The 115,343-nt window shown below is 50.5% G+C and carries 99 protein-coding genes and 4 tRNA genes (1 of these 103 cut by a window edge); 31 read left to right on the top strand and 72 right to left on the bottom strand.

What is annotated here, in order from left to right:
- From ftsZ to HU175_RS05230, 18 genes are all read right to left on the bottom strand, one after another.
- A protein-coding gene (gene ftsZ / locus HU175_RS05315; protein ID WP_410528582.1) for a cell division protein FtsZ crosses the window boundary here: on the bottom strand, window positions 1–381 show its beginning. Its footprint begins 1,098 nt before the window's first position; only the first 381 of its 1,479 coding nucleotides appear in the window; it begins with the start codon at window positions 379–381; the stop codon falls past the left edge of the window.
- Window positions 382–461: 80 nt separating this feature from the next.
- Window positions 462–1,844, bottom strand: a complete 1,383-nt coding sequence (gene ftsA, locus HU175_RS05310; RefSeq protein WP_228724328.1) for a cell division protein FtsA — start codon at window positions 1,842–1,844, stop codon at window positions 462–464.
- Window positions 1,845–1,855: 11 nt separating this feature from the next.
- Window positions 1,856–2,629 (bottom strand): cell division protein FtsQ/DivIB, encoded by a 774-nt coding sequence (locus HU175_RS05305; protein ID WP_176565598.1) that lies wholly within the window; start codon window positions 2,627–2,629, stop codon window positions 1,856–1,858.
- A gap of 33 nt (window positions 2,630–2,662) precedes the next feature.
- On the bottom strand, window positions 2,663–4,051 hold the full coding sequence (murC, locus tag HU175_RS05300) for a UDP-N-acetylmuramate--L-alanine ligase (RefSeq protein WP_176565597.1): 1,389 nt from the start codon (window positions 4,049–4,051) through the stop codon (window positions 2,663–2,665).
- 60 nt (window positions 4,052–4,111) lie between these two features.
- Window positions 4,112–5,203, bottom strand: a complete 1,092-nt coding sequence (murG, locus tag HU175_RS05295; RefSeq protein WP_176565596.1) for an undecaprenyldiphospho-muramoylpentapeptide beta-N-acetylglucosaminyltransferase — start codon at window positions 5,201–5,203, stop codon at window positions 4,112–4,114.
- A 40-nt stretch (window positions 5,204–5,243) separates the two neighbouring features.
- Window positions 5,244–6,377, bottom strand: a complete 1,134-nt coding sequence (locus HU175_RS05290; protein ID WP_176565595.1) for an FtsW/RodA/SpoVE family cell cycle protein — start codon at window positions 6,375–6,377, stop codon at window positions 5,244–5,246.
- 51 nt (window positions 6,378–6,428) lie between these two features.
- The gene (murD, locus tag HU175_RS05285) at window positions 6,429–7,781 is read right to left on the bottom strand and encodes a UDP-N-acetylmuramoyl-L-alanine--D-glutamate ligase (protein WP_176565594.1); all 1,353 of its coding nucleotides are present in this window, start codon (window positions 7,779–7,781) and stop codon (window positions 6,429–6,431) included.
- Window positions 7,782–7,870: 89 nt separating this feature from the next.
- Window positions 7,871–8,200, bottom strand: coding sequence for a large-conductance mechanosensitive channel protein MscL (gene mscL / locus HU175_RS05280; protein WP_176565593.1), 330 nt, complete (start codon window positions 8,198–8,200; stop codon window positions 7,871–7,873).
- A gap of 81 nt (window positions 8,201–8,281) precedes the next feature.
- Window positions 8,282–9,259 (bottom strand): DUF3078 domain-containing protein, encoded by a 978-nt coding sequence (locus tag HU175_RS05275; RefSeq protein WP_176565592.1) that lies wholly within the window; start codon window positions 9,257–9,259, stop codon window positions 8,282–8,284.
- Between the two features lie 136 nt (window positions 9,260–9,395).
- The gene (locus tag HU175_RS05270; RefSeq protein WP_176565591.1) at window positions 9,396–10,220 is read right to left on the bottom strand and encodes a mechanosensitive ion channel family protein; all 825 of its coding nucleotides are present in this window, start codon (window positions 10,218–10,220) and stop codon (window positions 9,396–9,398) included.
- Between the two features lie 5 nt (window positions 10,221–10,225).
- On the bottom strand, window positions 10,226–10,417 hold the full coding sequence (locus tag HU175_RS05265; protein WP_176565590.1) for a hypothetical protein: 192 nt from the start codon (window positions 10,415–10,417) through the stop codon (window positions 10,226–10,228).
- A 6-nt stretch (window positions 10,418–10,423) separates the two neighbouring features.
- Complete coding sequence (locus tag HU175_RS05260; protein ID WP_176565589.1) at window positions 10,424–11,026, bottom strand: RNA polymerase sigma factor; 603 nt, start codon at window positions 11,024–11,026, stop codon at window positions 10,424–10,426.
- A 142-nt stretch (window positions 11,027–11,168) separates the two neighbouring features.
- On the bottom strand, window positions 11,169–12,002 hold the full coding sequence (tsf, locus tag HU175_RS05255; RefSeq protein ID WP_176565588.1) for a translation elongation factor Ts: 834 nt from the start codon (window positions 12,000–12,002) through the stop codon (window positions 11,169–11,171).
- A gap of 179 nt (window positions 12,003–12,181) precedes the next feature.
- Window positions 12,182–13,027 carry a 30S ribosomal protein S2 gene (gene rpsB, locus HU175_RS05250; protein ID WP_176565587.1) on the bottom strand — a complete coding sequence of 282 codons (846 nt, stop codon included), beginning with the start codon at window positions 13,025–13,027 and terminating at the stop codon, window positions 12,182–12,184.
- 149 nt (window positions 13,028–13,176) lie between these two features.
- The gene (rpsI, locus tag HU175_RS05245; RefSeq protein ID WP_176565586.1) at window positions 13,177–13,563 is read right to left on the bottom strand and encodes a 30S ribosomal protein S9; all 387 of its coding nucleotides are present in this window, start codon (window positions 13,561–13,563) and stop codon (window positions 13,177–13,179) included.
- Window positions 13,564–13,574: 11 nt separating this feature from the next.
- A complete protein-coding gene (gene rplM / locus HU175_RS05240; RefSeq protein WP_176565585.1) occupies window positions 13,575–14,018 on the bottom strand; it encodes a 50S ribosomal protein L13 in 444 nt (147 codons plus the stop codon).
- Between the two features lie 127 nt (window positions 14,019–14,145).
- Window positions 14,146–15,354 (bottom strand): phospho-N-acetylmuramoyl-pentapeptide-transferase, encoded by a 1,209-nt coding sequence (mraY, locus tag HU175_RS05235; protein WP_176565584.1) that lies wholly within the window; start codon window positions 15,352–15,354, stop codon window positions 14,146–14,148.
- Between the two features lie 77 nt (window positions 15,355–15,431).
- Entirely contained in the window at window positions 15,432–16,916 is a 1,485-nt protein-coding gene (locus tag HU175_RS05230) for a UDP-N-acetylmuramoyl-L-alanyl-D-glutamate--2,6-diaminopimelate ligase (RefSeq protein WP_176565583.1), read from the bottom strand.
- 214 nt (window positions 16,917–17,130) lie between these two features.
- Between HU175_RS05230 and HU175_RS05225 the strand changes: the two genes are divergently transcribed.
- The gene (locus HU175_RS05225) at window positions 17,131–18,231 is read left to right on the top strand and encodes an SMP-30/gluconolactonase/LRE family protein (RefSeq protein ID WP_176565582.1); all 1,101 of its coding nucleotides are present in this window, start codon (window positions 17,131–17,133) and stop codon (window positions 18,229–18,231) included.
- 57 nt (window positions 18,232–18,288) lie between these two features.
- Here the strand turns inward: HU175_RS05225 and HU175_RS05220 are convergent, their stop codons facing one another.
- The 3 genes from HU175_RS05220 to lpdA form a co-directional block, all read right to left on the bottom strand.
- Entirely contained in the window at window positions 18,289–18,891 is a 603-nt protein-coding gene (locus tag HU175_RS05220) for a DUF1080 domain-containing protein (protein ID WP_176565581.1), read from the bottom strand.
- A 21-nt stretch (window positions 18,892–18,912) separates the two neighbouring features.
- Window positions 18,913–20,046, bottom strand: coding sequence for a lactonase family protein (locus tag HU175_RS05215; RefSeq protein WP_176565580.1), 1,134 nt, complete (start codon window positions 20,044–20,046; stop codon window positions 18,913–18,915).
- Between the two features lie 93 nt (window positions 20,047–20,139).
- Entirely contained in the window at window positions 20,140–21,555 is a 1,416-nt protein-coding gene (gene lpdA, locus HU175_RS05210) for a dihydrolipoyl dehydrogenase (RefSeq protein ID WP_176565579.1), read from the bottom strand.
- Window positions 21,556–21,694: 139 nt separating this feature from the next.
- Here lpdA and HU175_RS05205 point away from each other — a divergent pair, with 139 nt between their 5' ends.
- From HU175_RS05205 to nth, 4 genes are all read left to right on the top strand, one after another.
- Window positions 21,695–22,261, top strand: coding sequence for a hypothetical protein (locus tag HU175_RS05205; protein ID WP_176565578.1), 567 nt, complete (start codon window positions 21,695–21,697; stop codon window positions 22,259–22,261).
- A 472-nt stretch (window positions 22,262–22,733) separates the two neighbouring features.
- A complete protein-coding gene (locus HU175_RS05200; protein ID WP_176565577.1) occupies window positions 22,734–23,333 on the top strand; it encodes an RNA polymerase sigma factor in 600 nt (199 codons plus the stop codon).
- Complete coding sequence (locus tag HU175_RS05195) at window positions 23,308–23,559, top strand: hypothetical protein (protein WP_176565576.1); 252 nt, start codon at window positions 23,308–23,310, stop codon at window positions 23,557–23,559. The genes HU175_RS05200 and HU175_RS05195 overlap by 26 nt, the downstream gene beginning before the upstream one ends.
- A 60-nt stretch (window positions 23,560–23,619) precedes the next feature.
- A complete protein-coding gene (nth, locus tag HU175_RS05190) occupies window positions 23,620–24,273 on the top strand; it encodes an endonuclease III (RefSeq protein WP_176565575.1) in 654 nt (217 codons plus the stop codon).
- Between the two features lie 45 nt (window positions 24,274–24,318).
- Here nth and HU175_RS05185 read toward each other — a convergent pair whose 3' ends face one another.
- Window positions 24,319–24,738, bottom strand: a complete 420-nt coding sequence (locus HU175_RS05185) for a nucleoside-diphosphate kinase (RefSeq protein WP_176565574.1) — start codon at window positions 24,736–24,738, stop codon at window positions 24,319–24,321.
- A gap of 226 nt (window positions 24,739–24,964) precedes the next feature.
- Between HU175_RS05185 and HU175_RS05180 the strand changes: the two genes are divergently transcribed.
- The 3 genes from HU175_RS05180 (at window position 24,965) to rdgB (ending at window position 27,658) form a co-directional block, all read left to right on the top strand.
- Window positions 24,965–25,996 carry a DHH family phosphoesterase gene (locus HU175_RS05180; RefSeq protein ID WP_176565573.1) on the top strand — a complete coding sequence of 344 codons (1,032 nt, stop codon included), beginning with the start codon at window positions 24,965–24,967 and terminating at the stop codon, window positions 25,994–25,996.
- A gap of 86 nt (window positions 25,997–26,082) precedes the next feature.
- Window positions 26,083–27,000, top strand: a complete 918-nt coding sequence (locus HU175_RS05175; protein WP_176565572.1) for an FKBP-type peptidyl-prolyl cis-trans isomerase — start codon at window positions 26,083–26,085, stop codon at window positions 26,998–27,000.
- Window positions 27,001–27,079: 79 nt separating this feature from the next.
- On the top strand, window positions 27,080–27,658 hold the full coding sequence (gene rdgB / locus HU175_RS05170; RefSeq protein ID WP_176565571.1) for an RdgB/HAM1 family non-canonical purine NTP pyrophosphatase: 579 nt from the start codon (window positions 27,080–27,082) through the stop codon (window positions 27,656–27,658).
- A 62-nt stretch (window positions 27,659–27,720) separates the two neighbouring features.
- On the opposite strand, the gene HU175_RS05165 is transcribed toward rdgB, so the two are convergent.
- From HU175_RS05165 to HU175_RS05135, 7 genes are all read right to left on the bottom strand, one after another.
- On the bottom strand, window positions 27,721–29,838 hold the full coding sequence (locus tag HU175_RS05165; protein WP_176565570.1) for a peptidylprolyl isomerase: 2,118 nt from the start codon (window positions 29,836–29,838) through the stop codon (window positions 27,721–27,723).
- Window positions 29,839–29,940: 102 nt separating this feature from the next.
- Window positions 29,941–30,654 (bottom strand): DUF3291 domain-containing protein, encoded by a 714-nt coding sequence (locus HU175_RS05160; protein WP_176565569.1) that lies wholly within the window; start codon window positions 30,652–30,654, stop codon window positions 29,941–29,943.
- A 196-nt stretch (window positions 30,655–30,850) separates the two neighbouring features.
- Complete coding sequence (locus tag HU175_RS05155) at window positions 30,851–31,396, bottom strand: hypothetical protein (RefSeq protein ID WP_176565568.1); 546 nt, start codon at window positions 31,394–31,396, stop codon at window positions 30,851–30,853.
- Window positions 31,397–31,458: 62 nt separating this feature from the next.
- A complete protein-coding gene (locus HU175_RS05150; RefSeq protein WP_176565567.1) occupies window positions 31,459–32,076 on the bottom strand; it encodes a thioredoxin family protein in 618 nt (205 codons plus the stop codon).
- A 78-nt stretch (window positions 32,077–32,154) separates the two neighbouring features.
- The gene (locus HU175_RS05145) at window positions 32,155–33,441 is read right to left on the bottom strand and encodes a hypothetical protein (RefSeq protein ID WP_176565566.1); all 1,287 of its coding nucleotides are present in this window, start codon (window positions 33,439–33,441) and stop codon (window positions 32,155–32,157) included.
- A 68-nt stretch (window positions 33,442–33,509) separates the two neighbouring features.
- Window positions 33,510–34,673 carry an AIR synthase related protein gene (locus tag HU175_RS05140; protein ID WP_176565565.1) on the bottom strand — a complete coding sequence of 388 codons (1,164 nt, stop codon included), beginning with the start codon at window positions 34,671–34,673 and terminating at the stop codon, window positions 33,510–33,512.
- Window positions 34,674–34,791: 118 nt separating this feature from the next.
- Window positions 34,792–35,757, bottom strand: a complete 966-nt coding sequence (locus HU175_RS05135; RefSeq protein ID WP_176565564.1) for a Gfo/Idh/MocA family protein — start codon at window positions 35,755–35,757, stop codon at window positions 34,792–34,794.
- A gap of 285 nt (window positions 35,758–36,042) precedes the next feature.
- On the opposite strand from HU175_RS05135, the gene HU175_RS05130 reads away from it, so the two are divergent.
- A complete protein-coding gene (locus HU175_RS05130; protein ID WP_176565563.1) occupies window positions 36,043–36,909 on the top strand; it encodes a DUF481 domain-containing protein in 867 nt (288 codons plus the stop codon).
- Window positions 36,910–36,998: 89 nt separating this feature from the next.
- Here the strand turns inward: HU175_RS05130 and HU175_RS05125 are convergent, their stop codons facing one another.
- Both HU175_RS05125 and purE read right to left on the bottom strand, forming a co-directional pair.
- On the bottom strand, window positions 36,999–37,829 hold the full coding sequence (locus HU175_RS05125; protein WP_176565562.1) for a LysM peptidoglycan-binding domain-containing protein: 831 nt from the start codon (window positions 37,827–37,829) through the stop codon (window positions 36,999–37,001).
- Window positions 37,830–37,846: 17 nt separating this feature from the next.
- Entirely contained in the window at window positions 37,847–38,329 is a 483-nt protein-coding gene (gene purE / locus HU175_RS05120; protein WP_176565561.1) for a 5-(carboxyamino)imidazole ribonucleotide mutase, read from the bottom strand.
- Between the two features lie 312 nt (window positions 38,330–38,641).
- On the opposite strand from purE, the gene HU175_RS05115 reads away from it, so the two are divergent.
- Complete coding sequence (locus HU175_RS05115; RefSeq protein WP_176565560.1) at window positions 38,642–42,682, top strand: GEVED domain-containing protein; 4,041 nt, start codon at window positions 38,642–38,644, stop codon at window positions 42,680–42,682.
- Between the two features lie 77 nt (window positions 42,683–42,759).
- Here HU175_RS05115 and HU175_RS05110 read toward each other — a convergent pair whose 3' ends face one another.
- Entirely contained in the window at window positions 42,760–44,361 is a 1,602-nt protein-coding gene (locus HU175_RS05110) for a S8 family peptidase (RefSeq protein WP_176565559.1), read from the bottom strand.
- A 219-nt stretch (window positions 44,362–44,580) separates the two neighbouring features.
- On the opposite strand from HU175_RS05110, the gene HU175_RS05105 reads away from it, so the two are divergent.
- The gene (locus HU175_RS05105; protein WP_176565558.1) at window positions 44,581–45,690 is read left to right on the top strand and encodes an LBF_2804 family protein; all 1,110 of its coding nucleotides are present in this window, start codon (window positions 44,581–44,583) and stop codon (window positions 45,688–45,690) included.
- Window positions 45,691–45,716: 26 nt separating this feature from the next.
- Here the strand turns inward: HU175_RS05105 and gldE are convergent, their stop codons facing one another.
- The 3 genes from gldE to mutY form a co-directional block, all read right to left on the bottom strand.
- Complete coding sequence (gene gldE / locus HU175_RS05100) at window positions 45,717–47,060, bottom strand: gliding motility-associated protein GldE (protein WP_176565557.1); 1,344 nt, start codon at window positions 47,058–47,060, stop codon at window positions 45,717–45,719.
- A 39-nt stretch (window positions 47,061–47,099) separates the two neighbouring features.
- On the bottom strand, window positions 47,100–47,633 hold the full coding sequence (locus HU175_RS05095) for a single-stranded DNA-binding protein (protein ID WP_176565556.1): 534 nt from the start codon (window positions 47,631–47,633) through the stop codon (window positions 47,100–47,102).
- Window positions 47,634–47,708: 75 nt separating this feature from the next.
- Window positions 47,709–48,797 carry an A/G-specific adenine glycosylase gene (gene mutY / locus HU175_RS05090; protein ID WP_176565555.1) on the bottom strand — a complete coding sequence of 363 codons (1,089 nt, stop codon included), beginning with the start codon at window positions 48,795–48,797 and terminating at the stop codon, window positions 47,709–47,711.
- Window positions 48,798–48,937: 140 nt separating this feature from the next.
- Between mutY and HU175_RS05085 the strand changes: the two genes are divergently transcribed.
- From HU175_RS05085 to HU175_RS05075, 3 genes are all read left to right on the top strand, one after another.
- Window positions 48,938–49,240: an HU family DNA-binding protein gene (locus tag HU175_RS05085; RefSeq protein ID WP_176565554.1), complete on the top strand. Its 303-nt coding sequence runs from the start codon at window positions 48,938–48,940 to the stop codon at window positions 49,238–49,240.
- 42 nt (window positions 49,241–49,282) lie between these two features.
- Entirely contained in the window at window positions 49,283–50,134 is an 852-nt protein-coding gene (locus HU175_RS05080; RefSeq protein WP_176565553.1) for a tetratricopeptide repeat protein, read from the top strand.
- Window positions 50,135–50,520: 386 nt separating this feature from the next.
- Window positions 50,521–52,083 carry a ribonuclease E/G gene (locus tag HU175_RS05075; RefSeq protein WP_176565552.1) on the top strand — a complete coding sequence of 521 codons (1,563 nt, stop codon included), beginning with the start codon at window positions 50,521–50,523 and terminating at the stop codon, window positions 52,081–52,083.
- Between the two features lie 125 nt (window positions 52,084–52,208).
- Here the strand turns inward: HU175_RS05075 and HU175_RS05070 are convergent, their stop codons facing one another.
- A complete protein-coding gene (locus tag HU175_RS05070) occupies window positions 52,209–52,946 on the bottom strand; it encodes a hypothetical protein (protein ID WP_228724327.1) in 738 nt (245 codons plus the stop codon).
- Window positions 52,947–53,339: 393 nt separating this feature from the next.
- Window positions 53,340–53,504 (bottom strand): hypothetical protein, encoded by a 165-nt coding sequence (locus tag HU175_RS05065; RefSeq protein WP_176565550.1) that lies wholly within the window; start codon window positions 53,502–53,504, stop codon window positions 53,340–53,342.
- A 183-nt stretch (window positions 53,505–53,687) separates the two neighbouring features.
- Between HU175_RS05065 and HU175_RS05060 the strand changes: the two genes are divergently transcribed.
- The gene (locus tag HU175_RS05060; RefSeq protein WP_176565549.1) at window positions 53,688–54,698 is read left to right on the top strand and encodes a LytTR family DNA-binding domain-containing protein; all 1,011 of its coding nucleotides are present in this window, start codon (window positions 53,688–53,690) and stop codon (window positions 54,696–54,698) included.
- Here HU175_RS05060 and HU175_RS05055 read toward each other — a convergent pair.
- Window positions 54,693–55,388 carry a LuxR family transcriptional regulator gene (locus HU175_RS05055; RefSeq protein ID WP_176565548.1) on the bottom strand — a complete coding sequence of 232 codons (696 nt, stop codon included), beginning with the start codon at window positions 55,386–55,388 and terminating at the stop codon, window positions 54,693–54,695. The genes HU175_RS05060 and HU175_RS05055 overlap by 6 nt on opposite strands.
- A 197-nt stretch (window positions 55,389–55,585) precedes the next feature.
- On the opposite strand from HU175_RS05055, the gene HU175_RS05050 reads away from it, so the two are divergent.
- The gene (locus tag HU175_RS05050) at window positions 55,586–56,011 is read left to right on the top strand and encodes a hypothetical protein (protein WP_228724326.1); all 426 of its coding nucleotides are present in this window, start codon (window positions 55,586–55,588) and stop codon (window positions 56,009–56,011) included.
- Between the two features lie 65 nt (window positions 56,012–56,076).
- Here HU175_RS05050 and dnaG read toward each other — a convergent pair whose 3' ends face one another.
- A complete protein-coding gene (gene dnaG, locus HU175_RS05045; RefSeq protein WP_176565547.1) occupies window positions 56,077–58,155 on the bottom strand; it encodes a DNA primase in 2,079 nt (692 codons plus the stop codon).
- Window positions 58,156–58,520: 365 nt separating this feature from the next.
- Between dnaG and HU175_RS05040 the strand changes: the two genes are divergently transcribed.
- On the top strand, window positions 58,521–59,750 hold the full coding sequence (locus HU175_RS05040; protein WP_317167792.1) for a phosphatase PAP2 family protein: 1,230 nt from the start codon (window positions 58,521–58,523) through the stop codon (window positions 59,748–59,750).
- An 80-nt stretch (window positions 59,751–59,830) separates the two neighbouring features.
- Here HU175_RS05040 and HU175_RS05035 read toward each other — a convergent pair whose 3' ends face one another.
- The 8 genes from HU175_RS05035 to treS all read right to left on the bottom strand — a co-directional run bounded on the left by HU175_RS05035 (window position 59,831) and on the right by treS (window position 71,790).
- Window positions 59,831–61,723, bottom strand: coding sequence for an amidophosphoribosyltransferase (locus HU175_RS05035; RefSeq protein ID WP_176565545.1), 1,893 nt, complete (start codon window positions 61,721–61,723; stop codon window positions 59,831–59,833).
- A gap of 155 nt (window positions 61,724–61,878) precedes the next feature.
- Window positions 61,879–62,220: a MauE/DoxX family redox-associated membrane protein gene (locus HU175_RS05030; RefSeq protein WP_410528595.1), complete on the bottom strand. Its 342-nt coding sequence runs from the start codon at window positions 62,218–62,220 to the stop codon at window positions 61,879–61,881.
- Between the two features lie 149 nt (window positions 62,221–62,369).
- On the bottom strand, window positions 62,370–63,542 hold the full coding sequence (locus tag HU175_RS05025; RefSeq protein ID WP_176565544.1) for a glutathionylspermidine synthase family protein: 1,173 nt from the start codon (window positions 63,540–63,542) through the stop codon (window positions 62,370–62,372).
- Window positions 63,543–63,586: 44 nt separating this feature from the next.
- Window positions 63,587–65,233 (bottom strand): glycerol-3-phosphate dehydrogenase/oxidase, encoded by a 1,647-nt coding sequence (locus tag HU175_RS05020; RefSeq protein WP_176565543.1) that lies wholly within the window; start codon window positions 65,231–65,233, stop codon window positions 63,587–63,589.
- Window positions 65,234–65,282: 49 nt separating this feature from the next.
- On the bottom strand, window positions 65,283–65,891 hold the full coding sequence (locus HU175_RS05015; protein ID WP_176565542.1) for a hypothetical protein: 609 nt from the start codon (window positions 65,889–65,891) through the stop codon (window positions 65,283–65,285).
- 96 nt (window positions 65,892–65,987) lie between these two features.
- Window positions 65,988–66,749, bottom strand: a complete 762-nt coding sequence (locus tag HU175_RS05010; protein ID WP_176565541.1) for an outer membrane beta-barrel protein — start codon at window positions 66,747–66,749, stop codon at window positions 65,988–65,990.
- A 127-nt stretch (window positions 66,750–66,876) separates the two neighbouring features.
- Entirely contained in the window at window positions 66,877–68,415 is a 1,539-nt protein-coding gene (treF, locus tag HU175_RS05005) for an alpha,alpha-trehalase TreF (RefSeq protein ID WP_176565540.1), read from the bottom strand.
- Between the two features lie 39 nt (window positions 68,416–68,454).
- Window positions 68,455–71,790: a maltose alpha-D-glucosyltransferase gene (gene treS, locus HU175_RS05000; RefSeq protein ID WP_176565539.1), complete on the bottom strand. Its 3,336-nt coding sequence runs from the start codon at window positions 71,788–71,790 to the stop codon at window positions 68,455–68,457.
- 323 nt (window positions 71,791–72,113) lie between these two features.
- On the opposite strand from treS, the gene HU175_RS04995 reads away from it, so the two are divergent.
- The 9 genes from HU175_RS04995 (at window position 72,114) to HU175_RS04955 (ending at window position 84,324) form a co-directional block, all read left to right on the top strand.
- On the top strand, window positions 72,114–74,330 hold the full coding sequence (locus tag HU175_RS04995; RefSeq protein ID WP_176565538.1) for a bifunctional alpha,alpha-trehalose-phosphate synthase (UDP-forming)/trehalose-phosphatase: 2,217 nt from the start codon (window positions 72,114–72,116) through the stop codon (window positions 74,328–74,330).
- Between the two features lie 146 nt (window positions 74,331–74,476).
- Complete coding sequence (locus tag HU175_RS04990; protein WP_176565537.1) at window positions 74,477–76,414, top strand: M1 family metallopeptidase; 1,938 nt, start codon at window positions 74,477–74,479, stop codon at window positions 76,412–76,414.
- 41 nt (window positions 76,415–76,455) lie between these two features.
- Entirely contained in the window at window positions 76,456–76,947 is a 492-nt protein-coding gene (locus HU175_RS04985; protein ID WP_176565536.1) for an NADH-quinone oxidoreductase subunit C, read from the top strand.
- 74 nt (window positions 76,948–77,021) lie between these two features.
- Window positions 77,022–78,680, top strand: coding sequence for a hypothetical protein (locus HU175_RS04980; protein ID WP_176565535.1), 1,659 nt, complete (start codon window positions 77,022–77,024; stop codon window positions 78,678–78,680).
- A 113-nt stretch (window positions 78,681–78,793) separates the two neighbouring features.
- Window positions 78,794–79,837: a class I SAM-dependent methyltransferase gene (locus tag HU175_RS04975; protein ID WP_176565534.1), complete on the top strand. Its 1,044-nt coding sequence runs from the start codon at window positions 78,794–78,796 to the stop codon at window positions 79,835–79,837.
- Between the two features lie 341 nt (window positions 79,838–80,178).
- The gene (locus tag HU175_RS04970; RefSeq protein WP_176565533.1) at window positions 80,179–81,198 is read left to right on the top strand and encodes an OstA-like protein; all 1,020 of its coding nucleotides are present in this window, start codon (window positions 80,179–80,181) and stop codon (window positions 81,196–81,198) included.
- Between the two features lie 27 nt (window positions 81,199–81,225).
- Window positions 81,226–82,638: a tetratricopeptide repeat protein gene (locus HU175_RS04965; RefSeq protein WP_176565532.1), complete on the top strand. Its 1,413-nt coding sequence runs from the start codon at window positions 81,226–81,228 to the stop codon at window positions 82,636–82,638.
- Window positions 82,639–82,829: 191 nt separating this feature from the next.
- Window positions 82,830–83,522 (top strand): YjjG family noncanonical pyrimidine nucleotidase, encoded by a 693-nt coding sequence (locus HU175_RS04960; RefSeq protein ID WP_176565531.1) that lies wholly within the window; start codon window positions 82,830–82,832, stop codon window positions 83,520–83,522.
- A gap of 7 nt (window positions 83,523–83,529) precedes the next feature.
- Window positions 83,530–84,324 (top strand): 3-hydroxyacyl-CoA dehydrogenase, encoded by a 795-nt coding sequence (locus HU175_RS04955; RefSeq protein ID WP_176565530.1) that lies wholly within the window; start codon window positions 83,530–83,532, stop codon window positions 84,322–84,324.
- A gap of 77 nt (window positions 84,325–84,401) precedes the next feature.
- On the opposite strand, the gene HU175_RS04950 is transcribed toward HU175_RS04955, so the two are convergent.
- From HU175_RS04950 to HU175_RS04940, 3 genes are all read right to left on the bottom strand, one after another.
- On the bottom strand, window positions 84,402–87,332 hold the full coding sequence (locus HU175_RS04950; RefSeq protein ID WP_176565529.1) for a TonB-dependent receptor: 2,931 nt from the start codon (window positions 87,330–87,332) through the stop codon (window positions 84,402–84,404).
- A gap of 244 nt (window positions 87,333–87,576) precedes the next feature.
- A complete protein-coding gene (locus tag HU175_RS04945; protein ID WP_176565528.1) occupies window positions 87,577–88,458 on the bottom strand; it encodes an FKBP-type peptidyl-prolyl cis-trans isomerase in 882 nt (293 codons plus the stop codon).
- Window positions 88,459–88,549: 91 nt separating this feature from the next.
- Window positions 88,550–89,581 carry a fasciclin domain-containing protein gene (locus HU175_RS04940; RefSeq protein ID WP_228724325.1) on the bottom strand — a complete coding sequence of 344 codons (1,032 nt, stop codon included), beginning with the start codon at window positions 89,579–89,581 and terminating at the stop codon, window positions 88,550–88,552.
- A gap of 186 nt (window positions 89,582–89,767) precedes the next feature.
- Between HU175_RS04940 and HU175_RS04935 the strand changes: the two genes are divergently transcribed.
- The 5 genes from HU175_RS04935 (at window position 89,768) to HU175_RS04915 (ending at window position 96,410) form a co-directional block, all read left to right on the top strand.
- Window positions 89,768–90,505 (top strand): isoprenyl transferase, encoded by a 738-nt coding sequence (locus HU175_RS04935; RefSeq protein WP_176565527.1) that lies wholly within the window; start codon window positions 89,768–89,770, stop codon window positions 90,503–90,505.
- A 108-nt stretch (window positions 90,506–90,613) separates the two neighbouring features.
- Complete coding sequence (bamA, locus tag HU175_RS04930) at window positions 90,614–93,208, top strand: outer membrane protein assembly factor BamA (protein ID WP_176565526.1); 2,595 nt, start codon at window positions 90,614–90,616, stop codon at window positions 93,206–93,208.
- Window positions 93,209–93,375: 167 nt separating this feature from the next.
- Window positions 93,376–93,957: an OmpH family outer membrane protein gene (locus HU175_RS04925; protein WP_176565525.1), complete on the top strand. Its 582-nt coding sequence runs from the start codon at window positions 93,376–93,378 to the stop codon at window positions 93,955–93,957.
- A 21-nt stretch (window positions 93,958–93,978) separates the two neighbouring features.
- The gene (locus tag HU175_RS04920; protein ID WP_176565524.1) at window positions 93,979–94,638 is read left to right on the top strand and encodes an OmpH family outer membrane protein; all 660 of its coding nucleotides are present in this window, start codon (window positions 93,979–93,981) and stop codon (window positions 94,636–94,638) included.
- Window positions 94,639–94,847: 209 nt separating this feature from the next.
- A complete protein-coding gene (locus HU175_RS04915; protein WP_176565523.1) occupies window positions 94,848–96,410 on the top strand; it encodes a hypothetical protein in 1,563 nt (520 codons plus the stop codon).
- Between the two features lie 73 nt (window positions 96,411–96,483).
- On the opposite strand, the gene HU175_RS04910 is transcribed toward HU175_RS04915, so the two are convergent.
- The 22 genes from HU175_RS04910 to HU175_RS04800 form a co-directional block, all read right to left on the bottom strand.
- On the bottom strand, window positions 96,484–97,353 hold the full coding sequence (locus HU175_RS04910; RefSeq protein ID WP_176565522.1) for an aldose 1-epimerase family protein: 870 nt from the start codon (window positions 97,351–97,353) through the stop codon (window positions 96,484–96,486).
- A gap of 86 nt (window positions 97,354–97,439) precedes the next feature.
- Entirely contained in the window at window positions 97,440–97,907 is a 468-nt protein-coding gene (gene rpsG / locus HU175_RS04905; protein ID WP_176565521.1) for a 30S ribosomal protein S7, read from the bottom strand.
- Window positions 97,908–97,965: 58 nt separating this feature from the next.
- Window positions 97,966–98,391: a 30S ribosomal protein S12 gene (rpsL, locus tag HU175_RS04900; RefSeq protein WP_176565520.1), complete on the bottom strand. Its 426-nt coding sequence runs from the start codon at window positions 98,389–98,391 to the stop codon at window positions 97,966–97,968.
- Window positions 98,392–98,489: 98 nt separating this feature from the next.
- Window positions 98,490–98,813 carry a DUF3467 domain-containing protein gene (locus tag HU175_RS04895; protein ID WP_176565519.1) on the bottom strand — a complete coding sequence of 108 codons (324 nt, stop codon included), beginning with the start codon at window positions 98,811–98,813 and terminating at the stop codon, window positions 98,490–98,492.
- A gap of 76 nt (window positions 98,814–98,889) precedes the next feature.
- Window positions 98,890–98,988, bottom strand: coding sequence for a hypothetical protein (locus HU175_RS25085; protein ID WP_410528580.1), 99 nt, complete (start codon window positions 98,986–98,988; stop codon window positions 98,890–98,892).
- A gap of 114 nt (window positions 98,989–99,102) precedes the next feature.
- Window positions 99,103–100,235 (bottom strand): IS3 family transposase gene (locus HU175_RS04885; protein WP_410528567.1). Its coding sequence is split into 2 segments (ribosomal slippage): window positions 99,103–99,980 and window positions 99,980–100,235, totalling 1,134 coding nucleotides; the frame shifts between segments, so codons are not numbered across the junction.
- 58 nt (window positions 100,236–100,293) lie between these two features.
- Entirely contained in the window at window positions 100,294–100,503 is a 210-nt protein-coding gene (locus tag HU175_RS04875; RefSeq protein WP_176565516.1) for a DUF86 domain-containing protein, read from the bottom strand.
- Entirely contained in the window at window positions 100,493–100,810 is a 318-nt protein-coding gene (locus HU175_RS04870; protein ID WP_176565515.1) for a nucleotidyltransferase family protein, read from the bottom strand. The genes HU175_RS04875 and HU175_RS04870 overlap by 11 nt, the downstream gene beginning before the upstream one ends.
- Before the next feature lie 87 nt (window positions 100,811–100,897).
- The gene (gene rpoC / locus HU175_RS04865; protein ID WP_176565514.1) at window positions 100,898–105,268 is read right to left on the bottom strand and encodes a DNA-directed RNA polymerase subunit beta'; all 4,371 of its coding nucleotides are present in this window, start codon (window positions 105,266–105,268) and stop codon (window positions 100,898–100,900) included.
- 107 nt (window positions 105,269–105,375) lie between these two features.
- Window positions 105,376–109,245: a DNA-directed RNA polymerase subunit beta gene (rpoB, locus tag HU175_RS04860; RefSeq protein WP_176565513.1), complete on the bottom strand. Its 3,870-nt coding sequence runs from the start codon at window positions 109,243–109,245 to the stop codon at window positions 105,376–105,378.
- Between the two features lie 249 nt (window positions 109,246–109,494).
- The gene (rplL, locus tag HU175_RS04855; RefSeq protein WP_176565512.1) at window positions 109,495–109,878 is read right to left on the bottom strand and encodes a 50S ribosomal protein L7/L12; all 384 of its coding nucleotides are present in this window, start codon (window positions 109,876–109,878) and stop codon (window positions 109,495–109,497) included.
- Between the two features lie 54 nt (window positions 109,879–109,932).
- Window positions 109,933–110,466, bottom strand: coding sequence for a 50S ribosomal protein L10 (rplJ, locus tag HU175_RS04850; RefSeq protein ID WP_176565511.1), 534 nt, complete (start codon window positions 110,464–110,466; stop codon window positions 109,933–109,935).
- A 3-nt stretch (window positions 110,467–110,469) separates the two neighbouring features.
- Window positions 110,470–111,168 carry a 50S ribosomal protein L1 gene (gene rplA / locus HU175_RS04845; protein ID WP_176565510.1) on the bottom strand — a complete coding sequence of 233 codons (699 nt, stop codon included), beginning with the start codon at window positions 111,166–111,168 and terminating at the stop codon, window positions 110,470–110,472.
- Window positions 111,169–111,193: 25 nt separating this feature from the next.
- Window positions 111,194–111,637 carry a 50S ribosomal protein L11 gene (rplK, locus tag HU175_RS04840; RefSeq protein ID WP_176565509.1) on the bottom strand — a complete coding sequence of 148 codons (444 nt, stop codon included), beginning with the start codon at window positions 111,635–111,637 and terminating at the stop codon, window positions 111,194–111,196.
- A 170-nt stretch (window positions 111,638–111,807) separates the two neighbouring features.
- Window positions 111,808–112,368, bottom strand: a complete 561-nt coding sequence (gene nusG, locus HU175_RS04835; protein ID WP_176565508.1) for a transcription termination/antitermination protein NusG — start codon at window positions 112,366–112,368, stop codon at window positions 111,808–111,810.
- A 65-nt stretch (window positions 112,369–112,433) separates the two neighbouring features.
- The gene (secE, locus tag HU175_RS04830) at window positions 112,434–112,625 is read right to left on the bottom strand and encodes a preprotein translocase subunit SecE (RefSeq protein ID WP_176565507.1); all 192 of its coding nucleotides are present in this window, start codon (window positions 112,623–112,625) and stop codon (window positions 112,434–112,436) included.
- Between the two features lie 14 nt (window positions 112,626–112,639).
- Window positions 112,640–112,713: transfer RNA gene (locus HU175_RS04825), tRNA-Trp, on the bottom strand.
- Between the two features lie 131 nt (window positions 112,714–112,844).
- Window positions 112,845–114,032: an elongation factor Tu gene (gene tuf, locus HU175_RS04820; RefSeq protein WP_176565506.1), complete on the bottom strand. Its 1,188-nt coding sequence runs from the start codon at window positions 114,030–114,032 to the stop codon at window positions 112,845–112,847.
- A 148-nt stretch (window positions 114,033–114,180) separates the two neighbouring features.
- A tRNA-Thr gene (locus HU175_RS04815) sits at window positions 114,181–114,252 on the bottom strand.
- A gap of 108 nt (window positions 114,253–114,360) precedes the next feature.
- Window positions 114,361–114,436, bottom strand: a tRNA-Gly gene (locus tag HU175_RS04810).
- 104 nt (window positions 114,437–114,540) lie between these two features.
- Window positions 114,541–114,626 (bottom strand) — tRNA-Tyr (locus tag HU175_RS04805).
- Between the two features lie 148 nt (window positions 114,627–114,774).
- Window positions 114,775–115,296: a hypothetical protein gene (locus tag HU175_RS04800; RefSeq protein ID WP_176565505.1), complete on the bottom strand. Its 522-nt coding sequence runs from the start codon at window positions 115,294–115,296 to the stop codon at window positions 114,775–114,777.
- Window positions 115,297–115,343: the final 47 nt, after the last annotated feature.

The raw sequence follows: 115,343 nt of genomic DNA, 5'->3' as shown, positions 1-115,343 counted from the left end.
ACCCATTTCGCGGGCAACTTCGGCCACTACGGGGGCAGCCCCCGTACCGGTACCACCGCCCATACCCGCCGTAATGAAGACCATTTTGGTGGGTGGAGCCAGCAGATTCCTTATTTCTTCGATGCTGGCGCGGGCCGCATCCTCGCCCGCTTTAGCTTCCGTTCCTGCGCCCAGACCATCGCCCAACTGGAGTTTTATCGGGACAGGGTTACTCATCAACGCCTGCCGATCGGTATTACAGATGGCAAAATTGACATCCTTCATGCCCATGTCATGCATGTGCTTGACGGCGTTGCCACCCATACCGCCAACCCCAACAACTTTAATAATTGCTTTGTTGTCTTCGGTCTGCTCGAATCTAAAGCCTTGACTAAGTATCATTTCGACCTCTGGTGTCTTTATGTTTTACAAATACTGTGTGGTCACTACAAACTCCGAACCGGAGTCTCCACGCTCGGGTCTCAATACGTGTCGGTCTCGCTGCCGCGTGTTGGCTGCAAAGCTTCTTTCAGCCAGCCCAGCCAGCCACCGGATTTCTTTTCCTTTTCGGGCTCACGCTCCGGCACAACGGGTTTCTCACGTCCACTTGGTGCCGATGTGCCATATGTCGGCCGTGGCGCAGGATTTTCGGTGTGAGTCGTCCGGTTGGGGTCACTTATGAACGAGATCCGGTTGTCAATGGTTTTGTAGCCTGCCCAGACTAAGCCGACAGCTGTAGCGTAAGCAGGATCACCAACCAGGTCAGCCCGTCCGTTTGGCTCCAGGTGCTCAGGATAACCAACGTGAACTTCTTCCATTCCCGTTACGCGGACAAACACCTGTTCAATTCCCGGAATCAGGGCCGAACCACCGGTCAGGACAACCCCCGCCAACAGTTTACCTTCGTAGCCAGAACGGATAATTTCAGCCTGTACCAGTGCTGCAATCTCCCGTAACCGATCTTCGATGATGAGCGCTACGTTTTTCAGCAGTACGTCCTTAGGTTTCCGATTGCTCAGTCCCGGGACAGCCACCACCTCGTTGAGGTTGTACTCGGCTGGGTCGGCGTTACCAAAGCGTTTTTTCAGCTGCTCGGCCTGCTCGGGCATGATTTTGCAACCCGCCTGAATGTCCGAGGTCAGACTGTTACCCGCCCAGGGGAACACGGCTACGTGCCGCAGCACCCCCCGGTAATAAATAGCCAGTTCAGTCGTACCGCCACCGATATCGACCAGCGCTACACCCGCATTCTTTTCTTCGTCCGTCAGCACCGCCAGCCCCGACGCCAGTGCCGACAGCATCATGGTGTCCTGCATCAGATTATTGCGGGCAATGCATTTACGAACGTTGCGGGCTGCGTTGGCCTGTGCGGTAATCAATTGAAAATCAGCGCCCAGTTTTACCCCGTTCCGACCAACCGGCTGTTTGACATTCGTTTCCCCATCGACCGTAAAGTCCATGGGCAATACGTGAATAATCTCTTTGTCGGCCGGGATCGACGTCCGGTACATGTCAAACAGCAGATGGTTGATATCTTCCATCTGAATCTCGTCGCCCGATGAGGAGCGAGTGATATTACCGTTTGATTTAACGGACGTTACGTGCGCTCCGCTAAAGCTTACGTTTACCAGCTGAATGTTCAGATCCGACTGGTTCGAGGCTTCAGCAACGGCGCGCTTAATGGCATCGACCGTATTGTTGACGTTCACTACCGATCCTTTGGTTACCCCATCGGTTAGCGTAGTTTCGCCAACGCCCAGCACTTCGAGCGTTTCCTGTTCTTTGTTGTTGCGTATTACCCGACCGGCTACAGCACATACTTTTGTGCTGCCAATATCCAGTCCTACTACGATCTTATCGTCCATACCTATATCTGTCATTCACACACGATCTGATTACGGTACTGAACGCTTACCCGCTTATACCGGTCCCAGCCTTTGGCAGGCAATACATCCGTGTAAACTAATTTCAGTTTCTTAAATTTTGCGTCCAGATCGACTGGCAATCCGAACTCGATCTGGTGGCTGCCGATCTGGGGCCACATGGTAACGCTCCCCTCTTCGTCCACCGCCAACTCATTAATCTGCGCCCGCCAGAACGGATCCTGCTGAATATACGTCAGCAGGGTCAGCAATGGCTGGTTCTTTTCGTTCACTAACGAACGATTCTGGCGGAAGTACTCTCCCGTCAGAATGGGTACGCGGGCTGCATAGTTCATCGACAACGGAAAAAACCGTCCTTCTTCACTGACGTATTGGCCCGACATGGCTCTAACTTCTTCACCGGAAGCCATTAATCGGGCTACCGGGCGAGGCTGTTCAATCGTGACGAGCAAATTTCCCATCAGGTCACGCGAAACCTGACATTTTTTCACCAGTCCGTGCTGTAACAACCGTTGTTCCAGTTGGCGGAAATCAACCTCATCATACGGTTTTCCGATGATGGGATCAGCCCCTTCGTTAGTCAGATATCCCCGGACATCCCGGCTCGTTAGAAACCGGTGTCCATCGATCTCATCCAGATGAATAACAACCGCCTGAACGTGCTTCTGCCCCTGTTGAATTTCGGTGAAAGCGATAAGCCCGAACACGCAGCAAATGCCGCCGATGGTCAGAGCCCACTTTCTGGTCGAATTAAAGGTAGAGAACATCCGTAAATATGCTAAGTTGTCAAACAAATATTTTTATCTATTGGTCTCTAATTCTGATTTTAATACCGGCAACAACTGATCAATGTCTCCAGCGCCGATTGTGACCAGCAATGACGGCCTGAGCGATCGAATCAATGAAGGTAGTTCAGTTTTTGTACTTTTTTCCTTTTTCTTCGCCTGAATTTTCTCAAAAATCAAATCTGACGTCACGCCTTCAATCGGTTGTTCACGCGCCGGGTAGATATCCAGCAGAATTACGTGGTCGGCCAGCGACAGACTCTCGGCAAAACCGTCAGCAAAATCGCGCGTTCGGGTAAACAAATGCGGTTGAAAAATAGCTACTACGTCACGATCCGGATACAACGCCTTTACCGATGATAAAAATGCGTTTACTTCGGCCGGATGGTGCGCATAATCGTCAATCAGAACGGCCTCCTCGGTTTTGAGAATGTAATCAAACCGGCGCTTTACCCCCCGGTAACTGGCCAGCGCTACCTTGATGGCTTCGGGCGTTACGCCCAGTTCGAGTGCGACAGCTCCGGCGGCAATGGCATTTTCGACGTTATGGAAGCCGGGCACCATTAGACAGATGTCGCTGATTACCCCGCCGGGGTAAACCAGATCGAATCGGAACGTTGCCTCATCAACGTGCAGATTCTGGCTGTAGTAATTCCCACTTTCGAGCGAATAAGGCCGAACCTGCGCCTTTGTTTTATCGGCTAGAGCCAGGCCCTGTTTCATGAACAGTACTCCATCTGACTCGATCTGGCTGACGTATTTACCAAACGATTCCAGCACGGCGTCATGCGCTCCGTAAATGTCCAGGTGGTCGGCATCGGTCGACGTAACGACAGCCAAATGCGGAAACAGCGTCAGGAAAGACCGGTCAAACTCATCGGCTTCCACGACGCAAACCACCGAGCGCAGGTCTTCGGCGGGCTCGTTCAGCAGGAAGTTCGTACCGTAGTTAGCCGTAATACCGCCCAGAAAAGCCGCGCAGTTTACGCCCGAATCCCGCAGGATGTGGGCGACCATCGACGAGGTTGTAGTTTTGCCATGCGTACCGGCAATCCCGACTGTTTTCATCTGTCCGGCAATCAGACCTAATACCTGCGACCGCTTTTGCAGCGTAAAACCGTTTTCGGTCAGGTAAATGTATTCGGCGTGCGTTTTGGGAACGGCGGGCGTATAGATCACCAGCGTTTCGGCCGGGTTTTCCCGGAACGAAGCCGGAATCTGTTCAACGTCTTCGGTAAAGTGGATGGTCATGCCTTCGGCTTCCAGTGCCTCTGTCAGTTGCGTCGGTGTTTTGTCGTAGCCAGCCACGGCATACCCGTTAATGCGAAACCAGCGCGCCAGGGCACTCATGCCAATGCCGCCAATTCCCAGAAAGTAAGCGTTCTTGATTGTATCTAATGTCATAGCTCAGTTGACGATCCGTATGAACACGTTCATTCTGTTCATCGCGATCCTGTTGGCTCTTTACTTCACCAGTTTTCGTACTTCTTCCGCAATTTCCCGCGCGGCATTGGGTCGGGCCAGCGTTTTGATCTGTCGGCTTAACTGCTGCCGCTCCAATTCGTTGTTCAGCAATGCCAGAGCCGCCGGAACCAGTTCCTGCCGGGCTGTTCGGTCGTTAACCAATAGTGCTGCCTGCCGGTCGACCAGACTCATAGCGTTCTTGGTTTGATGATCTTCAGCCGCCGTGGGCAGTGGGACCAGAATGGCCGGGCGACCGACCAGACATAACTCCGATACCGACAGCGCCCCCGCCCGCGACACCACAGCATCGGCCACAGCATAGGCTTTGTCCATGTCGTAGATAAAGTCATACGCTTTGATCAGCGGAGAGCCCAGTGTGGCAACAGCCGCGCGTGCCCGCTCGATAAACGCCGTTCCCGTCTGCCAGACCACCTGCACACCCGCATCGACGAATTGCGTCAGACCCGCTTCCAGGCTTTCGTTCAGGGTTCGGGCTCCCTGACTACCGCCAATAACGAGCAGCGTTGGGCGACCCGCTTCCAGACCGAACAACTGCCGTCCGGCCTCAACCTGCTGGTCGGCAAACTGAATATCACTACGTACCGGGTTACCGGTCATTTTCACTTTTTCGGCCGGGAAGAATGCTTCCATCCCTGGATAGGCTACGCAAATACGCCGGGCCCAGCGGGCCAGCGCTTTATTAGTGATGCCGGCATAGGAGTTCTGCTCCTGAATCAGCGTCGGTACGCCTTTCAGCGAAGCTGCCAGCAGCAGCGGCCCACTTGCGTATCCGCCAACGCCCACCGCTACGTCTGGTTTGAAATCGCGCACGATCTGCTGCGCCCGCAGAAAACTACGACCCAGTTTAATCGGGAAAGCCAGATTCGCCAGCGTCAGTTCGCGCTTGATGCCTACCACCGGCAGTCCCAGAATCTGGTAGCCAGCCCGGGGCACTTTTTCCATTTCCATCTTTCCTTCCGCACCGACAAACAGAATCTCGGTCGTTGGGTCCAATGTTTTAAGTTCGTTCGCGATGGCAATAGCCGGGTAAATATGTCCGCCGGTTCCGCCCCCGCTGATGATTACGTTCATAGGTGTTCCTGAATAACTGCTGCCCTCTTATGTAACGGGCCTATCGACTGTCGGCAATGGCCCGTTCATCGGCCTCACCCCGGCTAACGCTCAGGACAATCCCGATCGAAAGTCCGGTAAAAATGAGTGAGGTTCCCCCCATGCTAAGCATCGGCATCGGCTGACCGGTTACAGGAGCCAGCCCAATGGCCACGCACATGCTGGCAAACGCCTGGAAAACAATGCTGAATGTTAATCCTACTGATAGCAACCCGCCAAAGGGTCGACTGGTTACGCGAATGGCTCGAATCCCTCGCCAGAGAAACCACAAATAGGCCAGCAGCACCGGAATACCACCCAGCAATAAACCATATTCTTCAACAATAATGGCGTAGATAAAATCGGAGAAGGGGTTCGGCAGGGTATTACGCTGGTGACTATTACCCGGCCCCTGCCCCATCAGCCCACCATTAGCCAGCGCGATATACGACTGCTCGACCTGGTACACGATGGTATCAGAATCCATAAAGCTTTTTACCCGGTTGGTCGCCGTGCCAAACCGTTGCCCCAGAATTAATCCCAGCCCTCCCAGAACCACACAAACGACCACCATGATGGTCAGGTATCTGGTTGGTACCCGCCCTATATACATCAGCAGAAAGCAGGTGGCTGCCAGCAACAGAGCAGTTGACGTATTGGACAGAATAATGAGCGAACAGATAATGCCGATCCACACGATGAGACTTAGCAGCACCTCCGGGTTGTTCATGATCTTCTGCCGTTTGGCCAGCATGGCCGCCAGATTGGAAATCAAAGCCAGTTTGGCCAGATCGGAAGGCTGGAAAGTCTGTCCAATGATCGGAATGGTTACCCAGCGCGATGCGTCGTTCAGGTTTGTGCCTTTGAAGAAGGCCCACAGCAGCAGCGGAATAGACAGCCAAAGGCCAAATTTCGATAGTTTGGCGTATACGACATAGTTAAACCGGTGGGCAAAATAGGTGCAGGCTACCCCAACCAGTAACAGGAGACCATGTTTGAACAGAAATGCCTCGGTATTGCCGTCCAGTTCGCGGAACGCCTTGGTGCCGGTTGCGCTGTACACAACCAGAATACTCATGATAGACAGGTAGAGAACGATCCACCAGATTTGGCGATCACCTTTCAGGTGCGTACGGAGCCACTCGCGGAGAGCCATAGTAGGTAGAAGTTGTTAGGGCGTTCGGAATAGATGATGAGTTTGTATTGACTAGCCTGCGGTCACCATCGACTGAACAATGGCTTTGAATTGATTGCCCCGGTCTTCGTAGTTTTTGAACAGATCAAAGCTCGCACAGGCGGGCGACAGCAGCACTACGTCACCGGGTGCGCTCAGCGACCGGGCCTGGACAATGGCGTCCTCCATCGACCGGCTTTCGCGAATCTCTGGAATCTTACCGGCGAAATACGTCAGCAGTTTCTGGTTGTCAATTCCCAGGCACACCAGCGCTTTGACGTGCTGCTGCACCATTTCGTCCAACTGCTGATAATCGTTGCCTTTGTCCTGACCACCCGCAATCCAGACCGTAGGTGCTTCCATGCTGGAGAGCGCGTAGAAAACTGAATCGACGTTCGTCGCTTTGGAGTCGTTGATGTACTGCACCCCGTCGACCGTTCCCGCCGGTTCGAGCCGATGAGCCGCATTGGTGAAGGTTTTCAATCCCGCTACAATAGCCTCGTTCGAAATACCCAGCGACTGCGCGACGAGAATAGCCGCCAGTGAGTTGATCGCATTATGCGGACCACGTAACGTCGTTTCGGTTTGTGGTAACGTCAGTTGCTGACCATTGGCCGTTGCTACCAATTGGCCATCGGCCAGGTAGCCTCCTTTTGCAACGTTTGTTTCCAGCGAAATAGGCAGCTGCCGCACAACAGGCTGGCGTTTGGCCAGTTCGGTTAGGACCGGGGCGCTTTCCTGAAAGTAGATAAACGTATCGTCGGGCCGGGCGTTTTGTATGATCCGGAATTTGGACTCGACGTAATTCTGAAAATTATAGCCGTACCGGTCCAGGTGATCGGGCGTAATATTCAACAGCACCATCATATCCAGGTGAGTATCGTACATATCGTCCAGCTGAAAACTGCTTAGTTCCAGAACGTAATAGTCAGCTTTTGTGGTAAGCACCTGCCCCGCAAAGCTGTCCCCCACGTTACCTCCCAGCCCAACAGTCAAGCCCGCCGATTTGAGCAGATGATACGTCAGCAGGGTTGTGGTTGTCTTCCCATTGCTGCCCGTAATCGCAATGAGTTTGGCGTCGGTGTAGCGAGCCGCAAATTCAATTTCGGAGATGACGGGCGTTCCCTGCGCACGCAGTTGCTGAACCAGCGGAGCAGTGGAGGGAATACCAGGACTTTTGACAACTTCGACCGCATCCAGAATCCGGGATTCGGTATGCTGGCCTTCTTCAAACGGGATACCCGCTTCGATCAGTCGTGCCCGATATTTCTCGTTCAGCGGACTCCGATCCGACAAAAAAACGTCAAATCCGTTAGCTTGCGCCAGTAATGCCGCGCCAACGCCACTTTCGCCCCCCCCTAAAATTGCTAATTTCACTCCTGCCATAATCAACCAATACGAACAACAAAATAACGCATAAATAAAGAAGCCCCGGTTACGAGCCGGGGCTTTTCCTTGAACTTTCTCGGTTTCGTTTACTCCTTGGCTATTGAGTTAGAAACGCGAAGACGGTTTGCCAGCTTGACAATCAGAAACACCACCCAGGCAATGATCAGGAACTGGAGCACCGTATTAACGAAATTACCGTAACGAATGGCGACTTCCGGCGTTGTGCCGACGGCTTCTTTCAATACCCACTTCAACTGACTAAAGTCGATACCGCCAATAATCAGCCCCAGAATTGGGTTGATGATGTCCTCTACCAGTGAAGTCGTGATCTTACCAAAGGCCGCGCCAATGATGACGCCAACGGCCAGATCCAGTACGTTTCCTTTCGCAATAAATTCCCGGAATTCATTCAGCATAGACAGAATAGGTTAAGTGAATCTTTGATTTGTTTATCAGGTGGTTAAGCTATTATATAGGAAGCAAAAACCAAAATAGCGTCACTTAGCCGTCGCCTTCTTTTTCTTTTCGCGGAACGTGCTGACATTGTACAGCAACCCGACAGCCAGGGTTTGCTGAAGTTGTAATGACGGGCTGTAGTCCTTGTCGAGCAAAGCGATAATACCGAACGTAGTACTGATATAGCGGGTTACTTTTGCGGTTACGGTCAGGTCAATGCGGTGATCAATAGCGTTCAGCGTTTGATAGTTGGCATACATCAGGTACTTGGCATTGACACTGATATTATCCGTTACGTTCTTGTTCAGTGTCGCCTGCAGCTGAAGAGCCAGCCACTCCGTTCGGACGCGTCTGCCGGGTCGCACACCATATACCGTAGCTGTCGGGTCCCGAATGTACAGCGTATCGCCCTGATTTCGATACCGGACGTCGTTGTCCAGCAGAAACGTAAACCGGGGCGAAAAGGGACTAAGCCGCACCGACAGCCAGGTTTGTGGCTTATAGGCTAGCCCCCACGCCAGACTGAGCTGACCGGGGCTCAGAAAGTTGGATATTTTGAGCTGGGTTTGCTCCGGGGCGAGTTTGGTGTATTGATAACCGGGCGCAAAATAGGAGGAGAACGTGCTGGAAAAGAAATAGTCCAGCACGGGCGACGCTTTCAGGCCCACCGCTGATGTTATTAAAATCTGATCGGATGATTTACGGCGGACGCCTTCCTGCGTGATATAACCCAGTTGAAAATCGCCGGTATTATCCCAGGACCACTGCCCTTTCATGTAAAGCGCCCGGGCTGAGACCGTGCTCCCCAGCGCAATCGAATTAATTCCGCCCCCCGACCAGTTCGTGAACGAAGCCTGGTTCAGGTTAATGCCGCCACTAAATGATCGCTGCCAGTAGGTTGTATCGAATTTGATTTTGACAACCAGGGTATCCTTGAAGTTTTTTACTACAGTCGTATCCTGAGCAAGAGCCCCGTAACTGATGAGCCAGGCCAGCAGAAAATGTAACGTTCCTTTCATAAGTACTATCAATAAAAAAGCCCGGCTAAATTACCGGGCGATTAGTTCACGCTACGCAATACGTTGTCGTTTTTAATGCTACTCCGTCGTTTCCTACTGAGAATTTCGCGATCAGACAGCGTCGACAGAGGTCTTTTTAGAAGACCTCTACTTTTTTTGTCTGCAGCGTTTGCAATGGAAATACCGTTATGGTATCTCCCGTCTGCAGCGTTACAGACGTAGCGTCGATCTTGATAATTTCGCCTTTTACATCATCGATCTGGATAACCTGCCCCTCCCGGTATTTATTCTTGGAATAGAACGAAGAGATAATATTGGCCATCACGTCGCGTGAGGCAATCCCGTAGCCAATGGCAAAAGCAAAGATGACCCCACCAATGATCAGGTTAAAACTTGACTCCAACAGCTCGGTATTGATTCCCGCCTGACCCAACGCGTTGATCAACGTGATAACCAGAAAAAATGAGAAGACAATCGTGCCAAGCATTCGGCCCGCGCTGATGTTAAACGAGTCGCACAGGTTGATGATAAATTTTTTCAGGCCTTCGGAGATAAACAGCCCAACCACCAGCATCAGGCCGGCAACGATCAGTTTGGGAATCAGGTTCGTAACCCCCAGTACCAGATCGGTCAGAGCCGCTACGCCCAGCATTTCGGCCGCGGCTGTAGCAAAGATCAGCACGATAAAAAAGTAAAGCACCTGGGCTAGTATAGTACTGACCTTAATATCCGTGTTGAGCTTTTTTACCAGATCAATCTCGTTCAGTTGTTCACCTATTTTATCAATACCTACCTTACTCAGTATGGTCTTGACAACCGTTCGCACTAGCTTGGCAACGAGCAGCCCCAGTGCCAGAATAACAATCGCACTGATTAGCCGGGGGATGAAATTGACCAGTTGGTTGATCAGGCCAACCACAATGTTGATCAGAATTTCCTGAAGATTAGGTACGTTATTCATGTGAGTTACGGTTGGTTGTCCCGCTCAGGTACTAACCCGCTCAGGAAAGTAGTAAAGGCTGGAAAAATGTCGTACGTATAGATTTCCACAACCTGTAATGCGTTGCGAATCAAGTCAATTTCGGCAACAAGCTCGTTTTTCAGATTTGGCGGACAGCTTGCCTCCGGTTCAATCTCTTTGAATGGGTTATTTTCCATAATGATTTATCGGAAAGGCCAGCGAATCGTAAACGATGCTTTAATGGCAAGCAGCAACCAGAAGATTGCCCCTTCCAGGTAGTAGCGCCGGAGTTTTTCACGCAGTCGTTTCAGTCGCATCTTGACGGCACTTTCGGTTAGTCCGTTCAACGTAGCGATTTCCCGAATGCTGATATCGTCCTGATATTTCATCAGCAGCAGCGCCTGCTCCTCGGGCGATAATTGGTTCAGGGCGACCTGAAGTCGTTTTGCCTCCATCTCGGCAATTTCGGCCATATCGTCCGATTCGTCCTCAAACCGATCCCAGCCTTCCTCCATGTATACCTCCCGACGGGACTGCGGAGATCGTACCTGATCGGTGCAGTAATTATAAGTAATGGAATACAGCCAGGTCGAAAACTTGGCCTGCTCGCGAAAGCCCCCCAGCTTGACAATCAGTTTCAGGAAAATGTCGTGCGTAAAATCTTCGGCCCGAACCGGATCTTTGGTAAACGACAAACATTTGCGGTACACTTTGTCGCAGTAGCGCTCGTATAAACGCTCAAAATAAGCGTTCCGCTGGGTGTCAATGTATAAACGGACTAGCTCCTCGTCCGATAGATTTTTCATTTTATACGGTGGTGGTCGTTGTGACGGACCTCATTAGTAAAAGTAACGCAGAAGCGCGGCTTTACCGCTGGAGCTTCACGTTTGGCCGTAAAAAAGCCCGGCCGCATTGCTGGGGCCGGGCTTTTCATCAATACGTTTGTTATTAACCGATAGCAACCCGTTTGAAGTCCGATACGGTCAGTCCTTTACTGGTTTTGTCCAGCAGTTGCGCAATCGTCAGCGAGCTGTCTTTTACGAACTCCTGGTTGAGCAGCGTGTTCTCTTTGTAGAACTTGTTCAGCTTACCCATCGCGATTTTTTCCAGCATCGCTTCTGGTTTACCTTCCTGACGAGCCTGCTCTTTACCGATTTCGATTTCACGCTCAACGATCGTAGCGTCAACACCATCTTTATCCAGAGCAACTGGTTTCATAGCCGCAATCTGCATCGCTACATCTTTACCAACTTCCGTTACGTCGGTTCCGTTGGTGTTTGCCAGCGCAACCAGTACGCCAAGCTTACCATTCGAGTGGATGTACGACACAACTTTGTCGGCCGTTACGGTTTCGAACGAAGCAACGTCGATTTTTTCACCGATTTTGCCCATCAGGTCCGTAATGTGATCCTGCAGTGTCCGACCGTCTGCCTGTGGCGTAGCCAGCAACGTAGCTTTATCAGTTGCATCCGTGCTAACAGCCGCATCCATAACCGCTTTCGCCAGGTTCTGGAAATCGGCAACTTTCGATACTGGTTCGGTTTCGCAGGCCAGTGCAATCACTTTGCCTGATTTACCGTCTTCGCTTACGTTCGCCAACACAATCCCTTCGGCAGTTGCATTGTCAGCCCGTTTGTCAGCTATTTTCTGGCCCTGCTTACGCAGAACTTCTTTTGCTTTTTCAAAATCGCCGTTGGCTTCGGTCAGGGCTTTTTTACAGTCCATCATACCGGCTCCGGTCTCTTGCCGAAGTTTGTTTACGTCAGCAGCAGTAATTGCCATAATAATCGTTGGTTGTTGATTAATTTTTCAGAATATTTCTGGTAATCAGTCAATTGCAATGTAAAAATGCAATAGCCCATAGCGGCTGGCTACGGGCTATTGCGTTGACGTTACGTACCTGCAATTGATTCGAGTTCTTCACAGTTCCGTAACCGCAACGGCGAACCGTTATGTATGAATTAAGCTTCCTGCTCATCTTCAGCCACGGCCGCTGGCGAACCAGTTGCTTCGGGCTTAGGATCCAGTTTGCTTTCGTCTTCAGCACGAGCCTGAACGAGGTCTTCGTTCCGCTTCGCTTCTTCTTCTTCCTGAACGCGCTGATCGTCTTTATCCTGCTTGCGCTCCATCAGACCTTCTTCGATTGCCTTACCGATAGCAAGGGTAATCAGCGAGATTGATTTGTAAGCGTCATCGTTAGCTGGGATAGCGAAGTCAACTTCTTCTGGGTTCGAGTTCGTATCGCACATGGCGAATACGGGGATACCCAGACGGTGAGCTTCAGCCACGGCGATGTGCTCGCGTTTTACGTCAACGATAAACAGCGCTGCTGGCAGACGGGTCAGGTCGGCAATACCGCCCAGTACACGCTCCAGTTTCTCTTTATCACGGGTCCGGGTCAAACGCTCCCGCTTGGCGATACTTTTGACGGTCTCCTCGTCTTTCAGCATCTTATCAAGCGTTTGCATTTTCTTCAGCGACTTGCGAATGGTAGCGAAGTTCGTCAACATACCGCCCTGCCAGCGATCGGTTACGTACGGCATTTTCAGGCGTTTTGCTTCTTCCGAAACAATTTCCTGAGCCTGTTTCTTCGTTGCCACGAACAGCACTTTCCGGCCGGACCGAACGATGCCTTTCAGCGCGTTCGACGCTTCATCAAGAGAAGCCAGTGTTTTGTTCAGGTCAATAATATGGATACCGTTCTTCTCCATGAAAATGTATGGAGCCATCCGCGGATCCCATTTGCGCGTAAGGTGGCCAAAATGCACCCCGGCGTCTAATAGGTCTTTATATTCGATTTGTGCCATTTTCGTAATGAAAAATGAATGTGTTTATTGATACGCAGCACCACCCGTCGGCATCATCTAAGGGCAGTCTGGACAAATAAGGCAACGGGGTTGGGGCATAGGGCGAAGGGTAAATAACCCCCAGTCCAACGCGCACAGCCCTGTACCAATTAGCGTTTCGAGAACTGGAACCGGCGACGGGCTTTTTTCCGACCTGGTTTTTTCCGTTCAACCATACGCGAATCCCGGGTCAGGAAGCCTTCTTTCTTGAGGGCCGACCGGTTTTCTGCGTTCATTTCAACAAGAGCCCGGGCGATGGCCATCCGGGTAGCTTCAGCCTGACCGGCTACACCACCACCACGAACGTTGACTTTTACGTCGTATCCACCCACACCGTTAACGGTTGCGAACGGTTGATTCAAGATAATTTGCAGAACCTCGGTTGGGAAATACTCTTTGTAGTCTTTTCCGTTTACCGAGATGGCCCCGCTGCCCGCCGACATATAGATGCGGGAGATAGCAGTTTTACGGCGGCCAATGGTGTTAATACGATCCATTCGTCTGTGCCTTAAAATTTAACGACTTTAGGTTGCTGCGCGTCGTGCGGATGGCTGTCGCCGGTGTACACGTGCAGGTTGGTAAACAATTTGCGACCCAGCCGATTTTTAGGCAGCATGCCTTTCACGGCGTGTTCGATTACGCGCTCGGGATGCTTTTCCAGCAACAACCGGGGCGTAGCGAACCGTTGACCGCCGGGATAACCCGTGTGGCGGACGTAAATCTTGTCAGTCATCTTCGAGCCCGTCAGGCGAACCTTGTCGGCATTGATGACAATTACGTTGTCCCCGCAATCAACGTGGGGCGTGAAGTTGGTTTTGTGTTTGCCGCGGATCAGGCTTGCGATCTGGCTGGCCAGCCGACCAAGCACTTCGCCCTGAGCGTCAACCACAACCCATTCCTTCTGCGCCGTTTCTTTGTTGGCAGAGATGGTTTTGTAACTGAGCGTATTCACTGTTATGGAGACTAATTAATTGATTTCTACTGCTTTACTTACGCCAAGGCGTACCCGTCTTTCAAACGGGAGTGCAAATATAGACGTTATGTGGCTGAAAAACAAAGGAATGCCTGATATTTCGTCCCTACCGCAGTTTCAACGTAACGAGGGTTAGAACCGCCAGCATGATTCCTACGATCCAGAAGCGGGTAACGATCTTCGCTTCGTGGTAGCCTTTTTTCTGGAAATGGTGGTGCAGGGGCGACATCAGGAAAATTCGACGGCCCTCGCCGTACTTCTGTTTTGTGTACTTAAAGTAGCTGACCTGGAGAATGACGGATAAATTCTCGACCAGGAAAATACCACACATCGACGGAATCAGGAGTTCTTTCCGAATGGCCAGTGCCAGTACGGCAATAACGCCCCCCAACATTAAGCTACCCGTATCGCCCATAAACACCTGAGCAGGATAGGAATTGTACCAAAGGAATCCTACACAGGCTCCGACAAAGGCAGCACAAAAAATCACCAACTCCCCTGCATTGGGAATGTACATGATGTTGAGATACTGCGAAAACACTTTGTTCCCTGACAGATAAGCCAGTACCCCCACCGTCAGCGCAATGATTGTCGATGTTCCTGCAGCAAGGCCATCAATTCCATCGGTAATGTTGGCTCCGTTCGATACGGCCGTAATGATGAAAATGCAGACGATAACGTAGATAATCCACGTGTAACTATCGGGGAGCAAGCCAAAAAGCAGATCGCTGTAATCAAACTCATTATTCTTTACAAAGGGCACCGTCGTGAGCGTCGACTTGATGTCGGTGTAGACATCTGGTACGTTCGAAGTATTCAACAGCCGGGGAGCATAGACCCGGATTTTAACGTAATCATTGAAGTAGAGCGTAAGACCCACAATCAGCCCCAGCCCAATCTGGCCTACAACTTTGAAGCGGCCTTCTAATCCCTCTTTATTCTTTTTAAATACTTTGATATAGTCATCCAGGAAACCAATCAGCCCCGTCCAAACGGTCGACACCAAGGCTAGAATCACATAAACGTTAGACAGCTTGGCAAATAACAGAGCTGGTATCAGCAGCGACGCCAGGATGATGAAGCCACCCATGGTTGGTGTACCCCGTTTCTGCAACTGACCTTCTAGGCCCAGATCACGGATAGACTCGCCGATCTGCAGGTTGCGTAGCGTATCGATGATCCGCCGGCCAAAAATAGCCGCAATCAGCAACGAGCAGATAACGGCTCCAAGCGCACGGAACGAGATGTATTGGAAAACCCCGGCCCCCGGAAAGTCGTAGCGTTCGTCCAGAAATTGAAAAAGGTAATAGAGCATTTTTTAAAGAGCGAAAGAGTGAGCGAGCGAAAGAGCGATTACGGACTGGTGGTACTTTTGCAAAAGTATTCGCTCTTTTAGTCTTTCGCTCTTTCGTTCTTTAAAAATGCGTCCCGCAGGACGGCGCGATCGTCGAAATCGTATTTAACGCCGTTGATTTCCTGATACGTCTCGTGCCCTTTGCCCGCTACCAGGATAATGTCGTGCGGCCGGGCCAGCGAAACGGCTTTCTGAATGGCTTCGTGCCGGTCTTCGATGGTCATGGTCTTCTTAAAATCAACCGGCGGCACACCGGCCAGCATCTGCTCCAGAATAGCCATCGGATCTTCGCGCCGGGGATTATCAGACGTGAGAATGATCTGATCGCTATACCGGCAGGCAATCTCTGCCATAATCGGACGTTTTGCCGCGTCGCGGTTACCGCCACAACCGACTACCGTAATGATTCGGGGCTGGTGCTCCTGTTCATCGGTTTGCCGCAGTTCGCTAATGGTTTCGAGTACGTTTTGCAAGGCATCAGGGGTGTGCGCGTAGTCGACAATGCCAACGATTTTATTATCGGAAACGACCTGTTCAAACCGGCCGGGCGGAGGAGTAATCCCCGATAACGTCGTCAGTACCTCTGCTGCGTCTTCGCCCAGCAGCGTGGCCGTTCCGTAAACGGCGAGTAGATTGTAGGCATTGAAGCGACCAATGAGCTTAAACCATACCTCCTGATCGTCGACCAGCATATTCAGCCCGAACAAACTGTCGGCCAGAACTTTGCCCTTGAACGTAGCCAGCGTTTGCAGGGAATATGTTTCTTTGCGGGCGGCTGTATTCTGCAGCATAACCAGTCCCCGTTTATCGTCTACATTGGTCAGCGCAAAAGCCGAAGCGGGCAACTGATCGAAGAAGCCTTTTTTGGCCCGGATGTAGTTGTCGAACGTACCGTGGAAATCAAGGTGGTCGTGCGTAATGTTCGTAAAAATTCCCCCGGCAAAGGTTAGTCCTGTAATACGTTCCTGCACAACCGAATGTGAACTCACTTCCATGAACACATGCGAGCAACCATATTCCAGCATCTGTGTCAGCAGTTGGTTGGTTGTAATCGCGTCGGGGGTTGTGTGCGTCGCCGGAATGACCGTATCCTCAATCTGATTTTGCACCGTCGATAGCAGGCCGCAACGGTAACCAAGCGCCCGAAACAAGCGAAACAACAACGTAGCAACCGATGTCTTGCCATTTGTTCCTGTTACGCCCACCAGTTTGATTTTCTTTGAAGGCTGATCATAGAAGTTGGCGGCAATCAGGCCCATTGTCCGCGCCGAGTCCTGCACCCGGATATAAGCCACACCGTTTTCTGTCGCAGGGGGCATCTCTTCGCATAGAATCGCCGACGCCCCCTGCTGAATGGCGGTATCGATGAAGGAATGGCCGTCTGACACGGTACCGCGTACCGCAATAAACAAACTGCCCGATCCCACCTTGCGGGAGTCCATTGTCAGGTTCGTTACGTCGGTAGCCATATCGCCCGAGGTGGCCAGCAACGGAATTTTATAGAAAAGGTCTTTTAGTTGCATTAGTCCAGACAGAGGTATCCCCTACTTGTTGCTGCAAAAAAACAGGTTGGTCGCGGTTCAACCTAATTTTAATGTTAGTTCCTGGCCTTCGCTACCAACCGGAAACGAACGCCCTGCCGCTTGGCTGCTGCTGTCATTTGTCGTACTGGAGAAATCTCATTTTAACATTTTCCCTCAGCAGCAGGTTACACGAATCGTCCTTATTTTCAACACGATGAAGAGGCAAATTCTTTTTTATACAGCGGCTTTGTTTAGTCTGCTCGTAAGTTGCCAGCAGGCAAAACAACAAGAGAACACGGCTAGTGCTGACAGCGCATCGGCCGCCGTACCGACAATTGGTAGTCCGACCCTGCTTTATACGCTGCCTGATAAATACAATACCCCTGATGGATTAGCACTTGCTCCGGATGGTTCCGTTTATCTATCCGTTCCTAACCTGGCAAATAATGATTACCCTGGTGTACTTCTGAAATTTGCGGGCGACTCACTCCAGTTTTTTACCAGTCTTCCTGCCCAGCCTCAGACGAAGCATGCCTGCCCAATGGATATGGCATTCGGTCCCGATGGCAACTTGTATTACGCCGAAAATCAGTATGAAAACGACAAAGATTATAAGTCAAGACTGATGCGGATTACCATGCAGGACGGGAAACCAGTCCGTATTGAGCCAGTAGTTGTTAATCTGGCGCTGGGTAATGCGGTCGTTTGGAAGGGTAATACAATTTATGTGACCGACAGCCAGTGGGACATGCCGGATAACGATAAGGGCAGTGCCGTTTTTCATTTCACGCTTAATGAGATGAACAAAGGGCTAATCCAGTTAAAACCCAAAACGATGGACCCGCATATCCTGGCTACTTTTACAACACAGGTTAATGAAACGGGCGTTGATAATGGCGCCGATGGTCTGGACTACGACAGCAAAGGAAATTTTTATACCGGCTCTTTTGGCGATGGTACGCTGTATAAGCTAACCCTCAAACCCGATGGCAGTCTGGCGTCCAACGAAAAAATGAAACTAAGCCAGCCGATCTCCTGTGTAGACGGCCTGATCGTTGACCGGAAAACGGACAAGCTGTATATCTGTAATTCCCGCACGAACGCTATCCTAACCGTAACGTCTGATGGCAAGGTTAGTACGCTTGCTCAGAACGGTGATACCGACGGTGCCGATGGCCGATTGGACCAGCCTGCCGAAGTACTCCTGAAGGGAAATCGACTTTACATTTCAAATTACGACAACCCGGAAAAGCATTTCGTCAATACAAAAGCGGATAAGGTGCATACCATGTCCTACATTGATCTGCCGCGCTGAACGGCACGCCAACAAAAAAGCCCGGCTCTACCAGAGCCGGGCTTTTTGCCGATAGTACTACAATTGCTGCACGACTAGTTTCCGCCAGCGGACTTTGATACCACCGCCGTCGTGAATCTGTAAGGCAATCGAGCCGTCGGCCTGTCCAATCTTTTCGTCGTGCATATCCACCATTGGCTTACCGTTAAGAAACGTCTGCACGTGGTCGCCCTCTACCCGAATGCGCATGGTATTCCATTCACCGGGTTTTAAGATCGATTCTTTTTCATCCGGAATTTTTTCCAACCATCCCCGACCATATGATTCGTAGATACCGCCCGTATCATGGTTGGGCGGGGCAACCTCAACCTGCCAGCCGCTTATCTTCGTACCTTCGATGCTGGAGCGAAAAAACACACCGCTATTCCCGTTGGCTTCCTGCTTGAACTGCAGCGACAGATCGAAGTTTTTGTAGGGCTGTTCCGTTGCTAGGTAACCGTATTGTTTATCAGGACCACTCTCACAAACGAGTTCGCCTTTGTCAACGTACCATTTTTCGGTACCATATACCTTCCAGCCAGACAGGTTCTTGCCGTTAAACAGCGTTGTCTTAACTTTTTTCGTTTGTGCAGCGGTCAGAAATAGGATCAGCGCAGCGGCCGCAATCAGTAATCGATTCATGCAGAGGTTGTTTTAGTGGTTTTAACGGTTTTTTATTAACACGCAAACGGGCGAGGGAACGGCAATGGTCTGTCCCGAATACGTCAACTTACCCGTTTTGGCATCTCGACGAAACAGGACAATATTATCAGAATTCTGATTAGCAGCAAACAAGTAATTGCCTTTAGGATCAATCAGGAAGTTACGGGGGTCTTTTCCCATCGTTGACTCGCTGCCGACTTTAGTGAGCATTCCGTTTTGGTCAATAGCAAAAATAGCCAGCGTGTTCTCCCCCCGATTGGATTGATACAGGAATTTACCCATTGGGTCAACGTGAATATCAGCGCTGGTATTTTTTCCATTAAAATCATCAGACAGCGTCTTGACCCCATCCTGCACCAGGCTTAATTCATCTGTAGCCGTGTTCCGGCGAAATACAGCCACTGACGAAGTCAATTCTTCTGCCAGATAGGCAAACTGACCGTTGGGGTGGAACGTAAGGTGGCGCGGCCCCGATCCTGGTTTTACCGCCACGAAAGGGGGCTTAGCCGATTCTACGGTAGCCGTCAGCGCATTAACACGTAGCTGATTGACCTGGTCCGTACCGAGGTCTGACACGTAAACGGTTTTGTTGCTGGGTGACAGAATAGCGGAATGAACGTGCGGTTTCTCCTGCCGTTGCTTATCCGGTCCGTTGCCTACGTCGATCACACTATCACTGGCTGCTGCCAGTTTTCCGTCTTCCAGCACAGGCAGTACAGCCAGGCTTCCTCCACCGTAGTTGGAAACGAATACCGTTTTTCCGGTCCTGTCAATACTGACGTGACACGGTCCACTGCCCAGCGAGGATTGTGAATTGAGAAACGTCAGCTTACCTGTCTTAGCGTCGATGGCATACGCACTAACCGCGCCCGCTTTGTTTGGTCCGCTTTGGCTGCCTTCGTTGACCGAGTAGAGGTAATTGCCGGAAGGATGCAGCGCCAGAAACGATGGACTTTTTGAGTTGCCTATAGTCTGTATCTGCTGCATCTTGCCCGTCTTTCGGTCGAACTCATACACATAGATACCTTCGCTGCCCCGAACCGAGTAGGTGCCCACGTAGATAATTTCTTTCTGCGCCAATGCGCTCAAATAGTTCATCACGCCCAGTAAGCTGAGCACCAGCAGTCGTTTCATAATAGAGTTAGCAAGGGTTATAGACAATCAAACCCGACTCCGGTAAAGGTAGTCGGGTTTTGATTGTTACTTATCATAGTAAGCGCGGAGCAATTACATGTTAATGGCCCGGTTGTCGGTAGCCGCCAGGCAGGCTTCTTTGAACGCTTCCGTATAGGTTGGGTGGGCATGCGACATCCGCGATACGTCCTCGGCTGAAGCCCGGAATTCCATCGCAACAACGGCCTCGGCAATCATGTCAGCCGCCCGTGGACCGATGATATGAACACCCAGGATTTCGTCAGTTTCCTTGTGCGCTAGCACTTTTACCAGTCCGTCGATGTCCATACTTGCCCGCGCCCGACCCAGCGCTTTAAACGGGAACGAGCCGGATTTATAAGGAATACCCTGTTGTTTCACCTCTTCTTCCGTGTAACCAACGGCTGATACTTCAGGCCAGGTGTAAACCACGTTCGGAATCAGGCGGTAGTGAATATGTGGTTTCTGACCAACAATGGTTTCGGCAATAAACGTACCTTCTTCTTCGGCTTTGTGGGCCAGCATCGCTCCCCGAATAACGTCGCCCAGAGCGTAAATGTGCGGTACGCTGGTGCGCAGATTATCGTCTACCTCAAGCTTACCCCGGCTGTCGGTTTTCAATCCGGCAGCTTCCAGATTCAGACCATCCGTATAAGGACGACGACCAACCGATACCAGGCAGTAATCCCCCGTTAGGGTAATCTGTTTCGGTCCGTCGCCACGGCCGTCGGGCGTATCAACGCTTACCTCGACTTCTTCCCCTTTGTTTTCAACTTTAGTCACCTTGTGGTTAAAATAGAAGTCGGCTCCCAGCTTTTTAACCGCTTTCTGGAGTTCTTTGCCCATCGTCTTATCCATCGTTGGAATCATTGAATCAGCAAACTCCACAAACGACACTTTACCACCCAGACGAGCATATACCGAACCCAGTTCAGCCCCGATCACGCCCGCACCAATAATGATCAGGTGTTTGGGAACTTCATTTAAAGCCAGCGCTTCGGTCGACGTAATGATGCGTTTTTTATCGATCGGCATTGACGGGAACGACAAGGGTTTCGAACCCGTGGCGATCACGATATTTTTACCTTTGATAACCTGTTCCGAGCCGTCTTCTTTGGTAATTTTAATTGTATGGGGATCAACGAACGAGCCTAGGCCATGTAGTTCGTCGATTTTATTCTTCTTCATCAGGAACGCAATTCCTTTCGTCGTCTGATCAACAACGTTCTGTTTACGGGCAATCATTTTGCCTAAATCAACCTGCAGATCATTTAGACTAATGCCGTGATCAGCAAACGAATGGGCTGCGTTGTAATAATGCTCCGACGAATCCAGCAACGCCTTCGACGGGATACAGCCCACGTTCAGGCACGTTCCACCGAGGGCAGGGTATTTCTCAATAATAGCGGTTTTCAGGCCAAGCTGGGCGCAACGTACCGCTCCGGTATAGCCGCCTGGTCCTGAGCCAATGATAATTACGTCGTATTCCATAAGGATAATTAGTAGCTATAATAGAAGCAATGTGGCTGCAAATTTGGTTCAGAATTTGATTACCCAAACCGATTTCCGAAAAATCGTGTTGCTGAACTCACAAGCCCATCCGTCTGGGTCTATTTTGTGGTTCATTGTTATGCGTTTTCTGTATCGTTTCTGCTTCTTATTTTTACCCGTACTCGCTGGCTGTGACAACCCCGTTCAGCAAAACCAGCCAAACGTTTATTACGACGTCGCTGGCTTTGTTCAGAATCAGGTAAAAGCCCTGACGGCCGCAAAACCGCTGGTTAGCAAGGCTGTACAGATTAATAGCAACAAAAGTCAGCATCAGACCAGTAACATCAACTGGACACGCGAGCTGGAACTGTTCATGCAGGCCGACATCAACAAACCTGCGTTACGAAATAGCTACCAGATTACCCGTCCGGACTCGGCTACGTACCAATACACCCTCAAACCAACCGAGGAGCGTTTAACCGTTCGTTCGCTGCTGGTTCGCCTGGACACCCAGACTCAGCAACCCCGGCGGATCGAAGCCGTACTGGCTACCAGTAACCCGCTCTATACATCGGAACGGCGTATCCTGCTGGAAGGCACGCCCACAACCGGTACCTCCTGGTCAATTCACCACTACCGTCTGACCGGTTTTCAGCAACTACCCTTTTTTGATAAGAGTACCTTCTTCGTTGAGGGCACCTTATAAAACCAGATTTGTCTTTACTACGTACTTATTAAGTAACCAGCCTGCATCATTCGATAAGAATTGTCCCGCTCGTTAAAAAAAGCAGGTGGCTAGGTACAGGCATACCAGCATGAATCCCATTTCCTGCATATTATTGTCTTAACATTAGTAATTGGATTATACTAATGCTAGGGTCGCATTTAAACCTTATGTGGTAGGGCTGTATCTATACTATATATTTCTTTACTCAATCCTATTTTTTCTATTAATAAGCTTTTTTTATTGTAGAATTCGTCTTATTATTGTTTATATTTTATTTAGGCTTAGTTTTTGTAGCATAGATCTATAAATAGTAAATTATTTACGCTAACCTGTTGCATTTTAGCGAATAATCTTTTTATTTTATGATTCGCAATACGGGCCGGTAATAAAAACACTTTAAACTATACACTATCGAAACACTGCTCTACGTTACCTAATTGTCTTACTGAAAATGGAAAAAGCCCAGGTAAACGACAGTGAGTTGATTTCCCTGTATATCCGTGGTAATGAAAAAGCCTTTGCTAAACTAGTGCAGCGGCACAAATCGAAGATTTACACAACCATTTACCTGATCGTCAAAGATCAATACGTGGCAGAAGATTTAATGCAGGACACGTTCATTAAGGCCGTGGACACGATTAAGTCGGGTAGATACAACGAAGAAGGCAAATTCTTACCCTGGATTATCCGAATTGCTCACAACTTGGCCATTGACTATTTCCGAAAAGATAAACGCTATCCCAATGTAGTGTTTGAGGACGGAAGCAGTGTGTTTAATACGCTTGAGTTCGCCGAGGATTCAATTGAATCGCAGCAGATTCGCCAGGAAACACACGAGCATTTGCGCGAGTTAATCCAGCGGTTGCCGGAGCAACAGCGGCAGGTGCTTATTATGCGGCATTACGAGGAAATGAGTTTCCAGGAAATTGCCGATGCGACCGGTGTTAGTATCAACACAGCTTTGGGACGTATGCGTTATGCGCTGATCAATCTGCGCAAACAACTGAGCAAACGTTCGCCAAGTTATGATAAAAACATTTACCCAAAATGATGTAATCCGGTACGTCTATGAGGAGACCTCTCCCGAGGAAAATCTGCTCATTGAAGACGCAATGATGACCGAGCCGGACCTGATGACTTTTTTCCTGGATACGCTTGAAACAAAAGCGCTGCTGGATAAGATTGAGCGTCAGCCCCGTCAGGATACGGTTCAGTCAATTCTAAATTACTCCAAATACCATTCGGCTAACCCACCTATCCGGCTGCGTCAATCGTAGTCTACTTGGTGGGTTTTGTCATGTAAGCGCAGATCATCCGATCTGCGCTTCAGTTTTGCTATGCAGAAAAAAGAACGCTTTCGGCTGTTCATCGAATACTTTACCCAGCATTTCCCGGAACCTCAAACCGAACTTAACTTCAGCAATCCGTATGAACTGCTGGTCGCGGTTATCTTGTCCGCCCAGTGTACCGACAAACGGATTAACCAGGTTACACCGGCTCTGTTCGCCCGGTTTCCGGAGCCAGAATCACTGGCTGCGGCCTCGGCCGACGAAGTGTTCACGTACATTCGTAGTGTGTCGTATCCGAATAACAAGGCTAAACACCTGGTCGGGATGGCGAAGATACTACTGGAAAAGTTTAGTGGAGAAGTCCCGGCAACGGTCGAGGAGTTACAACTGATGCCGGGTGTGGGTCGTAAGACGGCTAACGTGATTTTATCGGTGGTATATAACCAGCCGACTATGGCCGTTGATACGCACGTATTCCGGGTCTCGCATCGACTGGGCCTAGCTCCGCTAACAACAACCACCCCCTTGGCCGTTGAGAAAGCGCTGATGGCTCATATTCCCAAGGTGTATGTCCCGAAAGCGCACCATTGGTTGATTCTTCACGGGCGTTATATCTGTCTGGCACGCAGCCCAAAATGTAACGAGTGTGACCTGAGGAGCTTCTGTAAATACTACGAGAAGCTTGTTGCTCAGACAGCCTAATACGTAATGAGCCTGGACTAGTTAGTTGTCCAGGCTCATTACGTATTAGTACTGTTCGGTCGTCGCGAAGAAGAAATTACTTTCTATTTCGGCGTTCTCATCGGAATCGGAGCCATGAATAGCGTTGGCTTCCATAGATTTTGCGTATAGCTTCCGGATCGTTCCTTCTTCGGCCTGTGCTGGGTTGGTAGCGCCGATCAGCTTGCGGAAGTCAGCAACTGCGTTCTCTTTTTCCAGAATCATCGGTATGATTGGACCCGATGCCATGTAGGTACGCAGGTCATTGTAAAACGGCCGCTCCCGGTGAACGGCGTAAAACTGTCCCGACCGTTCGGTGGTCAGCTGTGTTTTCTTGATCGCGACAATCCGAAAACCGGCTTCTTCAATTTGTTTGATAATTGCTCCTACGTAGCCAGATTCTACTGCATCGGGCTTGATCATCGTAAATGTTCGATTCGTTGCCATATTGGGTTAGCTTGCTGTCTGTCTTAGTTTGATTGTTTGGTTAGTTAGTAGCTCAGAGCGCCAGAGGCTCACTTAACAGAATGGGTGCGACTTGATTGTTTCATCGAAATACACCGACTGCGCCAAATATACTCATTCCTCCGAAAAGCCACGCCCGCGGTCTGACCCGCAAGTATGCAAATTATTCGTACTTTTGATCTTCGATTTTGGCTTCGGCCGTATTAGTATGCAAGACATTGACGCGATTAGCGCGCTGATTGGTCAAACGCCGAGTAGTCCCGCACAAACGATCCTGATAACCACGCACCAGAATCCAGACGCTGATGCGATGGGATCATCCCTGGGACTGGCGGGTTACCTACGTAAAAAAGGTCATCGGGTAACGGTTGTTACGCCCACTGACTACCCTCAGAGTCTTTACTGGATGTCGGGGAATGATGAGGTGGTTGTGTTCGAAGAGAAAATTCGGGCGTCGGTCAGTCAGATGATGGCCGAAACAGATCTTATTTTTTGCCTCGATTTTTCGGCCCTCGATCGGATCAAAGACCTCGGCCCTATGGTTCGTCAGTCCCGTGCCCGTAAGGTGCTTATCGATCATCACCTCGAACCGGAATCCTTTGCTGACGCAGCTCTTTGGGATCCTACGGCGGCCTCAACAACTGAGCTTGTTTTTCGCCTGATTGTTGAGCTGGGCGATAAAAACCTGATTGACGTTCCCATTGCCGAATGCCTGTATGCCGGCCTGATGACTGATACGGGTTCTTTCCGCCATTCCAACACAACCGGTAATGTGCACCGCATGGCGGCAGAACTGGTCGATTTGAAGATTGACGTCAGCAGCATTCATCGTCGTATTTTTGACAACGTATCGCTCGATAAATTCCGGTTGCTGGGCTACGTTCTGAACGAAAAACTCAAAGTACTACCTGAGTACAAGTTTGCTTACATTACCCTGACCGACGCCGAGTTGAAGCAATACCGCTCCAAAACTGGTGACACAGAAGGCATGGTGAACTACGCGCTTTCCGTCGACGGCGTCGTGATGGCCGCTATTCTGATTGATCGTCTGGACGAAATTCGTATTTCATTCCGCTCAATTGGCAACTTCTCCGTTCGGGATTTATCCAGTGCACATTTTAACGGTGGTGGCCATCGCAACGCGGCTGGTGGGCGCTCCAGCCTGTCGTTGCAGGAGACAGAGCAGAAGCTTTTATCGATTCTACCCCAATACCAGCAGCAGTTATTGGCTACGTTCTGAACTGTTTGTTGTTTTTACCGGCTTATACCAAATAACGAGTTGGCCATCGTTTCATTCTAAAATTAGTATCTAACCATTAATCTCTCATGTCTTTCAAACATCTCGGGCAAGCCGTTCTGATCATCGCTATTGCAGCGGCCTGCGGCAAAAACCGCGTTCAGGTAACGGAAAATGGCCTGAAGTACCAGATTCACGAACAAAGCGACAACGAACGCAAGGGTAAAGTCGGCGACATTCTGACGATGCACCTGACGCTGCTGAATAACAAAGATTCCGTTTTGCGTGACACGCATAAAGAAGGTGCTCCCTTTCAGATGCTGCTGCAGGTTCCACCGTTCAAAGGCTCCTACGAAGAAGGCCTGACCATGCTGAGCAAAGGCGACAGCGCTACGTTCTACGTGAGTGCCGATTCTCTGTTTACCCGGGCAATGCAGCCACTGCCTCCGGGCGTTGAGAAAGGCTCTGACATTGGTATCGCCGTTAAGGTGATGAACATTCAGACCGAAGACGAATACAAAAAATCGCAGGCGGCTGATTTTGAGAAGCAAAAAGCGATTGATGCAAAAATTGTTGATGACTACGTGGCGAAAAACGGTCTGGCGGGCAAAGGCCAGAAAAGCCCATCGGGTCTGTTCATGGTTACGACGCAGCCCGGCAGCGGCCCAACACCAAAACCTGGGGATGTGGTACTGGTACATTATACCGGTAAACTGCTGGACGGTAAAGTATTTGACAGCTCCCTGACCAATCCTCAAATGGGTGGCAAACCTGCTCAGCTGCAGATTGGCGTAGGCATGGTTATCCCCGGCTGGGACGAAGGTGTCATGAAAATGCACAAGGGCGAAAAAGCAACGCTGGTTATTCCATCGACGCTAGCGTACGGCCCCCGCGGCAATCAGGGCATTGCGCCAAACTCGGTGCTGACGTTTGACATTGAACTGGTCGACATTCAAAAAGGTCAGCCGGGCCAGATGGGCATGCCACAGCCGCAACCAGGCCGCTAAGCCGATCTGATTCCGGAAAATTTTCTCAGTCACAAGAGCCGTTTTGGAGTTTATACGCTAAAACGGCTTTTTTGTGCTTATGGAACTATGCTTTGCTACCAATAACCAACACAAACTCGATGAAGTAGCCGCCCGGCTGGGGGATGCCTTTACCCTGAAAACACTACGTGACATTGGCTGTACGGATGAGCTGCCCGAAACGTCGGGCACTATTCCCGGCAACTCACGGCAGAAGGCCGAATACGTCTGGACCCATTTTGGCGAGTCCTGCTTTGCCGACGATTCGGGCCTAGAGGTCGACGCACTCAATGGCGAACCGGGCGTTGACAGCGCTTTCTATTCAGGCAGCCGCGACGCCAGCCAGAACATTCAGAAACTGCTGACGAACCTGGCCGGTAAACCAAGCCGTAAAGCCCGATTCATTACGGTTTTCACCTTACTCCTCCACGGGGTCGAACACCAGTTTGAGGGCATTATCGAGGGCGACATTATCGGTGAACCGCAGGGAACGGGAGGTTTCGGCTACGATCCGATTTTTCGCCCACGAGGATACGATAAGACGTTCGCCCAGATGAGCAGCGAGGAGAAAAATGCCATCAGCCACCGGGCACAGGCCTTGGGGAAAATGATTATCTATTTACAGAGTCAGATCAGTTAAAACGAAAATCCCCGACTACGCGCAACGTAGTCGGGGATTTCTTATGTCATACAGGCACGCTCTTAATAGAACTTCGCCCGGCGGTCTTCTACTTTAGCATCTTCTTTAATGGCTTCATTGATATAGAAGCTGGTACGTGAAGCACCGTTCTGCTGAAGCTGCGTTTTATAGATCGAGTAGTCAGCAACAGCTGGGGCTGGTGTAATGCTGGTGGTTTCCATAATCAGGACACCGCTCTCGCCAACGAATGGTTTCGAACGCTTACCGGCCTTCTGACCAAATGCTTTACCCAGTGCCGTTGGATCCACACCCGCACTACGCAGGAAGCCCGTTGCCAGGTTTACATCGTCAACGGTTTCAACCAGTGCCCCCGCGCCGTATTTCTGCGCGATGGCCTCCAGTGAACCACTGGCGTTACCCAGCTTGCTGATGATTTGCTCGCCTTTCAGTTCGTTACGAACTTTAGCAGTCAGCTCAGTCCGGTAATCGTCAACTTTCACATCGTCCTCATCGGTTGCATTTGTCAGCACTGCAATAACATACTGGTCACCCAGTTCGAACGGCTCTGATACGTCGCCAACGTCAGTCTTACTATCAAATGCCCAGCGAACTATCGAACGGGCATCGCTGAGTGCATTGATCTGGTTGGCATTTTCTGGAATCCGTTCGGCCGTTGCTACCACAAGTGATTTGTCTTCTTTCACTTTAGCATCGAACTCTTCCTTGGTATTAGCTTCCGACGCAAACTGGTCTGCTTTCCGCAGCGCTTCATCACGCGTGGTCTGGCTGGGGTTAATCGTTTTACCGATAGCCGCAATCCGATATAGCGTGTTCGTTTTAGGCTGGGTTACGTTGATGATGTGGTAACCAAAGTCTGTTTCAATGACGCGGGGAATCAGACCGGCCGACGTAGCACCAAATACGGCCGATTCGAATGGTTTCACCATCTGCCCGTTGTTTTTGAAGTACCCCAGGTCACCGCCCTGTGCCCGCGATCCATCTTCGCTGAACTGCTGCGCCAAGGCTTCAAAGCTGGCACCACCCTGAATCTGACGGAGCAGATCTTCGGCCCGGCGACGCGCGCTGGCTTTCGCCGAATCCCCCTGCGCACGCTGGGTGCTGATTAGGATATGGCTGGCCCGTGCGGTGAAGCTGGTATCTTTTTTCGTACCGCCGTATTTGTAGATAAAATACGTATTGCCTTCCCGGAAGGGACCGTAAATACCACCCGGCGCGAAGGTTGGGATAGCCGCCCGCAGTTGCTCTGGCATCTCACCGGCTGTCAGGTAAAGGGGTACGCGAACATCACTGTTCTGCTGCGCAAAGGTCGAGTCGTTTTTAGCAGCACCCAGACCACGAGCCAGTGATTTAATGTCGTTGTACAGCGTAGCGCTGTCTTCTTTCGATGGAGCAATCGAGAACGTAACGTACTGAATACTGCGGCTGTTGGCGCCGGGGTAATCTTCCTTATGTTTGTCCAGGTAGTCCTTCAGTTGCGAATCCGTTACTTTAATGGCCGTATCGTTGACCGCGTAAAAAGGAACGTAGAGGAATTTAACGTTGGCCTTTGTATTCTGCGCCTGATACTCTTTCTGCGCTTCAGCCGTTGTAGCGAAAACCGACAGACGCATCAGACCTTCATATTTTTCGCGGAGACGGTCAGAGCTCAGGTTCTGCTCAAAGCTGGCCCAGGCAGCCTGCTGCTGTGGCGGCAGGTTTTTCAGCCCTTTCAGGTAGTTGATAATGGTTGACTTGTCAAATACGCCCGTTTCTGGGTTCGTAAATGCCTGCCGAACAGAAGGACTGATGTTGTTCCCCTGTACCATATCCACCAGTTCTTCGGGCGATACTTTCAGACCGAGTTTATCGAACTGCTTCTGGTAAGCAATTTCAAAGATGAACTGATTCCAGGCCTGTTCGCGGATCTGGGCCAGATCCTGCTCGGCGGGAGCCCGCCCAGCTTGCTGTTCAAACTGCGCCCGCAGCTGATCTACTTTCGCATTAAACTCTGGATAGTCAATGGTTTGGCCGGCAATTTCGCCAACCTCCTGCTGGTTTCCCCCGAACAGCGTACTCCGGCCGCCGAGCAAATCACCACCCACGATGAACAGGAGCAAGCTGACGGCGATAATGCCTACGGCCAACCCTGAACGTTCTCTGATCTTGTTAATGACAGACATTTCGCTTTTTACGTACAATTTAGCCCGCAAAATAACAATTTACTTGGCTGTAATACAAGCGAAATTGTTCTGAATAACGATACAAAATAGGCTTTTTTGTGGTCACGACTGATTGTCCGTCAACTGATTGGCAATTTCAGTAAATAATTCGCCTTCAGCACCCACTACACCGAAACGAGCAAACAATTCTTCGGTGTACCAATTTCGCTGCCGGGTCAGTCGAACAATCTCTTTATGTCCACTCTGTCGATAGGCGTATTGATCAACAGCCGCCGGGCTGCGCCAGACGCTGATGGTACACTGCTGCACGATGGGTACTTCACCCACACCAATCCCAAACAAGAGCTGATTACCCTGCTGCTGCAAACGCTGACGGGCCTGTGGTACGTGACGCCAGAAGTCGGGTAAGGCGCGGAGCCGGATCGTCGCGCGGGTCAATACGGCAACTGGTAAGTTTGGGCTCACGGGCAGGGAAGTTCCATTCTCGTCATGAAATGGATTCTGTCCGCTCCATAAACCGTGGGAGCGCTGCGGTGTCAGATACAACGTACTGACCGATTCTGTCCCCGTCTGTAATTGCTGAAACAACGCTGACTGGCTGAATTGCTGCGCTGTGTTTAAATCAGGCCAGACGCCCAGAAAAACGTAAGTCGACCAGTCGGGTACCAACCCGAAACTATGTCCGCTGCCCATCAGCTTTCCAAACTGCAATGCGGGTACCTGAGCTGGCTGACGTAGCCAGCGCCCCATATTTGCGAAAGCCCGGAAACGAGCGCCTACCGCGTACCGAAAAGCGGTCACTGTTACGATACTCATCCGATCCAGTGCACGAAAAAATTTTTAGCTACGTGAGCAGAATATATTTCACACGCCATCTTGTCCATAATTCTTTAACCAATAATCAACAAAGTTGGGGAGAACCAGCCACACCTGTAACGCACAAACGCCGACCCTAGTTTAAGGTCGGCGTTTGTTATATGCTACTATCTAGCCAGCTACTATGAGCCGGATATTAGTTGTTATCAAGTTTATCACCTGCTTTGTCAAAAGCATTGCCAATGTTACGGCCTGCCTTTTTAAAACCAGCTTTAATATCTTTCCAGGCCGCAGCCGATGCGTTCTGCGCTTTGTCGATGTCGTTGCCCAGTTCTTTCCGATCCTGCTCCAGTTCAGCCAGTTCCTCTTTCGATTCAGCTTTCGCTTTGGCACCCTGACGTTTTATATCAGCCTGCAAATCATCGATTTTAGCGTCCAGCTTATCTTTTTGCTCCTTCATTTCAGAGACAGCCTCTTTGCGCTCCCGCTCGAAATCGTCACCAACTTCGTCTGCTTTTGCTTCGGCTTTATCGCCAGCTTCTCTCATATCTTCACGCGCTTCAGCTGTAGCATCTTTAGCATCGGCTTTCATGGCATCACCCGTCTGCTCCATAGCATCTTCGGTACGCGACTCATTTTTGTTGTCTGAGCTACAAGCCTGCAAAAGTGCCAGCGAGGCTACCAGCATCATCGTACCACCAAAATTCCGGAGTTGTCCTAAAGCGAGTTGTGTCTTTTTCATAGCGCTTGTGTAGTTTAGTTCTGCTTCTACTTGGACAAATGCTGTGCCAACTCCTGGTAGTTCTACTGCTTCCACTTGATGGCGCAACCAACGGGCTTGGTAATAGGCGACTGCACCGGTCGGCCGGCCAGCAAATTACTGACAGCCTCGTCGACATACTGACGCTGCACCTCCGCCTGGTCCTGCGGGTTGTCATCAATCGCTCCTGTATATTCGAGAACGAACTGCCCGTTTGCCTGATTCAGCACAAAAACCTGCGGGGTACGACTGGCCCCAAACGCACGCGCTACGGTCTGTGTATCGTCCAGCAGGTAAGGGAAACTATAATTTTTCGCTTTTGCCCGTTCTTTCATCTGCTCAAATGTATCGTCGGCATAAGCCGTCTGATCGCTGGACATAATGGCTACTACTGAAAACCCCTGTTGAACAAACTTCTGGTTCAGGGCCATCAGCCGCTCCTCATACGCATTCGAGAACGGACAATGATTACTCGTGAAGACAATAATGACGCCCCGCTGGCTCCGAAAATCGCCCAGCGAAACGGATTTCCCATCCACATTCTTCAGGCTGAAATTGACTACGACGTCTCCCAGCGTGTAGCCCTGCCGGAGCTGCGCCTGACTGTCCGTACCGACAATCATCCAGCACAGAGTCAGGGCAGCAATTAGTAAATATCTCATTTGTTGCCGTAAGTCGCTTTTTTAGCGCTCACTGTTTAGACAACGTTAGCGACAAAATGATTAATTCCGGTTCAAGCTTTAGGGAACGAACACTTTCTGCGTGCGTTTCTGCCCGTTGGGCGCTATTATTTCCAGCAAGTATAGACCAGGTCGTAACGGCTGTGCGGGTATAAAATCAATACCCCCATCGTTTGTCTGCTCCAGTTTACCGGAAACGACCTGCCCAGTATGCATCAACAAACGTATCTGAGCTTCTTCGACATTCCAGAATTGGGCATGAATCCGGTCGGGGCTGGCTGGTTGCGGATAGACCATCAACCCCAGGTCGTTGGGCCGGACGATGGCAGCGATGGGTTTGTACGCATAGGCCGTTCCGTCAAAGTCGATTTGTGTAAGGCGATAATAGTTTACGCCCGGCACTGGATGGGTATCAATCAGGCCATAATTCTGCCGGGTCGAGGTTGTTCCGTTTGCCGCCACTTCACCAAGGGGAATGTACTCGGTCAGATCGCGGCTCCGTTCGATAATGAACCGATCGGCGTTTTGTTCCGACGTAGTACTCCAGGCTAACTGTACCTGGCTCGCTTCTGGTTTTGCCGTAAATGAAAGCAGAGAGACAGGTAGCGAACCGCTGATGTCGCGCATGATAATAGTACCGATCTGCATGACACCAACGCCATCATTGAGCCGAAATTTGAAATTATTGATCGTCTGATTAGCAGTTAGTACGGCCTGGTCGTTGGCAAATTTCGTCGTACCTACCCAGATGTCATACGTATCGTCGGGCAGGGATTCCATAACACCGGTGGGCGATACGTATTTGAGCGCAGCCCCTGAATTGTTCATGGCAAACGTAATGGTATGCTTTCCGGAAAATGACGCGCTGACCAGTCCCCCCCCACCGCTGGGCACGGTACGCACCTGAAACTGTCCCGAGCCCGTTGACGCCAGCGCAATCCCTAATCGGGCATACGTGTCGCCGTTGTTTGGGTTGGTTGGGCCAGAACTAAAATTACTACCTACATAGAACATGACCGCACTCGTACCCGTCACCGACGGATCGCTCGAAATCACTTCGAAACTAAACTGAACGTGCAACGAGGTGGGTGTTCCCGCAAAGTTCGACGACCGGGAGATGTAGCCCGTACTGGCGTCGGTCGGGCGGCTAAACTGAACAGCGTTGTTTGTAATGGTAGCATTCAGTCCGGACAGGCCATTGACCTGCGAATTGTTGGGCGTGCTGCTAACGTAGGATGCGGGAGTACCGCCTGCAGAGAAGTTCTGTTCGAAGTAAGTCGTCTGAGCATACAAACGAACGCCAACAGCCAGGAAGCCCAGCATGGCAGTCAGGAAACGAATAAACATGAATAGTGTGTGTTACGATGGTACAAATCCGTCGCAAACTATTCATTTATACCTACTTATACCACTATTTAGTAGATAAATGTGCCCGTTTCAGCTTCTATAGTTACTCGCTTACCCTCATAGGCTTCTACGTGACCAATGATCTGAGCATCAATACCAAACGAGTTTGCGATGTCAATAACGCGCTGGGCATAGGTTTCGGAAAGGTATACTTCCAGCCGATGCCCCATGTTGAAGACTTTATACATCTCCTGCCAGCTCGTACCGCTCTCCTCCTGAATCAGCTGAAACAGGGGTGGAACGGGGAACAGATTATTTTTGACAACATGCACATTATCAACAAAGTGAAGCACTTTTGTTTGCGCCCCGCCCGAGCAATGGACCATTCCGTGAATCTGCGGTCGTAGCTCTTCCAGCAATACTTTGGCAACGGGCGCGTAGGTACGCGTTGGCGAGAGAATAAGCTGGCCAACGGTCAGGCCAGTCGACTCAACCAGGTCGGTTAGGGCTTTTGAGCCGCTGTAGACCAACGACTGGTCAACTGCCGGATCGAAACTCTCGGGATATTTGCCAGCCAGGTAATGCCCTAATACGTCATGCCGGGCCGAGGTCAGGCCGTTGCTGCCCATTCCACCGTTGTACTGTGTTTCGTAAGTAGCCTGCCCAAAGGAAGCCAGCCCAACGATAACGTCACCCGCCTGAATCCGATCGTTACTGATTACCTGATCACGACGCATCCGGGCAATCACCGTACTATCAACAATGACGGTACGTACCAGATCGCCCACATCGGCCGTTTCGCCACCGGTGCTGTAAATCTCGACGCCGTGGTCGCGCAGCATCTGCAGTACCTCTTCGGTACCACCAATAATTTCGCTGATAACTTCACCCGAAATCAGATTCTTGTTCCGACCGATTGTCGACGACAAGAGCATGGGTCCGGTAGCGCCTACACAGATCAGATCATCGGTATTCATCACGATAGCATCCTGCGCAATTCCCCGCCACACACTCAGGTCGCCCGTTTCGCGCCAGTAGAGGTACGCCAGCGATGATTTCGTTCCGGCTCCGTCGGCGTGCATGATCGTACAGAAATCGGGGTCACCAGCGAGCGTATCCGGTACGATTTTGCAGAAAGCTTTTGGAAACAGGCCCTTATCGAGTTGGGCAATGGCGTTGTGAACGTCTTCTTTACTGGCGGAAACTCCGCGCTGGGTATAACGGTCAGTCATGGGGCAAAGGTAAAGAAAAGGAGGAAAGGGAGGAAAGGGACGAGGGGGAAGAAAGGGAGTAGAGGAAAAGCGAGCGTCAGCAATCCCTTTCCTCCTTCTTCCCCTTCCTCCTTCCCCCCTAATATTCTATCCCCGCTTCGGCGCGCACCTGATCCAGTAAAGTCATCAGATTCAGGCTGTCGGTTAGCGACCAGAGCGGGCTTTCGGTCTGACCGTTGGTCAGGCAGTCCATAACGTGTTTCGCTTCGAAGTTGTAGCCAAAGGTCGCCCGCTCAAACGTATGAGTTTCGGGTTCCTCGCCGATTCGTTCGACGGTCAGGCTGGTGCTTTCGTGCCAGCGGCCATGCACCTTGATCAAACCTTCGGTACCGTATACAAAGGCTTCGCAGGGCGTCTTGGCTCGTAACGTACTGTCTAGTATGGCCATTTCTCCGTCGGCATACGTCATAATAATACCAACCTGCTCATCGACGCCCGTCGATCCGAACGTAGCGGTAGCCTTAATCGACTGCGGCATTCCCAAAATAAAATAAGACCAGAACAGGGGGTAGATACCGATATCCAGTAGAGCCCCACCACCCAGTTTTTTATCGAATAGACGCCCTTCGGGGTCGAACATTGCTTTGAAACCGAAATCGGCCCGGACGCCTGTAACCTGACCAATCGCGCCTGATTCAACCAGTTCGCGCGCTTTCAGTAATGTCGGCATGAACCGACTCCAGAGGGCCTCCATCAGAAACACCCGTTTCGAACGCGCCGTATCGACCATATGCTGCACCTGCGCCAGATTCATGGCAAACGGTTTTTCACCCAATACGGCCTTGCCCCCGTTAAGCAGCATAACGGCATCGTCGTGATGCCGAATATGGCGTGTAGCCACATAGACGACATCCAGCTCCGGCAGCGTCAGCAGATCCTCATACCGGCCAAACGAATGGGGGATAGCATACTGACCAGCGAACTCATCCGCCCGCTGCTGATCGGAGGAAGCGACGGCGTACAACGTAGCGTCGGGTACTGTTAGTAAGTCTTTTGCGAATTTATGGGCGATATGGCCCGGCCCCAGAATACCCCAGCGAATCATAAGAAGCTGTTTGAGTTAGCGATTTAGGCCGAAAAGTAGTGAATTTTTGTTGTCAACAATCGGACCGCCGAAGCAGGCACTTTTCGAAGACGTAGCCATACTACGGGCGAGAAAAGTAACGCAGTTGGCAGCTAAAAGACGCGCTTAGCGGCCAAAGCGATTAATTCAACCAGCTTCTGAACACGACACAAGTTGAGAGAAGATGAACAGCCTAAATTACCGGGCTGGTCGGCAGTCAAATCTATAGTTTTTTCCTAAGTTGCGGCCTTACCATCCTGTTTACTAGTGAAAAAATACTGGTCCCTACTCATTCCGTTGTGCTTTCTTTTCCTGATTACCCCCGTCTTCGGGCAGATTGTCGAGCAGGCTGACCCTCTACGGCCCTCTACCAAAGAGCCCATCCTGACAGACTCGATTAAGGTCAATAAAGACTCAACGAGAGCCAGACAGATCGCCGATTCTATTGCCGCAAAGAAACCAGCTCAGCCGGATCGAGTCCATACCGTACGGTACCGCTTCTCCGCCGACGGTACCATTACCAGCGGTAATGTCAACCGGACACTGCTGCAGTTGGCCGGCGCCACCGATTACGAGTTGAGTAACTACTTCAAGATTTCCAGTAACCCGTCGTTTGTGTATGGCGAGCAGAGCCGTGTACTGGCTGAACGCGAATGGTTCGGTGATTTCCGGACGACGTACCGGTACGCCAACCGGCTCTATTATCTGGCTTTTGGCTCCTTCGAACGGAGTAACCTCCGGCAGATCGACCGACGCTGGACCGTAGCGGGGGGAGTGGGTTATAAACTGGTGGACAAGAAACGTGTGTACATCTCGGTCACCAACGTACTGGTGCAGGAGTTCACCGATTTCGTTGAGTTGAATGACATCAATATCATCCGAAACTCGGCCCGGCTCTACGGCGAATACACATTCGGAGCCGATCGGTTCAAAGTGACGCACACGGCCTTTTATCAGCCCGCCCTGGGGCAATATAACATCCGCTGGAACGCTAGTGTCAGCCTGCAAATCAAGTTAACGACACTCGTCAGCCTCCGCTCTACATTGGCCAATGCCTACGAGAGCCTCGTTGTTCCAGGCCGCCTGAACAACGACCTACGATTCACGGTGGGGTTGGTGTATGAGAAAAAATAGGAACAAGGAGGAGAGGGAAGAAGGAGGAAAGGAAAAATGAAGCGAATGTCTTCAAAAATCCTTTCCTCCTTCCTCCCTCTCCTCCTTGTTTATTTCTTCTCCGGATACGGGATAATTAACTTTTCGCCACGGGTGGCGATGTCTTTACTTTTCTTGTTGGCCCGCATAATGGCTTCTTTGCTGACGCCGTATTTCTGCGCCACAACACGTAGAACGTCACCCGGTCCAACCGTATGAACCGCCATCACTTTTACGTTCAGTTTGGTCACACCCGCCTTTACATCCGACTCCGATACCCCCGGATTGAGTTCTTTCAGCGTACTGAGTTTCATGTTATACCGGTTGGCAACCCCGTAGAACGTTTCACCGTTACCAATGGTATACGGACGCGTTACACCACCCGGCTTCACAGCTACTTTCTCGACGGGCCGCTCTTCTTTTTTCTCCTCCTTCGTTGCGGCAGCGGGCTTCTCGACCTTCTTCTCAACTTTCGGCGGCTCGGCTTTCGCTACGGATGCTTTCTTTTCTTCTTTGGGCGCACTGGCTACCGGCTTTTCGGCTACGGGCTTATTAGTCGTTTCCCGGTTAGCCGCGGCCACCTCTTCGGCTGTAGCGTCGGCTACCGGCACGTCGGCAGGGGGTTCAGCCTGCGACAGATCGACGGGTGCGGGCTGCGACGAGGTATCCGTTTCCTGGGGGGCCATCAGCATTTCTGGATCTTCCTGTACCAGCGCCTGCTGCGTCGTCGTATCTAGTGCTACGTTCGTCAGTTCGTCAGATCCGTTCGTGTCGTCGGAGATGTAATCATATCCCACATACAGCAGCGCAACGATAATGCCGACCAGCACCACGAGGGTCAGAGCGGGAATGCTGGAGTTGTTATTAGGGCGTGAGTTTGTTGTTTCTTTATCGGTTTCCATAATACGTTGTTATCCGCTCAGGGCGTAATAAGTTGACGGCTCATATCGGCTACTTTTTCCTTCAGTTCTTCTTTGAACGTAGCCAGGTTCTGTGCTACTCGTTCGTCGAATGCACCAACGATCTGCGCGGCCAGAATGCCTGCGTTACGGGCACCATCCAGCGCCATTGTTGCTACCGGAACGCCCGCGGGCATCTGCAGGATAGACAATACAGAATCCCAGCCATCGATGGAGTTACTGGATTTGACGGGAACACCAATAACGGGCAACGTAGTGAGTGAGGCTACCATACCTGGCAGGTGAGCAGCCCCACCGGCCCCGGCAATAATAACTTTAAGCCCCCGGTCGCGGGCTGACTTTGCGTAGTCGACCATTTTTTCGGGCGTCCGATGCGCCGATACAATGTCCATTTCCCAGGCGACCCCAAGCGTGGTCAGAACGCTGGCCGCTTCCTGCATGACCTTACGGTCCGACAGGCTACCCATGATAATACCGATCATTCAGAAATTAATGTAATTGACTATCTGCGAAGTAACGTAAGATTGGCGGACTTTTCCCGGTCGTTCTCCTATTTTTTTGTTACCGGGCCGCGTCTGCAATTTTTGATGCATCTATCAGCCATTGGTTTAATCGAGCTGTTCCTGCATCCGCTTAAACCACATTTTTGTTACACTGGCTTGTCAGGCCATGACTTGCAGATTAACAGCAAATTAATTCGGTTACCGCCCTATGCTACCGCAACGAAATCAGCGTTCTAGTCGTATTATTTGTACTGCACAATCAAGGTATATCGACTGACTTTTCTTTTCTGTATGCGTCATTTTTTACGGTTACGGAATAGCCTGCCCCTGGCGAGTGTATTCCTTCTTATCTCTTTCTACAGCAGCGGTCAGCCACTTCCTCAGTACACGGCGCAGCAACAGGCCAAACAGCTTGAAATTCAGCGGATCATTACGGCCGATCGGGCAGAAAACTACCAGCGAGCCCTTAATGTGGCCCAGAAACTGGGTCGTCCCCTCCAACAGCGCCGATCCGACGGTACGGTAGTCATCCTGAGCGGTATTAGCGAAACGGGCGAACTCCTTTATAATACTACCTACAGTGCAACACAAGCGGGCCAGAGCCTGCGAACCTCATCCTTGTATTCGGGCGGCAGTCTGGGCGTATCATTGTCAGGCAGTACGCTCTCCAACAAAATTGCGATCTGGGACGGGGGCAAGGTACGCAGCACGCACGTTGAGTTCAAAGCGCCAACAGGTACTGGAAGCCGCATAACGCAAGTAGATAATGCCACTGCACTTAGTGAACATTCCACACACGTATCGGGCATCATCATGGCAGCCGGCGTCAATCCGCAGGTACGGGGTATGGCCTTTGGTACCAATTTACGAGCCTATGATTTTGAAAACGATGCTACAGAGATGACATCGGCTGCACCTAATTTATTAGTTTCCAATCACTCCTATGGTTCGCAGGCTGGCTGGATCTATAACAGTGATCGGAAGACAACGACCAAATGGGAATGGTGGGGCGACACCACGGTTAGTAAGACTGAAGATTATAAGTTCGGGGTTTATAACTCAACGGCCCGAAGCTGGGATCAGATAGCCCAAAACGCCCCTTACTATCTGATCGTTAAGTCAGCAGGAAATAACCACGGCTCAAACGGCCCGACGGCTGGACAGCCTTACTACCTTAGCTCATCTGATGTAATCAGTACAGTACCCCGTGCCAACCAGAACGGTTACGACCAGGTTGGCACATACGGAACGGCCAAAAATATTCTGTCGGTAGCAGCCGCCAGTATCTTACCGTATGGCTATAACCAACCGGCCGACGTTGTTCTTGGCGGCTTCAGTAGCTGGGGGCCTACTGACGATGGCCGCATCAAACCAGACATTGCAGGCATAGGCGTTGGTGTTCTGTCGTCAATCTCCACGAATGACAGTGCCTATGCGGCTTACGATGGTACATCTATGTCGTCGCCAACCGTAGCTGGTTCGGCATTACTGTTACAGGAGCTATACAGCCAGCGTAATAACGGTTCGTTCATGCGTTCGTCAACGCTGCGGGGCTTAATTCTGCACACGGCCGACGAAGCAGGTACGTCGCCCGGACCGGATTATCGCTTTGGCTGGGGGCTTATGAATACCGAGCGGGCCGGACAGGTTATTCTTAATACGAACAAGAATTACTTACTCAACGAACGCACCATCAACCAGGGCGAAACCTATTCGTTGACGGTAGTCGCTTCGGGTCGGGGGCCGCTAATGGCCTCAATTTGCTGGACCGACCCCGCTGGCACCGCCACGAACGCCCTTAACGAGCGCACACCACGGCTGGTCAACGATCTTGACCTGCGTGTCAGTGACGGCACTACGACAACGCAGCCCTGGGTGCTGGACCCTGCCAATCCCGCCAATTCTGCTACACGAGGGGATAACGTTCGAGATAATATTGAACAGGTGCTCGTTGCCAATCCAATTCCAGGCAAAACATACACGCTGACCGTTACGCATAAAGGCACGTTAAGCGGAGCTAAGCAGGATTATGCGCTGTTACTCAGTGGCATTGGGGGTACGGCGTCCTGCGTATCACGAGCTACTTCAACGGCCGACACCAAAATTAGCCGCGTTCAGTTCAATACAATCGATCAGGCGGGCGCTACAGGCTGCACGGCTTACACCGATTTTTCGGGTGTTACTACGTCCGTTCAGGCTAGGCAACAGATACCGCTGATAGTTTCGCTGGGCACCTGTGGCGCAACGAAGAACGCAGCTATCAAAGCCTTTATCGATTGGAATCAGAACGGCAGCTTTGACGACGCTGGCGAAACCGTAGCCACGTCGACAGTGCTGACGAATTCGAGCCAATTCACCGCGACAATTACCGTCCCGACGACAGTTCAGCCGGGTCAGATTCTTCGTTTCCGCATTGTAGCGACTGAAACTGACAATGCAGCAAACGTTACCAGTTGTGGTACGTATGCGAACGGCGAGACACAGGATTATGTGCTCAACGTCATTCAAACCACAAACGATGTGGGTACTACAGCGCTGGTATCACCGGAAGCCAATTTCTGTAGTCAGCCGGGGCAGTTTGTCACCGTGCGTGTGCGTAACTATGGCGCTGCTACGCAGACGAACGTACCGGTATCCGTTACCATTACCGATGCCAACAGCGCTTCCGTTGCTACGCTGACGGGTACGGTGCCTAGTATCGCGGCTTTCCGGGAAACCACGCTATCGCTGGCCCTGCCAACCGGCACTGTTCTGCAGGCGGGCCAAACGTATCAATTCGCGATTACGACCAGCTTACCAAACGACCTCAACGCCACGAATAACACCCTTGCCGAAACCAGATCTGCCGCATTGGCGTCAACAGGCGGAATTTTTTCGGCCATGCGTTGCGGCAGCGATACCCTTTCGTTACGTAATGCAGGTAGTGGAGTGGCCTACTGGTACGATGCGCCCACAGGCGGCAATCTGCTCGCAGCCGGTAACCAGCAAACACTCCGAACCTTACCTGCCGGCGGGCAACTGTACGCAGGGCTAAATGATTTTTCGGGCATGGTCGGACCAGTCAGCAAAAGCGCCTTCGGGGGCGGTTCGTATGCCGGTAATTTTGGGCCCGCTCCCCTAGTATCAACCCAAGTTCCGCTCCTGATCGAAAGCGCTCGTCTCTACATTGCGGCAGCCGGAAAGCTCACCTTCACCGTTCAGAAATACGACAATACGGTTGTTTCGAGTGTCACGCTGGATGTGCAACCAACGCGCAGCCAAAGTCTGACTGCGGTCAGCAATGGGCAGTTGGTCGATGATCCAAATGATCCGGGAGCCGTGTACCCGTTGAACCTCCGCATTCCGGCAACGGGTGATTACAAAATAGCCATCAGCTATGCCGACGGTGCATCCATTTTCCGGAGCAACGTAGGCGTTACGGGTTTTCCATTCCAACTGACCGCGCAGAATGGAACCCCGCTGGTTTCAGTAAAAGGCTCACTATATGATAATGGTACAACCATGGACACGCTAAAAACGGCCTGGTACTATTTCTATGATATGCGGGTACGGGCACTAGACTGCGCGGGGCCACAACGGGTAGCTGTTCCGGCAACTTCCGGTACGACTCCTGTCGCTACACTGACTGCTAATGGATCGACCAGCATTTGTCAGGGTTCCAGCTTGATACTACAGGCAGGTTTGGGTACTAGTTATTCGTACCAATGGTACCGTGACGCACAAGCTATTTCGGGAGCAACCAGCAGCACCTTGTCGACTGCGACGGCGGGCAGTTATGCGGTCCAGATTGCGAATGGGTGTCCACCGGTTCGTTCGTCAACCGTTGCCGTAGTGGTTCAGACGCCTATCATGCCAATAATTACAACCAGTGGCCTGACGTTAACAACCAGCGCTCGTAGCAATATTCAGTGGCTTCTAAACGGTGTATCCATTACCGACGCTACCAGCACGAGCCTTACTGTTGTTCAGTCGGGTCGCTACTCCGTCAGGGGCAGCGTTAATGGCTGCGGTGAGCTGATTTCGGACGAGACCTACGTAACGATTCTGGCAGCGGAGCCTACCGTTCAGGAGCGAACGCTGAGCGTTTACCCAATCCCGGCAACGCATCAGATTACAGTCTCGTTGATGAATATGCCTATGCTCTCGTCCACACCTATTGTCCGCCTGACCGATTTACGGGGAGTTACGGTTCGAACGGCGCCCCTACAACGTAACGGTGTCGACTATTCGGTTGACCTGGATATTGGCGATCTACCCGGCGGCACCTTCCTGGTTGTTATCAATGACCAGGCGTCTCAATCAATCTGGGTTAAACGAATTAAGAAGCAATAGTTGCCCTACCCCAAAATGGCAACAGCCCGCTACCTTCAGGTAGCGGGCTGTTGCTTTTATGAGCAGACCCTTGTGTCTTATTTGCCCTTAGTAGCGTCTTCCTGCGCAATAGCTAGTTTGACCGCTTCGTACAGATTAACAACACCACCCGTTTTAGACAGCCCTTTGAAATCTACCGTATCCGTCGATTCTGGCTTATGCACTTTGATCGCGTAAGGCGTTGCCGACTGTTCAATAATCCGCTTGATGTCAGCGTAGGTCAGTTTTGGAAAGTACGATTTGAGCACGGCAGCAACACCCGCTACAACCGGCGAGGCCATGCTGGTGCCATCGTTGTTCTCGTATTTACTACCGGGAACAGTTGAATAAATAGCCCGGCCTGGCGCAAAAACATCGACCGATTTTTTACCGTAATTCGAGAAACTGGCGACCAGATCATCACCGGTGCTCTCAGCGCTGGCCCCTACCGTAATTACGTTTGGAATGTCTTTCCCATCCAAAAACCGAGGAGCTGGGTAGTTGGCAGCCGTGTCGATATCTTTGCCGTCGTTACCAGCAGCGTGTACCATCAATACGCCTTTCGACAGTGCATAGCGTTCAGCATCTTCAACCACTTTGCGGTTTGGCGAGTAGTCTTTACCAAAGCTCATATTGATAATCTGCGCGCCGTTATCAACAGCGTAGCGAATGGCATTGGCAATGTCCTTATCGCGCTCGTCACCGTCGGGCACGGCCCGGACGCCCATGATCTGAACCGCGTCGGCAATACCCTTGACACCTAGTTCATTCGTCCGATCAGCTCCAATAATTCCGGCTACGTGAGTTCCGTGATCAGGGCGAGGCCCGGCAATGTCGGGGTTGCCGTAGTACTTTTCGGTCATGTCTTCCGGGTTATCACCCACAATAGCCCGACTGTCAAATTCCGGGTTGTAGTTATATTCAGCCCGGCCTTTGAGTTGCTCGTTGGCCTTTTCGAGTTCGCTGATTACGTCGTCAGTATTGGCGACTTCCTGCTGCTGCATGAACCGCCGAATCGCACTGACCGGCCCTTTCAGCATTTCGTTTGTGGTCGTATCAGCGATGTTCCGTAGGGCCGTCGTATCCAGCGTTTTAAGGTTATATGCGCTTTTGATCGCGTTCACAGCCCCCCCGAACTGCATATAAAATTGACTTATTCCCTGGTACTGCGCCTTGTACTGGGCCTGATTTTTCTCGACTTCAGCTTTTGTCTTTTTGTAAAGATCAAACTCCTTCTGTTCGTCAGGTTTGAGCCCCGTGCGGGTTTTTCCTTCGTATTTAGGCTTTAGCTTAGCGTACAGGCGAGTTACTTCGGCCGTTTCGTAGCTTACATTACGTCCATCTTTGCCGCCGATGAAGTTCCAGCCGTGGATATCATCGACATACCCGTTCTTATCATCATCAATTCCATTGCCCGGAATTTCTTTTGGGTTTACCCAAAGTACCCGGCGCAGGTCTTCGTGCGTCGTATCAATTCCACCATCGATAACCGCCACCACAACCGGCGTTGGCTTACGATTTTTCAACAGTTCGCGGTATGTCTTTTCGACACTGATCCCGGCCGACTTATCCGATTTATCCGAGAGATACCACTGGGATGGTTGTGCCACCGCCCCTGTTGCCAGCAGACCCATTGCTGCATATACTAGGAGTGTTTTCATATACTCTAAACGTTCTGCTTTGCAGTAAAGCTCAATAAAATCTGGAAAAGTCTATTCAGCAATTCTTAAAACTTGTTAAAATCTCTCTTCTGAGGACTGGTTTAACAAAATCATAAGGTTACTGAATGGTCCTGTTTTCTGCCTAACGGTTTTTATCTTTTTGTTAACAACCGGTTCAAATTTGTAGTTGTAGAAATAATTCCACTGTTAATAAGGATTATGTCTACAAGGCCTCCAAAAAATGGCGTCGGTCCGCTCGATCATCTGGCTTTGCGGTATTTAAGGCGGGCGCTTGAAACGGCTCACCCTACAGATGAACCATACGTACTGAACCCCGTCGAGACCCGCCTTATCCAGCGGACGAAGGTATTAACACTTAGTCTGGCTGCACTGGTAGGGGTCCTTGGGGTGCTGTTAATTTATATTCCCCAGTATAACTGGCCGGATTTTTTCCAGAGTACACCATTAACCCTGTTCGACACTACGTTTCAGCTGCCGCTGGTTACGATTATATATGGCGTTCTGATCGTCTATATCGAAATTCACCTGCTTATCGGTCTCAATCTGCTGGGTGTAAAAACGATCATGCACGTCTGCCAGTTTCCCCGTGCCCACGACGCGCAGTATGATCGTCATTTGCGGGCGCTGGCCGACGCGGCTCTTGAAAAAGCTAATCAGGGAGTCTTTCGTTTTGGTATCGATCCCTACCTGAACATGCCACGATGGGGGCTAACAATCTTCTTCCTGCTCAACCAAGTAAAAGCTTTCCTGAGTCAGTTTCTGGTAAAATTTCTGTTCCGTCGTTTCCTTGGCCGGTATGTGTTACGTCAGTTCACAGATCTGCTCGGTATGCCAATCTTCGCTCTCTGGAATTCGTATGCTTCCTGGCAGGTACTGCACGAAGCGCAGGTACGGGTAATGGCTCCGGCTACGATTCGCGAATTTGTCAATGAACTTCACGATGAGTGGGGAAAAGATACTGAATTTCGTCCCCTTATTCTGGAAGCCTTACAGTACGTGGCCATTCTGAAGCGTCAGTACAATTACGCTCATTATTTGCTGACGGAGACATTGGTAGATCGTTTTGATCTGCGCATTAACAATCAGTTGACGGGTGAGTTTATCAACAAGATCGCTCATGTATCGCCCCATGCCCGCCAGAGTCTGGAACGGCTTATCATTTTTGGTGTTCTGGTTGATGGCCGGTTGTCCTGGATTGAGAAGCGGCAGTTGCGGTTACTGCAAAAGCGGGGCTTTTTGACGTACTCGATCCGGGATATTCAAAAAATGGGCAAAGAGTATAATCAGGGAAAAGGTCTCTGGGTCTGATGACTGATTTTCTACTTGGGAGAAAACTACTTCTCCACGGGTACATCCTGATTTTTGGTCACGCGCACCTCGTGAATCCGTTTGTCGTCGGCGGAGAGAATCTCGAAGGTAAAGTTCGCGTAGCTGATTTTTTCCTCCGCTCTTGGCAATCGGTTGAACAGAGCCAGCAGCAACCCACCTAACGATTCGCTTTCTCCCTGCACGGCCTCAAACGTAGTGTTGTCAATATGGAGCACGCGGCAGAATTCGATGATGGGCGTTTTTCCTTCGAACACTACAGTTTGCTCGTCTTCCCGATGATAGCCTTCGGGAATTTCCTCATCGAATTCGTCATTAATGTCGCCGAAGATCTCTTCGATTATATCTTCCAGCGTGATTAGGCCCCGCGTACCACCATACTCATTCACAACGATCGCAATATGAACACGGCGTTTCTGAAAATCCTGCAGCAGATCGTCGATCTTCTTGTTATCCGGAATGAAATAGGGCGGGCGTAACAGCGATTGCCAGTTGAATGCATCCGACTCCTGGATGTGCGGCAGCAGATCTTTGATGTACAGAATTCCCTCTACCTGATCCAGTGATTCGTGGTAAATCGGCACGCGCGAATAACCGGATTCGTTTATCTGAGCCATTAATTCACCAAAGGTTAGCTCATTGGATAGGGCCGATATTTCGTGGCGGGGCCGCATCACCTGCCGGGCAGTAAGGCTGCTGAAATTGACAATGCCTTTAAGCATTTCTTTTTCTTCAGCCGACGAGCTACCTCCCGTTAACTCTACCGCATGACTCAGCTCTTCGACAGATAGCTTGTAGCCACGTCGCTGGATTCTCTTATCGATCTGATTGCTTAGACTAACCAGCATCATCGAGAAAGGACGGAAAACAAATAACCCGATTTGAGCCAAAGGAGCTGTTCGTCGGGCTACGCTCAAACTACTCTGACTAGCGTAGGCTTTGGGGATAATCTCACCAAACAGAACAATAGTAAAGGTTGTCGTTAATACCACGCCCAGCAGCGTCCAGATGGACTGGTAAGCGGTTTGAGAAACGGTCCAGGTAAGATACGTAACGATAACTACTACGCTTATATTCAGCAGGTTATTAAATATAACCAGCGAAGCCAGCAGGCGTTTTGGGCGCTCCAGCAGACGAGCAATCTGCTGCTCGTTGGCCTGAACGCTATCGCGGCAGCGTATCCGGTCGTCGTGAGATAACGAAAAGAAAGCTGCTTCCGAGGCTGAAACCAGACCGGCCAGCACAAGGAGCAGCAGAATAAGCGCCGTATAGGGGGCGTATAAATCAAAATAGGTGCTCCAGCCCGTTAAAGCTGGAAGCACCTGTCGAGGAAGGGGATCACTATGGTCCATCTACGTTATATCTCGTTCAACAATCGAGCACTGCGGGAGTTAGAACGGTAGATCGTCATCGCCACCCCCGTCGAATGGCATTGGCTCGGGTTCGCGCCGGGCCGGCTGCTGACGGGGTGCTGCTGGCTGGGGCGCCGGTGCTGCAGTTCGTTGTGGTTGAGGCTGCTGGCGTGCCGGAGCAGCCTGGGGAGCTGCCTGCGCCCGCGGTGCTTCGTATTCGGGCTCGTCCTGCCGGTCGCTGTTTGGCGAACCCAGGAGTTGCATAGTGTTGGCGCGTACGCGCAACGATGTTCGCTCTTTGCCTTCTTTATCGGTCCAGAGTTCGGTACGCAGCCGACCTTCGACATAGACTGAGTTTCCTTTCTTCAGGTATTTCTCAGCAACCTTGGCCTGTTCGTTCCAAAGCTCTACACGGAACCATTCGGTCTGTTCAACTTTCTCACCATTTCGGTTGGTGTACTTTTCGGTCGTTGCCACATTAAAGGTTGCCACGACAGCACCACCATCCAGATAACGTACCTCAGGATCAGCACCCAAATTACCGATGATGGTCATTTTATTCAGACTTGCCATTTGCTTATTTTTTACGTTTTGTATAAAGGGTTTGGCGGGTTTTTTATTTGCTTAAAGTTACTGAATTAAACCCACTTACGCAACGTATCTGACCAAATAATTGGTAATTAAAACTGGTTTGGGAAGCTGTTCTGCATCGGCTAATGAATACCAGCTTAGCCCGGGAGGTAATGCCCCAGACAGCTCCTCGGGCACATCTAGTAAGTAGACCTGGGCGTTGATCCGCTGGTGCGACAGCAGTTGCGTAACAGCCACCGGCGGAGCAGTCAGAACACTTTGTTCAACCAGTTTTTGGACGGCTTCGGACAGTACCAACTCGCGCAGCGCAGCCTTGGGTTCGTCGGTTTCAAGCAGGTAAAAATCATACAGGTTCTGCCAGATGTCCTGACCAGACCGCTCACGCATAGCAATCTGATCCCCTTTACGAAATACCAGATAAGTAAAGTATCGATTTCGAACGGGCGCTTTTTTTGCTTTTACCGGCAGCAGGTGTTGCCGACCGGTCAGGTAGGCAGCGCACTGTTGTTGCAACGGGCAAAGCAGGCAATCGGGGGCTACAGGTGTACATTGGATCGCGCCAAACTCCATAATCGACTGATTATACGTAGCCGGATCGTCGGCTGCTTGGATCAGTCGGGTCGCGAGTGCGGCAAATGTTTTTTTAGCCCCCGTTGTCGTAATATCCTCTTCGATACCGAACACTCGGGCAAGCACCCGGTAAACGTTACCGTCTACGACAGGCACCCGCTCACCAAAGGCAAATGACGCAATAGCAGCCGCTGTATACGCACCGATCCCCTTCATTTTGAGTAGGTCATGATACGTATCAGGAAACTTCTCGCCTAACTGCTCCGTTACATAACGAGCGGTCTGATGCAGGTTGCGGGCGCGGGAGTAATAGCCAAGTCCCTGCCATAGTCGTAACAGTTCGCGCTCATCGGCGCGCGCCATATCGGCTACGGTTGGATAGCTTTCGACAAAGCGTTCGTAATAAGGTTTACCCTGTACTACGCGGGTTTGCTGAAGAATTATTTCCGACAGCCAGATGCGATAGGGATCGCGGGTATGGCGCCAGGGAAGGTCGCGTTTGTGCCGTTCGTACCAGCGCTCCAGCGTGGGCGCAAACGTTGTTTCAGTAACGTTAAGGTCTGATTGCCAATTCAAAATAAAACAGGAAAATGCACTTTCGGACGTAAAAAGGAAGCGATTGGGTTTTTTAAATCTACTGAAACCCCTACCTTTGTGCTCCCATTTTTGGCACCCGAATTTTCAACAACACAGTAATCGTTAAAGTTTAAGAAGTCGTGACGAAAGCAGACGTAATTTCAGAGATCGCCGATAAAACCGGAATCGATAAGGCAGAGGTTACCAATACTCTTGAGACCTTCTTTTCGGTGGTCAAGGACTCGCTGGCCGAAGGAGAAAATATTTATGTGAGAGGGTTCGGCAGTTTTATCAATAAGAAGAGAGCGAAAAAAGTTGCCCGTAACATTTCGAAGAATACCGCTATGGTAATCGACGAGCATTTCATTCCAAGTTTCAAGCCTGCTAAAGTCTTCGTTGAACAGGTCAAAACCAGCGACAAGGCGAAAGTAGCCGCCGAATAGTTTCATCTAGCCTTACCGGCGTTTGCGCTGTAACTCCTCCCTATGAACAAATACGTGCTTGTTGTAATTATTCTGGCAGCCGCCATGACGGTTGGGCTTTATAGCCTGCCGCGGGTTGTTGTGCGCAATGAAAACAAGCAACTGGGTGGTCGAACAACGCAAACGCCCACGGCTGATTCGCTTTCGGTAGCCGCCAATACCGGCACTCCGGATCGTTCGTCGATTCATGAAGAAGTCGTTACGCCCGAGCAACAACGTAAACTGGTAACACTTCGGTCAGCTTTTCTAACTGCAGCTACTGCCCAGAAAGAAGCTACCGGCGAAAAACTGATTTCTTTCTTCCGCGATATTACCCGTTATGATAGTGCTGCTTATTATGCGGAAGCACTAGCCACTATTCAGCCTTCGGAAACAAATCTGCTGCGGGCTGGTGATGTATATTTTGAAGCATATACCTTCGCGTTGGATGCAGCCAAAACTGCCGCACTGGGCCAGAAGACCCGCGATTTTTACCAGAAAGCTCTGGATAAGAATCCAAACCTGCTGGCAGCCAAAGCGAATATGGCCATGACGTACGTCAACACTGAAAACCCAATGCAGGGTATTGCCCTATTGCGGGAGGTGTTGCAGCAAGACCCGACAAACGAGCTGGCACTGTTTAACATGGGTATGCTATCGATGCAGTCGAACCAGTACGATCGGGCTATCGAGCGCTTCCGGCAGATTCTGGTTAACAATCCAGCCAGCCGGAAAGCTCAGTTTTATCTGGGAATTAGCTTGGCCGAAGCGGGACAACGTGACGAGGCCAGACAAGTACTGGCTCAGGTAAAAAAAGGGGAGAAAGACCCGCAAATTCTAGCTGCCATTCGTGAATACGAAGACCGGCTGAAGTAATACCCGGCATGCCGACAGGTTTCTCTGAAAGCATGCCACCCAGAAGAAATTCAGTTTCAGTATTGAACAACTTCAACAAGGGCCGCGCCGAGTGGTCGGCCGACATCTATTTTTAACCATAAAACACTGTTTGCATTATGCCTTGCGGTAAAAAACGGAAACGGCACAAGATTGCCACCCACAAGCGGAAAAAACGGCTAAGAAAAAACCGGCATAAGAAAAAGTAGTATGCAGCTAGCAGTGAACAGCCTGCAGTTCTGCCTATGCTAACTGCCTACTGCCTCATTTCATACTGCTCACTCAGCCTACAGAAGCCCCGTGCCGGTCTGAAAAGTCCGAACGTGGCTTCTTTGTTTATACAGCCATTCTAACCGTACATTCATCTTGTGAGTAATGAATTAATTATCAGTTCTACTCAGAAAGGTGATCGGATTGCACTCTTGCAAAGCAAGAGATTGCTGGAGTATCACGAAGAAGAGTTAGACAGCAGCTTTACTGTTGGCGATCTTTACTTGGGAACCGTTAAGAAGCTTTCGTCGGGCCTAAATGCGGCTTTTGTCGACGTTGGCCACGAAAAAGATGGGTTCCTCCACTACCAGGACCTTGGGCCAAACATAAATTCGCTCAATAAACTGGTTAAGGACGTTATCGCCAAGCGCGTAACGAACGGGCGTCTCAACGGCTCCAAACTGGAGCCGCCTATTGAGAAAATCGGGAAAATCGATAAGGTACTGACAAAGAATATGCCCATTCTGGTTCAGGTGGTGAAAGAACCCATCTCAACCAAAGGGCCGCGTTTGTCGTGCGACATTTCGATTGCGGGTCGCTATCTGGTGCTGGTCCCCTTTTCGGACGGGGTAAACCTATCGAAGAAAATTACGGATCGCGCCGAACGTACACGGTTGACACGCCTAATGGCTTCGCTGAAGCCGCAGAATTTCGGGGTTATTGTTCGCACCGTGGCGCAGGACAAAGATGTTGAGGAGCTTGATCGCGACTTACAGCATTCCCTCGAAAAATGGGATCAGGCGATCAGAAATCTGTCCGAAGCCAAACCACGGGATCGGGTTCTGGGTGAAATGAACCGGGCATCTTCCATTCTGCGGGATATGCTCAATGAATCTTTCGAAAGTATAACGGTAGATACCCGTGAGTCTTTCGACGAGATTCGAAACTTCATCCATACGATTGCCCCCGAAAAAGAGAAGATCGTTAAGCTGTATACTGGCAAGGCCAAACTTTTTGAAGCAATAGGACTTGAAAAGCAGCTTAAATCGCTCTTTGGCCGATCGGTTAGCCTGCCGGGCGGGGGCTACCTGATCATCGAGCATACCGAAGCATTGCACGTTATTGACGTTAACAGCGGCAATAAATCCAACTCGGAAGAAGATCAGGAAGCAACAGCCATCAGCGTCAATCGGGAAGCTGCGAAAGAAATTGCCCGTCAGCTTCGGTTACGGGACATGGGTGGTATTATCGTGGTTGACTTCATTGACATGAAAAAGCCGGAGAACAAAAAACTTCTCCAGGACATCATGCGCGATGAGATGCGGACTGACCGGTCTAAATTTACGATTTTACCGCTGACAAAGTTCGGGCTGATGCAGATTACCCGACAGCGTGTTCGCCCAGAAATGAACATTGTTACCCGCGAGGTCTGCCCGACCTGCGGAGGTACGGGAACTATCCAAGCGAGTGTCCTGGTCACCGATGTCATTGAGAATAATCTCGATTACATCCTGACCAAGCAAAATGAGAGTGGTATTTCTATTGCTATGCATCCCTTTCTTTACGCTTACTACACTAAAGGTTTTTACTCAAAACAAATGCAGTGGTTCGTTAAGTATAAGACTTGGGTTAAACTCGTGAAAGACAGCTCACTAGGTATTGTCAATTTCAAATTCTTCAATAAATCGAATGAAGAAATAGAAGTAGGCAGCGGAGCATAGTAAAAAATTACTACTTACTACTCAGTTTCTGGGTATGTTCTAGTAAACGCACACAACGTTTCAGCATAAAAAAAGGCTTCACGGATTAAGTGAAGCCTTTTTTTATGTCTGCTACAACTGATCGCTCAACGTAGCACTTCCATTTCGCATAATTCATTGTACATCTCTGTTCCAACGAGGCTTTCTACCGAATCAATAGTATCGATATTCACTAGTAAGTCTCGTAAATCGTCCGTAATCTCATATACCTGATAGGTGCGTCTGTCGAAGAGGATGGGGGCCTCCTCAAGATCACATATGGAATAACGATTGCCGTTAAATGTCGGCTTGGTTTCCCACTGTGCGCCGACTCGCGAACTTACCTCTGTTTCAGGCTCAAGAAAAGCCTGAATGTAACTCCACCCCTCCCATTGACCCGGGTAACGTTGCACGTGACGCCATAGGTTATCATACAATTGCTGCATGGCTTCCTGGCAATACATGTCACGATCGCTGTTCCGGATCGGTCTGATCGGGCTGGATACGTGCAGCACATTGGTCAGGTCCGGTTTTCGATAAGCAGCTACCGGTACAATAGGTACTCCAGTTGCATGCGACAGATAGCCTACCCCTTTTCGGGTCAGTACCCGCCGGTTTCCGAATCGGACAGACAAAAATTTATCTTCTTCACCTGGTTCTGGACCAGTTTCTGCACTTCCGTCAACATAAGCGATAATGGATTTACCTGCTTTTATCTCCCGCAGCAAGGTTAACCCCGCCGTTGGGCTTCCGGCATCAACCAGCCGGAAGGTGTTTGTCAGGCCATGTTTCCGACGTAGCGCTTCCGTATGTTCAACCAGGTCTTTACCCTGGCTACTATTCATGTTACTACCAACTAACAACACGCAGTCTACACCTTTCCGAAATAGTAAACTTGTTAGAAGTCGGTAAGAGCCTAGATGATACGTACAATAAATAAACGGTTCTTTATTGTTAGCTAGAAACTCACTTCGTCCACTCGTCGTTACTATATCACCGGCTGTCAGGCATTGCTGATCGAAACTAGTAAAGATCTCCTCCAGCAGAAGTTCCTTAAAAAGGTTCTCGTGTTCGGATCGGGAGATGAAGGGCATAATATTCTCTACATTAGCTGAGAATGTTGTGTATTTCATCAGATATCCCCGTTCCCGGCGAAGATCTACTCGCTCAAAGTGCTCCCGACAGCGCACGAGCTCTTTGCGGTAAAGTGTGCGTGCAGTTGGCATAACTTGCGATTTTTACAGCGAGAAGTTAGCTTTGGGAGCTAGGCCCTGAAAAGTCGACCAAGCGCAGCATTCGGTATCTTTCAGAAAGTTTAGGATGTTGGCTGATTCGTTTTTAACAGCTGACAGTTGGATGTTTTTAACGGTTTGAGCGGCTTTGATGGTGAATTGCTTTTTCATTTTGACTTTTTGTTTTGAGAGTGATTTTTCCTGGTTTAATCAGCATCTGATCTGTTGCTGATTGCTTGATACAAAATTAGAGCGCCCAGGCAGGGTCATCAATCGCAAAAAAGTCACATAATTATCAGTGCAATTAGTAACTAATTACCATTATATTAGTCTATATATTTGTTAAGGAGTAATATGGAAGCAGTAAAACTAACCAGGTCATTTCTGAAGAAGCCGCTATACAGCGTCTATCTTCTGCTTGGCGTTGTTTTACTCGTTGAAGGTATTGGTTGGACTGCGACTTACCATGCAAAAATTGACCGCGTGAATACTTACGGAGGCTTTATTCCTTATCTTGGAATACTGCTAAGAGGGTTTTTCATTCCTGAAATATTCACAACGTATATACTTATCATCTTGATAAACAGGTACCATGACTATTTTAAGATTGATACAGTACCCTGCACATTAAGGGGTGTATCTCGTTATGAAGCTTTATTGCTCCCTGTCATTTTATTATCTTTCATTGTATTCAATCCTGTTACTGAGTCTGTCCGTTTCCTGCTAGAAGCTTTTCCAGATTATTCTTTTTCTAACTACTGGAGATCCTATATCACAGGTACTTTCACTTGGAATGTCTATCTGCGTTACGTGGCTCCCATATTACTTATTGGCTACATTCCAATTAACATTTCCCTAATATCAGATTACTTCACACAAAGACAGCAAGAGCAGGAAGAGGCTAAACAACTGGCAGTTTTAGAACCACCTTTACTTCCTGCTTCCCCACCCTCATCACCCTATTTGATGCATATCAAAGGCCGTGACGCTCAGGGTGAACTGGACTTCCCCACCTCCGATGTCTTTTACTTCACAGTAGAGGACCGAGCATGTTACGCCGTTGTACCCAAAGGTCGTTACGTCGTTAGCAAAGCACTTACCGAACTCGAAAACGAACTCGATCCAACCCAGTTTTTCCGTGTCAAGCGTGATTACATTGTCAACCGAAAGGCGGTTTTAAATTACGCTTACTGGGAAAATGGCAAGTATATCGTCCGGCTCAACACGCATGATCATTACGAAATCGTGGTCCCCCGCGCCCGAATGCAGGAATTCAGGGAATGGCTACAGGCTGACCAACGGGATCAGCGATCATTTGCCGATTCAGACCAGGACCCCTTATTGATGACCCATCAGCCATTATAAATAGTTTTTGACCGAGATACTGTATCGAGGTAACTGTCGGCAACCTTCCAGATCAAGTTTTTTTGCAATATGTGCCTTGTGGTTGATGATTGTTCGATAGCTGATTCCCAGCTCATCAGCAATTTGATCCGATGTATGGCCGCAAGCTATTAATCGTAGTACTTCACGCTCCCGGGTTGACAGACGCCCCAACTCTTCGCGAGTTTTTTCGGTCATAACCTCGATTCCATAATTCCGGATTAAGTTCATAAATCCGCTACTATAGTAACATTCATTATAGCTTACTGTCTGGAAGCAGCGATATAATTCCTCCAGGCCATCATTGGCATACAGGAAGCCCAGAAAGCCCATCTGCATAGCTTCAGCGATTGTATGCACATCTGGCTTGTTGGCATATAGAATGAATTTCGTCTGGCTGTTTGACTTCTGAATATCTTTGACAATGTCAAACGTCTTACGGCCCGAAATCTCAGACTCGATGATAACGCACTGCGGCCGTTTAACCCGAATCTGCTGAAGAGTATCCTCCATCTCAACGGCTCGGCCGACTACGTTGTATCCCTGCTCTTTCAGGAGCTGACTCAATACTTCGCAAGTGAACAATTCAGATTGTGCCACTAGGATTGAAAAATCCCGGCGACGAAGCGCGAAGTTCTTAGCGGCCTCTTGGCCATTATTTGATTTGTTCATAGTATAGGTCCTGTCACAAATGCTTTTGGCGGTCTGAATCTAGTATGCTCAAAAAAAACTGACTATATATTGTTCCTGAAATCACCGTCAGCCGGGACGAAATCAACTATTATGAGTGGATAATTTGGGTGATTTCGTCCCGGCTGACGGTGATTTCAGTCAAAACGGCTTGTTTTAAGGTATTTTGACATACAATTTTGATCATCAGCGCAGCATTCACCTCTTTAACGCATTGTGTGATGAATCATAAAAAATCTAAAGTATCGTCGACTTACGAAGCCTCATCTACCGAAGTTCAAACCGTTATTATGGATTGGGTAGAAGCAACTGAAGCCTTTCACCGCCGTTACGCAAAACTTACTGAAGTCATCAACACACTACAATCGTCGACTCGCGTCAAGTCTGCTCAACAGCGTGAACGGCTTAACAAACTGACTGCGCTTCGCCGTAACATGAGCGACGTTCTGATGACGTTGCTCGTGGACATGGGCGACAAGCAATCAGGCCGGTCGGCCCTGCCTTCCAAGCCAGGTCAACTCCGGACACATGCCTCGTTGCTAACTGAGCTGACTCAGAAAATTGATGCTGAATTAGTCAATGCTACTGTTGTAGCTCAAGCATAGCGTTCAACCTTCCTCATATTATAAAGGACAAGCCTCTCTCTTCGGGAGGCTTTTTTCTTTTACTCTCAGCCCGAAATAACCGTACCGAGCAGACGCGATATTTCCATATCAATTCGCTTATATTGCATAAATTCCATTAGTATCCGATCTACCTCTTCGGTAAACTCTTTGTTTACTTCTCTGAGTTGCTGCTGAAGTACTGCCATCCGCTGTTCAGCCAACATTTTTTTAATTCGCAGTATATTTCGGTAGGCAGCGTCGGCAAGAATAGAGATCTCCTCTTCCGACGGAACGAAGATTTCGTGTCTAAGCCATCCCTCACTGATTTCATAGCGTGGTGTAGTGAGCGTAATAACCTGCTGCTGAACATGCCTGTCTGAACTGATCCGCTGACTAATAAAATCCGCGGCTGTCAGAATTACCCCCTGGGCGTAGGCTTCTCTGTAATGAGTTAAGATATGGTCAAACGGTTGGGTCTGAAAATTAATTTCGTGCAATTCGCTCAATATGTACTGACAGAGTGTAATGCCCGGCTCCAGTTCCTGACTACCGTAGTTAATTAACAATCGGACACATTCCTCCTCCTGATAAGAGATTGGCGTTCGGGTTGCTGTTGCCCGTTCCTGGGGAACTTCCAAAGCTGATGCCCCGCCGAAAGCAGACTCATCAAAAGCCGGGGCGGTATCAATCTCCAGTTCATTTAGCAACGCATTGATATCGTCTACCGATTCAGCCGCTAGTGCTGACGAAGAAGCTGTCTGCCGGGGTTCCTGGCCCGGTGCCCGCTTCTGTCGGTCGCTGGTCTTACGAACCTGTTCCTGCTGCAGCCTGAGCAACCGATTGATCTCGGAGATAACTGACTGTTCGCTGACGTGGAAAACCTGCGCTACGCGTTGCGACAACGTCTGCCGTTTCAGCAGATCGGGTATTTTTGTAATACTGCTACAGACATCGGATATTCCTTCTGCCCGTTTCAGCGGATCGTCTCCAGCCTCTGCCAGCCATCGGCTGGCCTTAAAATCAATAAAGTCCTGGGAGTGCTCTTTAATGTACGTCTTGAAAGCGTCGGCACCTACCTTATGCACGTAGCTATCCGGGTCTTCACCATCGGGCAGCAAAAGCAATTTCAGGTTAAGACCTTCCTCCAGCACCATATCCAGCCCGCGTAGAGCGGCCTTGATACCGGCGGCATCACCATCGTACAGGATCGTTACGTTGGGCGTAAAGCGACCAATCAGCCGAATCTGTTCGGTCGTAAGCGACGTACCTGACGAGGCTACTACGTTCTTAATTCCAGCCTGATGGAGGGAAATAACATCTGTGTATCCCTCCGTTAGGTAGCAGACGTCTTCCTGACGGATTGCTTGTTTAGCCTGAAAAATACCGTATAGTACCTGACTTTTGTGGTATACCTCCGTTTCAGGGGAGTTCAGGTATTTGGGAGATGCCCCACCGGCCTGGCTCTTGTCTGTCTTTAGGATTCGGGCACCAAAGGCAATAACCCGCCCCGATACGTTATGAATCGGGAACATAACCCGCCCCCGGAAGCGGTCAAACACCTTGTTATTCTCTTTGGCGAGAATCAGCCCGGCTTTTTCCAGTATTTCGCGTTTATAACCACGTTGTAAGCCCGCCTGCAGCAACGCATCCCACTGGTCGTAGCTGTAACCCAGATCAAAGGCTTCCAGCGTAGGGTTGGTGAACCCCCGTTCACGAAAATAGCTCAGGCCTACACTTTTTCCTTCGTCACTAGTGAGCAGGGCTTCTTGAAAAAATGTTTTGGCAAAATTCAGAGCGATCAGCAGGCTTTCGCGCTCATTCTGACGAAGCAACTCTTCAGGGGTCTGTTCCTGCTCCTCAATCTCGATTCCGTATTTCTTGGCCAGGTAACGTAAGGCTTCGCCATAGCCGATGTTCTCCACGTCCATTACGAATCGTACCGAATCACCTGCTTTTCCACACCCGAAGCACTTATAAATCTGCCGGGCAGGATTGACGCTGAACGATGGCGTTTTCTCATTATGAAATGGACAGCAGGCAATGTAATTGCTTCCCCGTTTTTTCAGCGAAACGAAATCGTTAACCACTTCTATGATGTCGGCCGCCTGCCGAATTTGATCGACAGTTGCTTCAGGAATACGCATCCGTTTTGGGCAAATTTTGACCTAGCAAATTTATAGCCAATTCTCGCTTTTTTATCATACGGAAATGGCGGAATGTCAGTTTCAACACGGCTGTTCTGTGGCAAAATTTTTGCCTCCGCGTTATAGGGTTTAGCTGACCTCTATTGTTACCCACCTTACTAACCTTTTCAATTCGACCATAATTCACGATGCAGCTTCCTCTACAAAACTTTGTACTCACACCAACGCTTTTGAAAAAATCTCTTTTTCAGAGGTGGCGGTCAATTCCCCTTGTACTTTTTTGCATAATCTGGCTACACGCCTGTCGTGTAGCATCTCCAGACAGTGTTTCACCACTACCTCCATCGGATCAGTATTCAGCCGATGTGGCACTGGCCTGGTCGGATATGCAGTTGAAGCTGATACGTAATACAAGCGGTTTTGCTCCACCCATTGCCGCCCGCTCGTTTGGGTACGCGGGCATTACGCTTTATGAAGCGATTGTAGCTGGCCTACCAGAGCGACGTTCGCTGGTGGGCCAGCTACAACAACTGACCAAGTTACCAAAACCAGAAACCAATCAGGCTTATAACTGGGTACTGAGCGCTAATGCTGCCCAAGCCTTTATCCTGAAATCGTTATTTGCAAATACATCGACGGTTTACAAAAACCGGATCGACTCGCTGGAAAACGCTCTGTATACGCAGTACAAGTCGCCCGATAATGCCGTAAATCAGCGTTCGGCCGAGTTCGGCAAAGCCATTGCCGCGGCTATTTTTGAGTGGTCTAAAACAGATGGTGGCCATGAAGCCTACAGTCGGGTTTTCCCCACTGGTTATACCGTTCCAACAGGAGCTGGGATGTGGCAGCCTACGGAGAACAATCAGAAAACTCCGATGCTTCCCTACTGGGGCAAGAACCGCACGTTCCTATCCGCTACGTCAACACTACCGATGCCAACTCCACTGGTCATCTCTACGGACGTCAAGTCGCAGTATTTCGCGCAGTATCTGGAAGTGTACACCAAGAACAAAGCGCTGACTCAGCCAGAGAAGGAAATAGCCGTTTGGTGGGCTGATGATCCAAGCGAGACCTTTACGCCACCGGGCCACTCTTATAACCTGGCGCGGATTGCCATCAAAACATCAGGCGCGCCACTCGGGAAAGCCGCCGAAACTTTAGCCCGAACTGGCATCGCGGTTACCGATGCGTTCATCGCCTGCTGGAAATGCAAATACACGTTCAATAATGAGCGCCCCTACACGTACGTCCGGCGCGCTATCGATCCTAACTGGATTCCGTTCTGGCCGTCGCCCCCCTTTCCAGGGTATTCGTCGGGTCATGCTACACAATCAGCAGCGTCGGCAACGGTACTAGCCGATCTGTTCGGCGATCAGTTCCCGTTTACGGATGATACGCACACAGGCCGGGCGCGCGACGTAGCGCGTAACACGGACTTTAAAGCGCGTAGGTTTAAATCATTCTGGGAAACTGCCGAAGAGTCGGCCCTGTCGCGGTTTCTCGGGGGCATTCATACCCGTCAGGACAACGATACCGGGCTGCAGGAGGGTCGTAAAATCGGTCAGTACATTAATGCACTACAGTGGAAGAAATGATACAGACTAGTGTGTAAAGACGACGAGCGGACAGAGAGTTAACTCCGCCCGCCCGTCTTTATTTATTCAAAAAATACGATCTAGTAAGCGCGTACTAACTTGCCTTCCATGAAATTAACGAACGCCTTGTTAACAACGTTGTTACCACCGGGGGTTGGGTAGTTGCCCGTAAAGTACCAGTCGCCGGAGTGACCAGGGCAAGCTGCGTGCAGGTTTTCAACCGTCTGGTAGACAACGGCTACCTCAGCTTTCAAATCAGACGGCGTGATAATCTGCGCCACTTTATTCGATAACTCTTCGTGCGTGAAGGGCGCAAAGATCGCTTTTACGTAGTTTTCTTTCGTCGCGTTACCCGATTCGATGGCCGCTACGCACTCAGCGTACACTTCATCAAGAATATATTCCTGGCCCCGTTCACGCAACAGCTCAAGTACCGCCCGGAAGGCAACAAATTCCTTCACTTTCGACATATCAATGCCGTAGCAGTCCGGAAAGCGAATCTGGGGAGCCGACGAAACAATAATAATTTTCTTGGGGCCTAACCGATCCAGCATGCGCAGGATACTCTTTTCGAGCGTTGTGCCCCGAACGATGGAATCATCGACAACAACGATATTATCCTTGCCTTTTTTGATTACTTCGAACGTTGTATCGTACACGTGCGATACCATATCGTCGCGTTGGCTGTCGTCGGTGATGAATGTCCGGAGTTTTACATCCTTAGACACCAGCTTTTCGATACGGGGTCGGAACGCCAGCACCCGATCCAGCTCTTCTTCGAAGAGAATACCATCCATAATCGCTTTTTTGCGCTGTTTATAGAGGTATTCTTCAATGCCTTCTACCATGCCGAAAAACGCCGTTTCAGCCGTGTTCGGGATGTAGGAGAAGACGGTATTCTCCAAGTCGTAATCGATTTCCTTTAGAATCTGCGGAATGAGCAGTTTACCTAGTTGCTTCCGCTCGTTGTAAATATCCGGATCGGTAGCACGCGAGAAATAAATACGCTCGAAACTGCAGGAACGCTTTTCGATTGGCTTCACAAACTGCTGCTCAGCGTATTCACCGTATTTATCGATGATCAGAGCATGACCAGGCTGCACTTCTTTAATCTCGTTATACTCTACGTTAAACGCCGTTTTGATGGCTGGTTTTTCCGACGCAACCACCACGACTTCATCATCGGCATAGTAGTAAGCCGGGCGAATACCCGCCGGATCACGAGCGACGAACGAAGCACCGTATCCTGTCATACCAACCATGGCGTACCCGCCATCAAAATCCCGGCAGGAACGGTGCAGAACCCGCTGCATGTCGAGGTTGTCCTCAATAATATCAGACAGATCCGGGTTTTCGTAGATGCCTTTGAAACGATCGAACACCCGCTGGTTTTCTTCGTCTAGGAAGTGACCGATCTTCTCCATCACCGTAACGGTATCCATCTTGTCTTTGGGATGCTGCCCCAACGAAACAAGTTTATCGAACAGCCCGTCGACGTTGGTCATGTTGAAGTTTCCCGCAACGACCAGATTCCGACTGCGCCAGTTACTTTGCCGCAGCATCGGGTGACAGTTTTCAATTTCGTTGGCCCCGTGGGTACCGTAACGCAGGTGCCCCATCCAGACCTCGCCCGTAAACGCGATATTCTCCTGCAACCAGTGCGCGTCTTTGGCCTTGTCTTTGTTGCCTTTGAGCGCTTTTCGGAATTTCTTGTTAACCTTTTCGAAGATATCCGCTACGGGTCGTTGGTCAACAGACCGGTATCGGCTGATGTAGCGGTGGCCGGGTGGAACATCGAGTTTGATGTTCGCGATACCGGCTCCATCCTGGCCCCGGTTCACCTGCTTTTCCATGAGCAGGTAGAGCTTATTGGCTCCATAAAGGGGAGTACCGTATTTGTCGATGTAATACTGGTACGGTTTGCGGAGCCGAATCAGGGCAATACCGCACTCATGTTTGATGGCGTCGCTCATGAGGGTGTCGCTGAAGCGATTAGATTTTTAGTATGTAACGAAGTAACGGCTGCTATTTTGCAATGGTTCAGCAGTGGGTAGAACAAAGTTAGGAAAAGTAGAAGGCCGTAAAATCAACAAGTTGAAAATTCCTTCATAAAAAGTAACCGCCCTGTTCAGGTGTACCGATACGCCCACCAGATCAACAGCCCCTGTAAGGGGAGTCTTCCCCACCGTATCAGCGCGGGTATCTGGGTGAATTTATCATCCATAGCCATGTAAACATTGGCCGGAAAGACGGCGATCAACAGCAGAATAAGCCCCCAAGCCGCCCAGGAGCGCGTGGCAGGAATCAGCAGACCAAGCCCCAGTATAATTTCGGCAATCCCGCTAAGCGTCACCATCAGCTGATGCGCGGGAACGTAAGGCGGCATGATGGATAAAAACGGGCGGGGTTTTACCAGATGTGCGATCCCCGCTATTACGTAAACAATTGCCTGCAGATACAACCCCACCATACCGATGTTTTTAGCGTACTTCTCTCTACCGATTAAACGATTGGTTTGTCCGGTTGTCAAACCGGCAGACTGTATGGAAAACAGCCTATTGGCTGACTTGTTCCGCCCATCGTAACAGAAACGGCCCTCCGTAAAGAGGGCCGTCTTTTTTATTCGATGATGTGCCCGACAAAGCTGGCTCCGTTGTCCAGAATAGGGCCGCCTTTCCGGAAGCCCAGCCCGCAGGCTTCTCCGGCAAAAAACACACCCGCCTGATACGTATTGCCTTCACTGTCCTGTTCGAGTTGGACGTATTCCTGGTAGATTTTAGGGTATTCGCCGTATTCACCTTCAACGCCCAGCCGCTCGCTCCCGTCTTCGTTCAAGATCCGCACGTTAGCGCCTTCACGGCCAAAAATCACCTTCTCAACGCAGGCTTTACCGCCTAACGGTTTCGTATCGGTTTCGAGCAGCAGCGGGTGATACGGATACAGTTCCCAGAGAACTTTCAGGATGTATTTTGACTGGAACAGCAACGTATAGGCTGGATTCAAGATCACAACTAGCCGCTGCCGCACCAGATCGGTTAAGATGTTGAGCATTTCCGGCTCGTCTTCAGCAATCGATTCCCAGGGAACCAGTTTGAACCAGAAGTCCATTTTTTCGAATTGACTGTTTTTGGGATTCTGCCAGAAAATTCCTTCTTCCGACGAGAACTCTACATTATCAACAAAGTCGAATTCCACCTCAAAACCTGCTTCCCGAGCTGCTTCGCCCAATAAGGCCACGTTAGCATCATCTTCCGGGAAGCCTCGCATAGCCGACAGTAACAACGTAGGCTGAAGGTCAGGATTAACTGCGAGCAACTCTTCAAACTGAGCTGTCAGCGTTTCAAACAACGTATTGAGCTGCTGACTGTCGTCCAGCCGGTTTGCCTTCAGATGGGCGTATTGTACCACGGCGGTTTCAGGCAAACAGGTTGCCGTGTCCGCATTGAATTCCAGCAATTTGATCTGACTGCCATCAATGCCTCCGGCCAGGTCGAACCGGCCGTACAAATGAATGTTTCGATCATCGTCCCAGGATAATCTGATCAGTTCAACCAGGTTCTCGGGGATACCCAGCTCCGCAAACCGATTGTTATCGATTACGTGCTGACCGGCCGCTACGAACATATCGAACAGGTCATTGGCCGCTTCAGCGTAGGCGTCGGCTTCGTCGGGACTGACTTCAACAGCCTCATTAGTCAGATAGGGTAATGTATCGTGGCCCAGCATCCATTCCCAGCCAATGTTACGTAGCTGGGCATCGGGACTGGTTGGTAATCGCTTCAACGAAATCATTGATTCTTTTGTCAGGGTTTAGAAAAGCGTTTTACTCTGACCGGTCAGGCCGTAATAAGATCGGTCCGTAGACCAGCCTGCCGGATAAACGTGGCAACCAATGCCTGGTACTGCCTGATGTAGGTCGCCTGTTCGTCCGGCGACCAGCTCAACTCAGAAGCCATCAGCTCGGCCACGGCAGGAGCCAATTCACTCGTCAGGCGCCAGTCCAGCAGTTCGAGCCGCCAGCGCCGGGCCAGTACGTCGCGGATGGTAACGGCCATTTCCTCACGTACTTGGTAAATAACCTCGGCCAGAATGTAAGGCTGCTCGGTACACAGGCGTTCGGCCCATTCACTGTTCTCCCGAATTAAACGGGCTACGCGCTCGGCCCGGTTGCCGTAGGTTTGCATGAGATGCTGGCAGACATCCGGCGAAAGCTGATACGTTGCTTGCAGCGTATGCCAGTCATCGAAGCGGTAGTTTTCGCCACCAACCAGGTAGTGGGTCGCCGTTTCTGAGCGAGCCTGGCTGTTCAGCCGTTCGGCAACCCGGTCGACAGCATCCTGCGCCATGAGTCGGTACGTTGTCCACTTCCCACCCAGCAGACTCAGCAGGCCCGATTCCGGATCTTCTTCAACTTCGTGATCGCGCAGCAGGGCTTTCGTGTTAGCCCGGTTGCTGACAATCAATGGTCGGATGCCCCCAAAACCAGCCTGCACTTCGCTGGCGTCGGGCACGTTGGCTACGTAAGGACGTAACGTATCGAGCAGGTACCTAATTTCATCGGGCTCCAGCGTCGGCTCGCGTGTGCCATCGGCATAATCGTCGTCGGTCGTACCCACAAACACTTTATCCTCGAACGGAATGGCAAAAACGACCCGACCATCGGCTGTCTTGGGAATCAGCATGGCGCTATCACTTTGCAGCACCTCCCGGGGCAGCGTAATGTGAACACCCTTGCTCGGCCGGATACGGGGCTCAATTTTGGGGTTGGCCATCAGCCGAATAGCATCGGCATAAGGCCCCGTACAATTCAGGAACAGTCTGGATTTTATGGAAAAAGACGTTCCCGTTAGTACATCTTCGACTTTTGCCGCCATTAGTCGGTTTCCATTGCGCTCGAAACCCGTTACGTTGATATAGGTAGCCACGGCAGCCCCGCCTTCGGCGGCCGAATGAGCCAGCGCCAGTGCGTACCGTGCGTCGTTCAATTGTCCGTCATAGTACTGAACCGCACTGTGCATATTATGCGTTAGCGTCGGCATCTGAGCCATAGCTTCTTTTTTACTGAGCCAGCGCCCCTTAGGGAACGTATCATGCCGGGCAAAGAAGTCGTATAGCCGGAGGCCAATGGTAATGTAAACGCCTTCGAAAAAACTAAAGACGGGGGTTAGCAGCGATAGCGGATGAGCTAGGTGAGGAGCATTCCGAATAACGGTCCGCCGTTCGGCCAGGCCGTGTCTGACCTGCCGCAGCTGGGCCAGATCCAGCTTTTTGATGGCCTGTTCCAGATAACGGACTCCCCCATGAATGAGCTTTGTGGAACGCGACGAGGTTTCGCCCGCAAAATCGCCCCGATCGATCAGTGCCACCCGGTACCCCCGTAAGGCAGCATCCAGCGCGGCACCGGCTCCACTGGAACCCGCTCCGATTATGCACACATCGAATTCTTCGTTCTGAAACCTCTCAATGCTTGCTTTCCGATTCATGCTTAAAGGTACATTAATAAGCCATGGGCTCCGCGATCAACGTGCGATTCTAAGACGAGAACCCCCGGCTTCGGCCACCAAAAAAGCCGCTTCGACCGCCCGATGGCCGGGTTGTACGCACCACCCGCGATGCGCGAACATTTTCGCCAATCTGCGAAGAACGGTTGTATAATCCCGGGTTGGCATACACGCCAGCACCGTAGCGCTGCCGGTCGTTCACGTACTGTGGAGCGGTATTGCGTCCCAGCATGTAGCCTAGTCCACCCCACAGTAGTACGTTAGCTAACCCATTATTATGGTGATAGCCCGCCGGATTGTTCAGATACGTACGGGTCGACTGATCGCTTTCGACGAGTCGGCGGGCGGCATCCACACTTAACGTATCGCGGTGGCCATCCGCGTAGCTAACAATAGCACCGGCCTTATCCGAATCGGTTTCTACTTCGTCCGTGATTTTGAAATTGCCGGGAGCCGTTTCCGTAATGTACGTCCGCACTCCTTTCCGAAAGCGGGTTTCGGTTTGTTCGATTTCCTCCGAGTTGTTATTGCCACAGCTCTGCAGCAAGGCCGACCCGTTCAACAGGGCCAGCGTCAGGGTGGTGCTTAGTGTAATGTCTTTAACCCGTCGAAGGATTGCATGTCTACGTAGTGGCGTCATAAAAAGAAAGGGTTTTATCTGGACTAAACTACCAGAAAGCCTCGGCGGTTGCAACCGCAATAGGATAAGTCAGTCGTAGACCCTTTCAAATGGTCGTTAGTAAGGACGAAAACTGTTCCCAAATAAAAACGACATACCCGTCGACACGCTAATTGCGCTGATCACCCGCTCGCTATTATAGGCGACACTCTCCGACCGGCCAGCACTACTGGAGGCCATTGAGCGTAGGTCATGAAATACCAGTTGCGAACGAGTGAGATCGCCCGCCAGAGTAATAGACAAGTATGGGCTAAGTCGGTAACGGACGGTAACGCCCCCGCCCAGCGCCAGTCCTTTACTCGTAGCGCCAAATGTCTGGATGGCGTAGCGGTTGTAGCCGTAATTTCCTTCCATACTCGTGCCGGGCAGTGTCGCCTGAACCAATCCCGCCAATAGTCGTGCATCAAGCGCAAATCGGCGATAAGGCAGGCTGACAAAAGGTCCCACCATGACCGAATTGACAATCCAATTATCGGCTTTTGCCGTCCATACATCACTTTCGGCCCTGACTGGACTAACGGCCGCCAGCATGGCTTTTGTATTATAGAAATTTTTGAGTTGTTCGCCTTTTATCATCAGCCCCCAGTTGCCCAGCAGCCGATAGCCAACCGACAGATTAATTGATGTTCCGGGGCTAGCCATACTGGCTTCTGAATTACCCGACGATGAGTTGGCGAACTGCGCCACCGGAATGCTCACCCCAGCCGATAGGTTGACAAATCCTTTTTTATCCTGACAGGACAGAATGAATTCGCGCTGGGCCTCAGCAGAAATGGTAGCGCACAACAAGACCAGCAGAAGCAGTACACTTTTTTTCATAGGCAGCCCTATCGTGTCCGAAACAAGTATGATGGATACTTTTTGTTATCAGAAACAAATAAGGTGCCACTTGTCGACAGGTCAAGCCCGTTACCAGTTAAATTCTTCGCACAAACTCAATTACACGCTATTGTGTCCTGTTTCGAACTGTAGCCATCCGCAGGTAGACGCCATTTGTCCAGCCAAATCCATCCTGGTTTGGGTATTTTCCCCCGCCGGTTGTCAACGCAGCGTCTACCACGTTATACTTTTCCATCATCTTTCCGGTGGACTGGAATACTTTGTCGTTCAGCGCCAGCCAACGGTCTCGTGCACCGTTGGCCGTTTCCTGAAAACCGTAGTTGACTAATCCCTGGTAAACGATCCACTGCAAAGGCGCCCAGCCGTTCGGCCAATCCCATTGCTGACCGCTGTTTTCGAGGGTGGTAACCCAGCCCCCAGCCTGCAAAAACTTCGCCTTCAGCTGGTCGTGAACCCGCTGCGCCTGTTGGAGGCTAGCCAACCCGAAAAATAGTGGAAAGACCGATGCCAGCGTTAAAGACGGTGTTTGCTGACCCGCCAGTAGGTCATAATCGTGGTAGAAACCAGTTTCGGCGTTCCAGAAGTACGTCTCGATGGCTTGTTTGCGCTGCTCGGCCAGTTGTTTGAAGGTAGCAGAGCGCGCTGAATCCCCCGCCTGCTGATAGCCTTCTTCCAGTGTTTTTTCCAGGCTGTACAGCGTACAGTTCAGATCAACGGGTACCAGATCGGCCGTTCGGGTCATAATCATAGACATTCCCTTCGAAAACCAGCGACTGCTAAAATCCCAGCCTGATTCGCAGGCTGCCCGTAGATGAACGTGTAATTTTTGGGGATCAATACCGCCTTCTACTGCTTTCTGTCCTAATTCATATTCGGCTTTGAAGGCTTCGGCGCGGGGTAGTTCGGTAGCATCCCAGAAACGGTTTAACACCTGCCCGTTAGGCATACGAGCCACCCGTCGGCTGAACGGGTTGTCTGGTGTTAATTTCGCCTGTCCTGTCATCCAGAAATCGTACTCCTTTTGCAGGTATGGCAAGTAATGAGCCAATACAGCCGGCCCATCTTCCTCCGCCAGTAACCGGACCATGAGCGCAAAAAATGGCGGCTGACTCCGGGTCAGAAAATACGTCCGGTTGCCATTGGGGATAAAGCCAAGCGTATCAATCAGGTAAGCGAAGTTATCGAGCATCGCCCGTATCAGATCCCAGCGCCCTGCATCAGCCAGCCCCAGCATGGTAAAATACGTATCCCAGTAGAAAATCTCCCGAAAGCGCCCCCCCGGCACGACGTACGGGTGCGGCAGCGAAACCCGCGAACTTCCCGCAACATCGGAATCCGCGGGGCGGGTCAGGTAGTCCCAGAGGCTGTTGATGTGATCGACGGTACTGCGGGAGCGGTCACTGACGTAGTCGCGGTGAGCGGTTCCTGGCGGCACGAAATACTGATCGACAAAAGTAGCCAGATCAAAGTCGGGCTTTACTTTTTCGTGTTCGTACAGCGCCATCAGCTTGTCGGTATCCAGCTTGGGTACGCAGTCGACAAACGTTTTTGAATCGGGAAAAACCGACGTAAGCTGAACCGCTTTAAACAACTCACCAAATAGCTGATCCGGTGGCAGATAGTGCGGCTGGTTGGATAAGGTCATAAGCAGATCGTCCCAACCTGCTGGCCGGGACGATTTAGTTTATTTGTTGATAATTGACGTAATCATACGCAGCGGTACCTGTACCCAGTCGGGTCGGTGATTCAGTTCATCGCTTAGATCGATGACCGCCCGTTCGAGCAGGTAGGTTTCAATCATCATTTCCAGATCATCGGGCTGCTGCGGTACCAGCGAGCTTTCCCGAACGGTGTCCAGATAAGCCCGCAGGAAAAAGCTGCTCATATAGTACGCCCAGAAATCCGCGTAGCGTTTGGCGTCTTTTTTGTCTTCTTCCGAAAGCTGCAGACTTTTGGCAAAACCCTCGTGGGCTACGTAGTAAAACGACCGAATCATCGTAACAACGTCCCGTAGTGGTGAGCGTTTCAGTCGTCGTTCGCTGTAACTCCGGGTTGCGTCCCCACCAAAGTCCTGAATCGCCATCTCTTTGCCCGTCAGCAGAATTTTGTTTAGCTGCAGATTGCCGTGAATCCGGATTTTTGTCGCATCCAGCTTCTTGTCGTAAATCCGCTTCAGCACGTTCAGAATATCGTCTTTCCGCTCGATAATGGTTTCGACCTCTTCCTGAATGTCATTGGGCAGCCGGTTCAGGTTACGCTGCTGAGTCTGGTAATTTTCCCGGACGAGTGCCTGCATGCCCGAAAACAGCGACCGCTGGTAATGCAGGGAAAAATCCTCCGGCGCAAAGTCCTTCAGGTCCTTTCCTGACGCCAGAGCCAGGTGCATTTCGCCGATGTGCTGACCAATTACCCGTACCTGCTCGGCAGCCCGCACGCCCAATAAATCTTCCAGCTCAGTGGGTATTTCGTCGACCGAAACCGGCTGCGCCAGACTGCCCATCCGATCCCTCGTGTTGAGTAGACTCAGGTCGCGCGCCTGCACCCGTTCAATGTAATTATTGATCCGCTCAAGCATGAATTTGTGTCCATCGCCCCGGCTTTCGGGAATGAGCTGGATCATACCCAACGCAATAGGATCGCCAGCCGTTTGCAGGCTGACCGCTCCTGCAAAGGTCGGCACGTAGTCAAACCCCACCGTTTCAGACAGATACCGACTGATTTCCAGGTCAGGATTGAGCGCCCGGTCAATTTTGCGGTACATCTTCAGCAGGAAATTATTATCGTAGCTGATGGCCGTGTAACCCTGTCCGGACGTAACAAGCTTAGGCCGGACATCGCCATGATCGCGAACGTAGTCGGTCAGGACCGCGCTGCCTTCAAACGTAATCCGGTCCTGGTCAGAAGACGAATCCGCCGGTCCAGCAGTGGGGCCGCTCTCCACGAATCGGTTCAGGAGCAGTTGCTGCACAGCCGTTACGTAGAAGCCATCGCACAAAATGCCTTCTTTACCGTTGACCGTTAACGTAGCCAGCACCGATTGAGCACAGTTATCCATCAATTTGGCCGCCTGCACATTGGAAGCGAAAGTCAATACGAGCTGGTACGTTTCGGGCAAGCCGCGTTCGTACGAGATCTCGATCAGGATCAGGTAAGAATCCTGCCCATCAACCGAAAGTTTACTTGAATCGGTGATAGTTACGCCAAATAAGGTTTGTCCGCGCCCATTAAACCAGTCCACTTTGTCCAGATAGGCCGGTAACAAACTGGTTTCTAGCAACTCACGCGAGTAACCATCCAGCAGGTTGTCCCATCGGTCGAGCTCCAGCTCGGGCAGATCAACCGCTTCGGCCACTTCGGTCCGCGTTTTGTCCAGCACGAACCATTGGTAATCGTGCGGAGCCAGCGTAAAAAAGTACGTACCGTTTTCGCCGATGACCGGGAAGCGATTCTGACTGAACAGTTCGACCGGAACCTGTCCTTTATAACTGCTCAGGTCCACTTCGGCGGGCTGCGCGTATTTTGACAGGTTGACGACAATCAGCAAGGTCTGGTTCTCGTAGGTCCGGGTAAATGCCAGCACCTTCGGGTTTTCGACGTTCATGAATTTCAGGTCGCCCCGGCCAAACGCCTTATATTTTTTGCGCAGGCTCATCATCCGTTTCGTGAACCAGAACAGCGACGACGTATTACCCCGCTGCGTTTCGACGTTCACCGATTCGTAATGGTATTCCGGATCCAGAATGGTAGGTAGATACAGCTGCTGCGGGTTTGCCCCGGAGAAACCCGCGTTTCGGTCGGGCGACCACTGCATCGGTGTCCGCACACCATCCCGGTCGCCCAGGTATACGTTGTCGCCCATACCAATCTCATCGCCGTAATACAGTACGGGCGTACCGGGCAGCGAGAACAGCAGGCTATTTAAGAGTTCAATCCGTTTCCGGTTGTTACCCATCAGCGGAGCCAGCCGGTGCCGAATCCCTAGGTTGATCTTGGCTTTCGGGTTTTTGGCGTAGGTCTTATACATATAGTCCCGCTCCTCGTCGGTCACCATTTCAAGTGTCAGCTCATCGTGGTTACGCAGGAAGATAGCCCACTGGCAGGTTGCCGGAATTTCGGGCGTCTGGTCGAAAATATCCGTAATCGGATACCGATCTTCCATTTGCAGGGCCATGAACATCCTCGGCATCACCGGAAAATGGTAGTTCATGTGGCACTCATCACCATCACCAAAGTAGGAGGCTGAATCTTCCGGCCACATGTTGGCCTCGGCCAGGAACACAACGCCGGGAAAGTGATCATCGACGTGTTTTCGCAGTTTTTTCAGAAAGGCGTGAGTTTCGGGCAGGTTCTCGCCATTGGTACCTTCCCGTTCAAACAGGTATGGTACCGCATCGAGCCGGAACCCATCAACGCCCATTTCACACCAGTAGTCGATCATCTTGAACACCTCGTCCTGCACCAGCGGATTGTCGTAGTTCAGATCGGGCTGGTGGTGGAAGAATCGGTGCCAGTAATACTGCTGTGCTTCGTGGTCCCAGGTCCAGTTCGAGAGTTCAAAGTCCTGGAAAATGATCCGCACGTCCTTGTATTTCGTTGGATCGTCGCTCCAGACGTAGTAGTCCCGTTCCGGCGATCCTTTGGGGGCTTTTTTGGCCCGTTGGAACCAGGGGTGCTGATCGGACGAGTGGTTAATCACCAACTCCGTAATCACTTTCAGGTTCCGGCGGTGCGCTTCGTCCAGAAAGAGCTTGAACTGTTTGATGGTTCCGTAAGACGGGTTAATACTGTAGTAATCGGCAATGTCGTAGCCGTCGTCGCGAAGTGGTGACGGATAGAAAGGCAGGACCCAAATAGCTGTTACGCCCAGTTCCTGGAGGTAGTCCAGCTTTTCGAGCAGTCCCTGAAAATCGCCGATTCCATCGCCGTTCCCATCGCGAAAGGCTTTGATGTGCAGCTCATAAATTATTGCATCCTTATACCAGTGTAGCTTATCATCTATCACGCTGTTATTTCCCGCCATAATCCAGTAACGTTGGTAAATATCTCTGTTTAGTGAGCTTAAGGCCCCAAAGAACTATAAGACATCTTTGGTATCTTTTGTTAAAAAGATGTGACGATCGGCAGCAACAAGCCTGCTTTTTGCCTGTGGGGTGCTATTTATCCGGTTCAGGTCAGAACATGTTTCCTTTATATTCGTTAATCTAAGTAACAGACCCATCATTATCGCGAATGGTAATGACAAGGGCCCACCTACCAGCTACCGGCTCACTTTCGGCCAAACCGAAATCGTATTATACGTTTTACGGGCATCTATCCGGCGTTGTCAGACGCTAAACTGTACGTATGACTAGTGTTAAACAATCCCACAACCGTATCATCATTGTTGCCTATCGATTACCTTTTACGATTAAACGCACGAACGAAGGCACCGAAATTTTCCAGAATTCAGGCGGCCTGGTTTCAGCCGTTCTATCGCTGGCCGAACAGGTAGGACAGTCAACGTCAGAACACGCGCCCAAGATTCACTGGGTTGGCCAGGCAGGCAATAATCTGGCAGATCTTCCCAGCTCCGTTTTCGAGAACGAGAACTTCGTTGCTCACCCGGTTTTCATCGATGATGATGTACACAAGCGGTTTTATGAGGGCTTTGCCAACGACCTGATCTGGCCCCTATTTCACTACTTCCCCACCTACGCTTCTTTCCGGGAAGAAGATTTCGAGGCTTATCAACAGGCCAACACCCGTTTTCTGGAAGAACTGGTAGCTATTATCGAACCCGGCGACCTCATCTGGATTCAGGATTTTCAGCTGATGCTGCTGCCCGATATGCTACGGCAGGCCATTCCGGAAGCTTGCATTGGTTATTTTTTCCATATTCCTTTTCCTAACTACGAGATCATCAAACTTCTGCCCCGTGCCTGGCGTCAGGCGCTCATCGGCGGAGTTTTAGGCGCCGATGTCGTCGGGTTTCATACAGCCGATTACGTAAGCCACTTTCTGCAAAGTGTCGCGGAGGTATTGGGGTTGCCTACTATCAACCAGCGCATAGTCCTCCCCGAACGATCGGTAGTGGTCAAAGACTTCCCGATCAGCATTGATTACAATAAATTCAATCTGGAAAGTCAGACGCCGGAAGTTATCGAGATCAAGCAGCGGTATCAGAAGCTGGTTGCCCCTCATAAACTGATTTTCTCAGTCGATCGACTCGATTACACCAAAGGTATTACGTATCGTTTGCAGGGGTATGAGCGCTTCCTGGAGCAAAATTCGGACTGGCACGAGCGGGTAACCTTTGTGATGAACGTAGTACCCTCCCGCGATCAGATTGGCCATTACCAGGAACTCAAGCGCGAGATCGATGAAACAGTCGGCCGGATTAATGGGTCGTACGGCAGTATTGGCTGGCGTCCCATTGTCTACTCGTACAAATCGCTGGAGTTCAACGAACTGCTGGCTTCCTATACGGCCTGCGACATAGCCCTGATTACGCCCGTCCGGGATGGCATGAATCTCGTCTGCAAAGAGTTTGTTGCCAGCCGGTTTGACAATCAGGGTGTACTTATCCTTAGTGAACTAACGGGGGCCGCCCAGGAATTAACCAATGCTTTAATCATCAATCCAACCGACACGCAGGAAGTCGCATCAGCCATTTTGCAGGCTCTGGAAATGGAGCCCGCCGAACAGGCACGACGTATGCAGATTATGCGCAACCATCTCCAGAATCACAACGTCTTCCGCTGGAGCCACGACTTTATGAACACTTTCGAACACGCTACCGATGAACACCCTGTCCTGGAAACAAACCTGTCTGTCGACGCTTACCTGACAGCTTTCGACAACGCCAGTCGTCGTTTGTTACTGTTTGATTTCGACGGTACGCTGACTCCGCTGGTCAACGATCCAGCCGACGCCCACCTGTCGGAAACTATGCATCAGGTGCTGGCGCAGTTGGCGCAGCAAAGCGATATAGTAGTCATCAGCGGCCGGAACCGGACGTTCCTGGAGAAAACATTCGAGGGACTACCTGTACAGCTGGTGGCCGAACACGGCGCTTTTCACAAAAAAGCAGACCAGGACTGGCAACGGCTGGACCTATCGGACGGCAACTGGGTCGATCTGATTCGTCCGCTGCTTCAGCAATACGTTGACCTGTTTCCGGGCACCTTTGTTGAGGCCAAAGAGACAGCCATTGCCTGGCATTACCGCCGGGCCACGGCCGACGATATCGAGAGCCGGGCCGTCGAACTGGCCACCCAGTTACGTAGCGTTCAATCGTCGGTGCCGCTGACGGTGATTCAGGGAAACAAGGTTATTGAAATCAAACCGGCGCAACACAGTAAAGGAACAGTGGCCCGCTCGCTATACGAACAGGAGTCGTATGATTTTATTGTCAGCATTGGCGACGACACAACGGACGAAGACATGTTCCGACAAATGCCGAACTGGGCGTATACGATCAAAGTAGGTACGGGCACCTCGTTTGCCCAGTATCGTCTGGCCCGTCAGCACGATGTAGAAACGCTACTTCAGCTCATGAGCGACTCCCTCGTTAATTCTTGATGGGTTATAGATAGGATTACAGGATTGGCAGGATTCAATACTGTTGTAAACTACAAATCCTATAACCCTGTCCATAGTTTTTATAATCCAGTATATTTGACCAGCTCTGACACGTATCGGGGCTGGTCTTTCTTTTTTTGACGGCTATGCAACGACTCCTGCCTTTTCTGCTGTTGTTCTGTTTCGCTTCGCTGACGTTCGGGCAAACCCCGTCGGCTATTTTTCCGAAACCACTGAGTCCTCGGCTGGCCAATTATCAGATTGACGTAACGCTCGACCCGGCCACCAAAAAATTAACCGGCCGCGAGACCCTGACCTGGCGCAACCCGTCGGGCGATGTTATTCGGGAGCTGCAGTTCCACCTGTATCTAAACGCGTTCCGAAACGAGCAGTCGACGTTCATGCGCGAGTCGGGGGGGCAGCTACGGGGGGACCAGATTGAACGTAATGCCAAAGAAAACCCCTATGGCTCCATCGACGTAGTTTCCATGAAGGTACGGAGTGGTGAGTCACTGGCTTATCAGTTCATTCAGCCCGACGATCAAAATAAAAATGACCATACGGTTATCCGGGTGCCGCTAAGCAAGCCCGTCGGTCCCGGCGAAACAATTGTTCTAGATATTAACTTCCGCGCCAAACTGCCAAAGATCTTTGCTCGCACGGGGTTCAGTCGCGACTACTTTCTGGTTGGGCAGTGGTTCCCCAAAATTGGCGTCTACGAGCCGGCCGGTACCCGCTACGCAACGCAGGGTCAGTGGAACTGCCACCAGTTTCATGCTCACTCCGAATTCTACGCCGACTACGGCGTTTATGACGTCAACATCACTACACCAACCCAGTTCTGGGTGGGAGCCACGGGGCTGATGGTAGGCGAGAAAAAGAATCCTAACGGCACCAAAACACTACGTTGGCATGCCGAAGACGTAGTGGATTTCGCCTGGACAGCTTCTCCGCATTTTCAGGTCGTGAACGACAAATGGAAACACGTCAGCATCGAGCTGCTGCTCCAGCCCGAACATGCTGGTCAGGCCAAGCGGCATCTGGACGCCATCAAAGCCGCGTTGGCTTACTTCGATAAGAATCTTGGTAAATACCCCTTCCCTAACCTGACCATTGTCGATCCCCCGGTGCATGCCAGCGGATCGGGCGGTATGGAGTACCCTACGTTCATTACGGCGGGCACGGCCTGGTTTGTACCGGAAGGAGTTCGACTTCCCGAAACGGTGACGGTTCACGAATTCGGCCACCAGTATTTCATGCAGTTACTGGCGTCAAACGAATTCGAAGAAGCCTGGCTGGATGAAGGATTCAATCAGTATTACGAAGGTCGAGTGATGGACGATACGTACGGCGTTCGCTCATCGGCGGCTGAGCTGCTAGGCTTTCGAATGGGTGACACGGAAAGTTCGCGGGACAGCTATGTTCACCAACGGAATCCGGCCATTGGCTCCTCGTTCGGAAATACCTGGCAGCTCCCCGACGGTCAGTACGGGGTGCTGACGTATTCCAAAACGGCGACCTGGCTCAAAACGCTGGAAGGTCTCGTCAGTAAACCCGTCATGGACGAAATCATGCGGACGTATTTTCAGCGCTGGCAGTTCAAACACCCGAACGCCGATAGCTTTATCAGCATTGTCAACGAAATCGTACCCAAACGCCTGGGCAATAAGTACGGCCCGGATATGAACTGGTTCTTCGATCAGGCGCTCTATGGGGATAAGGTCGTTGACTACGAACTGACCAGCATTCGCAACCAGAAACAGGGGAACCGCTACCGCTCGACGGTACTGGTTCAGCGTAAGGCCGATGGTCAGATGCCGCTGGACATACTGGTTCATTTTGACAATGGCAAGGAGCTACTCCTGTTCTGGGATGGCAAAGGACGCCAGCGGGCCTTTACGCTGACCGAGAACGCCAAGGTTGTCTGGGCCAAAGCTGATCCGAAGCAGAAGCTCTACATGGATACCAACTTCAACAACAACAGTCTGACGCTGCAGCCTTCAACCGCCCCAGCCGCCAAATACGCTACGTCGTTTCTGTTCTGGCTTCAGAATTGGATGCAATGGCTGGCCTGGCTGGTATAACTTTGTGGTTGAATCACCCGGTAACGGTATTACCTGATACGATGACATTCACCGACATATACAGCCTGTTAGCGAAGCAGTTTCCGCAGACACTTCAGGCTAATACGCAGAATTTACAGCCTTTCATACTTGTTCCTGCTGATCAACTGGTAGCGGTCTGCCAGTTCCTGCGCGATGACGACCGGCTTTTCTTCGATTTGCTGGCCTGCCTGACAGGGCTGGATAATAGCCCGGCGGCTGATACGATGGATGTAGTCTATAACCTCACCTCCATTCCGTATGAGCACGACCTGATGATCCGGGTTACGGTGCCGCGGAATACAGGAGAGAAAGCCCTGCCCGCGATTCCGAGTGTTGCCCACATCTGGCGTACGGCCGACTGGCACGAGCGGGAAGCGTTTGACCTGATCGGTATTTCCTTCACCGGCCATCCCGACCTGCGCCGAATCCTGCTGCCCACCGACTGGAACGGGCATCCATTGCGGAAAGATTACAAGGAAGACGATCAGTATCACGGTATCAAAACCACCTGATTTAGGCCAATTTTAGGGATCGGGTTGACAGTTTATAACTTTCGTTTGTTATTGCTTTATCCTTTTGTGAAGCAATGAGAAACAGCTATACAGTACCCTTTTTTCTTTTCTTTCTTTTCCTGACAACTGCCAGCTGGGCGCAGGTCGATTCGGTGATTGTTACGGGGCAGATCAAAAACCTGTCGGCCCGTCTGTACCGCGAATCGCCCACGGTGCTCGTCAGCCGAAACAACATTCTACAGGCCAGCCGCGAGCTGGTCCGTCCGGCTCCCCTAGCCGTTGATGGTACGTTTCGCGTGTCGCTCCCGCTGATCTACACGCAGGAGGAAATGTATTTTACCTACGGGCGAATCTCCACCGCTTTTCTGGCGGCTCCTGGAACAGTAACAATAACGCTGAATGCCGATTCCCTGTTTACGGCGGCCGTCCCCTTTCAGTTTGCGGGCACAAATGCCCAGGTAAATCAGCAATATGCCCGTTATAAAGCCTTTGAAGCGACATACACTAACAAGCCTGATGGCCGTAAAATAACAAATAGCACCGAGGGTAAGAGCGACGTATTTGCCTATCAGATTGCCCTCGACGCCTACCGGGCTCCTTTTCTGGCTTATGCAAAAAAGGAAAAACCATTTCCTCTGGTTAGCCGCTGGCTCAACTCCGTCGCGCGCTACAACGCAGCGGCTTTCCTCTACGAACGGGCTCAGTTTCTGGGAAACGACATCGACGCTACGTTAAGTGATACGCTCCGCCCGGCCGACGATGGATTACTGACCGCGGCCCGTGCTTTGGCCATGAATCGCTTTGCCGTGTATGCAGTTCAACAAAGCTCAACCCCGGAAATTACCCGTCAGAACAGCGGTTTATCTGTCCGATCGCTCTCGGATTTATTGCTTCGCTACGGACGTGTTACCGACGATGAACGCTCCCGGCTGGAGGGCTACGTCGATAACAATAATGCCAAGGCGTCGGACATCAATTTCTTTAATCGCCTTATCAAACGCAGCAACGATACCATTCAGCGGCTGGTCTTCTATGAATTACTCCAGCAACGCACCCGTACCAAATTCAAGGAAGCCGCTACGGACTACGTGACTGCTTATTGGCTGGCCGATGTTTTACCGGGCCTTACTCTCGACTTCTCGGCACTGCTTTACGATTATGCCCGGCCCCGGATTGACGATCCGGCGCTCAAACAATCGCTGGCCGAACTCTATGCACTACAGATAAAGGACAGTTCCCAGGTTCGGCAGGCGGTGAGAACCTTACAGAAGGCCCAGGTAGCAACGAACGCGCTTGACCTCGGCAACGGCATCTTCGTTACCCGAGATGCGTTTACGGATGGACGCGCCCTACTGGACCGGGTTCTCAACGCCAACCGGGGTAAGGTTGTTTATTTGCTTCTGACCAGTCCCAATTCCGAGGGTGGACGACAGGCAGCCATAGACGCACAGCGACTTCGCGATACGTACCGGATCCAGGATTTTGCGTTGGTCTATCTCCCAGCTTTCGGCGATGACCCACGTCTGTGGATTGAATTCAGCGCGAAGAACAAACTTACTGGCGATCATCTGCTGGCAACGTCCAGTCAACTCGAAGACCTGCTTGGTTATTTGCGGTCGAACGAAGAAATATCAGCGACGATCATTGGTCGGACGGGAAAAGTGGATAAGCGTAATGCGCCCTTACCGGCTTCCTTCGACGAGGTAAAGAAAGTTCTGGTTAAAAGCTTTTAGTCTAGGGAATCGAACGTCACAGTACCTTTTCGCTCTGCACCTACGTGCAGTTTATTCCCTCAAAACTGCACAAAATCGGGCGGGCTGAGTTATAGGCATACATACTTCTTTGCATGCAACTCAAGATTTCTCCCGAAAATCCATTCGAGTGGTTCGCGCTACAGGCCAACCTGGTTCCTATTCCCCTGCTTCATGCGCAGGTTATGCCGGTGATGGCGAAGGCCGTTCTGGAAGCGGCCGATAAGGGCGTTTTCGACGCATTGGCACTGGGTCCACAATCGCTCGACGAGCTGGTAACCAGCCTGCGGCTCAACCGAAAAGCGCTGGGTGAACTGATGGGCCTGCTGACGGCAATGGGATATTTTACGTTCAGAAAGGAACAGTTCAAACTGACCCGAATGGCCCGCCGGTTTGCTCTGAAAAACGATCCCCAGTCGGTGCAGGGCATGATGATTTTCAATAATCGGGTTGTCTGGGACTGGCTGAATCACCTGGGCGATTACCTGGAAACGGGACAGGGCATTCAGTATCACGATACATTATCTCCACAGCAGTGGCAGTATTATCAGGAAGCCATGGTAGCCGCCAGCAGCGCTGAAGCCCGTGAGTTTAGCCGCCGGGTGCCAGTATCTAAATCGGCTACTGCCATGCTCGACATTGGCGGTTCGCATGGGCAGCACTCAGCGGCACTTTGCCGAAAATTACCAGCACTCAGGTCGATAATTCTGGATCTACCCCAGGCCATCGAGCAGGCCGCCCCCCTCCTGGCCCGGCAGGAGCTGGGCGATCGGGTTGTTCATCAAGCAGGTAACGCCCTGACCGATGATTTTGGTGAAAACCAGTATGATATCGTACTGCTTTCGAGCCTGGCTCACCATTTCACTAACGACCAGAATCAGGATGTTGCCAGTAAGGTAAGCCGGGCATTGCGGCCAGGTGGAGTTTTCATCGTCAACGAATTCATTCGCCCCCAAACCGGTGCGAAACCCGAACTGGTGGGTAGCAGCACCGACCTCTTTTACGGACTTAGTAGCACAGCCGGAAATTATTCAATCGCTGAAATACAGCAGTGGCAGGAAACGGCCGGACTGCGCCCGTATAAGGTCATTTGGTATCGGACGCTACCGGGTCGGGCAATGGTTGTGGCTCGAAAATAAGATGCTTTACGCTTGCTTTTTCACGTCTCTCCTTTCTACGACACCGATTATTTCGTTTTTTTTCAGTCCCAGCGAATCATCTGTTTGTTCAATTGCCGATCAATGTAAACCATGGTCTTTACTACTCTAAATCAATAATTACCACAAAAAGTATACACAACAACATTACAGAGAGGAGTTTGTAACGGCCTATAATTTTTAAAATAATTCAATATGTCCTATCTAGCCTAGTATTCTACATGAGTGACTTAGGTAAAAGCACTTAGTCCTATTAGCCACGGAAGCCCGCCATTAGTTAGTTTTTATTCAAAAACAGATACAAAACGGCTTCCATACCTACTATGGCTGCTTGTAAACGTGTACTTAGCTCCGGACTTTTTATCAGATTTATTTTCCTGGTCGTTGGCTTGTTGGTAGTCCAGGCTGTTCGTGCCCAGTCAGGTTTAAATTTACCCGAACAACTGACGGCAGATGTTGTCGACGCAAAGGACCTGACCCAGAAACTGGCGGGCAATGTTAAGCTGCGCCATAAAGGCGTTGTTCTGTTCTGCGATCGGGCAGTCCATAATGTAGCGGCCCACGCTGTCAGGGCCTATGGCCACGTTCTGATCGTGCAGGGAGACTCTATAACGGCCCGTGGCGACTCGGCCGTCTTTGCTTATTCCGATCGGCATTTGCTGGTGTATGGCCGGGTCATGTTTCAGGATCACAGAACCATCCTCACCACTACCCAGCTCGATTACGATCTGACGGCCGGTGTTGTCACCTACACCCAGAAAGGCCGCATCGTTACCGACAAAAACGTACTAACCAGCCTCAAAGGGACCTACAACGTTCAGTTAAAGCAGTTCACCTGTCAGCAATCCGTTCAGCTGGCAACCCGGAAGGGCACCGTAAAATCAGAATCACTGGTGTATAATACAGTTACCCAGCGTTCAACGGAACTACCAAAAGTGATTTACCCGACCGTAACCGAGCAGCGCCTGGTTAAAGCCATACCTGCTCAGCAGATAACGGAGGTGACCGTTGTCGAACCAGCGGCTGTAGCAGTTACAGCGCCGGTTACCCGGCCAGTCACTACGTCCAAACCAGTCAGTAATACCCAGCCAGTCGTAGTTCCTGAAACGAAGACAAACCCCGCTCTGGCAGCGATACTGGAAAGACCAACAGCCGTAGCGGAACCAGCGCAGTCTCAGCCCCGTGTTGCGATTTCACCGGAGGTGTACACCGCATCTGCCCCAACATTCCGGCAGGCTGTCCGTACGACCCCGGTCCGATCAACTGCCAGTTCTGCCAACGCGTATACCGCCGATCTCAGCGATCTGGAGCGGGAACTCAATAAAAAGAAACGTTTTCACTAGTCTTGTTTACCTACCAATTCACTTAAAATGAAAAAGTTGTTAGTCGCGTTTGTCCTGACCTGCTCCATTACGGCTGCGATTGCTCAGGATGCCCGGTCTGTTACACAGGCCATCCATTTTATCAAGCTTGCCAGTACACTGCGGGAAGTCAACAAGTCCGATGAATCCATCAGTCTGCTGAAACGGGCACTGCCTGCCGTGCAATCAAAAAATCTTTACTGGGAAGCCGTTGCCAATGAAATGCTGGGGACGTCCTACAATGATCTGGAAGACTACGATGCGGCCGTTCATTACCTGGAGATTGCCCGGGGGCAGTACGCTCAGCTCAAATACGTAGCCAGTGCCTGGGGGGTCAATGAAATCATCCGGGATATTTCGGGCAAGAACCTGTATGCTGGCATTCAGGTGGGTGCTTCCGATATCAAACTGGCGATTTTCAAGACCCAGTACGAAAGCGATTTCTACGAAAAAGATATTCGCTCGGTTATCAACATTCCGGATATTACGCTGGTCAGTGACGCTTCCGGCGCGGTTGGTCAGCGCCAGCTGGCGCTGAAAAGCTGCCTGGATTCGATCCAGCGTTATAATATTCCCAACGAGCGCGTATTCATCGTTTTCAGCAGCGATGTCAAGGGCGGTAAGGAAAGTAAATTGATGAACAAAAACCGGTTGTACGACGAGCTGGCCAGCATTCTGCCTGGTGGCAGCAGCCTGAAAATTGACACGACGCTAACGGCCGAACGCGAAGCTGAGCTGTTTACGATTGGAGCCATTCCGCGTAAAGTATGGCCAACGACCTTTGCTCTCAATCTAGGCAATACCAGCACAATGGGTGGCTATTTCGATGCTAATAAATCCTTTCACCACACGGTTTCTCCCCTGGGCGTAATGACCTTGGTGAATCAGGTTGACCCCAACCGGACAATGGCCCTGGACACTTACCGGGAAGCCGTTCAGAAGGCGATAGCCGCTCTTCCAGAAGGTAGTCTGGCGCCGGCAGGCAGCGGTTTTCAGCAACGCAAAACCATTGGTGTTGGTGGTGATATTATCAAAGCCCTGGTTACCTATCTGCACCCCGATAAGTCAACCACCACGGCGGTTGCTATAACGAAACAGGACATCGATCAATTCAAGCGGCTCGCCCTCAGCGATTATGCATCGCTGGTTCGTCCCGACCTGTCCTATATCGGCGATCCCGCTGTTCTGGCAAAAGCGTCGCAGGATATTCGCACGATGCAGAATCTGGTTAGCCAGAAGCAACTCATTGCGGGCGCGCTGCTACTCGAAGCTACCGCGAACGACTATGCCCGCCAGGGTTCGTCCAAGCGGATGGTGTTTATCCGTGACTCGGATATTGGCTGGGTAACCGGTAAATTCCTGGAAACGATCAACTTTGAATATGAATCAACGATTGCCAAAGGGTCGCTCTACACCCGATAAGCACGGCTGATAACGCCTATTTTCTTACGAGCTGGCCAGTCTGATACGTACACCAACGTATTATCGACTGGCCAGCTTTTTTCTAATGGCTGAACAAATTTTTCACGGCTTCCTGCGATTGGTATTTCTATACTGACCGTTGCTACGTGGCAATGATCAGCCGAACTGTTGAGTAACCCTATTGCCTCCTTATGCCTTACAAACACCTTTTCTTTGACCTTGATCACACGCTTTGGGACTTTGACCGCAATTCGGCCGAATGTCTTTCCGAACTGTATACGACCTTTCGGCTAGCCGATGCGGGTATTACATCAGAAAGCGAGTTTAGCCGTCACTTCATCGACATCAACAAGAAACTCTGGGCCGACTACGACAAAAACTTGATTGAGCACACATACATTCGGGAGAATCGATTCCCGATGGCTTTCCGCGCACTGGGCATTGACCCCGCTCTGATCAAAGCCGATCTCAACGCCGAATACCTGCGCCTGCTGCCTTACAAACCGCATTTGCTTGAATCAGCCAGAGAACTGCTGGATCACCTGCATGGGCGCTATCCCATGCATATCATCACGAATGGTTTTGCTGAGATTCAGGCTATCAAAATGGACAGCGCCGAAATAGCCCACTACTTTACCAACGTGGTTACCAGCGAAAACGCCAATGCCAAGAAGCCCGATCCACTGGTTTTCGAATACGCGCTACGTATCAGCGGAGCCAACGCAGCTGACAGCCTGATGATTGGCGATAATTATGAAGCCGACATTCTGGGGGCCAAAGGTGCCGGACTCGATACGGTGTTTTACAATCCGGCGGGTATTTCAGTTGATGAACAGCCTACGTATAACATTCGCCACTGGAGCGAACTGATGGATATTCTCTAACGATGGTATGGATGTATCTCGATCCACCGCTTTAATTTCCGGAGGAGCCTCTGGCCTGGGCGAAGCCACCGCCCGGCTGCTGGTCAGTCAGGGTGCCAACGTAGTCATTGCCGATCTGAACGAGCAGCGCGGCACAGCGCTGGCCGATGAACTCGGCTCTAACACGCGATTTATCAAGACTGATGTAACCAACGAAGCTGACGTACAGGCGGCCGTCAACCTGGCCGTCGAATTGTTTGGTGGCCTCCATATCAATGTCAACTGCGCGGGCATTGCCGAAGCCCGAAAAACCGTGGGAAAGGTTGCCGGTATGTACGGGGCTCATTCGCTGGCCGTCTTCCAGAAAGTTATTGCGATTAACCTGATTGGTACGTTCAACGTCGTTCGACTGGCGGCCCTGGCAATGGAGCATAACGATCCTCAGCCTAACGATAGTCCGTTTGCGGGTGAGCGGGGCGTTATTGTCAATACGGCATCGATAGCCGCTTTCGACGGACAGATTGGTCAGGCAGCCTATGCGGCTTCAAAAGGCGGAATTGCCAGTATGACCTTGCCCATTGCCCGCGATCTGGCCCGGTCGGGCATTCGGGTCATGACGATTGCGCCCGGCTTGTTCGAAACCCCGCTCCTGGCGGGCTTACCCGAAGACGCTCGCCTTTCACTGGGTCAGCAGGTACCCTTTCCTGCCCGATTGGGCCGCCCGGCCGAATACGCCCAGTTGGTCCAGGCCATCATCGAAAATCCCATACTGAACGGCGAGGTCATCCGACTGGATGGCGCTATCCGAATGGCACCAAAATGAACCGTCAGGCTCTATCAACACACAAAAGCCCGGCCGATTCGAATCGGCCGGGCTTCGTGCTTTTAATCATCTATGGATTAGGGCATTGAAACGTTCAGGCGACCAAACAGGAAGCGGCCGTTGAAACCGCCCTGGTTCGAACCGAACAGAAAACGGCCCCGGTTCGACGCATCACGACCTGATGCGTAGTCAATCGAACCGACCGCGTTACGTGGGTCGATGTAGATCTGGTTCGGATACACGTCGAGCAGGTTATTTGCGCCAACCGTCAGCGAAATGATTTTGTTCACCCGGTAATTGAGTGTTAGGTCGGTAATCCAGATCGGCGTAAAAGTCTGATCGATGTAGGGCGCGCCGTTCTCATTCCGGGCGAACTGGGCGTTGTAGTACGCACCGCTCGCGTTCGTGGCGTACGGATCGAGGTTGGTTTTATTCGTTACCGAGCCAAAGCGAACGGTTCGCGCCGTAATATCAAACTTACCAATCGAGTACGTAGCACTCAGGTTGATCTTGTTCTGCGGCTGACCCGTTTCCAGCAGGGCTACCTGCGAGCGGTCGAAGAAGATATTGCGGAACCACGTATCGGGGTTACCACCTTTGCCTTCATTATTGGCTGCACTGTTGATAACTGGTGTTGGATTGATCGACTGAACGAGATTTTTGTTGAAGTTGATTGCAGCCGTGATACTGAGCTGCCCAGCCCCTACTTTCATGCGTTCGGTAGCGACGATGTCGATACCCCGGGTTCGGGTGTTAGCCGCGTTGGCGAAGAAGCGAACGTTGTTGATACCCACGTACTGATCGGCGGCAAAGCCCAGCACGGCACGACTGAACGAACCCGAGTACAGAATCCGGTCTTTAATGTCAATCTGGTACGCATCGATCGTGATAGAAAACTGCCGGCCCAACTGGCTGGTCAGCCCCAGCGTATAGTTTACCGACGTTTCGGGGCGCAGGGCATCGACACCAATGGTCTGCCGGGCAATCGGGTTGTCGTTGTTTACGGTCAGAGTGTTTGACGGAATACCGCTCACAAACTGCGTACTGGTGTTCTGGAAATAGCGTTGGTGCAGGCTGGGTGCCCGGAAGCCGGTACTGATAGCCCCCCGCAGGTTCAGCCCGTCAAAGATCCGTAACCGGCCCGCCAGTTTACCCGTCAGCTTCGAGCCAAAATCCGTGAAATTTTCGTAGCGCGCGGCCGCGTCCAGCAGCAGCCGGCGGAACAGTTCACCCTCGACATCAGCGTACAGGCTTATGTTCGAGCGCGATTTGTTGATGGCATCCGATGGCTGATAACCGGGGAATACCTGCGAGCCAGGCAGTGCCAGCGTCGTTCCAGGCGACGCACCATTGATGGTATAAGGAGCCAGCGGAACCGATTTTCTGATGTCGGCCCCAATGTATGAGTTGGCTTCCCCGGCTTCAATCCGGAAGTTCTCCATACGGTACTCGGCCCCGAACGCCAGGTTCAGGCTGCGAACGCCCCACTTCTGCTCATACAGGCGCGAGAAATCGAGGTTTGCCGTATTCTGGCTGAATCGCAGATTCCCCGCATAGAACTGTGTCTGCTGTGTATTGCTGTTTGGCAGCGAAGCATTGCCCGAGTTCTCCACGTCGAACCGGAAGGCATTCTGGCCATAGGTATTACTCAGGTCCATATTCCACTGACCAAGTTTGGTTTTGTAGCCCGCCAGTAACGACCGGTCGTTGATCGTTGCTTTGATGGCTGGCAGAAACCCGTCCGGGTAGAAGAGCGAGCCATCGGCGCTGAGCGGCTGTTGCACCCGCGATACGGGAATTCGATTGTTTCCATAACCCGTGCCGGTCCGGTACGAAGCGCCACCGGTGAAATAAAAATTCCCACTCTGACCAACGGGCAGGTTACCATTCGCGAAAAGTTCGTAGTTCCGCGCCGACGAGTTACCGATAACCATGTTGTGCCGATCATAACCACGCTGCTGGATGAGTGTCTGATCCTGGGCCAGCAACTGCGTCCGGAAGGTGTTTTGCACCTGCCCGGTGGGCGTTGCTGGAAAGCCCGCGTTAGCACCCAGGTAAATCGTCGGCGCATTGTCCTCACCACTGCGGTTTGTTCGGCCCCGGTCCTGCACCTGGCCGGCAATCATTAACGAACCCCGCGATCCCAGGCGAAACCCTTTTGAAATATCGAACTGCAACACACCACCGTCGTGCAGTCGCTGGCTGCGTTGCTGGGTCCCCCCTCCGATAATGGGTACATTGTAATTCATGGTCGTAAAGCTCTGGCCACCAGTCAGCGACGCAGTCAAACCACTATATCCTTTTTTGAGGACGACGTTGATTACCCCGGCAATGGCATCGGAACCATACTGAGCAGCAGCGCCATCGCGCAACACTTCAATACGTTCAATGGCCGCTACCGGGATGGCGTTCATGTCGGTTCCAACCGAACCACGGCCCACCGATCCGTTAATGTTGACCAGCGCCGTCGTATGCCGACGTTTGCCGTTTAGCAGTACCAGGACCTGGTCGGGCCCAAGTCCCCGCAGCGAGGCCGGGTCGATGTGGTCCGTTCCGTCCGTTACAGTCTGGCGGTTTGAGTTAAACGAAGGGGCTACGTAGTTCAGGATCTGGCTGACGTCGACCTGAGCGAATCCTTTTAACTCTTTGGTTGAGATTACATCAACGGGGGCCACCGTCTGAATATTAGTCCGGGCGGTCTGCGCCCGTGAACCCGTAACAACCACTTCTGACAGGCTGGACGCGCTTTCTCGTAGTTTCACATCGACTGTGGTTGTACCCCCGGCTTCGACGCTAGTCGTTACTCCCTGCGATCCGTATCCGACAAAACTTACCCGTAAGGTGTAATTGCCGGGCGCTACCTGTAAGGTGTAATTCCCTTCGGCATCGGTTGTCGCGCCAGCACTTGTGTTCAGAACGGTCACCGTGGCCCCGGGAATAGCCGAACCGGTAATCTCGTCGGTAACTTTCCCTTTGATTCCCTGTGCCAGCACTGATGCTAGTGTCAATAAACTAAACGTAAAACTTAATGCAATTCGACTCTTTAAGTAATTATTTAACATAGGTTACGTATTTGTACTCATTGCAAACATATAAAATATTATTTTACATTTCTATTAGTTCATCAAATTATAAAAAGTATATAGTTAATAATACCAAATAAATAATAGGCAGGGTTTAACACCAGCCATACAGAAAACACAAAAAAAGGGCCGCCACATGGCGACCCTTTTCAACGAGTGATTCAGTTAATTACTTAGCTGACACCAGCTCAATGTCGAACCGTAATGGCGCATACGGCGTAATTACATAGCGGTTATTGCTGACTACTCCCGTTGTTCCATACCCAAGTGTGGATGGGAAGATAATAGTGGCCGATTCTCCGATCTTTAATTTCGCCAGACCTTCTTCAAAACCTTTTACGTACGTATTACGACCCAATACAGCATCGAACGTACTGGTTCCTGTACTGTCAAAAGCCGATGCCGAACGTAGCATTTTACCTTTGTATCGAATGGTCAGCGTCTGGCCAATACCTGGCGTGGAGGCTCCTGCTACTTCTTTCGTTCTGATGAACCGCAGTCCGGTCCCGGTCGATTCGATATTCATAAATTTCTGAGCCGTGATGTACTCATTAATTTGCTCATCCTGCGTCCGGGAGCGGTTCAGCGTTACGTCGAACCGAACAACTGAATAAGCGGGCAGATTCTTTTTAGCTTCACTGCCATAACCCAGGTATGAGGGGATCAGCAGCGCCGTCGTTTCTCCTTCCCGCATCAGACTTACGCCTTCTTCCAGGCCGGGCAGAATTGAGTTTACGCCCAGTGGGTAGTAAACCGGGTATCCTTTTATGGTTGTATCGACGATCGCGCCCGTCAGTATATTGGTCGCCTTGTACGTAAATTCAACCTCTTCGCCAACAGCCGCCTGTTTAGCCGTTGGCTTAGCCACGAGCGTCCGGTAATAGAGCCCCGTGCTGCTCGGTGTCCATTGAGCGTTACTCTGCGTAACGTAATTCTTAATGTCGGTATCGTTCTGCGTGTATTGTTCGGTTGATGAATCGACTGATTTCATACAGGCGGTCAGACCGCTCATTAATACGACGCCGAGGATGGGTAAAAAGAGCTTGCGCATGAAAAAAACTATTAACTACCAATTGTTACTACGCTTACTGACCCCTATTCGTGGCGAAACGTTGGCAAACCGTTGACTTTTTTTTTACCAGTCAGGGCAGCATAACCTGATCGATAACGTGTAGAACGCCATTATTAGCCACCTGATCGGCCGTTTTAACGGAACCCGTCCGGAAATTACTGTTGCCTTTGAGCGTAACCAGCCCCCCGGCAACAATCGTTGTGAATCGACTATTATTAAACGAAGAAATCAGCGACCCCGTCTGAATCTGATTCGAAAATACCAGCCCCGACACCATATGATAGAGCAGCAGATTCGCCAGCGTCTGCTGATTGGCGGAAGCGATGGCTGTCTGAGTTGTAAACCGACCGTCGGCCTGGAAGGCGGCATTATTGGGCGCAAACACCGTAGCCGGGTTTGTCATGGATGTAGCGGTCGTGCTGAACGTAGTGGCAATCGTTGTATTCGTTGTACCCACCCGCCGGATGGCAGCCGCCAGTAGTGTCAGGTCCGGATTGCCCTCGATAGCCGCCAGCAGATTTCCGGTTGATGGTGTCAGCACCCGATCAATAACCTGAATATAGCCATTGGCAGTTGCTACGTTAGTCCGCGTAATGCTGGCATTATTGATCGCAATAACCGCGTCGCTGGTTTTGTTGATAAACGCCGTACCCTTATTCGCCATATCGATGGCGTTCTGCCCCGTTGGCAACGCCCCGGTTTCGACGGGCGCAGGCAGCAGATGATATAGCAGCATCGCCTGAACCTGACCGGGTGTACGGGCGCGGATAGCCGCATCATTACCCAAACCGGCGGCTGTAAACGCAGCATTGGTTGGTGCAAACAGCGTCAGGTTACCGCCTTTGAACGTATCACCCAGACCGGCGTAATTCATGGCCGCCCGTAACATACTGAACTGTTCATCTTCCAGTATAATATCCGTAATGGTTTTGGGCTCGGCTACGGTCGCTTCTTCCGGGCTGCACCCGATGGCAGCCAATACGATTCCCAGAACAATAAGCGTGTGGCGAAAGCCTGTCAGCAGAAAACGGCGCATAATAGTGTAAACGATCTTGAACTCGGGCGGCAGTATTGAAACGTCCGTAGCGGGTCGATATTTCATCGTTTCCCGGCTCGCCGATCATCCGCCAGCTATTTCACCCGAATCGTGTCCGCAAATATACGCGAATCCGACGGCCTCGTTTATTAACCAATTTGCGTATTCCCTGAAGGGCAACGTACTGACCTTCTGCGTAAATTTCTGTAACTTCGCGGTCTTGTTAATAAATCTTAAAACTCCCCTATTGGGATGAAGGAACTCATTGAGCCGAGCAATGTGCCTCAGCATATCGCCGTTATCATGGATGGAAACGGACGCTGGGCAAAACAGCAGGGCGCAGCACGGGTGTTTGGTCACCGCAGTGCGATCAAGGCAGTCCGAGAAGTTACGGAAGGATGCGCCGAATTAGGCGTCAAGTTCCTGACGCTCTATGCATTTTCTACCGAGAACTGGAACCGTCCGAAGTTTGAAGTTGATGCGCTGATGACGCTACTGGTACATACAATCAAAGGGGAAATTAAAACGCTGATGGACAACAACGTCCGGCTGGCAACGATTGGGCAGACCGACAGCCTGCCAGCCGACTGCCGCCGGGAACTGGCCGATGCGATTAAAGCCACCCAGCAAAATACGGGTCTGACGTTGATTCTGGCGCTTAGCTACAGCGGCCGCTGGGAAATTCTCGAGGCCGCCCGCCAGCTGGCAGCAGCGGTGCGGGACGGTCAGATTCAGCCCGAGCAGATCAACGAAGCACTCTTCAGTCAGCACCTGGCAACAGGTGGGATTCCCGATCCCGAATTGATGATCCGGACCAGTGGCGAAATGCGAATCAGCAATTTCATGCTCTGGCAGCTCGCCTACTCCGAACTGTATATGCCCGAAGTATTGTGGCCCGATTTCCGTAAAAAACACCTGCACGAAGCCATTTTAAGCTATCAGCAGCGTGAGCGCCGGTTTGGTAAGACCAGCGAGCAATTAACCAGCTAGTTCACTTGGGCGTAGATTGCTGATTAACAGCAATTTTTACTGACTTGTCTTGCAACCAATCGCCCAGAAAAAGAATCCCCACAAGTAACAAATAATACGTACTTCAACTTGGAACACCGTATAAACGTTTTATTGGGAGCAACGCTTTTGCTCATTAGCCTGCTGCCCGCAACCGTTCAGGCACAGGTACGCGTTGGCGTCGGTCGTGGCGTAGAAGCACCGGCCAGCAACGACGATCTGCTGAATTACGCTAACCCTAAGGAATACGAAATTGCCAGCCTGAACGCAACCGGTACCCGTTACCTTGACCCGAACTCGCTGGTTTCGCTGGCCGGTCTGAAAGTGGGGGATAAAGTACGTATTCCGGGTGAAATTGTCGGTTCGTCCAGCCGCAAGCTCATGGACTCAGGTTTGCTCGACGACGTTGAGCTTAAAGCCAGCCACGCGGGTGAGGGTAAAGTAGCCCTCACGTTTGTTGTGCGTGAACGTCCCCGGCTATACCGGGTATCGTTTATGGGGGTTAAGAAAGGCGAGCAGGACCAGCTTAAAGACAAAACAAAGCTGAACCTGGGCAAGATCGTAACCAACACGATCATCAAGAACACACAACTGGCCGTCAGGAAGTACTTTGTTGACAAAGGCTTTTTGAACACGAAAGTCAAGATCACGACCATCCCCGATAGCAGCCGGAATAACGCGACCCTACGGGTTCTGGTCGACAAAGGCCAGAAAGTTAAGATCGCCAAGATTACTTTCGACGGTCGGGAGGAACTGGATGATGCGACTGTCCGGATGAAAATGAAAAGTACCAAACAGAAACGGTTTGGTCGTCTGTTCAGCCCGTCCAAGTTTGTTCCCAAGAAATACGAGGAAGATAAGCAGAAGCTAATCGAGTACTATAACAAACTTGGTTACCGCGATGCGATCATCGAAGACGACAGCGTTGTTCACAACCCGGATAATACCATCAGTCTTCGCATTAAGCTCGACGAGGGACACAAATATTATTACCGCAAGGTCGACTTCTCGGGTAACTATCTGTACCCGGCCGATCGGCTGCGGGAAGTGCTGGGCGTCGTCAAAGGGGATGTTTACAACCCCGAAGACCTCGAAAAACGGCTCAACGGCAACCCTGGTCAGGATCTGAGCTCGCTCTACATGGACGATGGTTACCTGTATTACAATGCGCAACCCATCGAAAAATCAATCGACGGCGATTCAATCGATCTGGAGATCCGAATTTTTGAAGGGAAACAGGCGTCAATTAACCGCGTTGTACTGAACGGCAATACAAAAACCAGCGACCACGTGGTGATGCGGTCGATCCGGACGCTACCGGGCCAGAAGTTCTCTAAAACCTTGCTGATCCGGACGCAGCGCGAATTAGCTACGCTGGGTTATTTCGATCCGGAGAAAATCGGCATCAATCCGGTTCCGCAAACCGACGGTACGGTTGATATCGAGTACACGGTCGAAGAAAAACCATCCGATCAGATTGAATTGTCTGGTGGCTGGGGCGGTTACGTTGGTTTCGTCGGTACGTTAGGTCTAACATTTAACAACTTCTCGGCGCGTAATATTCCGAATTTTGGCGCCTGGCGTCCACTACCCGCCGGCGATGGACAACGGGTGCAGGTTCGTTTTCAGGCCAACGGTCAGCAATATCAGGTGTACTCAATGTCATTCACGGAGCCTTGGTTAGGTGGCCGCAAGCCAAACGCGTTCTCGATTAGTGCCAGCCATACGGTTTATAAGTCGTTCTATGACGTAAATAACCCTTATGGTAACCTATATCAACCCCTCAAAGGACGTGCCCCAACGGGATCGTATACCAACACCGCCTTCACGGTAGGGCTTGGCCGTCAGCTGAAAGTCCCCGATGATTATTTTACGTTGAGCAACTCGCTGTCGTACCAGCGCTACAACCTGAATAACCTGGATATTTTCTATATCGGTTACAGCAACGGTATCTCGAATAACCTGACGTTCAACACGACGTTGGCACGTAACAGCATTGACAATCCACAGTTCCCACGGTCGGGGTCGTCGTTCTCGCTGAGCGGTTCGTTAACGCCCCCCTGGTCGGCCTTCCGGGGTACCTCAGCCTTGTCAAGCGCGGAAGATCAGTACAAACTCGTTGAATACCACAAATGGATGTTCGACGCCAGCTGGTTCCAGACGGTATTTGGCAAGCTGGTGCTGAACGCACGGGCGCACATGGGTTTCCTGGGTAGCTATAACCGTCGGACGGAAATTGGTCCATTCGAACGCTTCGTCCTGGGTGGTTCGGGTCTAGCCGGACAAGGTCAGTTTGCCCTGGCGCAGGACATTATCGGTCTGCGTGGGTATGATGACCGGAGCGTTTACACCGCCGACTACGACCAGACAACCAACTCGAACGTACGGAGCCGTGGTGGGGTAGCCTACAACAAATTCGTAGCTGAACTGCGGTACCCGGTTTCGCTTAACCCATCGGCAACCATCTTTGTGCTGGGCTTCCTCGAAGCTGGTAACAACTGGGGAAGCTATAGCCAGTATAACCCGTTCGATCTGAAACGGTCGGCTGGTTTTGGTGCCCGGATCTTTATGCCCGCCTTTGGTCTGATCGGTATTGACTACGGCTATGGCTTCGACCGGATTCCAGGCGTGAAAGAACGGCCATCGGGTCAGTTCCACTTCACGATTGGCCAGCAGATCAGATAGATAAGAATCCGGCCGCTTTATTCGTTTAATCAGGAGAGGAATTTAGTTAACCAATCGAGCTCCTGATTAAACGAAAGCCAGTCGGATCTGTCTAAAAAATACCTGTTTTACAAAAGCAGCTTTTATCTGAAAATCAACCACTCTGCGCAAAAATTGACTGGTTATCAATGAAAAAAAACCTATTTTTTGTATTTTTGTGCGCTGTTTGGCTGGTTCCTTCTGCAAAAGCGCAAAAGTTCGGTTACGTCGACACGGAGTTTATATTCAGCAAGATGCCCGAATACCAGAAAGCGCTGACGGAGATCGACAAGTTTACTGATAAGTGGTCGAAGGACATTCAGGACAAATACGTCGAGATTGATAAACTGCAGAAGATGTACCAGGCCGAAGAAATCCTGCTGACGGACGACATGAAACGCGACCGGCAGCGGATTATCAGCGATAAAGAACGGGAAGCAAGAGAGTACAACAACAAAGTGTTCGGTTACCAGGGGCTGCTTTTTGAAAAGAAAAAAGAACTGATGAAAGCGCCCATGGAGATTGTCAATCGGGCGATTGAAAAAGTATCTCAGCAAAAAAAGTTGAACTTTATGTTTGATAAAGCATCTGACTTTGTAATGCTCTACACCGATCCCCGTCATGATTACACGGACTATGTCATGGAGGAGTTAGGCCTCGACGCAGCCAGCAAATCAACGGCTGGAGCTGCCCCCGCAACAAAAACAACCACAACAACAAACCCCAAATAGTCTCTTTTAATTAATCCCAAAATGAAGAAAAACCTCGTCATGGCGTTTGCCGTAGCTCTCTTAGCAGGCGGTCTTAACGCACAGGCACAAGCCCCAACCGCAGCCCCAGCAGGTGCACTGAAGTTAGGGTATACGAACATTGATTACGTACTGGCTCAAACGCCCGAAGCTAAAGATATCCAGAACCAGTTGACCATTCAGCGCACGCAGTCGGAAAACGAAATGAAGCGCATGAGCAAAGAGCTGGAAGATAAGTACGAAGCGTATCAGAAAGGTGCCGCTCAGATGTCGGACGTGATCCGTAGCGACCGCGAAAAAGAACTCCAGGGCCTGCAAACCCGGCTTCAGGAGTTCGGTCGGACTGCTGAACAGTCGCTGCAAACTAAATACCAGTCGCTGGTAAACCCGGTTGTTCAGAAAATCCAGAAGGCTATCGACGCCGTTGCCAAGGAAGAATCCTATCAATACGTATTCAACCTGGACGCTGGCTCGAACACCATCCCCATTCTGCTGGTTGCTCCGGAAGAAAACAACATTACGGAGTCGGTCCTGAAAAAATTGGGTATCGACCCAGCAAAAGCAGCCGCTGCTGCTGCTGCGCAGACACCCGCTTCGACCACGGCACCTGCTAAGCCTGCTACGACGGGCAGCAGCACAACGACTGTTCCAAAGAAAAAATAGTCGTTGCGAGTCTGTTAACTGCTCAAAAAAAGCCCTTCCTGACGAAGGGCTTTTTTAGTAACCATCTGGCTCGACGTGCCGACTTGGCTGGTTTTACGAGCCAGCGCGGGGAAATAAATACCTGACAATATCTTCAGTATCTCCCCTTTCGTAAAATCTTCGCCCTATTTTTGCGTTCTTCAAAACGAACTACCATCTGCTCATCGCTTATGATCCGTCTAATCGGTAGCATCGTGTGGCTTCTACTGACTTCCTTATTGGAGAATAGTTACGCCCAGGATACAAAGCAAATACAACTCATTTTCCCATCACAACCGAATTGGAACGTAGTACCCGAAGGAGGCACTGTCCGTTTTGATCTGAAGGCGATAGCCGCTTCTGGTGATACCATTACGTTCTCGCTGGGGCAGGACAAACTGGAAGGCATGCTGCTTGATTCGCTGGGTCATTTTAACTGGACACCCGGTTACAATCTGGCTGATCGCATTCAAACGACCCATACGTACCCGGTTACTTTTGAGGCCCGCAGTAAACACGGGCAGAGCGCTGACCAGACTATCGAGTTTAAGGTCTTACATGTAAACCGTCCGCCTACTGTTGGCGATCTGCGTCCTTTCTACGTTGGTTACCGTAAGGAGAATGTCCATAAGATCGACCCGGAAGTGGTGTATGATGCTGATGGTGATCCGATTGTCTTTATCCCCATTGCTGATCAAATGCCCGAAGGCAGCAAACTCTCTTCGCAGGGCGAGTTAAGCTGGACTCTTTCTCAGCAACAATTTAATAAGCTTCGACAGCAGCCTCAGTACATTGAGTTCTGGGTGGAAGATCAACCGTCTAAAACACGCACCAAAGGACGCTTGAAAGTTGAGGTCACTCAGATGGACCTGGCTCCTGAAATCACTCTGGTGCCCCGGGAAACGTATTACAAGCTACGTGAGAACGCCACGGTCAACTTAAAATTCTATCTGGAAGATCAGAATGGCGATGACGACGTAACAACCTTCGATTTTCTGTCCGACAATCAGCAGATTCCCAAAACAGCGCTGGTTAAGAATACCAATAATCAATACGAGTTTATCTGGACGCCAACTTACGATTTCGTTAAGGACCCACTTGACAGCCTGACGGCGAACATTACTTTCTTTGCGCTGGATAAGGCTCAGAACCGGGATGAGAAGAAAGTTCGCTTCACCGTTTTGAACACAGTCAACGAGCAGGAGAAAGACCGGTACTATTACGCTCAGTATCGTCAGTTGCTGGTTCAGGCATGGGGTTTGGTCGAGCAGCTCAGTGAGAAAGAAGAGCAGCTCAAACGCGACTACCGGCGGGCCAAAAGCGGCAAGCGTAACCGTTCCGTCGCCAATGCCTCGCTGGGTGCTATAACGGGGGTATCGCCTGTCATCACGGCACCTAACGCCAAATACGTATCAGCCGTGGGTGGAACCGCCGTCTTGACGATGGGTACGCTCGAAGCCACGGAGGTTATTGGTAAGTCCATGAAAGACCTACTCGACCGGTACAATTACGTACTGGGTAAGCGCAGCGAAATTCAGAACAAAGGCGATGTATTCGCCCGTGAATATTCCCTGAAATCGAGTCGGCGCAGTGGTGAGTTCATCAAGAAGCTGGATGAATTCCGAAATGCGCTCAGCCTGAGCGGTCTTGTTGCGTTGGAATTAGATGCCAACTGGCAGAGTAAAAAAGAAGCTACCGACAATGCGATTAAGCGCCGGTTCAAAGATTTTGCCGCGCTGGAAGAAACACAGTAGTCTCTTCCAATTCTAAAAGCAGTGAGGGGCATACGTCATCGTGTGTCCCTCACTGCTTTTAACGCTGACCAGTTCAGCTGATTTGTATGGAGAACGTAGCTGAGAAGGTCTCTCCAACGGCTACCTGCTGAATCAATTCTTTTTGCTCGATGGGTAATTGCTCTCCTACCGAGTCAGCACAACCCAGCCAGGGCTCGATGCAGACAAAAGGCGCACCAGGTTTAGCCCAGACGCCCAAATACGGAAACTTGTCGTAAGCGACTGTAACAGCTCGTTCATTTTTAGTGCTTCGAATCGTAACCGAACGTGAGTTGATGTGCTTGAAGACCAATGCGTCGTCGTCAAACAGATGTTTGGTTAACGCTAACCGGTTGTTTTCAGTCGGAATAGGTTTCGTTTCGCCCGTAAAATACCCTTCAGCCGAAAGCATGGCCGTTTCGAGCGGCTCATCCGTTTCAAATTCTAGGTAGTAATCTTCGTATGCTTCGCCATCCAGAAAAGGAACGGCAAAAGCCGGGTGGGCGCCAACCGAAAAGAAGACGGTCTTATCGTCCTGATTGACCACGCGATACGTTATGTCCAGTTTATCTTCCTGCAACTCATAGGCAATCTGAAACTCGAACAGATATGGATAGGCCGCTTTTGTCTGCGCATTGGCCGCCAACGAGAACGTAGCCCTAGTATCTGTTACTTCTTTCAGAGTGAATTGGGACTGCCGCGCAAAACCATGCCGCTGCATAGGATAGGCCTTACCATCTATCAGCAGTTGATTGTTCAGGCACCCTCCCACCACCGGAAACAAATTGGGCGCGTGCCAGGGCCAAACAGCTGGATCGGCCTGCCACAGGTGCTCAATAGTATTTTTCTTGTCAAAGATTGACGTCAGTTCAGCTCCTTTTTCCTGAATGACAATCCGGAGTGTATCGTTTTCTAGCGTAGCCATATCGTAAAAAACAACAAAAGCTACCCAATGTTGGATAGCTTTTGTATAAACTGACAACCATCGGGAAATGGTTATCCTAAGTGGTATTAGAACCGGAAGTGCGAGAACGCCTTGTTGGCTTCAGCCATACGGTGCGTATCGTCTTTCTTCTTAACCGCTGCACCTTCACCTTTGGAAGCAGCAACGATTTCAGCAGCAAGCCGGTCTACCATTGTTTTCTCACCCCGCGAACGAGCGTACCGGATAAGCCATTTCATGCCTACCGCGACCTTCCGGTCTGCCCGTACTTCGGTTGGTACCTGAAAGGTAGCTCCACCGACGCGACGGCTTTTTACTTCAACCGCTGGCATTACGTTATTTAATGCCTTTTTCCAGGTATCCAGACCGCTTTCGTTCGTGCGTTTAGCCACTACGTCCAGCGCGTCATAGAAGATGGCGTACGCCAGGCTTTTCTTACCTTCGTACATCAGGTTGTTAACAAATTTGGTTACGAGAACCTCCTTATATTTAGGATCGGGTAATACGTAACGCTTGGGCGGTTTCGCCTTTCTCATGGTTTCTTCAGATTTTTGATCTTACTCTGCCGTATTTTTCAACGGGCAGTCTGATTAATTACTTCTTTTTACCTTTTGCAGGTGCACCTTTACCAGCCGCTGGCGCTTGACCTGGTTTCGGACGTTTTGCACCGTATTTCGAACGGCTCTGCAGACGACCGCTTACACCAGCTGTATCCAGAGCACCACGTACGATGTGATAACGTACGCCTGGCAGATCTTTAACCCGACCACCACGAATCAGTACGATTGAGTGCTCCTGTAGGTTATGACCTTCACCTGGGATGTAGGCGTTAACTTCCCGACCGTTCGTCAAACGAACCCGGGCAACTTTACGAAGAGCCGAGTTTGGCTTTTTCGGTGTCGTGGTGTACACCCGTGTGCACACGCCCCGACGTTGTGGGCAGGCGTCAAGAGCCGGCGATTTCGACTTGAATTCAAGCTTCTCGCGGCCTTTACGCACTAGTTGTTGTATAGTAGGCATTTGATAATTGGTTACAAAAAAACAGTCTTCCCGAATTTTGAGGTGCAAAGATAGGGAAAACCTGCTGAATGTCAAACAGAAAGGCGTAAGATTTTAGACTAAGCCTGGCCTACCGGTCCCCCGTAGCCACCTCCCGGAAACCGGAACGTATCACTAGGCTCATTGATACCGCCATTGGCTTCTTCATAGCGGCCAATATTGTCCCGCAGCGCTTCCAGCAGTCGTTTGGCATGCTCCGGAGTCAAAATAATCCGGGCTTTTACTTTGGCTTTGGGGACGCCGGGCATGAGTCGGATAAAATCCAGGATAAATTCACTATTCGAGTGAGCAATCATCGCCAGATTAGCGTAGGTCCCTTCGGCAATATCTTCGCTAAGTTCTACGTCAATAGAACCTTCCGGATTTTGAGGTTGAGAATTCATAGTTGGGTTCTTTTTACAAAAGTACAACTAAAGTAGTAGCTCAATATACCGCGGCTACAGATACCACATCGCCTATTTAACGATCTGCTTGCAGTCGTTCCAATAACTTAGCAACTTCTATCCTAAGTATGGGCAGGCGGTTGACGAGGATACTCCATACTACCGTAGGATTCACTGATTCATAAGAGTGGATCAGTATATTTCTTAAAGCTACAACTTGATGTATACACTGCGCCCTTAGAACTGGACCACTTTACTGAATAACGAAATTGTTAGTTGATCTGATTTCCTACTTGGTTTGACTGCTTTTTATTCCCTTTAATACCTCTTCAGGCGTTCGATAATTCAGCGACTGGTGAAAGCGCCGACAGTTATAAAACTCGAAATAAGCTTGTAAGCCTGCCTCTAACTGCCAGCCATCCTGGTAGGCTTTCAGATAAATATCCTCATATTTTACGCTTCGCCAAAGCCGCTCTACGAATATGTTGTCCAATGCCCGCCCTTTGCCGTCCATTGAGATGCGAATGTTCTGATCGAGCAGGACACTTGTAAAATCATCCGAGGTAAATTGACTGCCTTGATCGGTGTTAAAAATCTCGGGTTGAGGATAGCTCCCTAAGGCCTTTCGTAACACGCCACAACACCAATCAGCCTCCATGGTGTTGGAAACGGACCAACTTAATACGTATCGACTATACAGATCGATGATGGCCATCAGGTACATATATCCGGTCGCCATGGGTACATAGGTAATGTCAGTAGCCCAAACTTGGTGGACCCGCACAATGACCAACCCCCGCAGCAAATAGGGATAAATTCGGTGGCCTATGGCCGGTTTCGAGGTGTTTATTTTAGGATAAATGGCTTCTATGCCAAGTATTTGCATGAGACGCCGAACGCGTTTGTGATTGACACAATAGCCTGCCTTTGCCAGGGCTACCTGCATCTTGCGGTACCCGTACTGCGGAGTTAGCAGGTACTGCTCATCCAGCAAACGCATCAGTAGTAAATCGTCTGATGTGGCTACTACCGGTTGGTAGTAATAGGTTGAGCGGGGCAATCCTACCCACTGGCATTGTTGGCGAATGCTAGTTGATAAAGCTGCATCAAGCAGTGATCGTCGCTGCGAAAGACTCATGGCGTCAACTTTTTTTTGAAAAAAGTCAGTTCCATTTGTAATCGTCCAATCTGCTCATAGAGCAAGGCGGTTTCGGGTTCTGCGTTGGTCGATGTGGGTTTGCAACCTGCCTCGAAAACGGAAGCGGCCCCCTGTAGGAATTGCCGCTTCCAGTCACTGATCTGATTCGGATGAAGCTCGTGGCGTTTGCTGATGACAGCCAATGTATCCTTTTCTTTAAGGACTTCAAGTACTACCTTGAGTTTGAATTCAGAGGTAAATTTACGTTTGCTCTTGCCTTTCATACGGGACTAAATTTAGCCCGTTATCCAATTTAATTAGTGGTCTTAAAAACGGGGCGCACTATAGTATACTGGTTATAGCGATATCCGGTTCCAGCTTTCGAATCTGATTAACAGCCTCACCGATGATACCTAACGCCCGTTCAACAGCGTATTGAACAATCAGGTTTTTCTCATATTGAGCAAAGTCCTCGTTCCCTGCGAGAAAGTCCTCGATGTAATCAATATGCAGCTTAATATCAGTGAGGTATTTCCGTAGATCATGCTGCATAAACTAATTCCTTTGATTGTTCGATGGCACGGGCAAAATACGGATTTCGAAATGGCTGACTCAGTAGCAAGTCGACTTTTCGGTTGAAAAGCTTTTCGAGCTCAAATAGAAGCTTGAAATAGATATCACCTTTCCTTTCAGGAAGTAATTCATCCGGTAATTCAACCAATAAGTCAACGTCACTTTTCTGCTGATCGAAGTCTTCCCGTATAATCGATCCAAAAGCATACATACGTAATACGCCATACTGCTGGCACAGATCAGTGAGCTGTTCCTTATATGCGCTCAGAAACGATTCTTTAATCATACGGAAAGTTACTTTTATTATCCTGTATAACACAAACGCCCCAGTCGTTTCCAACCGGGGCGTTTGCAAAATTGGTCCAGCTATGGATTAAACAGTAGCCCGCTTTTTGCTCCGTGCGAACTGTTCGCGCGATTCAGTCACTGTTTCCAGTTCCTCTTTCGAGCCAACAATCGCATTCTGGTAGCGACGGATACCCGTACCAGCTGGGATCAGGTGACCAACGATCACGTTTTCTTTCAGCCCTTCGAGCGTATCGCGTTTACCACGGATCGACGCTTCACTTAGTACTTTCGTCGTTTCCTGGAAGGAAGCCGCCGAGATGAAGCTGTCTGTACCGAGCGACGATTGAGTGATACCCATCAGCGTCGGTTGCGAAACGGCAGCCATGGCATCACGTACCTGCACCAGAGCGAGGTCGCGACGTTTCAGGCTTGAGTTTTCGTCCCGCAGACGGCGGCTCGTTACAATCATACCTGGTTTGAAGTTCTCCGAATCACCAGCGTCGACAACAACTTTCGCGTCAAGAACTTTATCGTTCTCTTCCCGGAAAGACCATTTGTCAACCACTTGTCCTTCGAGGAAGTTGGTATCACCCGAGTCGATAATCTCAACTTTCTGCATCATCTGCCGCACGATGGCCTCGATGTGCTTATCGTTGATTTTTACCCCCTGCAGGCGGTATACTTCCTGAATTTCATTTACCAGATACTCCTGAACGGCCGTTGGGCCTTTGATGGCCAGGATGTCGCTTGGTGTAATGGCACCATCCGACAACGGAGCACCAGCGCGCACAAAGTCGTTATCCTGTACCAGGATGAACTTCGACAGCGGTACGAGGTATTTTTTCTTCGTGCCGTCTTTCGACTCGATGAAAATCTCGCGGTTACCCCGTTTGATCGTGCCGTATGTTACAACACCATCAATTTCACTGACAACAGCTGGGTTTGATGGGTTACGTGCTTCAAACAATTCCGTTACCCGTGGCAGACCACCCGTGATGTCGCGGGTTTTACCAACGTTACGTGGAATTTTCGCCAATGGCTGCCCAGCTTTGATCGACTGCCCTGTTTTAACAACCAGACGAGAACCTACAGGTAGGTTATAGCTCTTCTGAAGTTTACCCGATGCGTCGGCATCCGACAGGTGCAATGTCATTGTCGTCGTCCCCTGAACAACGATGGCTGGGTTTTTCGCTTTATCTCGGCTTTCGATGATCACCATTTCCTGGAAGCCCGTTTGTTCGTCGAACTCTTCACGGTAGGTAATACCATCTTCAATTGCGTCAAACGTCAGCGTACCTGTCAACTCAGACAGAATAACGGCGTTGTATGGATCCCAGGCGCAGATGTCGTCGCCTTTGCTAACGACATCCCCATCTTTTACCCGTAGGAACGCACCGTAAGGAACGTTATTGCTGATCAGAACTTGGTTACGGTCTTCAGGATTGACAATCCGAACTTCACCCGAGCGGCCCATTACGACCGTTTGTGGATTTCCTTCGGCGTCTTCCGATTCAACCGTACGCATTTCTTCAAACTCAATCAGACCATCAAACTTCGCTTTGATCGACGCATCGACCGCAATGTTCGAGGCCGTACCACCCACGTGGAAGGTACGAAGTGTCAGCTGCGTACCAGGCTCACCGATCGACTGCGAAGCAATAACACCTACTGCTTCACCGATGTCGACCATGCGGCCCGACGCCAGATTACGTCCATAACACTTAGCACATACACCACGGCGTGATTCGCAGGTCAGTACCGAACGAATTTCGACCGTTTCGATGCTGGTTTCGTCAATAGCAGCGGCAATCTCTTCCGTGATCAGTTCACCAGAACCAACCAATTTAAGCGGTTTGCCTTCTTCATCTTTCTTCAGCGGATCGAAGATATCATGTACCGTTGTACGGCCCAGAATCCGCTCCGATAGAGGCTCAACGATATCCTCGTTGTCCTTCAGAGCCGATACCTGCAAACCACGTAACGTACCGCAATCGTCTTCGCTGATGATAACATCCTGCGCTACGTCATGCAGACGACGGGTTAAGTAACCAGCATCGGCCGTTTTCAGAGCCGTATCAGCCAGACCTTTCCGCGCACCGTGCGTCGAGATGAAGTACTCCAATACGTCAAGACCTTCTTTAAAGTTTGACAGAATTGGGTTTTCAATGATTTCCCCAACCGAGCCCTGCAGGTTTTTCTGTGGCTTAGCCATCAGACCCCGCATACCGCCCAGCTGACGAATTTGCTCACGGGAACCACGGGCGCCCGAGTGCATCATCATGTAAATCGAGTTGAAACCACCCTGATCGGCTTCGAGCTGCTTCATCAGCGTCTCGGTCAGACGGGAGTTCACACGCGTCCAAATATCAATAACCTGGTTGTACCGCTCGTTCTCCGTGATCAGACCCATCAGGTAGTTATCCCAAACGCTCTGTACTTCCGCCTTCGCTTCGTCAACCAGACCTTGTTTGGCTTCTGGAATCATTACGTCACTCAGACCGATCGACAGACCACCTTTGAAGGCCATCTGGAAACCGAGTTCTTTGATCTCATCCAGGAATTGTGCCGTACGGGCACCACCCGAGATTTTGAAGATCAGCGCAATGATTTGCTGAAGTTTTTTCTTCGTCAGCAGTTCGTTGATATAACCAACCTCTTCCGGTACGGCCTGGTTGAATAATAACCGACCAGCAACCGTATCGATTATTTTATATACCAGTTCGCCGTTCTCATCCCGGACTTTCACCCGGCACTTGATGTTGGCGTGCTTTGATACGCGACCTTCGTTGATACCGATGATAACTTCTTCAGCACCGTAGAACGTCATGCCTTCACCCACGATTGGATACTCAGGAATGCTCTTACGACCTTTCGTAACGTAATACAGACCAAGTACCATGTCCTGCGACGGTACGGTGATCGGTGCGCCGTTTGCAGGGTTCAGGATGTTGTGCGACGCCAGCATCAGCAGCGACGCTTCCAGAACAGCCTCCTGACCCAGTGGTACGTGAACGGCCATCTGGTCACCGTCAAAGTCAGCGTTGAAAGCCGTACAGACAAGTGGGTGGAGCTGAATAGCTTTACCCTCGATCAGTTTTGGCTGGAACGCCTGAATACCCAGACGGTGCAGTGTTGGAGCCCGGTTCAGCAGTACAGGGTGGCCTTTCAGTACGTTTTCCAGAATATCCCAGATAACCGGATCTTTCCGGTCAACGATTTTCTTCGCTGATTTCACCGTTTTTACGATACCCCGCTCGATGAGCTTACGGATAACGAATGGCTTGAACAGTTCGGCAGCCATATCTTTCGGCAGACCGCACTCGTGCAATTTCAGTTCTGGTCCTACGACAATTACCGAACGGCCTGAGTAGTCAACACGCTTACCAAGCAGGTTTTGACGGAACCGTCCCTGCTTACCTTTCAGCATGTCAGACAGCGACTTCAGCGCCCGGTTACCTTCCGAACGAACGGCATTAACTTTCCGCGAGTTGTCGAACAGTGAGTCAACAGCTTCCTGAAGCATCCGTTTTTCATTCCGCAGAATTACTTCCGGCGCTTTGATCTCGATCAGGCGTTTCAGACGGTTGTTCCGGATGATAACCCGACGATACAGATCATTTAGATCGGACGTAGCAAATCGGCCGCCGTCGAGGGGAACAAGCGGACGCAGTTCAGGAGGAATAACCGGTACCATTTTGATTACCATCCACTCGGGACGGTTCTCGATACGGCCATTAGCTTCCCGGAACGCTTCAACCACTTTAAGCCGTTTCAGCGCTTCCGCCTTCCGTTGCTGCGACGTATCCGTAGCAGCCGCGTGGCGCAACGAGTACGAAAGCTCATCAAGGGCTACCCGAGAAAGCAGCATCTCCAGGGCTTCAGCCCCCATCTTCGCGATAAATTTGTTTGGGTCTTTATCGTCAAGATGCTGATTACTGCTTGGCAGTTTGTCCATGATATCCAGGTACTCATCTTCCGTTAAGAAGTCAAGTTGGTTGATACCGTCCTCAGCTTTTACGCCGGGCTGAACAACAATGTACCGCTCATAATAAATGATCTGATCCAGCTTTTTGGTCGACAGACCCAGCAGGTAACCGATTTTGTTTGGTAAGCTGCGGAAGTACCAGATGTGCGCAACAGGAACCACCAGTTCGATGTGCCCCATCCGCTCCCGGCGAACTTTCTTCTCGGTCACCTCGACACCACAACGGTCGCAGATGATACCTTTATAGCGAATCCGCTTATACTTTCCACAGTGACACTCCCAGTCTTTTACGGGTCCGAAGATGCGCTCGCAGAACAAGCCGCCCATCTCGGGTTTGTAGGTACGGTAGTTAATAGTCTCCGGCTGTGTCACTTCGCCGTAGGAACTCTCCAGAATGGACTCGGGCGAAGCCAGGCTGATCGTCACGCTCTGGAAATCGCTATTGAGTTTCTTGTTCTTTTTGAACGACATTGGTTGGAGGTTTTATTTAAAAGGAGAAAAGGGAAGAATGAGGAGAGGGAAACCGGAGAAGCAGACTTTGATCATCCCTTCTTCGGTCTCCCTTTTCTCCATTCTCCTTACTCTAAAGTGATTTCAAGTGCCAGGCCACGAAGTTCATGGACAAGTACGTTGAATGATTCCGGAATATTTGGTTTCGGCAGGTTTTCGCCTTTTACGATTGCCTCGTATGCTTTTGCTCGGCCAACCACGTCATCCGATTTCACGGTCAGGATTTCCTGCAGGATGTTCGATGCACCGAATGCTTCCAGTGCCCAAACCTCCATCTCACCAAAGCGCTGTCCACCGAACTGGGCTTTACCACCCAGCGGCTGCTGTGTAATAAGTGAGTAGGGGCCAATTGAACGGGCGTGCATCTTATCGTCAACCAGGTGACCCAGTTTCAGCATATAGATGATACCCACCGTTACTTTCTGGTCGAAACGCTCGCCAGTCAGACCGTTGTACAGGTATGTCCGGCCGAACGATGGCAGACCAGCGGCATCCAGTTCGTCAGCAACCTGTTGCTCAGTAGCTCCGTCGAAGATCGGCGTAGCATATTTACGGTCAAGTTTTTGGCCAGCCCACGCCAATACGGTTTCGTAAATCTGGCCCAGGTTCATCCGGGATGGTACGCCAAGTGGGTTCAGCACGATATCCACTTTCGTTCCGTCTTCCAGGAACGGCATGTCTTCGTCCCGAACGATCCGGGCAACAACCCCTTTGTTACCATGGCGACCAGCCATTTTATCACCCACTTTCAGCTTCCGCTTCTTAGCGATGTAAACTTTAGCCAGTTTCACGATACCTGCTGGCAGTTCATCACCGACTTCAAGGGTGAACCGCTCCCGCTTGAACCGACCCGTGATTTCGCTCCGACGATTATTGTAGTTTTTCACCAGCGACACAATCATCTGGTTCATTTTATCGTCGTCGGTCCAGTTACTCAGGTCCAGATCAATCAGCAGGTTTGCTTCTTCCGGTACGGCGTAGCCGCTTTCATCCCGGTATGGGTTCCGGTCAGGGAACAGATTATCCGTGATGTTTTTCCGGCTGAACTTAACACCTTTACTAACGATTTCTTCGCCAAACTTATGTTTCACGCCCTGACTGGTTTGACCATCGAGCAGTGTCACCATTTTGTCGATCATACGAGCCCGGAAGTCATTTAACTCACGGCCGTATTTCTTCATCAGCACCTTAACTTCTTCCTTGTGCTTACCCCGGTCTTCTTTGGCCGGACGGGCAAACAGTTTGGTATCGATAACAACACCTTTGAGTGATGGTGGTGCTTTTTTCGAAGCATCTTTCACATCCCCTGCTTTGTCACCAAAGATGGCACGCAGCAGTTTCTCTTCCGGCGTTGGATCGCTTTCGCCTTTCGGCGTGATTTTTCCGATCAGGATGTCACCTTCTTTAACCTCGGTACCAACCCGAACGATACCGTTCTCATCCAGGTTACGAACCGTTTCTTCGCTTACGTTCGGAATTTCAGAGGTTAATTCCTCTTCGCCCCGCTTCGTGTCACGTACTTCCAGTTCAAACTCTTCAATGTGAATCGACGTGAAGATATCTTCCCGCACAACGCGTTCCGAGATCACGATAGCATCCTCAAAGTTGTACCCTTGCCATGGCATGAAAGCCACTTTCATGTTCCGACCAAGCGCCAGTTCACCTGCCTGCGTCGCGTACCCTTCGCAAAGCACATCACCTTTTTTCACCTTCTGGCCTTTCAGCACGGTTGGTTTCAGGTTGATGCAGGTATCTTGGTTCGTCCGACGGAATTTGATTAGGTTATACGTTTTCCGATCTTCATCGAACGTAACAGCCATTTGGTCGTCGTCCAGATTGTAGCGAACTACAATTTTAGTCGAATCAACGAATTCAATCGTTCCATCCGCTTCAGCGATAACCAGCGTACGCGAATCGACAGCTACGCGACCTTCCAGACCCGTACCCACGATTGGCGCTTCTGGACGCAGAAGCGGTACCGCCTGACGCTGCATGTTCGATCCCATCAGGGCCCGGTTAGCATCATCATGTTCCAGGAACGGAATCATGGAAGCAGCAACTGATACAATCTGGTTCGGAGCAATGTCCATGAACGTTACGTTCTGAGGCTCTGCAATCGGGAAATCACCCTCAAAACGAGCTTTCAGACGATCAACCTGGAAGTTACCTTTGTTATCGATGTCGGCGTTTGCCTGAGCGATGTAATGGGTATCTTCTTCCTCGGCTGTCAGATACATCACCGGCTTGTCCATCGATACCTTACCGTTCTCAATAATCCGGTAGGGCGTTTCGATGAAGCCCATGCTGTTGATCTTTGCGTATACACAAAGCGACGAGATCAGACCGATGTTCGGTCCTTCCGGCGTTTCAATGGTACATAGACGACCGTAGTGCGTATAGTGTACGTCACGAACCTCAAAGCCAGCCCGTTCGCGTGACAGACCGCCAGGTCCCAGTGCTGACATACGACGCTTGTGCGTCACTTCAGCTAATGGGTTTGTTTGGTCCATGAACTGCGACAGCTGGTTCGTTCCGAAGAACGAGTTGATCACCGACGACAGCGTACGGGCATTGATCAGATCAACGGGTTTGAAATCCTCGTTGTCCCGAACGTTCATCCGTTCTTTAATCGTTCGCGCCATCCGGGCCAGCCCAACACCGAACTGAGCGTATAACTGCTCACCTACCGTCCGGACACGCCGGTTGCTCAGGTGGTCAATGTCATCCACAACAGCTTTCGAGTTGATCAGACCGATCAGGTATTTCACGATAGATACGATATCTTCCGTGGTCAACACCTTCATATCAGACGAAATGTCCAGACCAAGTTTTTTATTGATCCGATAACGGCCTACATCACCAAGGTCATAGCGTTTATCCGAGAAGAACAAGCTCTGGATAATCTCCCGAGCGGTTTGTTCGTCTGGCGCATCAGCGTTACGCAGTTGCCGATAGATTTGCTCAACGGCCTCTTTTTCCGAGTTTGAGCTATCTTTCTGCAACGTATTGTAAATGATGTTGTAATCAGCCATGTTCATGTCTTCCTTGTGCAGGATGACCGACTTCTGACCTGATTCCGTGATCGTTTCAATATCGTCTACCGAAATAGCCGAATCCCGCTCTAGCAGGACTTCGTTCCGGCTGATCGATACAACTTCACCCGTATCTTCATCAACGAAGTCTTCCGTCCAGGTTTTTAACACCCGGGCAGCCAAACGACGACCGATTGCTTTTTTCAGGTTAGCTGGCGTTGCCGGTACTTCCTCCGACAGACCAAACAAATCCAGAATATCCTTATCCGACCCAAAACCGATAGCCCGCAGCAACGTCGTTACTGGGAACTTCTTTTTACGGTCGATATATGCGTACATGACGTTGTTAACGTCCGTCGAAAACTCAATCCAGGAACCTTTGAATGGAATAATCCGGGCAGAGTATAACTTTGTGCCATTGGTGTGCTTACTCATAGAGAAGAACACACCCGGCGAACGGTGCAACTGGGAAACAATAACTCGTTCAGCCCCGTTAATGACGAACGAACCTTTTTCCGTCATGTATGGAATGTTTCCCAAGAAAACCTCCTGCTCGATCGTTTCGAAATCCTCATTGTCAGGATCGTTATTCGACAGACGCAGTTTAGCTTTCAGCGGAACCGAATAGGTCAATCCCCGATCAATCGACTCATCAACCGAGTATTTTGGGGGATCAACAGAATAATCAATGAACTCCAGCTTAAAATTCTCGCGGGAATCAGAGATAGGAAAGTTTTCCTGAAACACTTTAAACAGCCCTTCTTCCGAACGTTGGTTCGAAGGTGTATCAAGCTGAAAAAAGTCTTTGAATGATTTTACTTGAATATCCAGGAAATCGGGATATCCAATCACTGGCTGAATCGTCGCAAAATTTTTGCGCGTACTGATTTTCGCGTTTGTAGCCAAGATTGTACTCTGTTTAGTTGCGTAACCGATTCTCTATAAGTGCATTAGGCCCTTTTCAATGCAACTTGAACTAGCGGTCATCCAGGCCCAGGCTGTGACCCAACCCAGGGGGCGTGAATAGACAACGTAAGGCAATACGAATAAGTTTGTCTTTTGCAAGGGCGTAGACAAAAAAGTCTCCAAACAGGAAAAGACCAGACGTTGGTCTGGCCTCCCCTGTTTGGAGCAATATTCCAATAAAGCGGCTGCTTACTTAACTTCTACTTCAGCGCCAGCTTCTTCAAGTTGTTTCCGCAGTGCTTCAGCTTCGTCTTTAGCAACGCCTTCTTTCACTGGTTTTGGAGCACCGTCAACCAGTTCTTTGGCTTCTTTCAGACCCAGACCCGTCAGGTCTTTAACCAGTTTCACAACGGCCAGTTTACCAGCGCCAGGAGCTTTCAGGATCACGTCAAACGACGTTTTCTCAGCAGCAGCAGGAGCAGCATCACCACCACCAGCAGCACCAGCTACCATTACCGGAGCGGCAGCCGCCGGCTCAATACCATACTCATCCTTCAGGATAGCAGCCAGTTCGTTAACTTCTTTAACTGTCAGGCTTACAAGCTGCTCTGCGAACGCTTTCAAATCTGCCATTTTAGTATTTTAATTTGATTGTGATACGATGTAAAAAAAATGATTGCCGGAAAATTAAGCTTGTTCTTCGCGCTCCGACAGCGTTTTAAGAATACCCGCCAGTTTGTTACCACCACTCTGCAGACCAGAGATAACGTTTTTGGCAGGTGATTGTAAGAGACCGATGATTTCGCCGATAAGCTCTTGTTTGCTTTTCAGGGCAATCAGGGTTTCAAGTTGATCAGCACCGATAAAGATACTGTAGTCAATTGAAGCTCCTTTTAATTGCAGTTTATCACTGGTTTTACGAAACTCTTTAATCAATTGAGCCGGCGCTTTGCCATTTTCTGGGTGAAACATCACCGCAGATTGACCATGTAGCACCGTATCGTTGAACGGCGTATAATCCGTATCAAGGGTTTCGAGTGCTTTTTTGATGAAGGTGTTCTTCACCACTTTGTACTCGATGCCCCGCTCAAAAGCCATCCGACGTAGATTGTTGGTTTCAGCAACCGTCATGCCATTGGCTTCCGTGATGTAGAAGAAGGGAATCGACTGAAACTTTTCAGTCAGTTCCGCAATAATTGCTCCTTTGTCCTCGCGCTTCATGGCTTAAATACCGGCTACTGTGCCTTTATCAATCGTTACTCCCGGACTCATCGTGCTCGACAGGTTAATCGTTTTTACGTACGTGCCTTTAGCCGATGAAGGCTTTAGGCGCATCAGCGTAGCGATTACTTCCTGTGCGTTCTCAGCCAGTTTTTCTGGCGTGAACGATACTTTACCAATACTGGTGTGAATGATGCCGGTTTTATCAACTTTGAAGTCGATTTTACCAGCCTTCACCTCACGAACAGCTTTTGCTACGTCAGGCGTAACCGTACCCGATTTGGGGTTTGGCATCAGCCCACGAGGACCCAACACTTTACCCAGACGACCAACCTTAGCCATTACGTTCGGCATCGTGATGATTACATCAATGTCCGTCCAGCCTTGTTCAATCTTCTGAATGTAATCGTCCAGCCCCACAAAGTCAGCACCTGCTTCTTTCGCTTCGTTCTCTTTATCCGGCGTACAAAGCACCAGAACGCGAACCGTTTTACCCGTACCATGTGGCAACGTAGCAACGCCACGAACCATTTGGTCGGCTTTACGCGGGTCAACGCCTAACCGGACGTCAATATCCACCGAAGCATCAAACTTGGTGTACGAGATCTGCTTCAGAATGTCTGCTGCTTGTTCCAGCGAGTATTCTTTCGTAGCATCGTACTTCGTTAATGCTTCTTTTTGTTTTTTCGTTAACTTAGCCATTTGTGTATTTGCCTAGGCAAGTCTATTAGTTTTCGAAGGGTGATGCACCCGTCACCGTAATCCCCATGCTGCGAGCAGTACCTGCAACCTGACGCATTGCTGATTCAACCGTAAATGCATTTAAATCAGGCATTTTGGTCTCAGCAATCGTCCGGATCTGGTCCCACGTAACCGACCCAACTTTATTGCGGTTCGGCTGAGCAGAACCACCTTTCAGTTTAGCCGCTTCCAACAGAAGGATTGGTGCAGGAGGAGTCTTAATGACGAAATCGAAGGACTTATCCTTGTAATACGTAATCAAAACTGGCAACACCGTACCAACCTTATCCTGCGTCCGTCCATTGAACTGCTTGCAGAATTCCATGATATTCAAACCCTTGGAACCCAGCGCAGGACCAATTGGCGGAGACGGATTAGCCTGTCCACCTTTGACTTGCAGCTTTACATAGCCACCTACTTCTTTTGCCATTGTGGTAATATTAGTTACGACCGCACGGGCGGCCCCGCTGGTGCTTGAGTTTCTAGCTAGTTAGTCACATAACCAGCCCGCACTACTCTCGCATCAAATCAACTTTTGCTGACGGGTCATCTTCAGAGGGAAGCAAAAGATGCCGCGTCTCGGAAATCCAGTTGAATCAACTAGACTTCCTTCTCTACTTGTGCGTAACTGAGTTCTACCGGAGTACTCCGGCCAAATATTTTAACGACAACGTTCAGCTTCTTCCGGTCGTCGAAAACTTCTTCTACTGTACCAATGAATCCGCTGAATGGGCCATCGACTACTTTAATCGACTCACCTTTTACGTAGGCAACTGTTGGAGCAGCTACTTCCTGCGCTTCTTCATCCACTTTACCCAAAATTCGGTTAACTTCAGCCTGCCGAAGAGGAACCGGAATTTTGGAAGTTGTTCCTACCTGCGAGTTCCCGAGGAAACCAAGAACACCCGGCATATTCAAAATCATATCGAGCGCCCGGTTATTTCCCAAATCTGCCGAAATCAGGATGTACCCCGGAAAAAATGATTTTTCCCGAACGCGCTTCTTACCGTTACGCATTTCGTACACCTTTTCTGCAGGTATTAATACCTGCGGAATAACTTCGTCCAGATTCTGACGAACAATTTCGTTATCCAGGTAAGATTTAATTTTCTTTTCCTGTCCGGAAACTGCCCGAATGACGTACCACTGTATGCCGCTCATGCTTTCTAGTTTTGGTAGTCTATCTGCTTCAACTACAATACTGTAGTTACTCAGATAAGCCGTGCTTAGAACGACGTGTAGAACACATTCAAAGCGTTCTCAAACACTAAATCGATAACACCGACCAGTAGCGCAAAAATGAGCGAAGCTACGAGCACCAGCGTTGAACTGGACTGCAGATCGCTGAATTTTGGCCAAGTCACGTTATGCTGAACTTCCTCCCAAGAGTGCTTCAGAAACGAGATAAACTTATCCATTGTATGTAAAGGATTGGCACGGGTGGAGAGATTCGAACTCCCATCAACGGTTTTGGAGACCGCTATTCTACCCTTGAACTACACCCGTATAGATTACTGAACCAGTATATCTAAAAAAATCCATTACGGTGTGCTTCCGTAACGGACTGCAAAATTCTGAAATAATATCAAAAAAAACAAGTGCATCTCGTATGAAATGCACTTGTTTTCAATTATTTACTAGTCAAGAATCTCCGTTACCTGACCAGCACCTACGGTACGGCCACCTTCGCGGATAGCGAAACGAAGACCTTTTTCCATAGCGATCTTGTTGATCAGATTTACTTCGATGGTGATGTTATCACCTGGCATTACCATCTCAACGTTAGCTGGAAGCGTAATTTCGCCCGTTACGTCAGTGGTACGGAAGTAGAACTGAGGACGGTACTTGTTGAAGAACGGGGTATGACGACCACCTTCTTCTTTCGACAACACGTAAACCTCAGCTTTAAACTTCATATGTGGGGTTACCGAACCTGGTTTGCAGATAACCATACCACGACGGATATCGGTTTTCTCAATACCACGGAGCAGCAGACCTACGTTGTCACCGGCTTCACCACGGTCCAGAATTTTCCGGAACATCTCAACACCCGTTACAACTGATTTCAGGTTTTCAGCGCCCATACCCAGGATCTCAACTGGCTCACCCGAGTTGATAACACCCCGTTCGATACGACCCGTTGCAACCGTACCACGACCCGTGATCGAGAATACGTCCTCTACCGGCATCAGGAACGGAAGATCCGTCTGACGTGGAGGCAGTGGGATGAAGCTATCAACGTTGTCCATCAGGTCTTCAATGGTTTTAACCCACTGAGCATCGCCGTTCAGACCACCCAGGGCCGAACCTTGAATAACAGGAATGTTATCACCGTCAAAGTTATAGAAGCTCAGCAACTCGCGGATTTCCATCTCAACAAGTTCGAGCAGCTCTGGATCATCGACCATGTCCACTTTGTTCATGAACACGACCAGCTGAGGTACACCCACCTGGCGAGCCAGCAGGATGTGCTCACGAGTTTGTGGCATTGGGCCATCCGTAGCAGCAACTACAAGGATAGCACCGTCCATTTGCGCAGCACCCGTTACCATGTTTTTCACATAGTCAGCGTGGCCTGGGCAGTCAACGTGAGCGTAGTGACGGTTAGCTGTCGCATACTCAACGTGCGATGTATTGATGGTGATACCACGCTCTTTTTCTTCAGGAGCGTTGTCAATCGAGGAGAAGTCCCGAATTGCGGCCAGACCCTTTTCGGCCAGCACTTTCGTAATGGCAGCCGTCAGCGTCGTTTTACCGTGGTCAACGTGACCAATCGTACCGATGTTTACGTGCGGTTTCGAGCGGTCAAAATTCTCTTTTGCCATGTTTTTAAAACGCTATTGTGAACTGTTTTTGTTTTAGATGAACTCGCTGAACGTCAGTTAAGCCATTTTGAGATCATCCCCTACGAGGTTTGATGCCTTTTGGCTTAGCAACTCATAAAACTCAAAAAGACTTCACGAAGAAGTCTTGAGCCGTTACGGGGACTTGAACCCCGGACCTCTTCCTTACCAAGGAAGTGCTCTACCGCTGAGCTATAACGGCTTGTAAAAAAAATTGTAAAGTTATGTAAAGTTATAGGGTTGTAAAGTCGGCTGCCGCACTCATAAAAACCTTACAACTATAAAACTCTACAACCTTGAAACTCACTTTTGGAGCGGAAGACGGGTCTCGAACCCGCAACCTATAGCTTGGAAGGCTATCGCTCTACCAATTGAGCTACTTCCGCAAAAAAAAGTTATATAATTCTGCAAGTTAAATAGCTGCTTAGTCAATGCGTTTACGCCTAAACTTCACAGCAGCTAACAAACTATAGAACTTTATAACTTTTCGTGGTGGGGAGTGGAGGATTCGAACCTCCGAAGGCGTACGCCAGCAGATTTACAGTCTGATCCATTTGGCCACTCTGGAAACTCCCCAAAATAAACTGTTAAAGAACTTTTTCCGCTCCCCTTCCGGGTTTGGAGTTGCAAAATTACACGATTTTAGATTGTTGTCAACAGGTTCTCCAAAAATAATTCGGGGTTTTTCTGAAAGTGCCCCTTTACGCTGTATCAGGCACTATTGCTATTGAATCATCTGTGTTAGCTGTTTGCCATTTGGGTAAAGCATATCTGTGATATACCAGCGTCCTTTCTGCTGCTGTAAATCAACCTTAATCTCCTCTGGTTTACCCCCATTTTTAAACGTTACGTAAACAATAGCGCGACTTCCCCCCACGGCTGCGGGCTCTACCCACATTTTTTTGACCGCTGCATCAGGCGCATTGAATAACGGATTCTTTTTCGCCGGTTTCAGCTTGTCACCGTTTTTCCAAATCAGATCGGCGGTTGGCTGGGAGAAATATTCATCAATTAGGGACCGGTCTTTTTCCCGAAAGGGATTGTCTTCCTTGTTGTGCTCGAAGTAGAGAGCCCGAACTAACCGGTCAGCAGCCGAACGGGGCGATTCGGGGGTAGGGCGGTTAGCCAATGCACTCGCGCTATCTACCTGTGCGGTTGCGGCTGTGTCCGCTTCCTCTTTTTTAGGTTTCGTTTGGCAGGCCAGATTCAGAAACAGTAGGGCAGCTATTAGATAAGGTATCCGCATAGAAGAATCATAAAGATGTTTTGCTACAGCGTCAAAGAAGAAAACAA

This window comes from Spirosoma sp. KUDC1026, assembly GCF_013375035.1.
Lineage (GTDB): Bacteria > Bacteroidota > Bacteroidia > Cytophagales > Spirosomataceae > Spirosoma.
This window is presented reverse-complemented; position numbering and strand designations above follow the sequence as displayed.

Bases quoted from the DNA above. Each gene is read 5' to 3' on its own strand.
- HU175_RS05065 (WP_176565550.1), bottom strand. From the start codon at position 53,504: ATGAAAAAGCAATTCACCATCAAAGCCGCTCAAACCGTTAAAAACATC.
- HU175_RS05025 (WP_176565544.1), bottom strand. From the start codon at position 63,542: ATGATTTCGTTGAAGCGATTACCAACCAGTCCCGATGCCCAGCTACGT.
- HU175_RS04875 (WP_176565516.1), bottom strand. From the start codon at position 100,503: ATGCAGCATGATCTACGGAAATACCTCACTGATATTAAGCTGCATATT.
- HU175_RS05185 (WP_176565574.1), bottom strand. From the start codon at position 24,738: ATGGCAACGAATCGAACATTTACGATGATCAAGCCCGATGCAGTAGAA.
- HU175_RS05010 (WP_176565541.1), bottom strand. From the start codon at position 66,749: ATGAAAAAAAGTGTACTGCTTCTGCTGGTCTTGTTGTGCGCTACCATT.
- tuf (WP_176565506.1), bottom strand. From the start codon at position 114,032: ATGGCAAAAGAGAATTTTGACCGCTCGAAACCGCACGTAAACATCGGT.
- HU175_RS05180 (WP_176565573.1), top strand. From the start codon at position 24,965: ATGCAAGACATTGACGCGATTAGCGCGCTGATTGGTCAAACGCCGAGT.
- HU175_RS05140 (WP_176565565.1), bottom strand. From the start codon at position 34,673: ATGACTGACCGTTATACCCAGCGCGGAGTTTCCGCCAGTAAAGAAGAC.
- rplL (WP_176565512.1), bottom strand. From the start codon at position 109,878: ATGGCAGATTTGAAAGCGTTCGCAGAGCAGCTTGTAAGCCTGACAGTT.
- HU175_RS05070 (WP_228724327.1), bottom strand. From the start codon at position 52,946: ATGAATAGTAGCCAGGGTAAAGACCTGGTTGAACATACGGAAGCGCTA.
- HU175_RS05270 (WP_176565591.1), bottom strand. From the start codon at position 10,220: ATGAATAACGTACCTAATCTTCAGGAAATTCTGATCAACATTGTGGTT.
- nusG (WP_176565508.1), bottom strand. From the start codon at position 112,368: ATGAGCGGCATACAGTGGTACGTCATTCGGGCAGTTTCCGGACAGGAA.
- HU175_RS04955 (WP_176565530.1), top strand. From the start codon at position 83,530: ATGGATGTATCTCGATCCACCGCTTTAATTTCCGGAGGAGCCTCTGGC.
- rpsG (WP_176565521.1), bottom strand. From the start codon at position 97,907: ATGAGAAAGGCGAAACCGCCCAAGCGTTACGTATTACCCGATCCTAAA.
- HU175_RS05165 (WP_176565570.1), bottom strand. From the start codon at position 29,838: ATGTCTGTCATTAACAAGATCAGAGAACGTTCAGGGTTGGCCGTAGGC.
- HU175_RS05175 (WP_176565572.1), top strand. From the start codon at position 26,083: ATGTCTTTCAAACATCTCGGGCAAGCCGTTCTGATCATCGCTATTGCA.
- rplA (WP_176565510.1), bottom strand. From the start codon at position 111,168: ATGGCTAAGTTAACGAAAAAACAAAAAGAAGCATTAACGAAGTACGAT.
- HU175_RS05290 (WP_176565595.1), bottom strand. From the start codon at position 6,377: ATGGCTCTCCGCGAGTGGCTCCGTACGCACCTGAAAGGTGATCGCCAA.
- HU175_RS05060 (WP_176565549.1), top strand. From the start codon at position 53,688: ATGGAAGCAGTAAAACTAACCAGGTCATTTCTGAAGAAGCCGCTATAC.
- ftsA (WP_228724328.1), bottom strand. From the start codon at position 1,844: ATGGACGATAAGATCGTAGTAGGACTGGATATTGGCAGCACAAAAGTA.
- rplJ (WP_176565511.1), bottom strand. From the start codon at position 110,466: ATGAAGCGCGAGGACAAAGGAGCAATTATTGCGGAACTGACTGAAAAG.
- purE (WP_176565561.1), bottom strand. From the start codon at position 38,329: ATGATCGGTATTATCATGGGTAGCCTGTCGGACCGTAAGGTCATGCAG.
- HU175_RS05020 (WP_176565543.1), bottom strand. From the start codon at position 65,233: ATGAATCGGAAAGCAAGCATTGAGAGGTTTCAGAACGAAGAATTCGAT.
- rpsB (WP_176565587.1), bottom strand. From the start codon at position 13,027: ATGGCACAAATCGAATATAAAGACCTATTAGACGCCGGGGTGCATTTT.
- mraY (WP_176565584.1), bottom strand. From the start codon at position 15,354: ATGCTCTATTACCTTTTTCAATTTCTGGACGAACGCTACGACTTTCCG.
- dnaG (WP_176565547.1), bottom strand. From the start codon at position 58,155: ATGCGTATTCCTGAAGCAACTGTCGATCAAATTCGGCAGGCGGCCGAC.
- HU175_RS05105 (WP_176565558.1), top strand. From the start codon at position 44,581: ATGTCTACAAGGCCTCCAAAAAATGGCGTCGGTCCGCTCGATCATCTG.
- murC (WP_176565597.1), bottom strand. From the start codon at position 4,051: ATGACATTAGATACAATCAAGAACGCTTACTTTCTGGGAATTGGCGGC.
- HU175_RS05125 (WP_176565562.1), bottom strand. From the start codon at position 37,829: ATGGAAACCGATAAAGAAACAACAAACTCACGCCCTAATAACAACTCC.
- HU175_RS05115 (WP_176565560.1), top strand. From the start codon at position 38,642: ATGCGTCATTTTTTACGGTTACGGAATAGCCTGCCCCTGGCGAGTGTA.
- mscL (WP_176565593.1), bottom strand. From the start codon at position 8,200: ATGCTGAATGAATTCCGGGAATTTATTGCGAAAGGAAACGTACTGGAT.
- HU175_RS04895 (WP_176565519.1), bottom strand. From the start codon at position 98,813: ATGAATTCTCAACCTCAAAATCCGGAAGGTTCTATTGACGTAGAACTT.
- HU175_RS04915 (WP_176565523.1), top strand. From the start codon at position 94,848: ATGATCCGTCTAATCGGTAGCATCGTGTGGCTTCTACTGACTTCCTTA.
- HU175_RS04925 (WP_176565525.1), top strand. From the start codon at position 93,376: ATGAAAAAAAACCTATTTTTTGTATTTTTGTGCGCTGTTTGGCTGGTT.
- HU175_RS04990 (WP_176565537.1), top strand. From the start codon at position 74,477: ATGCAACGACTCCTGCCTTTTCTGCTGTTGTTCTGTTTCGCTTCGCTG.
- HU175_RS05205 (WP_176565578.1), top strand. From the start codon at position 21,695: ATGCGTTTTCTGTATCGTTTCTGCTTCTTATTTTTACCCGTACTCGCT.
- murD (WP_176565594.1), bottom strand. From the start codon at position 7,781: ATGGCAGGAGTGAAATTAGCAATTTTAGGGGGGGGCGAAAGTGGCGTT.
- HU175_RS04800 (WP_176565505.1), bottom strand. From the start codon at position 115,296: ATGCGGATACCTTATCTAATAGCTGCCCTACTGTTTCTGAATCTGGCC.
- HU175_RS05030 (WP_410528595.1), bottom strand. From the start codon at position 62,220: ATGGTGGGGTTGTATCTGCAGGCAATTGTTTACGTAATAGCGGGGATC.
- HU175_RS05110 (WP_176565559.1), bottom strand. From the start codon at position 44,361: ATGAAAACACTCCTAGTATATGCAGCAATGGGTCTGCTGGCAACAGGG.
- HU175_RS05305 (WP_176565598.1), bottom strand. From the start codon at position 2,629: ATGTTCTCTACCTTTAATTCGACCAGAAAGTGGGCTCTGACCATCGGC.
- rpsI (WP_176565586.1), bottom strand. From the start codon at position 13,563: ATGGATCGTATTAACACCATTGGCCGCCGTAAAACTGCTATCTCCCGC.
- murG (WP_176565596.1), bottom strand. From the start codon at position 5,203: ATGAACGTAATCATCAGCGGGGGCGGAACCGGCGGACATATTTACCCG.
- HU175_RS05055 (WP_176565548.1), bottom strand. From the start codon at position 55,388: ATGAACAAATCAAATAATGGCCAAGAGGCCGCTAAGAACTTCGCGCTT.
- rplK (WP_176565509.1), bottom strand. From the start codon at position 111,637: ATGGCAAAAGAAGTAGGTGGCTATGTAAAGCTGCAAGTCAAAGGTGGA.
- HU175_RS05200 (WP_176565577.1), top strand. From the start codon at position 22,734: ATGGAAAAAGCCCAGGTAAACGACAGTGAGTTGATTTCCCTGTATATC.
- nth (WP_176565575.1), top strand. From the start codon at position 23,620: ATGCAGAAAAAAGAACGCTTTCGGCTGTTCATCGAATACTTTACCCAG.
- HU175_RS05230 (WP_176565583.1), bottom strand. From the start codon at position 16,916: ATGCAACTAAAAGACCTTTTCTATAAAATTCCGTTGCTGGCCACCTCG.
- HU175_RS05145 (WP_176565566.1), bottom strand. From the start codon at position 33,441: ATGTTTATTCGTTTCCTGACTGCCATGCTGGGCTTCCTGGCTGTTGGC.
- HU175_RS05035 (WP_176565545.1), bottom strand. From the start codon at position 61,723: ATGAGCGACGCCATCAAACATGAGTGCGGTATTGCCCTGATTCGGCTC.
- rpsL (WP_176565520.1), bottom strand. From the start codon at position 98,391: ATGCCTACTATACAACAACTAGTGCGTAAAGGCCGCGAGAAGCTTGAA.
- treF (WP_176565540.1), bottom strand. From the start codon at position 68,415: ATGACCTTATCCAACCAGCCGCACTATCTGCCACCGGATCAGCTATTT.
- HU175_RS05155 (WP_176565568.1), bottom strand. From the start codon at position 31,396: ATGAAAAAGACACAACTCGCTTTAGGACAACTCCGGAATTTTGGTGGT.
- HU175_RS04980 (WP_176565535.1), top strand. From the start codon at position 77,022: ATGAGAAACAGCTATACAGTACCCTTTTTTCTTTTCTTTCTTTTCCTG.
- HU175_RS05265 (WP_176565590.1), bottom strand. From the start codon at position 10,417: ATGGAAAATAACCCATTCAAAGAGATTGAACCGGAGGCAAGCTGTCCG.
- HU175_RS05220 (WP_176565581.1), bottom strand. From the start codon at position 18,891: ATGAATCGATTACTGATTGCGGCCGCTGCGCTGATCCTATTTCTGACC.
- treS (WP_176565539.1), bottom strand. From the start codon at position 71,790: ATGGCGGGAAATAACAGCGTGATAGATGATAAGCTACACTGGTATAAG.
- HU175_RS05015 (WP_176565542.1), bottom strand. From the start codon at position 65,891: ATGACGCCACTACGTAGACATGCAATCCTTCGACGGGTTAAAGACATT.
- HU175_RS04945 (WP_176565528.1), bottom strand. From the start codon at position 88,458: ATGCGCAAGCTCTTTTTACCCATCCTCGGCGTCGTATTAATGAGCGGT.
- HU175_RS05275 (WP_176565592.1), bottom strand. From the start codon at position 9,259: ATGAAAGGAACGTTACATTTTCTGCTGGCCTGGCTCATCAGTTACGGG.
- rpoC (WP_176565514.1), bottom strand. From the start codon at position 105,268: ATGTCGTTCAAAAAGAACAAGAAACTCAATAGCGATTTCCAGAGCGTG.
- HU175_RS05135 (WP_176565564.1), bottom strand. From the start codon at position 35,757: ATGATTCGCTGGGGTATTCTGGGGCCGGGCCATATCGCCCATAAATTC.
- HU175_RS04935 (WP_176565527.1), top strand. From the start codon at position 89,768: ATGAAGGAACTCATTGAGCCGAGCAATGTGCCTCAGCATATCGCCGTT.
- HU175_RS05195 (WP_176565576.1), top strand. From the start codon at position 23,308: ATGATAAAAACATTTACCCAAAATGATGTAATCCGGTACGTCTATGAG.
- tsf (WP_176565588.1), bottom strand. From the start codon at position 12,002: ATGGCAATTACTGCTGCTGACGTAAACAAACTTCGGCAAGAGACCGGA.
- HU175_RS05225 (WP_176565582.1), top strand. From the start codon at position 17,131: ATGAAGAGGCAAATTCTTTTTTATACAGCGGCTTTGTTTAGTCTGCTC.
- HU175_RS04960 (WP_176565531.1), top strand. From the start codon at position 82,830: ATGCCTTACAAACACCTTTTCTTTGACCTTGATCACACGCTTTGGGAC.
- HU175_RS05160 (WP_176565569.1), bottom strand. From the start codon at position 30,654: ATGAGTATCGTAACAGTGACCGCTTTTCGGTACGCGGTAGGCGCTCGT.
- rdgB (WP_176565571.1), top strand. From the start codon at position 27,080: ATGGAACTATGCTTTGCTACCAATAACCAACACAAACTCGATGAAGTA.
- HU175_RS05080 (WP_176565553.1), top strand. From the start codon at position 49,283: ATGAACAAATACGTGCTTGTTGTAATTATTCTGGCAGCCGCCATGACG.
- secE (WP_176565507.1), bottom strand. From the start codon at position 112,625: ATGGATAAGTTTATCTCGTTTCTGAAGCACTCTTGGGAGGAAGTTCAG.
- HU175_RS05260 (WP_176565589.1), bottom strand. From the start codon at position 11,026: ATGAAAAATCTATCGGACGAGGAGCTAGTCCGTTTATACATTGACACC.
- HU175_RS04975 (WP_176565534.1), top strand. From the start codon at position 78,794: ATGCAACTCAAGATTTCTCCCGAAAATCCATTCGAGTGGTTCGCGCTA.
- lpdA (WP_176565579.1), bottom strand. From the start codon at position 21,555: ATGGAATACGACGTAATTATCATTGGCTCAGGACCAGGCGGCTATACC.
- HU175_RS04970 (WP_176565533.1), top strand. From the start codon at position 80,179: ATGGCTGCTTGTAAACGTGTACTTAGCTCCGGACTTTTTATCAGATTT.
- HU175_RS04965 (WP_176565532.1), top strand. From the start codon at position 81,226: ATGAAAAAGTTGTTAGTCGCGTTTGTCCTGACCTGCTCCATTACGGCT.
- HU175_RS04940 (WP_228724325.1), bottom strand. From the start codon at position 89,581: ATGAAATATCGACCCGCTACGGACGTTTCAATACTGCCGCCCGAGTTC.
- HU175_RS04985 (WP_176565536.1), top strand. From the start codon at position 76,456: ATGACATTCACCGACATATACAGCCTGTTAGCGAAGCAGTTTCCGCAG.
- HU175_RS04910 (WP_176565522.1), bottom strand. From the start codon at position 97,353: ATGGCTACGCTAGAAAACGATACACTCCGGATTGTCATTCAGGAAAAA.
- HU175_RS05095 (WP_176565556.1), bottom strand. From the start codon at position 47,633: ATGGCAAGTCTGAATAAAATGACCATCATCGGTAATTTGGGTGCTGAT.
- HU175_RS04995 (WP_176565538.1), top strand. From the start codon at position 72,114: ATGACTAGTGTTAAACAATCCCACAACCGTATCATCATTGTTGCCTAT.
- HU175_RS04920 (WP_176565524.1), top strand. From the start codon at position 93,979: ATGAAGAAAAACCTCGTCATGGCGTTTGCCGTAGCTCTCTTAGCAGGC.
- HU175_RS04870 (WP_176565515.1), bottom strand. From the start codon at position 100,810: ATGATTAAAGAATCGTTTCTGAGCGCATATAAGGAACAGCTCACTGAT.
- HU175_RS05215 (WP_176565580.1), bottom strand. From the start codon at position 20,046: ATGAAACGACTGCTGGTGCTCAGCTTACTGGGCGTGATGAACTATTTG.
- gldE (WP_176565557.1), bottom strand. From the start codon at position 47,060: ATGGACCATAGTGATCCCCTTCCTCGACAGGTGCTTCCAGCTTTAACG.
- HU175_RS05150 (WP_176565567.1), bottom strand. From the start codon at position 32,076: ATGAGATATTTACTAATTGCTGCCCTGACTCTGTGCTGGATGATTGTC.